Here is an 84,470-nt window from a genome sequence, read left to right on the forward strand (position 1 = left end):
TCGTGTGACCGGTACGGCGCCGGGGGACTGCCCGGTTCCATAGGTACTCATGCTTGTGTCCATCCCCTCGACCGGTGCGTCGGCACACCGCCTCCCGAGCATGGTGCCACTTGGGTGGGTCCTATGTGGATGCTCTGTACCCGTTCAGCCCAAGATAGGTTGGTCTGTATGCGTGCAGTGATACAGAGGGTGGACGGCGCGAGCGTCACGGTGGCCGACGGCGCGGACGGGGCGGGCGGGCCCGAGGTCGTCGGCGAAATCGTCGGCGAGGGGCTGTGTGTGCTGGTGGGAGTCACCCACGGGGACACCCCGGAGAAGGCGGCGCAGCTCGCCCGCAAGATCTGGTCGCTGCGCATCCTGGAGGGCGAGAAGTCCTGCTCCGACGTGAATGCACCACTTCTGGTGATTTCGCAGTTCACTCTCTACGGGGACGCCCGGAAGGGCCGCAGGCCCACCTGGAACGCGGCGGCGCCCGGCGAGGTCGCCGAACCGCTGGTCGACGAGGTGGTGAAGCAGCTGCGGGCGCTGGGCGCGCAGGTGGAGACGGGCCGGTTCGGAGCGGACATGCGGGTCTCGCTCACGAACCACGGCCCGTTCACCGTCGTCGTCGAGGTCTGAACCGCGGGCCCTGCGGCTCGACGCCGAGGGCCTTACGGCACCGCGGGCCCTGCGGTTCGACGCCGAGGGCCTTACGGCTCGACGACCGTCTCCTGGGCCGCGGCCGTGTCCCCGGCGAGCAGCTCGGCGTCCACCGCGACGTTCCGCTTGACCAGGGCCAGCGCGATCGGCCCCAGCTCGTGGTGGCGGGCGGACGTGGTGACGAAGCCCAGCTGGCGCCCCTCGGCGCCGTCCGCGGCGAGCCGTATCGGGGTGCCGTGTCCGGGCAGCAGCACCTCGCTGCCGTCGAGGTGCAGGAAGACCAGCCGGCGCGGCGGCTTGCCCAGGTTCTGCACCCGGGCCACAGTCTCCTGGCCCCGGTAGCAGCCCTTCTGGAGGTGTACGGCGGTGCCGATCAAGCCCAGCTCGTGCGGGATGGTGCGGTGGTCGGTCTCGAAGCCGAGGCGCGGGCGGTGCGCCTCGACGCGCAGCGCCTCGTACGCCAGGATGCCGGCGACCGGGCCGTGCGCCGCCGCGTACTCCTCCAGGTCGGCGCGGGGCAGGAACAGGTCCCGGCCGTACGCCGTCTCCCGTACCGTCACGCCGTCCGGGACCTCCGTGATGGAGCCGGCCGGCAGGTACACCACGGCGAAGTCCTCGGTGCGGTCGGCGACTTCGACCCGGTAGAAGAACTTCATGGACTCCAGGTAGGCGACGAGATCGCCCTGGGTACCCGGTTCGGCGTGCATCCACACGGTCTCGCCGTCGTCGACGAGGTAGAGCGCGTGCTCGATGTGCCCGTTGGCGGTGAGGATCAGGGCCTCGGTGGCCTGGCCCGGGGCGAGTTCGCTGACGTGCTGGGTGAGCAGCAGGTGCAGCCAGGCCAGCCGGTCGCTGCCGGTGACCGTGACGACGGCGCGGTGCGAGAGGTCGACGAGGCCGGAGCCGTCGGCGAGGGCGCGCTGTTCACGGAACAGGTCGCCGTAGTGCGCGGCGACGCCTTCGTCGCGGCCTTCGGCGGGGACGGCGCCGGGCAGGGACAGCAAGGGGCTCTTCATGCGACCAGCGTACGACGCGGTGTGGGACGCGGTATGAACGGTACGACCGGTACGGCCGGAGAGGCCGCCGGCCTAGGCGGCGTCCTCGGGTTTCTCGGCGCCCCGGGGGTTCTTTGCCGCCTTCGCCGTGCAGTCGGCGCAGCGGCCGAAGATCGCGAAGTGCTTCATGTCCGTCTCGAACCCGAAGCCGTCGCGGAGTTTCGCGGTGAACTCGGCGACGACGGCGACATCGGCCTCGATGACGTCGGTGCAGTCGCGGCAGACCAGATGGATGTGGTGGTGACGGTCGGCCAGGTGGTACGTGGGTGCCCCGTGCCCCAGATGCGCGTGGCTGACCAGCCCGAGCTCCTCCAGGAGTTCGAGCGTCCGGTAGACGGTGGAGATGTTCACGCCGGACGCGGTCCTGCGCACCTCGGAGAGGATGTCGTCGGGTGTCGCGTGTTCCAGCGTGTCGACGGCTTCCAGGACAAGCTGCCGCTGCGGCGTCAGCCGATAGCCGCGCTGCCGGAGATCGGTCTTCCAGTCGGTGCTCACCACACGCCCAGTGTAGGACCGGGTGAGCACCTGCCCGCGTGCTGTTCGAAGGCGGATCGCGCGAAGGCGGACTACTTGAAGAAGGCAATGCCGTCGTCCGGGAGGTCACCGAGGCTCTTCGCCATCGCCTCGACCTCTTCCGGGGTGACGACCTTCTTCAGGTGCGCCGACATGTACGGGCGCAGCTCCACCTCGGGGGTGGCCTTCTCGCCGACCCACATCAGGTCGCTCTTCACATAGCCGTACAGCCGCTTGCCACCGCTGTACGGGCCGGAGGCCGCGGTGCGGGCCACCGCGTCGGTGACCAGGTCGATCTGCGGCTTCTTGTCGGCCAGCTCGCCGTACCAGATCTCGATGACGCCCTGGTCGCGGGACATGACGACCTCGACCTTGCGGTCCTTGTCGATGCGCCAGTAGCCGGACTCGGTCTCCAGCGGCCGGACCTTCTGGCCCTCGGCGTCGAGCACCCAGCTGTGCGAGACGTACTCCAGGAAGTCCCGGCCGTCGTGACTGAAGGAGACCTCCTGGCCGAAGTTGCACTGCTCGGCGCCGGGGAAGTCGGAAACACCGGCGCCCGCCCAGTTGCCGAGGAGGAAGGCCAGCGGGACGAGGTCCGGGTGGAGGTCGGACGGAATCTCGATCATGAGCGGCTCAGACGATCTGTGAGGTGGGGGTGGCTGCGGACGTGACACATCGGGTGCGAGGTGTCACGTTGTCGTGACGGGTACCCGCGCGGGCGGAGGCTGCGGGCAGGGTCAGCGCTGACCCTGGTACAGCTTCTTCACGGTCAGCCCGGCGAAGGCGAGCACGCCGACGCAGACCAGGACCAGCAGGGCGGAGAAGAATGCCTCAAGCACGGGAACTCCTTGCAACGAGCGTTATGGCAGCAGTACGGGGCCGGGCCCCAGCCTAATGGGTTGGGGCCCGGCCCGCCGGTTCGGGGTTTGCCCGGGGGCCGCCGGGGGCGGGTCAGCCCAGCAGCTGGTTCTGCAGGATCACCGTCTGGTGGAACGGGACGCTCCGGGTGCTCTCCTTGCCCTTGCGGGACTGGACGACGAGGGCGAGCGTGTCCCCGGCGGCCACGTAGCCGTGGCGGACCCGCGCCTCGCCGTACGGTTTCGCCTCGTCGTACACGTAGGACGAGGTGCCCGCCACCTTGCCGGCGCCGCTCCAGCCCTCGTCGAGAACCGTCTCGGGCGCCCCGGCGAGCTGCACCCCGGATCCGCTGCTGACGATCGAGTCCATGAAGGACTGGGCGAAGGCCGTCGAGTTGAACCGGACGAGATAGATCCGGGTCGACGTGCCGTCCGGCATGCTCCAGCCGCGGGCGGCGACGTGGCGCGGAGCCGAGTCCTTCAGCGTCTGCGCGAGATCGGAGCGATCGTCCTTCGCGTACTCGGCGAGGTACCGCTGCGTGCTCACCCAGCCGCCGTCGAGCTTCTTGTCGACGATCGCCCCGGCCGGGGCGGGCAGCAGCAGGCGCCGCAGGTCGGCGTGGTGGATCTCGGCGACGTTGCCGTCGCTGTACGGGCGGGGCGAACCGGCCGGGAGCGCGGGCAGGCCCAGCTCGGGATAGTCCCAGCGGCCGTCGCTCTCGGTGGCCAGACCGGGTACGTCGGTGCGCTCCATCGAAGTGATGCCGAAGGCCGTACCGGCACCGAACCCCCCGAGGACCAGGGCGGCGGCGGTCCACCGGGCGACCGCCCGCAGCACCCGCCGCGGCGGCTTCGGCGCCGACGACGCGGCCTGGGCCGGGAAGGACTCGGGGGCCTGCGGTACGGAGGTGTCCTCGGCGGGCACGGCGGGCACCGCGGGCACGGTTCCGTCGGGTGTCGCCGTCGTCTGCTCGGTCATATGTACTCCCCCGGGGACGCGATGTGGTCGAGCTGGTCCTTCAGGAGTTCGGCGACGGCCGCCCGGTCGAACGGCTTGGTGCCGGACGCCGAGAGGCTGATGCTCAGCTCTCCGTCGTACGCCAGGCAGTTCACCGACTTGATGGAGTCCTCGCCCTCGCGCAGGACGTAGCACCTGGCGTTCCGCGTGTGCTCCTTGATCTTCGGCTCCGTGCGGAAGATGCCGATGGACTCGAAGAGGCCCGTCTTGAAGGCGTAGAGGTTCCGGACGGCCTTCTTGTCCTTCATCCGCATGATCTCGGTGCTGATCGCCAGGGTGTTGTCGCCCCCGGTGTAGGAACGGGTGGCGATGCCCTCGATGCGGAGCTTGTCGATCCGCTTCTCGTAGGCCCGGCGCTCCTTGCCCGCGAGACCGCGGGCGTTCAGCTTCATGGCGGCGGTCGCCTTCTTGCCGCTCAGCTCGCCGTCGTTGCCCAGCTCCCCGTTGTCGGGGCCGAGCCGGTACCCGGCCGGGACCGGCAGCAGCAGCTTGCTGAGCGCGGTGGAGGCCCGGCCCCGGGCCACGTCACCGGCCGGGTCCTTGCCCGGCTTGTGCGCGGGCTCCGCCCAGAGGCGCGTTCCGGCGCTGCGGTCGGCGGCGTCCACAGCGTTCTTGGCGTACCCGGCCGCGCCCGCGACCGCTGCGGCCACCAGCACGACGGGAAGCGCCATGAGGACCACCCGGCGCGGGCGGCTGCCGGATGCGACGGTCCCGGAGGCTCCGGCGCTCCCGTCGGTGTTCCCGCCGACGGGAACGTCGGGCGTGGTCGCCTGTGCGGTCACGTCGTTCACAGGCGCTCCAGCTGTCTCTCGGCCAACGTCCGGATGTCCTTCTTGCTGATCGGTACGGTGTCGTAGAGGTGGATGTCGGCCGCGATGTCGCCCCGGTACACGGTGGCCCTGGCGTGGTAGGACGGCAGATAGCCCGGCTTCCGGTCGACCTCGTAGACGTAGTAGCGGCCGTTGCCGCTGCCCTTGACCGGATCCCCGCTGTTGCCCGCGCCGTTCTCGGATCCGGGCATGTACGCGAGCTGGCCCTCGACGAAGTCCTGGGCCCCCTGGACGGTTCCCGAACCGAACTGCACGAGATGGATCTCGGCGGTGCGGTACTGCCCGCGCTTCCAGGCGGCGGCCGCGATCCGGCGTACGTCGTACTCCAGGAAGTACTCGTACATGGAGCCCTCCTCCTTGTACGAGGAGCGGGCGTAGACGTCCGGGTCCAGGTAGCCGTCGCCGAGGCCCGGCACCGAGTTGTCGTCGTCGCTCCAGCCCGCGGGCCGGTCGGCGATCAGTTCGCGCAGGTCGCCGTCCGTCCTGACCCGGCGGTCCTGGGACGCCGGCAGCGGGTCGGGGGCCTTGCCCGGGGGCAGCGCCTTCGCCGGGTACGCCAGATCGGGCTGCGACAGGGCGGGCAGCGGGGTCGGGGCGCGTCCGGCCTGCACGTCGTAGCCCACGGCGGTGCCGCCCGCGATGCCGAGCACCGCGGCGGCGGCGAGAAGCAGCGCCGTACGCCCGCGCGGGCGCTTCGCGACGGGCGCGGCGACCGGTGGCGCCGACCCGTCAGAAACAGTTTCGTTCAATTCCAATTGGGGTCCCCCCACGAGACCAGAGGCGCTGATTCCGATATCCGCGCACCCACCTGACCGCCGCCAGGGAGGAGAGGTTGCCCGCCCGGCGATTACAGTTCGGCATATGCAGAAGAAGCTCGTGATCAAGGTGACCGCAGGTGCCGACTCCGCCGAGCGCTGCTCGCAGGCGTTCACGGTGGCCGCGGTCGCCGTCGCCAGTGGCGTGGAGGTCTCGCTCTGGCTGACCGGGGAGTCCTCGTGGTTCGCGCTGCCGGGGCGCGCCGCCGAGTTCGAACTGCCGCATGCCGCGCCGCTGCCCGATCTGATCGAGTCGATCCAGGCGGGTGGCCGGATCACCCTGTGCACGCAGTGCGCGGCCCGTCGTGACATCACCGAGCAGGACGTCCTGGAGGGCGTACGGATCGCCGGGGCCCAGGTCTTCGTCAGCGAGATCATGGCCGACGGCGTGCAGGCCCTCGTCTACTGACGCAGGAGCGGCCGAGGAGGGCTACCGCCGCTTCTTGCCGTCGAGTTCGTCCCACCACTCGTCGGACTTCGGGTCGCCGGACGGGTCGTCCCACCAGCGGTCGTCCGGCCCCCGCCGGTTGGCGATCATGGCCGCGATGGGCGGGATCACCATCGCGACGAGGCACATCACTATCGCGGCGGGCATCGACCACAGCCGGACAAAGGACCAGGCCGATACGAAGAGGACGATGCAACCGCCCATCATCAGGAAATAGCCGCGACGGCGTCGGGCGTACATATCTCCAGCGTAGGCCCGCCCCCGCCGATGGGGCAGACCCCGGCCGCCGAGGGCGGGCCCCGGTTCCTGCCCGTGCGGAATGGCTCGAAGGGCCGTACCCCGTTCCAGGAAGGCGTCCAACCCCCTGGGGTACGGCCCTTCGGCCGATCTGTGTCGCGGCGCGGGGCGCCCTAGACGGCGATCGCGACCTCGGAGAGGCCACCGGTCTGCGCGACGACCGTGCGGTCGGCGCTGCCGCCGGGGACGAGGGCGCGCAGCGTCCAGGTCCCCTCGGCCGCGTAGAAGCGGAACTGTCCGGTCGCCGAGGTCGGGACCTCGGCGGTGAACTCGCCGGTCGAGTCCAGCAGGCGGACGTAGCCGGTGACGGGCTCGCCGTCGCGGGTCACGCTGCCCTGGATGGTGGTCTCACCGGGCTTGATGGTCGAAGCGTCGGGGCCGCCGGCCTTTGCTCCACACATGTGTTTCGTCCTTCTGGGTCGGGGGTCGTGCTGGTCCGGGTCGTGCGGATTACTTGTTGGCGCCGAGCTCGATCGGCACGCCCACGAGGGAGCCGTACTCGGTCCACGAACCGTCGTAGTTCTTGACGTTCTCCTGGCCGAGCAGCTCGTGCAGCACGAACCAGGTGAGCGCGGAGCGCTCACCGATGCGGCAGTACGCGATGGTGTCCTTCGCCAGGTCGACCTGCTCGGCCTCGTACAGGGCCTTGAGCTCGTCGTCCGACTTGAAGGTGCCGTCGTCGTTGGCGTTCTTCGACCACGGGATGTTGCGGGCGCTCGGCACGTGGCCGGGGCGCTGGGACTGCTCCTGCGGGAGGTGCGCCGGGGCGAGCAGCTTGCCGCTGAACTCGTCGGGCGAACGCACGTCGACCAGGTTCTGGTTGCCGATGGCCTTCACGACGTCGTCGCGGTAGGCGCGGATCGACTCGTCCTGCGGCTGGGCCTTGTACTCGGTGGCCGGGCGGGAGGGGATGTCGTCGCCGTCGACCAGGTCGCGGGAGTCGAGCTCCCACTTCTTGCGGCCGCCGTCGAGCAGGCGGACGTCCTGGTGGCCGTAGAGCTTGAAGTACCAGAACGCGTAGGACGCGAACCAGTTGTTGTTGCCGCCGTACAGGACGACCGTGGTGTCGTTGCCGATGCCCTTCTCCGACAGCAGCTTCTCGAACCCGGCCTGGTCGATGAAGTCACGGCGGACCGGGTCCTGGAGGTCCTTGGTCCAGTCGATCCGGATCGCGTTCTTGATGTGGTTCTTCTCGTACGCCGAGGTGTCCTCGTCGACCTCGACGAGAGCGACCTTCGGGTCGTCGATGTGGGCCTCGACCCAGTCGGCGTCTACCAGGACGTCACTGCGGCTCATTCTGTTCTCCTCCGGGGCAGTCTGCGGCGAGATGATGCGAGACGGTGCGTGATGCGGGTGTACGGCGGCGCGGCGTGCGGCACACGTACAACGGCGATCGGGAAAGGCCCTGACTTCGGTCGGAGGGCCGGGGGGAATGCGGGGTGCCGAAGGCTCCCGCTCAGACAGTGCGACAGAGCATGGCGGCGACGCGGCACAGGTCCACTGCCCGCCGCTTCGTGAGATCCGCCCGTCCCCGCTGCGGGAGACCGCCAATAGAGCACTGCATGGGACCGATCGTAGGGACGTATCGGCGGCCATGTCACCGCTGTTTCGTATTTTGATACGCGATCGTCCACGATGCGGGACAGGAGTGAGGGCGAGGCGCCCCTCGCGTCGCCCCCGCATCACCGGCGGGGATCGGCCATCTACGGATCGGACAGGGGCGTCTCAGTATGTGGCGCACTGTTGCGCATCCGGGCATGCGGGGGCGCCGGGCCGGACGGGGCGGGAGCACGGATCCCAGGCGGCCCGGATCCCAGGCGGCCCGGGGCCCGGGAGGGGCTAGCCGGCGAGCTGTACGTCCGTGCCGGTGACCGAGATCTCCAGGCCGTCGGCGGTCGGCTGGATCTTCTGGAGCTTCAGGCCGCTCGGCAGGCCGCCGACCTCGCGGTCGAAGTCGGTCTTCTTGCGCACCAGCCCCTCCAGCCCGGGGATGTCCTCACCCGGTACCTGGTCCGCACGCACCCGGACGGTGTGGCCGTCGATCAGGGTGACGGTGGAGAGCACGCTGCGCGAGACCGGGCGGCCCAGGACGTCGACCGTGCCGGTCACCTTCACCTTGTTGTTGCCGCCGTACTCGACGGCGACGCCGTCGCTGGCGGCCTTGGTGAGGTCCTCGTACGAGATGACGGCGGTGCCCGTGGCGCGGGCGGCGGTGGCGCTGGAGTAGCCCTCGGACAGCTTCACCTCGTGCAGCGCGGCGTTCATCGTGCTGATCCGGAGCCTGTGGCCGTTGGCGTCGGTCTCGATGCCGGTGATCTCCACGTCGACCTCGTCGAGCTGGTCCCCGGCGACCTGCGTCAGGAACGGGAATCCCTTGATGGAGACGTCCGTCGAACCGATCGTGGCGCCGGTGACCTTGATCCGTCCCTCGGCCTCCGACTCGACGAAGTACACCGCCGCCCGGTCCACGGCGACGAAGATCCCGCCCAGAACCACCACGATGACCAGCAGTATTCGCAGTGCACGCATGCCCGCTCTTTCCCCCACCCTGCAATCCGGCCGGACCCCTGGCGCCCCGCACGTCCGTCGGACCTGCACGGCGCCCCGGGTGATCGACGAGCGGGCACCCCTGTTCGGTTCCCGGGGCGGCCCGGTCCGGCGCTACGAGAGCGCGCGGCCGAGCAGGTACACGGCGGGCGCGGCGGCGGTGAGCGGCAGCGCCACACCGGCGGTCATGTGGACGAAGCGCGACGGATAGTCGTAGCTCGCCACCCGCAGCCCGATCAGTGCGCAGACTCCCGCCGCGAGGCCGAGCAGCGCCCCCTTCGCGCCCAGGTCGGTCAGCGTCCCGGCCACGGCGCCACCGCCCGCGGCGGCCAGCAGCGCCACCACGACCGAGGCCGGTCCGGGCAGCGGCAGCGCGCGGACGAGCGCGGCGACCGCGACGGCCACCGCGCCCACCGTCACCGCGTCCGGGACCGCCGCGAGGTGTCCGGCGGCCAGGACCGAGAGCGCGGCCGAGGCGACGGTGGCCATCAGGCCCTGCATCCGCTCGTCGGCGCTGGCGTGGCTGCGCAGCTGGAGGACCACGGTGAGCAGTACCCAGACGCCGAGGGTGCCGAGAATGGCGGCCGGTCCGTTCTCCCGGCCCGCGGCGAGCAGCGCGATGTCGGCGACCAGGCCGCCCGCGAACGCGAGCGCGATGCCCTGCCGGGCCGGCCACATGCCGTTGAGCCGGAACCAGCCGGCCGCGGTCACGGCCTGGAGCAGCACCAGCGGTACGACGAGGGCGTACTGCCCGATCGCGGCGCCCAGGGCGAGCAGCAGTCCGAGCCCGGCGGTGAGCGCGGCGGGCTGCATGCCCGGCGCGATGATGGGCGAGCGGCCCTCGGCACGGGCCCGCTGGGCATCGGTGACGCGGCTGTTGCCCAGGGTGGTGGGGGTGCTGTAGCCGGCCGCGTCGTGCCCGGCGGCGGGAGCAGGGGCGGGGGCGGGGGCGGCTTCGGCCGGTACCTCGGGCGGGAGCGGGTGCCCGCCCGTGGCGCCCAGCGGCCGCAGGTAGGCGGTCTCGGCGGCGGCCGGAACGGGCTGCTGCACGGGCTCCTGCACGGGCTGCGCCGGCTGGGCGGAGTGGATCACCGGCTGGTACTGGGTGTCCCAGGTCTGGCCCTCCCACGTCTGCGCGACGCCGGGGTCCTGCGGACCGGGCGCGGCGGGCTCCTGCGGGTGCCCGGTGCCCCACGCCGGCCCGGGGCCCGCCTGGGGTGCCTGGTTCGGCGCCTGGTTCGGGTCGTACTGGCCCTGCGCCTGCGGCTGCCCGCCGTACGGCTGCTGCGCACCGTAGGACTGGTGGCCGTAGCCCTGGTCACCGTACGACTGACCGCTGTACGCCTGGTCCCCGTACGACTGGCCGCCGTATGCCTGGCCACCGTGCGACTGATCACCGTACGACTGGCCACCGTATGCCTGGCCACCGTGCGACTGATCACCGTACGGCTGCGGCTGCCACTGCGACTGCGGGTGCTGACCGTGCGACGGGTCGTGGCCGGGGACGTGCCCGTAACCCTGGTCCTGTCCGTACGGATGCTGCTGATCGTTGCTGCTCATGTTCTGCGGTTCACCCTCCTGCGAACGGCGGGAGCACCTCGACCGTGCCGCCCTCGGCAAGGCGTACGGTCTCATGGCCGCGGGTGCCCACGGGGTCACCGTCGATGAGGAACGAGCACCTTTGCAGCACTCGGGTGAGCTCTCCGGGGTGCCGTTCACGCACCGCGTCGAGCACCTCCGCGAGGGTCGCAGCCGTGTACGGCTCCTCCGCGGTCCCGGCCGCGGCCTTGGCGGCGGCCCAGTAGCGGATGGTTACCGCAGGCATGGCGCCACTCCTCTCGTCTCTCGTCAGCTGTCCATCATCGGTCACCGCGCCACCGCCCAGTCGGCGATGCGGGTGAGCAAGGTCTCGTCCGCGGCGTTCTCCGCGTGCCCCATCCCGCGCTCCAGCCACAGCTCGGCGCCGTCGCCCGCCGCGGCGGCCAGCGAGCGCGGGTGGTCCAGCGGGAAGTACGGGTCCCGGTCACCGTGCACGATCAGCAGCGGCGCCGGGGCGATCAGGGCGGCGGCCCCGACCGGCGGGAGCGGCACGGGGTCCCATTCCTCGCGGTCGATCCGGGTGTGCAGGCCGTAGCGGCCGACCAGCCGGCCCAGGGGGCGGGTGACCACCCAGTGCAGCCGGCGCATCGGTGCCGTGCCCCGGTAGTACCAGCGGGCGGGGGCGCTCACGGCCACCACCGCATCCGCGTGTGCCTCCGCACGCGCTCCGGTGCGCCCCTCGCGCTCCAGGACGTCACCGGCTCCCGCATCGCCGTCCGGCCGGCCCGCGTACAGCGCACCGTGCCGCAGCACCACCGAACCGCCCATCGAGAACCCGACGGTCACCACCCGGCGGTGTCCGAGCGACCGCGCCCACTGCACCGCCGCCGCCAGGTCCAGCACCTCGCGGTCGCCCACCGTCGAGCGCCCGCCGGAGCCGCCGTGCCCCCGGAACGAGAAGGTGACCACGGCCGCGCGCCCGGCGAACACCCCGGCGGCACGCCGCACCGCGGGCCGGTCCACCGAACCGGTGAAACCGTGCGCGAGCACGATCGCAGTACCGTCGAAGGATGATTCCGCAACGGCCCCGGCACCTGCCGTGCACGGCTCGTACACCGCCTCGATACGCACCCCGTCATCGGCACGCAATGTGGTGCGCAGGGGACCGGGCGTGATCGAGGGAACAGTGGAACTCCGAATTCGCCCCTCGGACACAGAACTCATGTGGGCTATTGTGCTGGGAAGAGGATCCGGGCAGAGCAGCCCCCGGGTCCTTTTGTGCTTTCCAGGCGTTGTTACGGCGACGTTTCCACAAGCTCAGCGGCCCCGGGGCGCGGGACCGCAGCCGTGGGACCAGCACGAAAACGTACGAAGAAGTGCCGCATACTCCCCCGGGCCCGGCCCGGGAGTGCCCCTCTCGCAGGGAACGAGGAGGACCGACGTAATGGGCGAGCGAACCGTGCACGATCATCGACCGACGACCCAGGCAGGTGGGCGGCGATGAGTTCACTGCTGCTCCTGACGAATGCCCTTCAACCGTCGACGGAGGTGCTCCCCGCCCTCGGACTCCTGCTCCACAGCGTGCGGGTGGCACCGGCCGAAGGCCCCGCTCTCGTCGACACCCCCGGTGCCGACGTCATCCTGATCGACGGCCGCCGCGACCTCCCCCAGGTGCGGTCGCTGTGCCAGCTGCTGCGGTCCACCGGACCGGGCTGTCCGCTGATCCTCGTCGTGACGGAGGGCGGCCTCGCGGCCGTCACCGCCGACTGGGGCATCGACGACGTGCTGCTGGACACGGCGGGACCGGCCGAGGTGGAGGCCCGGCTGCGGCTGGCCACCGGACGGCAGCAGATCAGCTCCGACGACTCCCCGATGGAGATCCGCAACGGCGACCTCTCGGTCGACGAGGCCACGTACAGCGCGAAGCTGAAGGGCCGGGTCCTGGACCTGACCTTCAAGGAATTCGAACTGCTCAAGTACCTGGCGCAGCACCCGGGACGGGTCTTCACCCGCGCCCAGCTGCTCCAGGAGGTCTGGGGCTACGACTACTTCGGCGGTACGCGGACGGTCGACGTCCATGTGCGGCGGCTGCGCGCCAAGCTCGGCCCCGAGCACGAGTCGCTGATCGGCACGGTCCGCAATGTCGGCTACCGCTTCGTGGTGCCCGAGAAGGTGGAGCGCGCGGCCGAGGAGGCCAAGGACCGGGCCGCGACGAGGGCGGCCGCCGAACCCGTAACCCGTTCGGAGCAGTCGCGGGCCGGCGCCATGCGGGAAGAAGCCCCGGTCCGGCCTGCCGGGAGGTAGGTATATCCGCGTAGACTGCCGCGCGTGGCCAAGGTGACGCGGGACGATGTGGCGAGACTGGCGGGGACGTCGACCGCGGTCGTCAGCTACGTCATCAACAACGGACCGAGGCCGGTCGCCCCGGCCACGCGCGAGCGGGTACTCGCCGCGATCAAGGAGCTGGGCTACCGGCCGGACCGGGTTGCCCAGGCGATGGCGTCGCGGCGGACCGATCTCATAGGGATGATCGTGCCGGACGCCCGGCAGCCGTTCTTCGCCGAGATGGCGCACGCGGTCGAACAGGCCGCCGCCGAGCGCGGGAAAATGGTGCTCGTCGGCAACTCCGACTACCGCGACGAGCGCGAGGTCCACTATCTGCGGGCCTTCCTCGGCATGCGGGTCTCCGGCCTGATCCTGGTCAGCCAGGGCCCCAGCGAGCGGGCGGCGGCCGAGATAGAGGCGTGGGACGCGCGGGTCGTGCTGCTGCACGAGCGGCCGGAGGCGATCGACGACGTCGCGGTCGTCACCGACGACGTCGGCGGCGCCCAGCTCGCCACCCGGCACCTGCTGGAGCACGGCAACGAGTACGTGGCGTGTCTGGGCGGCGTGGAGTCCACCCCGGCGGTCGGTGACCCGGTCGCCGACCACGTCGAGGGCTGGCGCCGGGCGATGCACGAGTCGGGGCGCTCGACGGAGGGCCGGCTCTTCCAGGCCCCGTACAACCGTTACGACGCCTATCAGGTGGCGCTGAAGCTGCTCGCCGGGCCGGACCGGCCGCCGGCGATCTTCTGCTCGACGGACGACCAGGCGATCGGGGTACTGCGGGCCGCGCGCGAGCTGCGCATCGATGTGCCCGGGGAGCTCGCGGTGGCGGGCTTCGACGACGTGAAGGAAGCCGGGCTGACCGATCCGCCGCTGACGACGGTCTCCTCGGACCGCCCGGCGATGGCGCGGGCCGCGGTGGACCTGGTGCTCGACGACTCGTTGCGGGTGTCGGGGTCGCGGCGGGAGCGGCTGAAGCAGTTCCCGTCGGCGCTGGTGGTGCGGCGCTCGTGCGGCTGCGGGGAGCCGACGGTCCGGTAGCGGACCGGCTCCCGCCCCGCGGGGGCCGCCTCCTCCATCAGGCCGGGACCGCCGCCGCCTCCTCCTTATATCGGGCATACGAGCTTCTGCCGGGCTTCTCAGCGCGTGCTCAGGCTTCTCTCATCTTCGCCGGACACGCTCATATGCATGACAGAGAGCCAGCGCCCGAGCGGCGAGTACCCGATGTACCCCTCGTACGGCAACGGCGACGCGTCCTACCCGCCGCCGCCGTCATACCAGCCCGCGCAGCCGATCGCGACGGGCCCCGGAATCACCGTGTGGCCCAGCAGGAACGGCGAGAACGGCGAGAACGGCGGGAACGGCGGCAGCAACGGCGGGAACGGCGGCAACGGGGCCGGCGGACCGGACTTCCCGCCGCCCGCACCCCAGGAACCGGCCGCGCACCGGAACCGGGCCAGGCGGCCGGTCGCCCTCCTCACGGCCGTGGCGATCGCGGCGGCGATCGTCGGCGGCGGCACCGCCACCGTCATCGAGCAGCTCACCGGCGACAGCTCGAACAGTGCGAGCAGCGTCATCCCCGGCACCACCGTCTCGCAGAGCAGCAAGGGCACCGTCTCCGGTGTCGCCAAGGCCGTCTCACCGATGATCGTCGAGATCAACGCGACCTCGACGGCGGGCGAGTCCACCGGCTCCGGCGTGGTCATCACGTCCGACGGCGAGGTCGTCACCAACAACCACGTCATCTCCGGCGCCTCGTCGATCAAGGTGACGCTCAGCACCGGCAAGACGTACACCGCCGATGTCGTCGGCACCGACCCCGACAAGGACCTCGCGCTGATCAAGCTCCGGGGCGCGAGCGGGCTGAAAACGGCCACGCTGGGCGACTCCTCGCAGGTCTCGGTCGGCGACCAGGTCGTGGCGATCGGCTCGCCCGAGGGCCTCACCGGCACCGTCACCAGCGGCATCGTCTCCGCCCTCGACCGCGATGTCACCGTCGCCAAGGAGGACGGCAACAACCAGGGTCAGTACGGGCAGGGCGGCGCCGAGCAGTGGCCGTTCGAGTTCGGCGGCCGGCAGTTCAACGGCGACACCGGTGAATCCACCACCACGTACAAGGCCATCCAGACCGACGCCTCGCTCAACCCCGGCAACTCCGGCGGCGCGCTCATCAACATGAACGGCGAGATCATCGGCATCAACTCCGCGATGTACTCGGCGAGTTCGTCCGGCGGATCCAGCAGTTCGAGCGCCGGCAGCGTGGGCCTCGGCTTCGCCATCCCGGTCAACACGCTCAAGGCCGACCTCGACACCCTGCGGGCCGGCAACAGCTCCTGAGACTCCTGCAAGCCCTCCGAGGAGACCGACACATGCACCATCCCGCCCACCCCGACGGCACCCCCACCGGCCCGGCCGATCTGGCTCTGCCCCTCGCACTGCTCGCGACACTCGCGACGCCCGACGAACCGGCCGGGCTCGGCACCTTTGGGGCGGACCGCTCCCCGGAGGTCCGTACCACCGCCGCCCGCAAGCGCCGGGCCGCACGACGACGCACCGCGGCCGTGCGAGGCTGAGAGCACAGCGCCCCGGAACGCCCGGGGACGCACGGCACGAGAAGAGGACGAGAGCGATGAGCCCCGCCGAAGACGATCCGCAGCGCATTCTGATCGTCGACGACGAGCCCGCCGTGCGCGAGGCCCTGCAGCGCAGCCTCGCCTTCGAGGGCTACGGCACCGAGGTGGCCGTCGACGGCCTCGACGCCCTCGCCAAGGCGGACTCGTACACCCCCGACCTCATCGTCCTCGACATCCAGATGCCCCGGATGGACGGCCTGACCGCCGCCCGGCGGCTCCGTTCCGCGGGCACCACCACCCCGATCCTGATGCTCACCGCCCGCGACACCGTCGGCGACCGGGTCACCGGTCTCGACGCGGGCGCCGACGACTACCTGGTCAAGCCCTTCGAGCTGGACGAGCTGTTCGCCCGCATCCGGGCCCTGCTGCGCCGCAGCTCGTACGCGGCCTCGGCGGGCGGCGCGGTCCCGGCCGACGACGAGCTGGCCTTCGCGGACCTGCGGATGAACCTCGCCACCCGCGAGGTCACCCGGGGCACCCGCCGGGTCGAGCTGACCCGTACCGAGTTCACCCTGCTGGAGATGTTCCTGGCCCACCCGCGCCAGGTGCTGACCCGCGAGCAGATCCTCAAGGCGGTGTGGGGCTTCGACTTCGAGCCGAGCTCCAACTCCCTGGACGTGTACGTGATGTACCTGCGCCGCAAGACGGAGGCGGGCGGCGAGCCGCGCCTCGTGCACACGGTGCGGGGTGTCGGCTACGCGCTCCGCTCCGGCGGCGGTGACGGATGACCGGCCCCCTGCGCCGGCTCCGCGCCCTGCCGCTGCGCTCCCGGCTCGCGCTGCTGGTGGCGACGGCGGTGGCGGTCGCGGTCGCGGCGGTCGCGGCGGGCTGCTGGTTCGCGACGAAGGCGCAGCTGGAGAGCCAGCTGGATTCCTCACTGCGCAATGTTCAGGTCAGCGACGACTACATGCAGCAGCTGTTCATCGCCTGCACCCGTCCCGACCGGGCGACCCCCCCGCCGATCGGGGGGTACACCGTGCAGCTCGTCACCGTGTCCGGGAGCACCTGCACCTCCGCCGGGGCCTCGCCGATCGACGTGACGGCCGCCGACATCGCCGTGGCCGCCGGTGTGCGGGACGACGTCCTGCACACGGCCAGCACGAAGAGCGGCACGAGGATGCGCGTACACACCTACGCGTACGAGACACACAACCCGGCGCCCGGCCTGGTCCCGGGAAGCTTCGCGGTCTCCGTCGCCCGCCCGATGAGCGAGATCACCGACCCGCTCTCCACCCTCGCCTGGATGCTCCTGTCCTTCTCCGGCATCGGCGTCATCGGCGCGGGCGCGGCCGGTCTCTGGGTCGCCCGCACCGGGCTGCGCCCCGTGGACGAGCTCACCGAGGCCGTCGAGCACGTCGCCCGCACCGAGGACCTCACCGTCCGCATCCCGGTCGACGGCGAGGACGAGATCGCCCGGCTCTCCCGCTCCTTCAACTCGATGACCGCGTCCCTGGCCAGCTCCCGCGACCGCCAGGCCCAGCTGATCGCGGACGCCGGCCACGAGCTGCGGACCCCGCTGACGTCGCTGCGCACCAACGTCGAACTCCTCGCCCGCAGCGACGACACCGGCCGCGCCATCCCGCCCGACGACCGCAAGGCCCTGATGAAGTCGGTCAAGGCCCAGATGACCGAGCTGGCCTCGCTCATCGGCGACCTCCAGGAACTGGCCCGCCCCGACGCCCCCGCCCCCGGCCCGCTCCAGGTCGTCGCGCTGCACGACATCGCGGACACCGCCCTGGAACGCGCCCGGCTGCGCGGCCCCGAGCTGACCCTCCGGGCCGACCTGACCCCCTGGTACGTACGGGCCGAGCCCGCCGCGCTGGAACGTGCGGTGGTCAACGTCCTGGACAACGCGGTCAAGTTCAGCCCGTCCCGCGGCACGATCGAGATCGCCCTGCGCGACGGCGAACTGACCGTGCGGGACCAGGGCCCCGGCATCCCCGCCGACGAACTCCCCCACGTCTTCGAACGCTTCTGGCGCTCCCCGTCCGCCCGCCAGCTCCCCGGCTCGGGCCTGGGCCTGTCGATCGTCGCCCGCACGGTCCAACAGTCCGGCGGCGAGATCACCCTGCGCCCGGCGGCGGAGGGTCCGGGCACGATCGCCTCGATCCGGCTCCCAGGGGCACCGACGCCACCGCCGGGGCTGTGAGCGCGGGGCGTGTCGAGGGGCCGCGCGGAGTCAGAGGCGGCGCCTGAACTCGGCGGCGAACTGCGGGGCGCCTCCCGCGTCCAGCCGGTCCAGCAGCCCGTGCAGGTCGCGAGGCTCCCGCCGGTAGGAGCCGGCCTGTGCGCGCAGCACGGAGTTCATCTCCACCGGGGCGAGATCGAGCATGTCCAACAGAAAGTCGTCGGGGCGCATCACCTCGATCTCGTACGGATCCGAAGCCTCGGCCGGGAAGTCCTTCACGTTCAGCGTGACGACGGCATGCGCCTGACCCCGGACCGCTGCCGCCAGCACATGACGGTCCTTGGGGTCGTTCGCCATGGCAGGTATGAGCGCCTCGTACCCCGACACAAGGCTGTCGGGAAATGTGCCCGCCATCGCTTCGACGATTCCCTTGGCCTTCAAGGCCCCGATACGCTCGCCGACATTCCTGGTCAGTTCGTCCAGGATGTCGGTGGACCAGAGCGGTTCATAGAGCTCGGCCTCGGCGAGTCTCAGCAATGTGTCCCTGAGGTAGTTCGGGAAGAGGACACAGGTGTCCAGGACGACGCGCTGCACATCGCTCCAGTCGGCTCGGGCGGATTCAGCTGATCAATTGTCGTAGAGACCGGCGTCCTCGGTCAGTCCGACCAGTTCGTCCAGTCCTCGGCGACGCTGCGAGCGCCTCTTCTCCTTGTAGTCGAGAACGTCGGCCAAGAGCACTCTGCGGTGCCTTCCCGGCCGCGAGAAGGGGATCCCGCCCTCATCGAGGATCTTGACGAACGTCGGCCGGCTGACTCCCAGGAGGTCGGCGGCCTCTTGCGTGGTCAGTGTGGTGTTCACCGGTGCGACCGTCACGGCCTTGCCCTCCGACAGGGCCCGCACCACCACCATCAGCGCCTCGTAGACCTCCGGGGGCAGCGTGCGCGTAGCGCCGTCGGGGCCGCGCAGCAGGGCCGGCTCCGCAGCTTGCGGGGTCCGGTCCAGGAAGGCGCAGAGCTCAGCGATCTCCGCGCGGTGCTCGGGCAGCAGAGTGCGGTCTTCAGTGGTGCCGTGCATGGCTCTGTCTCCTTTGAGAGTAGACCCAGCATCGCACAATTCGAAAGAAACGCAAGTGCCGCGCCGGTCAGGACTCGGGCCCCCGGGCCCGGACCCCCGGGTTGCGCCGGACCAGGGATTCGACCAGGCCCGACGGCGGCCCGGGGCCGCTCACCGGCCGACGGAGCGCCAGATGTGGTCCGGGACCGTCCGTGCGGCTTCTTCCATGTCGATGTCCCCGACGGAGAGCCAGCGGCGCACGATGCCCGTCACCGGGCCCAGGATCAGCGATTCCAGTACGGGCAGGGGGAGGTCGACGAGCTGCCCCGACGCCTGACGGTCGTGGAGCCAGGCCGCGATCGGGGCCAGCCGGGCTTCCTGGGCGCCCCGGACCCGATGGGCGTGCGCCGTGATCTCGCGGTCCGCGGTGACGGAGTGCATGAGCCGCGCCGCGTCCGGGTGGAGCTGGGCGAAGCGCAGGTAGGCCCGCACCACGGCGTGGACGCCGCAGCGGGCGTCGTCCGTCTGCTCCAGCGCCTTGCCCAGGTCGTCCAGCAGGCGGCTCAGCCAGGACTGCGCGAGCGCGAGCGCCACCCCTTGGAGGCTGCCGAAGTGGTGGTAGATGCTTCCCGCGCTGACCCCGCTGGCCGAGGTGATCGCGCCGAGCGTGAGCCCGGCTTCGCCCTCTGCCGCATAGATGTCGAGTGCACAGTCGAGCACCTGGGCGGCAGTGGCCTCACCACGTTGTTGCTTCGGGCTCATCGATGCCGTCCTCGTTCCCGGAACCGCAGGTCCCTCGTGGAGTGTCTCCGGGAACAGCGTAGTGAAGCTTCTGGAATTCTTTCCGGAAGTAGTTCCAATAGCTGCGTTTCGTACCTCAGACTGAACACCGAACACTGCTTCAAGTCGCAGCAGGACAACCGGATTTCGGATGACTGAGACGGTCCCACGGGCTGCGGCGCGGGACACGCGGGGGAGCGCTCGAACATGACCAGCGAGCACAACGACGATCACGAGAGCAGCGAGGACAACGTCGACGGTGGCATCAAGCCGCTGACCGCGAGCGACCCGGTCCGCATCGGGCCCTATCTGCTGCTCGGCAGGCTCGGCGCGGGCGGTATGGGCCGGGTCTACCTCGCCCGCGCCGAGAACGGCCGCACGGTCGCGGTCAAGGTGGTGCACGCGGAGCACGTCGCGGATCCCCAGTTCAGGGCCCGCTTCCGCCGCGAGGTCGACGCGGCGAGGCGGGTGGGCGAGCACTACACCGCGCCGGTGCTGGACGCGGCCCCCGACGAGGAGTACCCCTGGGTGGCCACCGGCTACGTACCCGGGCTCTCCCTCGAACAGGTCGTGCGGGGCCACGGCGCGCTCCCCACCGAGTCCGTGCTCGCTCTCGCCGACGGGCTGCTGCGGGCGCTCAAGGACATCCACGCGGCCGGCATCGTCCACCGCGACCTCAAGCCCTCGAACGTGATGCTCACGGTCGAGGGCCCCAAGGTCATCGACTTCGGCATCGCCCGTGCCGTCGAGACCTCGGTCGAATCCCTGCTCACCAGCACGGGGATGGTGATCGGGTCACCGGGCTTCATGTCCCCGGAGCAGATCCTCGGCGAGAGCGCGAGCCCGAAGAGCGATGTGTTCACGCTCGGGACCGTACTGACCTACGCGGCGACCGGCACGCTCCCGTTCGGCCACGGGGTGAGCAACCAGCACGCGGTGATGTACCACATAGTCGAGGCCGTCCCCGACCTCAAGAGGGTGCGCGACGAGGGCCTGCGCACCCTGATCAGCCGCCTCCTGACCAAGTCGGTCGACGAACGCCCGTCCGTGGACGAGCTGTTGGCGGACTCCGACCGTCACCGCCTGGCCCCACCGACGGCGTCGTGGCTGCCGGCGGGCGTGGTGGGTCACCTCGCACGGCAGTCGGCACAGCTCCTGGACGCGGAGGCGGCGCCGGTACGGCAGGAGCGGGTGGACCGCAGCACGGTCGGCCTCCGGCCGCCTGCGGGGCCCGCTCCCGAGGTCGTCCCCGAGGCGGTCCTCGTCGGCGGGACGACCGAGCCGAAGCGCAAGCGGGAGGAGCGGCGCCGGAAGTGGGCCGTGTCCGTCCCCGTGGTCGTCATCCTGGCCGGGGGCGGCGGCACGGTGGCCGTGCTCCAGCCGTTCAGCAGCGACAGCGGAAACCACGCGTCCGCGCCGTCCGCCGGCGCGACCGGCCCGGCCTCCCCCGCATCGCCGTCGTCATCGTCGCCGTCATCACCGGAGGGCACCCCCTCCAAGGGGAAGAAGAGCCCCGATGCCTCCGACGGTAGGGACAAAGAGGGCGATGACGGACAGGACGGCCAGGACGGCCAGGACGGAAGGGACGGCCAGAACGCCGAGGCCCCGGGCGGAGACTCGGGATCCTCCGGCGCGGGCGACACGACGTCCGCGGGCGGGACCTCGTCCGGCGGCTCGTCCGGTGGCGGCGGATCGTCGTCGGGAGGCGGCACCAGCACGTCGGGCGGCGGTTCGAGCGGCACCTCGGGATCCACCGGCGGCTCGGGCGACGGGACCTCGGTCCCCTCGAAGTTCGTGGGCAGCTGGAAGTACGGCGACATGTACAACTCCGGGCAGCCGAACACCATCACCATCTCCCGGACCGGTGTGGTGCATCTGTCCGACTACCTCTACAACCAGTGCCCGTACGAGGGAAAGGTGACCTCCACGACGAGCGGCGGCAGCCGGATCAACGTCGGCACGGCCAAGCTCGTCGGCCCCAGCGTCCCCTACTGCAACCCGAGCCTCAAACCGTCGTACTTCGTCGTCAACGGCAGCGGCATCAGGTTCTACGTGAATTCCGCAGGCGCCGGCTACTACTACAAGCGGGCCTGAGACCGGCGGCCGGGGAGGCCACGACCAGACCCATGGCGGGGCCCACGGCTGGGCCCCGCGACGGGGCCCAGCCTGCGCCGCTCAGACCCCCGGATTGTGCCGGATCAGCGACTCCACCAGGCCGGACCGGGTGGCGGGGAAGTCCAGCGGGACGATCCCGAGCCCGGTCCAGCCCGCCGCCTCCGAGCCGTCCAGGAACGACTGGACCTGCGGGTTGAGCCGGTCGGCGTTCCAGCACGGCGGCATCAGGGCGGCGGTGCTGACGTAGTTCATGTACAGCTTCCCGGGCTGCTGGGCGGCCTTGCGGAACTGGGCCTCGATCTTGGAGTACTTGGCGAACGGCTCCGCCATGTAGTCGTCCTGGATGTCGAAGAGTGCCGAGTCGGCGTACCGGACACCGGGCAGCCCGCCGTTGTCGGCCAGCAGCACGACCTTGCCGCGCGCCTGCCCCAGCGAGGGCAGCGCCGGGTCGATACGGAACAGCGGCCGCCAGCCCCGGTTGTCGAGGTAGTCGTCGAAGACCGCCCGGAACGTCGCGTCGCTCTCCTCCGAGTACTCCTGCTTGACCCGCATCAGCACGGTCTCGGTGGGGTGGGCCGCCAGGAAGTCCCAGCAGGCGCCCAGCACATCACCGAACATCAGGTTCTGGTACGAGGCGCCGTGATGGATCGCGAACGAGCCACCGGTGACCCGGCACCGCACGTCCAGGAAACGGATGCCGCTGCTCAACTGCTCGGCGATCGTGGTGTTCTGGCACTCGGTCCAGGGCCCGCCGTAGCGGGCGCCGGAGTCGTGCGAGCCGGGGATCGTGAGGCGCTGCAGTCCGGTGGCGTCGGGGACGGCGCCCATCCAGTCCTGGGTGCCGAGGACTTGGCGGTCGGCGGCACCTGCGGGTCCCGCGCCGATCAGGACGGTGGCGGTGGCGGCGAGTGCGCCGGCCAGGAAGTTCCGGCGAGTGGCGGTGTACGGGCTCATGCGGGACGTTCCTCCGTCTGCCGTGGGGGCCTGGGGCCTGGGGCCTGGGGCCCAGGGGGTCAGCCGTCAGATTATGACGGGTGCACGTCACTACAGGAACAGGGTGCACATCACTCCGGGAGCAGGGTGAACGCCACTGCAGGAGCAGGGTGAACGGCACACGTCACAGGGCCGCGGCCGAGCCGGTCAGCAGGTCCAGCCCCAGCGGGGTGCAGGAATGCCGGACCGCCTTGCCCTCGCGCTGCGTGACGATCAGGCGCGCGTCCCGGAGGGCCTTCGTGTGTTCGGAGGCCGACGACTTGCTGATGTCCAGCTCCCGGGCGATGTCCGTGGTGGTGAGCTGCTGGGTGAGCAGGCCGAGGGCGGCCGCCCGGGTACGGCCCAGCAGGGCGCTCAGGGGATCGCCGTCGTCGCGCGGGCCGAGCAGCGGCAGCGGGGTCAGGGCCGGGTAGATGAGGATGCTCGCGGCGTCCTCGTGCACGGCCACCAGGGGCGGACCGTCCCACACCAGGGACGGCAGCAGTACGAGGCCGTGTCCGGTCAGCTTGACCTCGCCGTGCTTCAGGCAGTCGAAGACCAGGGTCGTGCCCTGCCAGTGCCCACCGGGGACGAGGCCGGCCAGCGTGGCACGGATTCCGTGCTCCGCGAGAAAACGGGTGCGCCAGGCACGTTCGGCGTCGAATCCCGACCGGACCCGGCTCCAGGACGGGGCCACGAAGCTCGCGTACGCCGTCCGCACGGCCTGCTCCAGGTCCTGCCACGCCTCCTTGTCCCGGTCCGCCAGTCCGCGGATCCACGGGGTGACCCGACGGCTCGCCCGGCAGACCCGGCCCAGTTCCGCGCGGACCGTGTCGGTGGGAGCCGACAGAACCATGTCGAGCCCGTCCTCCAGCCCATGGCTCAGCGGGTCGAGGAACATCGGGCCCGTCGCCCCCGGCGACACCAGTTCCAGCAGTCGGCGCGCGTCCTGCGGAAACCCGGCACGCATCGATTGCTGCCACCGTCTGAACACCGGCGAGACGTCCCGCTGAACCATCCCCGTGACCAGTACCAGCTCCATCAGCGGCGCCGGACCGGTCGCGAACGTCACCCCCAGCAGATCCTCGGGCGTGAAACTCACACTCAGCATGCGTCCCCCTCGTGCCGGTCCCGGATTCCCGCGCGCCACTGTTCGGCCAGAACCGAAACCATCGCGGGCCCCCCGGCCCCGTCCCGACCATGGACACGCAACGCCTTCGAGGGTGGCCCCGGCAACCCCCGGGCGAAAGCCACTATCCGGCCCTGTGCGATCCGATCGCCCAGGGCCACCCGGACCTACGGGGGGATTTCCCGCAGCCGAGGCATGGCTACGGGAGCTGAGTGTCCGGCAGTACACCCGAACTCACGAGTCACAGGAGTCGCAGATGAACGTGTTACGAGCCATATCCCTGAAGCGGGCGTCCATGGTGGGCATCGCCGTTGCCGCGACCAGCGCCGCCACTCTCGCGCTCGCGCCGACAGCCGGTGCGTCGACGAACATCGACACCTGGTCGTCGTTCTGGCAGCCCTGCGGCACCTACATGTGCCTCTACTACAGCCCCAATCTCACCAACGCGAGCTGGACGCCCTCCGGGACGTCGGACTCGGACCTGTCGGGCAACAAGTTCGCCAACCACGGGACGGGCTCGGCGGGTGCCGGGCAGGTGGTGCGCAACAACGCCGCCTCCATGGGCAACAACACCACCAACTGTCGCGTCCGTGTCTTCTACTACACCGGCTTCACGGGTGACTCGAACTGGCTCAACGCCGGGCACGCGGGAAACCTGAACGGCAACCTGCGCAACAACGACGCCTCGATCCGGGTGGAGAACTGCACCTGAGCAGAACCCGCACGACCGCCCCGCCCGCACCCCAGGTGCGGGCGGGGCTTCCAGCCTCACCAGGACCCGAGAGAGCGGAGAGTCCAGACATGGCAGAACCACCCGTGCACGCGGAACGGAACGCCTTCCGGCGCCGTACGGCCTGGCTCACCGCCCTGTCCGCCGGTGCGCTGACCGCCACGCTTCTCGTCTCCGGGTGCGGCGGCGCACCGTCGCGGCCGCCCGCTGCCCCCGGGCCCGTGGCAACGCCGACCCCGGCCACCACCGCGAACCTCCGGCTGCCGCTGAACGCCTACCTCCCCACTCCCGAGGACCAAGCCACCGGCGAGTACCTCGTCTACCGCGTACAACAGCACTGCATGCGCGGCTTCGGATTCCGGTATCTGCCCCACCTGTCCAGCGACTACATCGCAACCACGGTCGCAACGTGGCGCGAGTACGAGTCGCGCCGGTACGGGATCAGCGACCGGGCCATCGCCGCCGAACGCGGGTACCACCTCGCCGAGGCCCCCGGTGGGACCCGTGCTCCGCAGATCGCGAACGCCCTGCCCCTGCCGGAGCGCGAGGCGTTGTCGGGCCGCACGGCGGACGGCCGGGCAACGTCAACACCCGTACGTGGCAAGCTGGTTCCGCGCGACGGATGCGCGGGACAGGCCGAACGAACCGTGCACGCGGACGGCGGGGAGGCGGCCCGACGCGGCAACGACCTCGTCGCCCGGCTGCGCCACGAGGCGTTCGAGCGCTCACGCCCGGACCCCCGGATCGCGGCGGTGAACCGGTCGTGGTCCTCCTGCATGCGGGGCAAGGGATTCACCTACCGCGATCCCGCCGCCGCTCTCGAAGACTCCCGCTGGGACCTGCGCGGCGCCCGGCCGAGCCGCGAGGAGATCGCCGTCGCCACGGCCGACATCTCCTGCAAGCTGCGGGTCAACCTGCTGGGCGTGAACTTCGCCGTCGAGGCGGAATACGAGAACGCGGCGATCCGCGACCACGCCCCCGAACTGGAGAAGGTCCGTACGCACAACGCCTCCGACACCGCACGGCTCCCCCGCCTGATGCAGAGGTACGACCGGGTCCCGCGCCCCTCGTGAAACGCTCGGGACCGACCCGATTCCGGCCATGTGCCGGAACACCTCGGCGATTTCGTCGGCCTCCATCGTGCGGTAGGTGACCCGCTCGCACCAGAACACGCGTGTCGCGGGCGTTACGGGTGGTTGCTCACTCACGGCCGCCTCCTGACGCCCCATCGGAGCCGCCCCGCGCCTGCGGTCGGCGTGACGAGCGGCAGGCGGCGGGACGATCCTTCGAAACTCTGGCCAACTGGCGCAGCACTGAACGGAGTTGCGTGCCACGAGCACGACCTCTGAGGGCCGGATCGACCGGGGCGCGCCTCGAAGCCAGCGCTTCGCGCGAGCTCGTATCAAGTGTTTGATATCTAACGAGTGAGATGAATATCCGCCACAGATGAGATGCAACAGCAGCGGGCGGCCCCACCTGCGCCGGTGGGAGCCGCCCGAAGCGAGAGCGTGTCAGCTCAGGCCAGATCGTCGAACTCGCCTTCCTTGGCGCCACCGAGGAAGGCGCGAAGCTTGGCACGGCTCGTACGGATGATCACGTCCGGATTGTCACTCTCGCGCATGAGGATCTCGCCGCCGAACTCGGCGAGCTCCAGGCAGTTGTCGCCGTCGGCGTCGGCCGACTTGGACGACTTTCGCCACTGAATTTCCATGATTCTCACGCCTTCACACTTGCTCTGCGACTTCCTTGATGAAGTCTCTCGAACTCTGCGGATCGAGCGATCGCCCTTCCGTCCGGTCGAGTACCGCCCGAAAGACCTGGAGCCGCGCCTCGGCGTCGACGAAACCGGAGCCCAACAGGGCATCGTCTGTACGGTGTCGAGCTGCGGAACCGGACCGTAGACATAGTGGGTCGAGCCGCCCGTGGGCGCTTCCCGAACCGCCGGTCTTCCGCACGCCGAATGAACGCGAGGGCGGGCGTGGGCTGTTGCTCGTGGAGCGGGTGGCGCACGCCTGGGGGATGACCGTGCTGGGCGGCGGCTTCCCGTACCGTAAGGCGGTCTGGTTCACCCTCGCCCGAGCCGGATCGGCGGACGACGGCGCGGTACCCACCGGCACCGGAGAGGACTGACCGATGGGCCTGTTCGACAAGCTGACCGGCACGAGGCGCCCCTCCGGCGGCGTGGCCCCGCTGCCCGCCCACGAGGTCCGGGCGGCGCTGCTCGCACTCGGCGGGCCGGAGGTGCCCTGGCTGGTGCGGGACGGTGCGGCGGAGGACGCCGACCTGGTGGCGGAGTGGCGGATCCGGGAACCCGCGTGGCAGACCTTCTTCCTGCGCACACAGGTGAGCGAACTCCGCCAGATCCGCCTGCGGTTGGTTCCCGACAAGCACGAGGTCCGCGCCGTGGACCGGATGTGGCAGGTCACCTGGGCGGGAGACACCCCTCGCCTGGCGCTCTCCGCCGAGGCGGCGCGCGGCCAGGTGAGCGTGAGCACGAAGAGCTGGACGCTCGGGCGCGGGGAGGACGGGGCGGACGGCCCGACGCAGACCTTCGGCGTCGACACCTCGGACCTGAAGGACCCCGTGCGCGACGCGGTGCTCGTGGCGGGGTGGATGTGGCGCGGGGTGACGTTCGGGAAGCTCTGACGGCCGCGTACGCAGAAGGGCGGTGGGCCCGCCGGCCCACCGCCCCGCTCACCCGCGTACGGGAGTTACTTCTGGATGACCTTGATCCGGTCCGCCGCCGGCGTGGCCAGCGGGGCCTCGGCCGTGGAGTGGGCCGCCAGGTAGGCGTTGAACAGGTCCAGGTCGGAGGCGCCGACCAGCTTGTTCGTGCCCTCGCCGAGGGCCGCGAAGCCGTCGCCGCCGCCCGCCAGGAACTCGTTCATCGCGACGCGGTAGGTCTTGGCCGGGTCGATCGCCTCACCGTTGAGCTCGATGGTGTCGGTGACCACGCGGGCCGCGCCCGTCTTCGTCATGTCCAGGGTGTAGGTGAGGCCCTTGGAGATCTGGAGGATCTTCGGGCTGGCCTCGTTGGAGCCGCTGACCTGCTGCTGGAGCGCGGCGACCAGCTGGGCGCCGGTGAGGTCGACGACGTTCATCATGTTGGTGAAGGGCTGCACGGTGAAGGACTCCCGGTACGTCACCACCCCGTCGCCCTCGGCGCCGCTCGCCTTGTGCACCAGGTCCCCGCGGATGCCGCCCGGGTTCATGAGGGCGACGACCGCCCCGCCCTTGTCCGCCGGGGCCAGGCCCTCCAGCTGGGCGTCCGCGATCACGTCGCCGAGCGGCTTCTCAAGGGCCACGGAGCCGCGGCCCTTGATGTCGGCGGCGATGTAGCCCTGCGGCTGGTCGGCGATGGGCGCCGCCAGGACGTTCCAGCGGGCGATCAGGGCCGTCATGTCATTGGCCTTGGGCTGGTCCCGGCTGACGATGTGGTTCGCCGAGGTCGGGTTCGAGGAGCTCGACGACTTCACCGACGTACGGACGATGTCCTTGGTGCGGCGGTCGTACGTGAGCGTCGTGTCGGTGTAGAGCTTGCCGAAGGAGGACGCCGAGGTGACCAGGCGCGGGTTGCCCGCCGGGTCCGGGATGGTGCACACGTACGCCTGGTGGGTGTGACCGGTGACCAGGGCGTCGACCTTGGGCGTGATGCCCTTGGCGATGTCGGTGATCGGCCCGGAGATGCCGTCACCGGCGCCAGAGCTGTCGCAGTCGTAGTTGTACGAGGTGGAGGCCGGGGCCCCGCCCTCGTGGATCAGCGCGACGATGGACTTGACGCCCTGGCGGTCCAGCTCCTTGGCGTACTTGTTGATCGTCTCGATCTCGTCGTGGAACTTCAGGCCCTTGACGCCGTTGGCCGTGACGATGTTCGGCGTGCCCTCCAGGGTCACCCCGATGAAGCCGATCTTGACGCCCTTCTTCTTCCAGACCGTGTACGGCTTGAGGATCGGCTTGCCGGACTTCTCGTCCGTCACGTTGGCGGCGAGGTAGGGGAAGTCGGCGCCCTCGAACTCCTTGTCCTTCTCGTAGCACCCCTCGACCGGGTGGCAGCCGCCGTTCTGGAGGCGGGCCAGCTCGGTGGCGCCCTCGTCGAACTCGTGGTTGCCGACGGTCGTCACATCGAGGTCGATCTTGTTGAGCGCCTCGATGGTCGGCTCGTCGTGGAAGAGACCGGACAGCAGCGGGCTCGCGCCCACCATGTCGCCGCCCGCCGCGGTGATCGAGTACGGGTGCCCCTCGCGCGCGGTGCGCAGCGAGGAGGCGAGGTACTCGATGCCTCCGGCCGGGATCTCCTTGGTCGTGCCGTCCGCCTGCGTCTCGATGACCGAGCCCGCGGAGCCGGCCGGCGGCTCCAGGTTGCCGTGCAGGTCGTTGAAGGACAGCAGCTGCACGTCGACGGTGCGGCCCGGCTTGTGGTGGCCGCCCCCGTGTCCGTGCCCGTGGCGGTCCTGGGCGCCGGCCGGCATCGCGGCGACGAGCGCGCCGACGGTGGCGAGCCCGGCCGCGGCGGCGAGCACCCGCCGGGATGCGCGGTTCTTCTGCGGTGTCGCTGACATCGGTCCCCTTGTGAGTTCAGCGGGAGGTCGAAAGTGGTGACGAGTCTGGAGACTTCGTGCGCAGCCTAGGGTCAACGCGCGTAGCGCGACAGGTGTCCGGGGTTACGAACTGGTTGCCATGCGGTGAGGCGCCATGGTCGTCGCCGCATTGTCGCCGGGCTGAAAGCGGAGTTCCCGACCCGCGGGGGTTCCGCACGCGGAGCGTTCAGCACATGCGACTGATGGTTCGAACATGGCCCGATCGATTTGCGCAACAGACCGTTGCGCAATTGCCGCGGGCCACGTCGTCACCCTCATGGCCACCTGCGAAACCCGCCCTGATCCGGGCTTCCTCGCTCAGCATGCCGTCCGCGACGGCCGGTGCCGACTCTGGCCGGAGCCGATTGTCCAGCAGGGTGCTGGACAATTGCCCCGGGCCCACCCATCGGCCTTCTCATCGCTGAGAGCCGCGACCGGTCGATGGTCGAGTACGCGTTGCGCGGCCACAAACCAGCCGCTGGCCGTCGGCACCTACGCCGGGCTGCCCGACCGGGTGCGCGAGCTGCTGCCCAGCGCCGAAGATCTCTCCCGCATCGCCGACGGTGTGCTGAACACACCGCAGACCGCCGACCGAGTCCCGAAGCACCCGCGCACCGCCCCGCTACGCACCCCGCCCCCTCAAGGGCCAGGGGGACCCCCCTCCGCGTTGTCGTCGCTCGCACCGGACCCCGCTCCCTGATCCGGCCTGATCCAAACGAAAGGCCCTAGGCTCGTAGACATGACGACTGACGCACCCCTCCCCGCTCCCGGACGTGAGATCCGGACGCTCGACGAGCTCTCCCCCGAGCAGGCGGACGCCGTGTCCGATCTGCTCGCCGAGGCGGCCCGGTCCGACGGCAGGCAGGCCGTCTCCGAGCAGGGGCGGTTGCAGCTTCGGGGCGGACAGCGGGCGGGAGTCCGGCACCTGCTGCTGACCAGCGGGGCGGTCCTGGTCGGGTACGCGCAGCTGGAGGACACCGACCCCGTCGAGGCTCCGGCCGCCGAGCTGGTCGTGCACCCGGCGTACCGGGGGCAGGGTCACGGGCGGGCGCTGGGCGCTGCGCTGCTCGCCGCGACCGGGAAGCGGCTGCGGGTGTGGGCGCACGGCGGGAAGTCCGCGGCGCGGCATCTCGCGCAGGTCCTCGGCCTCTCGCTCTTCCGCGAACTGCGCCAGCTGCGCCGCCCGTTGGCCCCGCTGGACATCGCGGAGCCGGTGCTGCCGCCCGGCGTCACCATCCGTACCTTCGTGCCCGGCGAGGACGACGCCGCCTGGCTCGTGGTGAACCGCGCCGCCTTCGCCCACCACCCGGAGCAGGGCTCGCTGACCCAGCGCGACCTGGACGACCGCAAGGCGGAGCCGTGGTTCGACCCGAAGGGGTTCTTCCTGGCCGAGCGCGACGGCGAGCTGATCGGCTTCCACTGGACGAAGGTGCACGCCGAGGAGCAGCTCGGTGAGGTGTACGTCGTCGGCATCCGGCCCGACGCGCAGGGCGGCGGGCTCGGCAAGGCGCTCACCGCGATCGGGCTGCGCCATCTGGCCGCCGAGGCGCTGCCGACCGCGATGCTCTACGTGGACGCGGACAACAAGGCGGCGCTGGCCGTCTACGAGCGGATGGGCTTCGCGACGCACGAGGTGGACCTGATGTACCGCACGGAGTCCTGAGGCAAGGGCCCACAGGCCCAACTCACCCGGGGGCGGCGTCGCTTGACGCCGCCCCTTTCTTGCGCCACCCTTTCACTACTCAATTAGTGAAAGGGGTGAACATGGCAGAGTCCGCAGCGGTCGAGTTCCGCATCGACCGGCGCAGCGGCGTCGCCACGTACCTCCAGATCGTCCAGCAGACCAAGCAGGCACTCCGCCTCGGCCTGCTGGAGCCCGGCGACCGGCTGCCCACCGCGCGCGAGGTCGTCGAAGCCACCGCGATCAACCCGAACACCGTGCTCAAGGCCTACCGGGAGCTGGAGCGCGAGGGCCTGGTCGAGGCCCGGCGCGGGCTCGGCACCTTCGTCACCCGGACCCTCGGCGGCGCGGCGGCCGCCGACGACGCACCGCTGCGCGCCGAACTCGCCGACTGGACCCGCCGGGCCCGCGCGGCCGGGCTGGAGAAGGACGACGTGAGCGCGCTCTTCACCGCCGTACTGGACAGGACTTTCGAGGGGGATCAGGCCGGATGACAGGCGCTGCGATCGAGGCCACCGGCCTCGGGATGAAGTACCGGGGCAGAGGCCGGGGGTGGGCGCTGCGCGACTGCTCCTTCCGGCTGCCCGCCGGGCGGGTGTGCGCCCTCGTCGGGCCCAACGGCGCGGGCAAGTCCACCCTGCTGGCCCTCGCGGCCGGCTTCCTGCGGCCCTCGGAGGGGACAGTGCGGGTACTGGGCACGGCCCCCGGCCAGGCCCGTGCCCGGATGGCCTTCGTGGCCCAGGACAAGCCGCTGTACCCGCAGTTGACGGTCGCCGCGACGCTCTGGGCGGGCGCCGAGCTGAACCCCGCGACCTGGGACCAGGAGACCGCCGAACGCATCGCCGGGGAGCTCCCGCGCGACGCCCGGGTCCGGGACCTCTCCGGCGGCCAGCGCACCCGGCTCGCGCTGGCCCTCGCGCTGGGCAAGCGGCCCGAACTGCTGCTGCTGGACGAGCCGATGGCCGACCTCGATCCGCTCGCCCGCCACCAGCTGATGGGCGCGCTGATGGCGGAGTCCGCCGAGCACTCCACCACCATCGTGATGTCCTCGCACATCCTCACCGAGCTGGAGGGCTCCTGCGACTACCTCCTGCTCGTCGACGGCGGCCGGGTCCGCCTCGGCGGCGAGACGGAGGACCTCCTCGCCGCGCACACCCTGCTCACCGGCCCGGTACGGGACACCGCGCCGCACACCGTCGTCGAGTCCCGCACCGCGGGACGGCTGCAGACCGCACTCGTACGGAGGCAGGGCCCCGTGGACACCGACGCCTGGGAGGCCACCGAGCCCTCGCTGGAGGAACTGCTGCTGGCGCATCTGCGGTCGCCGGAGGCCCCGGCGCTGCTGACGCCGAGCGCGGCGGCCGGCGAGGCCACCAAGGCCGTCGAGACCGACCAGGAGGTGGCCGCCGTATGAGTACGATCGCCCTGCGGGGCCCGGTACGGGTCGTCGTGGCCCAGCACCGATGGGCCCTGTGGCTCATGGGAGTGCTTCCCGTCCTGGTCATCGCCGTTCTCGTCGGCACCTGGCTGTGGACCGAGCATGTCGTGGACGCCTTCGCCGCCTCGGGCTGCTCGGCCATGCACACGACGCCCGACTGCGGTGACACGGTCGACGCGTATCTCGACCGTCAGCTTTGGATGCAGAAGGTCCTCGCCTGGTCGGGCCTGCTGATGATGGTCCTGCCCGCGTTCGTGGGGATCTTCGTGGCCGGGCCGGTCATCGCCCGCGAGCTGGAGAGCGGCACGTACAAGCTGGCGTGGACACAGTCCGTGACCCCCGCCCGCTGGCTCGCCGCCAAGCTCGCCGTGCCCACCGTGGTGACGCTGGCCTCCGTCTCCGTGCTGTCGGCCGTCTGCGCCTGGGCCCGTACGCGGGAGAACGCGATCCACGAGGCGTCGCCATGGTACTTCCGCGAGACGTACGGCTCGATCGGCACCGTCCCCCTCGGCTACGCCCTGTGCATGCTGGCCCTCGGCGCGCTCGCCGGGCTGCTGCTGCGTCGCACCGTCGCCGCGATGGTCGTGACCGTGCTCGCGTACGTCCCGCTGGTGATGGTCCTGAACCGCCTGCGCGACGGTCTCTGGCCGACCGTCCGGCTGCTCGGGAACGACCAGGCCGGGGGCGCCGGGGGCGGTGCCTGGTTCACCGACTGGGGCATGCTCACCGCCTCGGGCGAAGCCGTGCGCTGGACGGACTGCAGAGGGTCCGGGGCGGCCGCCGATCCCACCGCCTGCATGCGCGAGCTCGGCGGCGTCACCGGATTCAGGAACTACCACCCCGCCTCGCACTTCTGGCCCCTCCAGCTCGTCGAGACCGGCATCCTGCTCGCCCTCGCCGCGCTCGCCGTCGCCGTCGCCTTCCGGGTGCTGCGCCGCCGGCACGGCTGACGTCCGAGCCGGTTCCGGGCCCCTCCCCGGGCCCGGAACCGGCTCGTACGACCGACCCGCGCACGGCAACACCGCTTCCTGCACGTCATGTCGCCGTTACCGGCCATTCAGAAGCGCTTGCCACCCTTTCAGGATGCAGCCAGCCGTGCCGACCCCCCGCAACGGGAGAAATCCCGGCGGAGACCGCACGAACGACGTCAACCGTGCGTTCCCCGCGATCTCCGCACCCTCCGGCGCGCCTCCTGGGCCATCCGCGCGGAAGAATAGGGCCATGAGCCAGCAGCCCAGCTCCGAGGTACCGGTCCAGTCCACCGTGCAGCCGTCGGTCGGCTCACTCGCCGCGCACCGGCCGCACGCCGTCGCCACCGCCGCATCCAACGGCGCCGCGTTGTCCACCGCCGCCGACCTGGATCCCGACATCGACGCCGACGTCGACGCGTACGAACCCGATGTCGACGGCGACGAGCTGCCGCAAGGCCGCTTCCTGGACCGCGAGCGCAGTTGGCTCGCGTTCAACGAGCGCGTGCTCGAACTCGCCGAGGACCCCGCGACCCCCCTCCTCGAACGGGCTAATTTCCTCGCCATCTTCGCCTCGAACCTGGACGAGTTCTTCATGGTCCGGGTGGCCGGGCTGAAGCGCCGTATCGCCACCGGCGTCGCCACCCGTTCCGCCTCCGGACTCCAGCCCCGCGAGGTCCTGGACCTGATCTGGACCCGCTCGCGCGAGCTCATGGCCCGGCACGCCGCCTGCTACCAGCAGGACGTCGCCCCCGCCCTGTCCGACGAGGGCATCCAGCTGATCCGCTGGCCCGAGCTGACCGAGAAGGAGCAGGCCCGCCTGTTCACCTTCTTCCGGCAGCGCGTCTTCCCCGTGCTGACCCCGCTCGCCGTCGACCCGGCGCACCCCTTCCCTTACATCTCGGGGCTCTCGCTCAACCTCGCCGTCGTCGTACGCAACCCGGTCAGTGGCCACCGCCACTTCGCCCGGGTCAAGGTGCCGCCGCTGCTGACCCGCTTCCTGGAGGCGTCGCCGCAGCGGTACGTGCCCATAGAGGACGTCATCGCGGCCCACCTCGAAGAGCTCTTCCCGGGCATGGAGGTCCTCGCCCACCACATGTTCCGGGTCACCAGGAACGAGGACCTGGAGGTCGAGGAGGACGACGCCGAGAACCTCCTCAAGGCCCTGGAGAAGGAGCTCATGCGGCGCCGCTTCGGCCCGCCGGTCCGGCTGGAGGTCGAGGAGTCCATCGACCCGTACGTGCTGGACCTGCTGGTACGAGAGCTGAAGGTGTCCGACGCCGAGGTCTACCCGCTGCCCGGACCGCTCGATCTGACCGGGCTCTTCGGCATAGCCTCCCTGGACCGGCCCGAGCTGAAGTTCCCCAAGTTCATCGCCGGCACCCACCGCGACCTCGCCGAGGTCGAATCCTCCTCCGCGCCCGACGTCTTCGCCGCGCTGCGCGAACGCGACGTGCTCCTGCACCACCCGTACGACTCCTTCTCCACGTCCGTACAGGCGTTCCTGGAGCAGGCCGCGAGCGACCCCGACGTCCTCGCCATCAAGCAGACCCTGTACCGGACCTCGGGCGACTCGCCGATCGTGGACGCCCTCATCGACGCCGCCGAGTCCGGCAAGCAGGTCCTGGTGCTCGTGGAGATCAAGGCCCGCTTCGACGAGCAGGCCAACATCAAGTGGGCGCGGAAGCTGGAGGAGTCCGGCTGCCACGTCGTGTACGGCCTCGTCGGGCTGAAGACCCACTGCAAGCTGTCGCTCGTGGTCCGCCAGGAGGGCGACACCCTGCGCCGCTACTCGCACGTCGGGACCGGCAACTACCACCCCAAGACGGCACGGCTGTACGAGGACCTCGGCCTGCTGACGGCGGACCCGCAGGTCGGCGCGGACCTCTCCGACCTCTTCAACCGGCTCTCCGGCTACTCCCGCCGCGAGACCTACCGCCGTCTCCTGGTCGCCCCGAGATCCCTGCGGGACGGGCTGATCACCCGGATCAACAAGGAGATCACCCACCAGCGGGCCGGGCGGAGCGCCTACGTCCGCTTCAAGGTCAACTCGATGGTCGACGAGGCGATCATCGACGCCTGCTACCGGGCCGCGGCGGCCGGCGTACCGGTCGACATCTGGGTACGCGGCATCTGCGCGATCCGCCCCGGCGTCACCGGCCTCTCCGAGAACATCCGGGTCCGCTCGATACTGGGCCGCTTCCTCGAACACTCCCGGGTCTTCGCCTTCGGCAACGGCGGCGAACCCGAAGTGTGGTTCGGCAGCGCCGACATGATGCACCGCAACCTCGACCGCCGGATCGAAGCACTGGTCCGGGTCACCGACCCCGCCCACCGCGCCGCGCTCAGCCGTCTCCTGGAGACCGGCATGGCCGACACCACCTCCTCCTGGCACCTGGGTCCCGACGGGAACTGGACCCGGCACTCCACGGACACGGACGGCCAGCCGCTGCGGCACGTACAGGAAATGCTCATTGACGCCCGGAGGCGCCGGCGTGCGACGCCATGACCACCAGACGACGCAGGCGGACCTCGCGGACCTTACGGCGGGCGCGGTACTCGCGCCCTACCTTCAGGAGCAGGCCGCCGAATTCCTCCGCAGCCTGCGCCTGCACCGCGAGAACAGCGCCCCCACGGACGCCGGGACCCACGGAGCCGAGGAGGCCGCCGGCGCGCTGCGCCGCTCCTCGCGCCGGATCGGCGGCACGCTGCACACCTTCCGGGCGGTGCTGGACGCCACCTGGGCCGAGCAGCTCCGTACCGAACTGGCCTGGCTGTCGGGCACCCTGGCCAGGGAACACGCCTACGCGACCCGGCTGCACCGGCTCCTCGAAGCCCTGCACGCCCTGTCCGGCACCTCCCTGCCCACCGCCCGCAACGGGTCCGGCTCCGACAGCGCCGCCGACAAGGAGCGCGCCGCCCTCGGCGTCGGCGCGGCCCGCGCCGGAGCGCTCCTCGACCGGCAGCTGACCCTCGCCAGGACCCGCGCCCACTCCGCCGCCCTCCAGGCACTCGGCTCCTCCCGCTTCCACGCGGTGGCCGACTCCGTCGCGCTGCTCGCCTCGGAGGTGCCGCTCGCACCGGCGGCCGCGGCCCCGGCCGAGGAGATGCTGCACGGGCCCGCCGACCGGGCCGAACAGCAGCTGCTCGGCGCGGTGGCGGCGCTCCCCTCCGGCCAGGCGGTCGAGCCGTACAACGAGGCGCAGGACGCGCCCTGGCACCGGGCCCGGCTGCTGCTGCGGCTGCACCGGTACGCCCGCGAGGTGGTACGGGGTGCCCCCGATCCGGTCCTGGCGGCGCCGGGGCACGCCCTCGATCTGCACCGGGACGCCTCGGAGGCGGCCGCGGCGGCGGCGTCGGCGGCCCGTACGCCCCGCATCGCGCCCGCGACCGCGTACGCCCTGGGGGTGCTCCACGCCGACCAGCGCCATGAGGTGGGGGCCGCCCGCGGCGTGTTCCGGGCGAGCTGGCCGTACGCCGCGGCCGTGATCGCGCCATGAACGGGGCGGTGGGCGCCCGCGGTACCGGGCCCGCCGCGAAGCGCGGTGCCAAGCGCGGCGGGAACGGGCCGGTGCTCGCCGCGGGGTGCGTGCTGTGGCGGCGGCCGGAGAGCTCCGGCACGCTGGAGATCTGCCTGGTCCACCGGCCCCGTTACGACAACCTGCGTGATCACAAACAACGATCAACAAAACCACAGGTCAGAGGCGGTTCCAGCCCGGAGTGTCATCATGCCTGACTCAACGATCCGTGCGGCAGGCTGCCTGCTGTGGCGGCACTCGCCCTCCGGCGACGGCATCGAGCTTGCCCTGGTCTATCGGCCGAAGTGGGCAGATTGGTCCCACCCGAAAGGCAAGCTGAAGCGCGGCGAAGACGCCCGAGACGGCGCCGTCCGGGAAGTGCTGGAAGAGACCGGCATGACATGCGAGCTGGGCCCCGAGTTGCCCACCGTCCGGTACCGGGTGGAGGGGCGCCCCAAGGAGGTCCGCTATTGGGCGGCCGAGGCCACTCGCGGCACCTTCGTCCCGAACCGGGAGGTGTCCCGGCTCCTCTGGTTCTCCCCCTCCTTCGCTCGGGACCAGCTGACCCAAAAGCGCGACAAGGAGCTGGTCGACGCTCTGCTGGGCGCCCTTCACGCGGCCGGAGAGGTGCTGTGATGACAGCACAAGCCGAGCGCCATTGGGACGGCCCGCCAAGGTCGGCGTGGACGGCTGGATCGCTTCCGAACCGGAATCGGCGCCGCAGCCGAGTTCGGAGCAGCGGGGGATTCTCTCTGCCCTCTTCGACGGTGTACAGCCCGCTGAGGCCGCGCAGGGCCTGTCCGGCGGATCAGGCCGGCTTGAGCGGGGCTTGACCGTGTGGTGCTGGTGAGCGGTGGCCTGGCACGCGCCTCGTCTACTGCTCGTTCTGGCTTGGTGCCAGGGCTCGGGGTCGAGCGACCTGGGCGGCCTTCTTCTCCTTGCGCCACGAGACCTTCAGCAAAGTGGGGTCGAATGGAGCCTTGTCGCTGACGCCCTTGGGAACCGGCATGACGACGACGGAAACGAAGACCTGCGCGATCACTTCGCGCTTCTCCTCCAACTCCATTTGACCCCACTTCTCTCGGCTCCACCCCCGAAGCAGGTTCCTCTTCCGCTCAGCAGCGAGGTGGTCCTTCTCCTCCTGCTCCAGAGCTTGGATGTTGCGGCTGAGACGCGTGATCAGGTCGTCCACGTCGCTCCAGTCAGCCGTTCCCGAGGCAACCGAGTTCTTGATGTCCCGGCGCTGCTTCCGCAAAGTGGCAATCTTGTCCTTGCCACGCCACGGGATCATCTCCACCTTGGTGCCCGTGAAGTGCCTGTCCAAGTACGCCAACAGGAGCTCTTCGAGGTGCTGGTCAACCGGGACCACCCGGCGACCGACACCCTTGCAATTGGCGTCTCCACAACGGTAGTAGTCCCCGTACTTCGCGTTCTTCCCCGAAGCCTTGTTCCCCGACAGCTTCGAGTAGCAGACCTCTTCGAAGTCATTGATACGACCGCATCGAAGCGTCCCGGAGAACATGTAACCCCGCGTGCGCAACTGGTCTTCAGGATGCGGCACTTCCACACCGCGTCTCATCCCCCGGTGCAGCCGGTTCGCCCTGACGCCGGTCATGATGCTCTTCCACGTCTCGTACCCAACGCCGTCGGTCTCCTCGGTGGCGTGATCCCAGTCGCCGATCACCGGATCGCCGGCCTTGCGGTCTGTCACGACTTCACCGTTGAGGACACGGCCACCCCACCACGCGGGGTTGGCGACAAGCGCCTTGACTCCCTGCTCCGTCCACCGGCCGCCGCGTGCCGTCAGCACCTTCCTCCTATTGATCTCTCCCGCGATGGCACGCCATGACCTACCGGCGTAGCGGGCTTTGATCATGTCGATCAAGTGGGGCCATTCATCTGCATTCTTGTGCTTGTTCCCAAGCCGGTAGGGGTCCTGGCACGCCCCGAGCCAGCCGAAGCGGCGGGGCCCGCCGTAGGTCTTGCCTTCCTCTGCCCTGTCGGCGGCGTTCCGCACAGTGCGCTTACGGATCTTCCTCACCTCAGCCTCTTCGGTCCCAGAGGTGATCAGGCCCGCGGTGATCGTGCCATCGTCGTTGACGAGATCCAGAAGGCTCTTGTCCTCGATGAAGACCCCGTCACCGTCGCCATCGCCGGCCATGACAAGCGCGTCCTGGAAGGCGATGAAGTCGCGAGGCAAGCGGTAGACCCGTTCCCGTTCGACAGTTACGCAGCCCCTGACCGGCACACCGGTCTCCTCCTCCTTGCCATGCGTGATGTCACGGCACATCTGCAGGAACGCGGGGCGCTTCACCTCACGCTTAGCAGCGGTGAGGTTGTTGTCCTCGTAGTGGAGGACGACCACGCAACCATGCTGCTCGGCGTTCCTGGCGTTGTTCTTGTGCTGACGCCCAACACCGATTCCGTCACCCTTCAGGCGGTCGGCGGAGATGCGGGCATATGAGATCAGAGGGGTTCGCCCGTTGAGCCAGTCCTCGACGATGCCGCCCTCCTCCAGATACGCCTGGAGGGCGGGGGCAACGTAGATGCGAGAGAACGTCTTGGACGGGCGCGTCGGGTTCCGCGTATCGATCACACATCGACCCTACATGCCATGTGATGAGCAATCATACGGTAATTGGTATCACCCCAAGGGGAAGCTGAAGCGCGGCGAGCCCGCGCCGGACGCCGCCCGGCGCGAGATCCTGGAGGAGACCGGCCACCACTGCGTCCCCGGCGCCGGGCTCCCTCCCGGCCAAGGGACTCCGCCGCGCCCCCGCCCAAGGGCCAGAACCGCACCGTCCGACACGGTTCACCTTCCGTTCACTCTCCCCCGTAGGCCGCTTCACCTGTTCTGCCTAACTTCGGCAGTGCACGGGGCACGGCGCACTGCCGGAGCACCCACCACATCGCACGCCGCCGTAGAACGAAAAGCATCGGCGGCTCCTGGAAGGAACACCCGAAAGTGAAGCTTCAGCGCAAGAACCTGCTTCGTGCCACCGCGCTCGGTGCCCTCGCCGTCTCCGGCGCCCTGGTCCTGACGGCGTGCGGTTCGGACGACAACAGCGGCACGACCGGCGGCAACGGCGGGAAGACGAACGCCGCGTCGAACATCAAGTGCGACGACGCCAAGGGCCAGCTGCCCGCCTCCGGCTCCAGCGCGCAGAAGAACGCCATGGACCTCTGGGCCAAGAACTACATGGCCGGCTGCTCCGGCGTCGAGATCAACTACAAGTCCTCCTCCTCCGGCGAGGGCATCGTCGCCTTCAACCAGGGCACCGTCGGCTTCGCCGGTTCCGACTCGGCGCTGAAGCCCGAAGAGGTCGCCGACTCGAAGAAGATCTGCAAGGGCGGCCAGGGCATCAACCTCCCGATGGTCGGCGGCCCGATCGCCATCGGCTTCCACCTGGAGGGTGTCGACAGCCTCACGCTGGACGCCCCCACCCTCGCCAAGATCTTCGACAGCAAGATCAAGAAGTGGAACGACCCGGCGATCGCCAAGCTCAACAGCGGCGCCAAGCTCCCGGACAAGGACATCCAGGCCTTCCACCGCTCCGAGGACTCCGGCACCACGCAGAACCTCGGCAAGTACCTCGGTGCCGCCGCCCCGAGCGACTGGAAGTACGAGGCCGAGAAGAAGTGGCCGGCCCCCAACGGCCAGGCCGCGTCCGGCTCCTCCGGTGTCGCCGCCCAGGTGAAGCAGGTCGACGGCTCGATCGGCTACTTCGAGCTCAGCTACGCCACCTCGCAGTCGATCTCCACCGTGGACATCGACACCGGTGGCTCCGCCCCGGTCAAGGCCACCTCGGAGAACGCCTCCAAGGCCATCGCCGCCGCCAAGATCAAGGGCACCGGCAAGGACCTGGCGCTGGACCTCGACTACACCACCAAGGCCGAGGGTGCCTACCCGATCGTCCTGGTGACGTACGAGATCGTCTGCGACAAGGGCAACAAGCCCGAGACCCTCTCCACGGTCAAGTCCTTCCTCAACTACACCGCCGGTGACGAGGGCCAGAAGCTCCTCACCGAGGCCGGTTACGCGCCGATCCCGGCCGAGATCAACAGCAAGGTCCGCGAGACCATCGCCTCCCTCTCGTAACCGGGACGGGCGGACAACGCCCGTAACACCCTCAGCAGAACCAGCACACCAGCAACGCCAGTAACACCAGAAACATCCGGCGGACCGGTCCGGTGCACCCCTCCGGACCGGTCCGCCACCACCCATCCGGTGCACCGCCGCCAGGGGAGCTGGACCGCTCCCCCACACAGACCGGAAAGACCATGGCTTCCACCACACCGATAGAAACGCCGCCGGCACCGCCGGTGGCGCGCAAGCGCGCCGGCACCGGCTCCGGCCGCGTGGGCGACAAGATCTTCCTGGGCCTCTCCAGGGGCTCGGGCATCCTGCTGCTCCTGATCATGGCGTCGATCGCCGTGTTCCTGACCTACCGCGCCTCGATCGCCGTCTCCAAGAACGAAGGCAACTTCTTCACCACCTTCGACTGGAACCCGGCCGGCGACCCGCCGGTGTTCGGCATCGCGGTCCTCCTCTTCGGCACGGTCGTCAGCTCGATCATCGCGATGGCCATCGCCGTCCCGGTCGCTGTCGGCATCGCCCTGTTCATCTCGCACTACGCGCCGCGCAAGCTGGCCGCGCCCCTCGCGTACGTCGTCGACCTGCTCGCCGCCGTGCCGAGCATCGTGTACGGCATCTGGGGCGCCCTCGTCCTGGTCCCGTACCTGGAGGGCCTGAACCTCTGGCTCGACCAGTTCTTCGGCTGGACGTACATCTTCGAGAAGACCGAGGTCGGCGTCGCCCGCTCGCTCTTCACCGTCGGCATCCTGCTCGCGATCATGATCCTGCCGATCGTGACCAGCGTCAGCCGCGAGGTCTTCCTCCAGGTCCCGAAGATGAACGAGGAGGCCGCCCTCGCGCTCGGCGCCACCCGCTGGGAGGTCATCCGCCTCTCGGTGCTCCCCTTCGGCCGCTCCGGCGTGATCTCCGCCTCGATGCTGGGCCTGGGCCGCGCGCTCGGCGAGACGATGGCCGTCGCCACGGTCCTGTCGCCGAGCTTCATCATCTCCGGGCACCTGCTCAACCCCGGCGGCGGCACCTTCGCCCAGAACATCGCCGCGAAGTTCGACGAGGCCGACGAGTTCGGGCGCGACGCCCTGATCGCCTCGGGCCTCGTGCTCTTCGTCCTCACCCTGCTGGTCAACGGCGCGGCCCGGCTGATCATCGCCCGCCGCAAGGAATACTCGGGGGCCAACGCATGAGCCAGGCAGCCAACACCGGCATACAGGACCGCCCCGCCGTGACGACGCCCAAGCGCCCGACGAGCCTGAGCAGCCGGGCACTGCCCCGCTGGGCCCCGTTCGCCTTCGCCGCCGTGGCGCTCGCGCTGGGCGTGGGCACCGGCGCGGCGGCCGGCTGGCAGAGCCGCACCCAGTGGGGGCTGTTCTCCGCCCTCCTCTTCGTCGTCATCTCGTACATCGTGACCTCGGTCGTGGAGAACCGGCGCCAGGCCAAGGACCGGCTCGCCACCAGCATCGTCTGGGTGTGCTTCCTGCTGGCCGTCGTGCCGCTCGCCTCGCTGCTGTGGACGACGATCAGCCGGGGCGCGGAGCGCCTGGACGGGTACTTCCTGACCCACTCGATGGCCGGCGTGCTCGGCTCCGAGCCGACCGGCGGTGTCTACCACGCGCTGATCGGGACGCTGGAGCAGGTCGGCATCGCCACCGTGATCTCCGCCCCGATCGGCATGCTGACCGCCGTCTACCTGGTGGAGTACGGCAAGGGCGCCCTGGCCAGGGCCGTGACCTTCTTCGTCGACGTCATGACGGGCATCCCGTCCATCGTCGCCGGTCTCTTCATCCTCTCGATCATGCTGATGACGAAGACCCAGCCGTCCGGTCTGATGGGCGCGCTGGCGCTCACGATCCTGATGATCCCGGTCGTGGTCCGCTCCACCGAGGAGATGCTCAAGCTCGTCCCGAACGAGCTCCGCGAAGCATCGCTCGCCCTCGGCGTCCCGAAGTGGCGCACGATCCTGAAGGTGGTCCTGCCGACCGCGATCGGCGGCATCACCACCGGTGTGATGCTCGCGATCGCCCGTATCGCCGGTGAGACCGCGCCGATCATGCTGCTGGTGTTCGGCAGCCAGCTGATCAACCCCAACCCGTTCCAGGGTGCACAGTCCTCACTCCCCTTCTACATCTGGGAGCAGTACCGGGTCGGTACCGACCAGTCGTACGACCGTGCCTGGGCCGCCGCGCTGGTCCTGATCGCCTTCGTCATGATCCTCAACCTGGTGGCCCGCGGCATCGCCCGCTGGAAGGCCCCGAAGACCGGCCGCTGACGCGGCACGAAAGAAGCAGTGATTCAGATGGCCAAGCGCATCGACGTCAGCGGTCTGTCCGCCTACTACGGCTCCCACCTCGCCATCGAGGACATCTCGATGACCGTGGAGCCCCGCTCCGTGACCGCCTTCATCGGCCCGTCCGGCTGCGGCAAGTCCACCTTCCTGCGCACCCTGAACCGCATGCACGAGGTCACCCCCGGTGGCCGCGTCGAGGGCAAGGTGCTGCTGGACGACGAGAACCTCTACGGGTCGAACGTCGACCCGGTCACCGTGCGCCGCACGGTCGGCATGGTCTTCCAGCGCCCGAACCCGTTCCCGACGATGTCGATCTTCGACAACGTCGCGGCCGGTCTCAAGCTGAACGGCTCGTACAAGAAGAGCCAGCTGCCCGAGATCGTCGAGAAGTCGCTGCGCGGCGCCAACCTCTGGAACGAGGTCAAGGACCGGCTGAACAAGCCCGGCTCCGGTCTCTCCGGCGGTCAGCAGCAGCGTCTGTGCATCGCCCGCGCGATCGCGGTCGAGCCGGACGTGCTGCTGATGGACGAGCCGTGCTCCGCCCTGGACCCGATCTCCACCCTCGCCATCGAGGACCTGATCGGCGAGCTGAAGGAGCGCTTCACGATCGTCATCGTGACGCACAACATGCAGCAGGCGGCCCGGGTCTCGGACCGCACGGCGTTCTTCAACCTCGCGGCGGTCGGCAAGCCCGGCAAGCTCATCGAGATCGACGAGACGGAACGCATCTTCTCCAACCCGTCCGTCCAGGCCACCGAGGACTACATCTCGGGCCGCTTCGGATAGACCCCCAGACGGCCTTGGGGTGCTGCATGGCGGTGCCACCACAAGGCGAAGGGGCCGCCCCCACTCCCGCGAAGGGAGTGGGGGCGGCCCCATTTCCGTACGTGCGCACGCACGCACCGCCGAGTCCCGGTGGCCGACGCCCGTCAGCCACCGGCCGACGGCTGTCAGCCGTCAGCCGTCAGCCGTCAGCCGAAGAGCAGGACCACGACCCCGTAGCTCGCCGCGGCGACCAGTGCCGCAGCCGGCATCGTGATGAACCAGCCCAGGATGATGTTCTTGGCGACACCCCAGCGGACGGCGTTCACCCGCTTCGTGGCGCCCACACCCATGATCGCGGAGGTGATCACATGCGTCGTGGAGATCGGCGCGTGGAACAGGAACGCCGAGCCGAACATGATCGAGGCGCCCGTGGTCTCCGCCGCGAACCCCTGCGGCGGGTCCAGCTCGATGATCTTCCGGCCGAGCGTCCGCATGATGCGCCAGCCACCCGCGTACGTACCCAGCGAGAGCATCAGCGCGCAGACCAGCTTCACCCAGACCGGGATCGGGTCGCTCGGGCTCTCGACGTCGGCGATGACCAGGGCCATCACCACGATGCCCATGGTCTTCTGCGCGTCCTGGAGACCGTGGCCGAGCGCCATGCCGGCGGCCGAGACCGTCTGCGCGATCCGGAAGCCGCGCTTGGCCTTGTGCGGGTTGGCCTTCCGGAACATCCACATGATCGCGACCATCACCAGATAGCCGACGACCAGGCCGATGACCGGCGAGACGAACATCGGGATGACGACCTTGTCGAGCACCCCGTCCCAGTGCACCAGCGTCCCGCCGGCCAGCGCCGCGCCGACCATGCCGCCGAACAGGGCGTGCGAGGACGAGGACGGCAGGCCGAAGTACCAGGTGACGAGGTTCCAGATGATCGCGCCGACGAGCGCGGCGAAGAGGATTCCCATCCCCTTGGCGCCCTCGGGCGTCGCGATCAGGCCCTCGCTGACGGTCTTGGCGACACCGCTGCCGAGGAACGCACCGGCCAGGTTCATCACCGCGGCCATCGCGAGCGCCGCGCGCGGGGTGAGGGCACGCGTGGAGACGGACGTGGCGATGGCGTTCGCCGAGTCGTGGAAACCGTTCGTATACGTGAAGCCGAGCGCGACACCGATGGTCACGATCAGCGCAAAGGTGTCCACGTGGTTCAGGACTCCTTGACCGCGATGGTCTCCACCGTGTTGGCGACGTGCTCGAACGCGTCGGCCGCCTCTTCCAGCACGTCCACGATCTGCTTGAGCTTCAGCACCTCGATGGCGTCGTACTTGCCGTTGAAGAGATGAGCGAGCAGCTTGCGGTGGATCTGGTCGGCCTGGTTCTCCAGACGGTTGACCTCGATCCAGTACTCGGTGAGATTGTCCATCGTGCGCAGCCCCGGCATCGCCTCGGCGGTCAGCTCGGCCGCGCGGGCCAGCACCTCGATCTGCTGGGCAATGCCGTTGGGGAGTTCTTCGACCTGATAGAGCACGACCAGGTCGACGGCCTCCTCCATGAAGTCCATGATGTCGTCGAGCGACGACGCGAGGTTGTAAATGTCCTCACGGTCGAACGGCGTAATGAAAGAGGAGTTCAGCTGGTGGAAGATCGCGTGGGTGGCATCGTCCCCCGCGTGCTCCGCTGCCCGCATGCGCTCCGCGATCTCGACTCGGGAGGCAGAGTCCGCCCCGAGCAGTTCCATCAGGAGTTTCGAGCCCGTGACGATGTTGTCCGCGGATGCGGAGAACATGTCGTAGAAGCTCGTCTCCCTGGGGGTCAGACGAAAGCGCACGTGGGGTCCTCGGGGTGCTTTGGATTCGGTCAGGCTGATGCTAGGCGCATCATCCGGCCACGGCTAACCGGCGTTCTTCAGTGTCGCGCATCAGGCACAGTGATCAGCACGGGCCCCCGGTCACGTTTCAGATGAATTCGTTAGGATATACCCGCCAGGGGTATATAAACGGCAGGGTAAAGGGAAAACGGGAGGCAGCAATGACCACCACCGAGGCCGCCGGGACCGCCGCGGAGACGGAATCCCCCATCACCGATCACGACCGGGGCATACACGGTTATCACCACCAGAAGGCCGAGCACCTCAAGCGGCTGCGCCGGATCGAGGGCCAGATCCGCGGCCTCCAGCGCATGGTCGACGAGGACGTCTACTGCATCGACATACTGACCCAGGTATCGGCGTCCACGAAGGCGCTCCAGTCGTTCGCGCTCCAGCTGCTGGAGGAGCACCTGCGGCACTGCGTCGCGGACGCGGCGGTCAAGGGCGGCGAGGAGATCGACGCCAAGGTCGAGGAGGCCACGAAGGCGATCGCCCGGCTGCTGCGCACCTGATGGCGAAGGCCGGGGCCGCAGGCGCCGCGCTCACCCCCGGTGTCATCCCTGCCGGGGGACGGTGGCCCGATCGGTCATCGCGTGGACGTTGAGCACCTCGTCGATACGGTCCGCGCTGAGCCGTTCCCCGATCGCGGCCGACGCGGCGATCATCAGCTCACCGCAGAGCTCGATCTCGGCGAGGGCCACATGGTCGGATACGGTCCGCGCGCTGAGCGTCACCACGTCACTCGCCTCTCACTGCCGTCACCGGCTTCCTAGCGTAGGGAGCGGACCGCACACCGCGCATGGCACGGACGGACCATTTCACCGGTGCCGGCATGCCTACGTCGGCTATTCCTGCCGGATCCGCCCGGTGTAGATGTCCTGGCCGTCCGGCAGCCGGACGGAGACCGGCACCCCGAACCCGTACAGCAGTGTGGTCGACACCACCTCCACCGCCGGCCCTTCGTTGGCGAAGCTGAACCGGTGGCGCACCTTGCGCAGCCGCCCCTGCTCGTCGAGGTACGCGTCGAACGGCACCGTGTCCCTGCTGAACCCTTTCGCTGCCGCGGCCAGCGCCCCGCGCGATCCGGGCGCGGCCTCGCGCGCGGCCAGCCCGATGTCCGCCGTCCCCCGGTAGTGCCGCACGGGGACCCCGGCGAGCACGGTCTTCTCCACGTACGTCACCTGCCGCGCCCCGCGCAGCAGTTCGGCGGCGGCCATCGGATCGGTCACCCCGCCGGTGACGAGGTTGCCGTCCTCCAGGGTCGTCGTGTCCACCCTGACCCATTTGTCGGCGGGCACTCCGGCCCCGCGGTTCATCATGTAGAGCGCGCCGGGGGCCAGCAGTTCGGTGATGGGGCGGTGCTCGTCCTCACCGGCGGCGTCCTCGGGCAGCACGACGGTGAGCCGGCCGGTCCGGTTGCGGAAGTCGTACGCCCCCCGGCCCCGGATGGTCACCCGGGTCCCGCCCGCCGCGGTCTCCATCGACGTCAGCACCTCGGCGGTCCCGGCGACGGCGGAGGAGTCGGAGGCGGCCCCGGAGTCGGAGGCGGCCCCGGAGTCGGAGGCGGCCTTGGAGGCGGCGCCGGCCGAGGGGCCGGGAGCTGCCGAGGAACCAGGAGAGGCCGGGGAACCAGCAGGGCCCACCGCCACCGTTCCCGACCCGCTCACCGTCCCCGCGAGCACCGCCGCCGCGCGGCGGACCGCGTCGAGGGAGTCGGCCCCGCCCCGTTCGTCGGCCACGGCCGGGTCACCGCCCCCGCCCGCCGAGCATCCGGCGGTCGCCGCCATCACGCCCACCACGGCAAGGGCGCAGACAGCGCGCGCCCCGCCTCTGGACCTGTGCTGCCACACCACCATCGCCTGCCAACCCCCAACGCCGTGACGCCTGCCCGAGAGGCCCATCCGTTCCGCATAACGACAACCCGTGTCCCCCGTCACGCCGCCCCCACCGGGCACACCGCCGGGTGGCCGTGGCCAGTACCGTGGACGGGTGTATGACCGACGCACCGACGAGGTCCCGCCGACCGCCCCCACCGCCACGTCCGCCGGGCACGAACCCACCACGGTGGAGCGCGGTTCCTTCTGCACCGCACGCTGCGCCTGCGGCTGGTCCGGCCCGGCCCGCCGCTCCAGGGACCGGGCACGCACGGATGCCGCGGAGCACCGCACGGCGGCACCCTGATCCCGCTCCCCCACGCCCGGCCTCCACCTCTGCAGCCGATCCCCCCACGCCCGGCCTCCCCCAGCCACCGCCGGCCGGCCCATGAGCGCCAAGACTCGGAGATCCGATGAACCTGCCGCCCCTGCCCGCCCGGCGCACCCTCCTCACCGCGGGCGCCGCCGCGCTCGCCGGCGCCACCGTCACCGCCTGCAGCGGCACTTCCGGCGGCTCCACGGGCCCGTCCGACGCCGCCGGCACCTCCGACGGCTCCGGTACCTCGGGCAGCACAGGTGCCTCCCCCGCCCCACCGGCCCCGTCGAAGTCCGCCCCCACCGGACCGGCGGACTTCTCCGCCCTGGCCAGGAGCCTCGACGGCAGCCTCGTACGCCCCCAGGACGCCGCCTATGCGACCGCCCGTCAGCTCTACAACACCCGCTTCGACGGCCTGAAGCCCGCCGCCGTCGCCTATGTCCGGCACGAGGCGGACATCCGCGAGTGCCTGGCCTTCGCCCGCCGCACGGGCACCCCCGTCTCCATCCGCAGCGGCGGCCACTCGTACGCGGGCTGGTCGAGCGGGAACGGACGCCTCGTCGTCGACGTCTCGTCACTTTCCCGGGTCGGGACGGACGGCACGATAGGCGCGGGTGCCAAGCTCATCGACGTCTACCAGGGCCTCGCCCGCAGCGGCCTGACGATCCCCGGCGGCTCCTGCCCCACCGTCGGCATCTCCGGCCTCACCCTCGGCGGCGGCCACGGCGTCGCCTCCCGCGCGTACGGCCTGACCTGCGACAGCCTGACCGCGGCGACGCTCGTCACGGCCGACGGCAAGACCCTCACCGTGGACGCCGGGCACCACCCGGACCTCTTCTGGGCACTGCGCGGCGCGGGCAACGGCAACTTCGGCGTGGTCACCGGGCTGACGTTCCGCACCCGCCAGGTCCCGCAGACCGTCACCGCGTACATGTCGTGGCCGTGGTCGCGCGCCCGGTCCGTCATCTCGGCCTGGCAGGAGTGGGGCCCGGACCAGCCCGACGAGATCTGGTCCTCCGCGCACCTCGCCGCCGGCCCCGGGGGCGGCAACCCGACCGTCTCGGTCGCCGCGTTCAGCCTCAGTACGTACGGCGACCTGCAGAACGCCGTCGACCGCCTGGCCGACCGGATCGGCGCCTCGGCCTCCTCCGTGTCGCTGCGCCGCCGCAGCTACCAGGAGTCGATGCTCGTGTACGCGAACTGCTCGGGCATCACCGACGCCCAGTGCCATCTGCCGGGGACGACACCCGGCCGCACCACGCAGGGCACGCTCCAGCGCGAGACGTACGCCGCCGCGTCCGACTTCTACGACCGCTCGCTGTCCCCGGCGGGCGTGCAGGCCCTGCTCGACCGGACCGAGGCGTTCACCCGGATTCCGGTGACGCAGTCCGGGGGCGGCGGCTCCATCGCGCTCACCGCGCTCGGCGGCGCGATCAACCGGGTCTCCGCGCAGTCGACGGCCTTCGTCCACCGGGGCTCGCGGGTGCTCGCGCAGTACATCGGTTCCTGGAGCCCCGGCACGACGGGCACCGCCCAGCAGGACTGGCTGAAAAACACTCATGCGGCGATGCGCCGGCACGCGTCGGGAGCGGCGTACCAGAACTACACCGACCCGGCGCTCACCGACTGGCGCCGGGCCTACTACGGCTCGGCGGCCGACCGCCTCGCCGGTCTGAAGAAGCAGTACGACCCCGACCGCCTCTTCGCCTTCCCGCAGGCACTCTGAGAAGCACTCCGAGCGCTGTCGGCGCTCAGGCCGCGAGGTCCTTCTCGCCGTCGCCGCCGCCCGTGCCCGGCCTCGGCTCGGGGATTCCGAACGCTTCGGCGGAGCCTCCGGCCGTCGCCACCGGAACCGGCCGGCGCGACCGTACGAGCCACCCGAACCGGTCCGACCGCGAGACTGCCGCCACCAGCGGGGTCAGCAGCATCATCGCCAGCGGGGCGAGCAGCAGGGCGACCGCGGTGCCGAGCGCGAATCCGCCGACGACGTCGGTCGGGTAGTGGACGCCCATGTAGATCCGGCAGAAGCCCTCCAGGAGGGCGAGCGCGATCGCGGCGATGCCGAACTTCCGGTTGGCCACGAAGATCCCGACGGCCAGGGCCATCGCCATCGTGGCGTGATCGCTCACGAAGGAGAAGTCGTTCTTCCCCGTCACCAGGACGTCCAGCCCCTGATGGTCCTTGAACGGGCGGGGCCGGTGCACGAATCCGCGGATCGGAATGTTGATCAGGAGCGCGATCCCGGCGGCGAGCGGCGCCCAGACGAGGCCGGAGACCGCGGCCGTCGAGTCGTCGGCCGTGCCGCGCCGGCGCACGCTCCACCAGCACCACAGGCCCACGAGGACCATGCCGAGCATGATTCCGTACTCACCGACGAACTCCATGACCCGGTCGAACCAGGTGGGAGCGGACTTCGCGAGTCCGTTGATGTCGTAGAGCAGGCTGACATCGGGGTTCGACCCATCCATTGCGAGTCCAGCCATCTGCTGCGGCCCCTTGCCTTGTCTGCTGCCGCGGGCACACCCGTGTGCACCGCTTTGACGAACCCCCGTGTCGGTCCGGTCACTACGTAATTCAGTGCTTCATTCAGTGCTTCACGAACCGGTACGCGGTCGCTCCGGTCCCCCCAGGGAACGACGCCCCCTGTGCCCGCGTTCCGCTCTCCACCGAATGATCACCATGACGTTATCGAAGAGTGATGAGTCGTCGCAGCTCAGGGCCCAGGCTTCACGGAGAGTTCCGGCCACAGCCGTCCCCGCGTCACGCCGCCGGCCGGGCCGTCGGAAGGGCGGCGGCCCCGTCCTTGGTCACGCGCGTCGCGCCGAAGTAGTCGGGCGCGTCGATCTTGTCGAACCGGATCACGGCCCCGGTGTACGGAGCGTTGATCATGTACCCGCCGCCGACGTAGATCCCCACGTGGTGGATGGCCCGCGAGTTGCCCAGGTCGTTCGAGAAGAAGACCAGGTCGCCGGGGAGCAGCTCGTCCCGGGAGGGGTGCGGCCCGGCGTTGTACTGGTCGTTCGCCACCCGGGGCAGCTCGATGTCCACGGTCCGGTACGCGGCCTGGGTCAGCCCCGAGCAGTCGAACCGCCCGTTCTGCTCGGGCGTGCCGTTCCCGCCCCAGAGGTACGGCGTACCGAGCTTCTTCTGCGCGAAGTAGATCGCCCCGGCCGCCTGCTCCGAGGGCTGTACGCGCCCGACGGGCCTGGCGAAGCTCTTCTCCAGGGAACGGATGATGGTGACGTAGTTCTGGGTCTCCGAGATGTCCGGGATACCGCCGGCCCGGATCACCCGGTACGCGCCGGCGTTGTACGCGGCCAGCATGTTGTCCGTCTGATCGCCCGGCACCTTCTTCACGTACCCGGCCAGTTCACAGTCGTACGAGGCGGCGGACGGGATCGCGTCGGCCGGATCCCATACGTCCCGGTCGCCGTCCTTGTCCCCGTCGATCCCGTGGCCGGCCCAGGTGCCGGGGATGAACTGGGCGATGCCCTGCGCGGCGGCGGGACTCTCGGCCCGGGGGTTCCACCCGCTCTCCTGGTAGAGCTGGGCGGCGAGCAGGGCCGGGTTGATGGCGGAGCAGAGGTTGCCCCACTTCTGCACGAGCGACTGGTACTTCGCGGGCACGGCCCCCTTGGCCAGCGCAACGGCTCCGCCGCCACCGGAACCTGCGAGTCCGGCGGCGGCGGAGTACGTACCGACGACGAGCAGCGCCACGAAGCACATGGCCATGCCGACACCGATGCCACCGACCACCCAGAATTTCCGCACGCCTCAACCATCCCCCATCCGGGACGTGTTCATGGCCGTTTTCGAGGGTGTGTACGAGTCTTCCGGGTCATCGGGGCTCATCGGTCGGCCAATCCGGCGCACGGAGCCTTCTGCCCGGCGCACTCGGTGCACGGAGCCTTCTGCCCGGCGCACTCGGTGCACCGGGCGGATCGACCGGCGCACCGAGTGACCGGGCCACTGAAGGGCCGAGGGACCTTCAGGAGGCTCCGGCGGACCAGAAGTCGGAGCGCACGTTGGGACTCGGCAGCGGGTAGACACCCTTGTACGCGGGCCCGTTCGGCTTCGACGTGGAGTCGGCGACCTTCGACTCCTTCACACAGGGACTGTCCGCCTCGAAGAATGCCTGCCCCTTGGCCCGGATGCTCACGCTGATGCCGAAGCCGTCCTTCGACACCGCGTAGACGGCCGGGAACTGCTCGTCCTTGTTCTTCGCCTTGATGCGGTAGTCGCCGGCGCGCCAGAACTTCTCGATCTGGTCCAGGAAGCCCTGCCGCCGGTCCGCGGAGACGATGGTCATCACGGTGCGCCTGCGCGTCACGTCGCAGCTGCCCTTCGTCGTCGGGCCGTGGGCCCACTGCACCTCGGGGTCGATCGCCTTCAGTACGTCGTCGAGCATGCCGTCGGCCCGGTCGGCGGCCTCCTGCATGTTCATGTCGTTCCCCTTGGTGCTCTTGTCGCTCTTGGTGCTCTTGGTGGCCGTCGTGCCCGTGTCCGCACCCGTCTGCGCCTTCTCGCTGCCGCAGGCGGACAACGTGAAGCCGACGGCCAGAGCCACCGCGGCGATCTGGAACCTGCGCCTCATCGCTGTTCCTCCATCTTGAGCCGGTCGGAGTGTCCCGACACGATAAGGGCGATGCTGTCGGCGGACATGGCGTCCCGTACCGGGTTGAAGTAGTTGGAGTGCGAGTCGAAGCTCATGGGCTTGCCCGGGTCCACCGGGAACCGCTTGGCCCCGAACGCCTTGCTCGCCGGGTCCTTGCCGAACCAGAGGTCGTCGTCGCCCGGGTCCGCGAGGTCCCCTGCGGCGTACGCCCCGGCCGGACCGCCCAGGATCATCCCGATGCCGCCCACGACGACCTGGGTCTTGGACGGGAGCTTGGTCACCGGGTCGTTCTCCGCGGCTCCGACGAAGACGTGCTCGGCCCCGACCCCGAGGTCCACGGCACGGTCCACGCCCACTCCGGGGCTGCCGACCAGGATGATGTCGTCCACCCCCGGGATCCCCCCGAGCTTCTGGGTCGCGGCACCGACGGTGCGCGAACCGTAGGAGTGCCCGATGGCCGTGATGTGCGGGTCCTTGTTCTGGTTGGTGGCCGCGATGCCGCCCATGAAGTCGTAGTACGCGGCGCCGCCCTTCTTGGCCCGGCCGGTGCCCGCGACCGCCAGGCTGCTCAGCCCGTCCGGCGTCTGCGGTGCGTCGTACCCGAGCCAGACGATCGCCGCGCTGGACGGGTCGTAGCCCTGGGCGCCGATCGCGGTGTCACGGGCGCGCTTGAGGTCGTTCTTCGCGAACTCCTCGTCGAGGGAGGTGTTCAGCCCCGGCACGTAGGCCGACACGTTCTTCGAGGTGTCGGGGTTCCCGTAGGCGACGATCGCCCGGCCGTTGCCCTCGTCGCTGATGCCGATGAGGTACATCGGGGGCTGGCTGCCCTCCTTCAGCTGCCGGTCGATCTCCCGCAACCCGGCCAGCTGCTCCTTCGACGTCTTGTCGGTCTTGCCCTCCAGCTTCGAGATCAGGTTCGGCAGGTTGCGGCGGTTGGCCGTGTCCCGGTCCGCGACGGGAATCCCGTCCAGGCTGCCGATCTGGTCCGGGAGGAGCTCCAGGTAGCGGTCGCGCTGCTCCTGCGTCAGCCCGTTCCACCAGTACTTGCGGCCGGCCGCGCTGCCACCGCGCGGGATGCGTTCGTCGAGGTACTGCCGCTCCCCGTCCCGTACCGCCGACTCGACGCGGGTTCCGGACCCGGGCAGCCCGGTGAGCGCGCTGCCGCCTCCGCCGGAACCCTTGGTCACGTCCCAGGCGGCCTGGATGTACTTGCCCTTGTCCCACTTGTCGCCGGCCTTGTTCGCGGCCTGCGCGTACTGGTCGACGACGCCCTTGGCGGTGTCGACGGGGTGCGCGATGGTGTCGATGGCCCCGGTGACGTCGCCCAGCAGACCGTCGTCGCCCACGACTCCGGTGAGGAAGCCGCCCTTCGATTCGTCGGTGGAACCGGGAGCCGGGTTTTGTCTACCCGCGTTGACTTCTGTAGAAGAACCACCGGTTCCATCCGAACCACCAGCGCCACCGGCACCACCGGAACCGCCCGAGGCATCGCCCCCACCGGAGCCGCTGCCCCCGGAGCCGCTGCCACCGGTCGCGTCCGCCCCGCCGGAGCCCGTTCCGCCGGTCACGGTCGCGCCCTCGGTCCCGGCACTCCCGCCGCTGCCGCTGCCGTTCCCGCCCCCGCTGCCGTTCTCGTTCCCGCTGCCGCCGCCGGCGATGGCACCGGGGGGCGGGCAGGCGCTTCCGGTCAGCTGGCAGATGGCGTTGCGGAGTTGACCGGACACCTGCCCGCCGATTCCCGTGGCCACCAGCCCGCCGATGAGGGCCACGACCACGAGGATCATGCCCAGGTACTCCATCGCGGTCTGGCCGTTGTCCCGACGCGCCTTGAGCAGTCGTCGTACGACGCCGAACGGCCGGTGCTCGACGCGCTGTTCGGGGGCGAGCCTGAACCATGCGCGGGAGCTGGACCGGAACAGCAGGACGAGGATGACGACGGGCAGCACCAGCTGCGTCACGCCCCGGCCGTTCTCCGCGTCGTTCAGCGTCGCCAGCGCACCGAGCAGGAGCCAGGCGCTCACGGCCAGGAGCCCGCGCCGGATCCAGACACCCCCGGTCCGCAGGTACAGCGACAACACGAACCCGACGACGCCGGGCAGCGACGCGTACAGCACCATGCCCAGCAACCGGCCGTCCACCGCGTCGACGGACGAGGCCACGACCAATGCGTCGAACGCGCCCACGACCGTGAGAACGAAGAGCAATCGGACGAGAATCAGTACCGCCTGCAAGGGGCGCGACAGTGGCTGCCTGCCCGGAGGGACCTTGGCGGTGCTCACGTCAGCACCACCCGGTACCGCTAGTTCTCGTATGCCAGACACGGCGAGTCTCCCCAGCTTTGTGAGTGGGCGCAGCGACAGTTCCCCCCGGTATCCGTATGCGACCACAGCAGCGCAGACCCGGCATGGGCCCCAGGACCCAATGCCGGGCTCAACGTCGCACCCGCGACCCATCACGTACTGTCACCGACCGGTCCGTTACGGGTCATTGAGGGCACTGACGATGCGTCAGGGCGCTCCGGCGGACCAGAAGGGGGAGCGGACGCTGGGGCGGGGAAGCGGGTAGACGCCGTCGTAGCCGGGACCGTTGGGCGGCGTGGTGGACTCGGCGACCTCCGACTCCTTCACGCAGGGGCTGTCCACCTCGAAGAACGCCTGCCCCGCGCCACCGATGCTGAGGCTGACTCCGAAGCCGTCCTTCGTCTGCGCATAGATCGCCGGAACATCCGCATTCTTGTTGACGGCCCTGATCCGGTACCCGCTCCGGCGCCAGAAGCGGTCCACCACACCGAGGAAGCTGCCCCTGCGCCCTTCGGACACAACGGTCATGACCACGCGCATACGAGACACATCGCAGCTACCCGTACTGGTCGGCCCGTGCGCCCACTGAACTTCCGGTTTGATCTCCCCCAGTACGGCATCAAGCAGTTGATCGGCTCGATCTGCCGCAGCCTGCATGTCCATCTTCTCCAGCCCTCCCGGACCTGGTGAGGCAATTTCCCTTGCGCAACCGGAAAGCGTCAGGCACAACGCCAACGCCGCGCCAGAAGCCCGAAACCGGGACTTCACCGGGGTTCCTCCATCTGGATATCGCGAGATCTCCCCGCAGCGATCAGCGCGATGCTGTCTGCGGACACGGAGTCCTTCTTCGGGCTGAAGTATTGGGAGTGCGCATCGAGCGAGGGGCCGTGCAGGCCGACCAGGGGAGGTCCCTCATTCACGGGGAAACGCCGGGCGCCGAATGCCTCGCTCGCCGGATCCTTGCCGAACCAGATGTCGTCGTCCCCCTGGTCGGCGATGTCCCCCGCCAGATACCCGACCACCGGACCGGCAGCGATCGTTCCCAGTGCGCCGACCAGGCTCTCCTGCCCGGACGGGACCTTGGTCACCACGTCGTGTTCGGCCGCTCCGACGAATACATGGTCCTTGCCGACTCCGAGGTCCTCCGCGCGGTCGACACCCACCCCCGGGCTGCCGACCAGGACGATGTCATCGACCCCCGGGATGCCACCGTCATGCTGCGTCGCGGCTCCCACGGTGCGCGATCCGTAGGAGTGCCCGATCGCCGTGAGATGCGGGTCCCCGGTCTCGTTGGTGGCCGACAGCCCGGCCATGAACCCGTTGAAGGCGACCCCGCCCTCCTCGGCTCTCTTCGTTCCCGCCACCGACAGGCTGGACATGCCGTCCGGCGACTGCGGCGCGTCATATCCGAGCCAGGTGATGGCCGCACTGGAATGGTCGTACTTGTGAGCGCCCTTGGCGGTGTCCCAAGCGCGCTTGATGTCACCTGTCGCAAATTCCTTGTCCAAGGAAGTGTTCAGCCCGGGGACATAGGCCGCCACGTTCTTCGCCGTATCCGGATTCCCGAAGGAGACGATCGCCCGCCCGTTCCCCTCGTCCCCGATGCCGAGCAGGTACATCGGAGGACGGCTGCCCGCCCGCAGCTGCCGGTCGATCTCCCGCAGCGCCTCCAACTGCGTCTGCGACTTCGCATCGTCCCGCCCCTCCAGCTTCCCCATCAGCAGCTGGAGGTTGTCCCGGTTCGCCGCGTCCCGTACCAGTGCCGGAATGCCGTCCAGGTTGCCGATCCGGTCCGGGTACACCGCGAGGTACTCCTCGCGCTGTTCGTCCGTCAGGGCAGACCACCAGGACTTCCGCTCGGCCGGGGACGCGTTGTACGGGATCGCGTCCCTCAGGTAACCGCGTGCCGCGTCGCGTACCGCTGCCGCGTCGCCCGCCGCGTCCTGCCACGTCGAGTCCGGGACCTTCAGACCCTCTTCGGCCTTCAGCCTCCGCAGGATCCGGGCATACCGCCAGTCGATCTCGGCCGCCGTCCGTACGGCCTTCGCGACCCGGTCCGCGATGTCCCGCGCCTTCGCCGCGTTCGGGTTGGGGGCGACCAGGCCCGAAGGCGCGTGCAGGCCGGGCGCCACGGCCCCCGCCGTCGCCGTGCCGCCCGGCAGCGGCCTGCCGTCGACCAGGCCCTCGCCCGCCGCCGGATACGTCACCGAACCGTCCCCGCGCACGGTGAACTTCAGGGCCTCCGCGTCTTCCAGCGCCTCCCGCAACGCCCGTTGCTGGGTGCGCAGCTCGTGGGCCAGGCTGTTCAGCGTCGTACGGAGCAGGCCGCACTCCGTGTAGAGGTAACCCAGGTTCCGGCCCATCTGCCGCAGCCGTCCGACCGCCGCCTTCGCCGCCTCGCCGCGCTGCGTTTCGCGCAACCCGTTCAGCAGCTGCTTCTCGATCCGGTCCCGGCCCGCGTCGGCGCGGTTGCTCGCCCTGCCCCACCCGTCGGCCGCGCCCTCCAGTTCGCCGCACTTCAGGTCCCGTAACTGTGCCCAGGTCAGCGTCATCGCGCCTCGCCCCGGCCCGACGGCGACGGTGACGGCGACGGCGACGGCGACGGCGACGGCGACACCGAAGCCAGGGCGGACTTCACGCTCTCGTCCGTCTCGCCCTGGATCCGGGCGACGGCCCGTAGTTTCCCGGCCAGCGCCCGGCACTCCCCGCGCGCCGCCTCGAACCTCCGCGTCCACGACTCCCGTACGGCGCCCAGTTCCGCTATGGCGGTCAGTCCGCCGGTCCCGGCGAGGAGACCCTCGTGCGCGGTCTCCAGCTCCGACTTCACCGGGCCGAGGTGCGTACACATCCCTTCCGCGCCACCGGCCGCCCGCAACCAGGCACCACCGCTGTGCTTCAGTACGTCCCCGCTGCCGCCACCGCCGCCGCCCGCCGGTTGTCCCACCACTGCCACTGCGCCCACCCGCCCGTTCCTTGATCGCGGAGCGGCACTGTGCCAAATCCGGCGGGGGCGACACGCCACGTGCCCGGACACAGGTCGGCGGAGCGGCCCATGGTTACCGGCCCTCCCGACGTGCCGCCCCCGGAGCGGATCACCCGAACGGTGGACGGTCACCCGCCCTACCGGCGACCGCCGCCCCCGTCGTACGTCCTCGGGTCCACCGTGGCGAGGCGCCGGAGCGCGGCGGCGGCCAGGGCCTCGGGGGCGGTCCCGTCCGGCGGGATCTGCCACATGACGTACTGCCAGGGGGTCTCCTCTCCGGCCTGCCCGGATGCCGGCCCGTTGCGGCATCTGAGGGAGACGGCGATGAGGTCACGGTTCCTGAAGTCGGTACCGACCCACCACGGCTCCGCGTCCCAGCGGGTGAGCAGCTCCGGTCGGTCGCGCAGGCCCGCCGCGATGAGCCGGGCGGCCCTGCGGGCCGGCCATGTCCACGAGTGGTCGTTCTCGGCACGCTCGATCTCCGCGTCGTACGCGGCGGCCTCGAAGCGGTACTCGGGAAGCTCTCGCGCGGGCAGCAGGGAGGGCGGCGGGGCCGGGCGGCGCCAGTCCGACCAGACGACGTGGTCCCCGTCCCGGCGGATGGTGACGTGCAGCGCACCGCAGCAGCCCTCGGTGCAGTACGCCTCCGCGAGCTGCACTTCCCGTGGTTCGCCGGTGGCCCGCAGGCGGCCGCTGTCCAGCAGGTACTCCGGGGCGTGCGCGGGGCCCCGGCCGAAGGCCGCCGGTACCAGGGGGAGCCCGTCGATCAGAATGCGCGTCTCGACGACGTCCGGATCCACGGGATCGAGCACGGTGGCCTCGATCCTCAACCGCCCTGTCGGCGGACGGCCCGCCGAAGCCGCGTGTTCGACATCGCGGCGGAACGGCTGACGGGCCGTGCGGCGGGCCCACTCCACCCGCCTCCGTCCATCGGAGCCGGAGCCGGAATCGGAGTCGGGATCGGAGTCGGAATAGGAGCCGGAGTCGGAGCCGGGATCGGAGTCCTGCGCGGGCTCGCTGGCCAGAAGCGCCCGCCAGACCGGTCGGCTCAGCAAGGAGTCCAGTCCGTCCAGCAGCGCCTCGCGCCGGCCCGTCCCCCACTCCAGCAGACGGCTCGGGCCGCTGTGCAGTTCGAGCGCGACGGACAGCAGGATCGCGTAATGATCGAGGGTGGGCGGCAGTTCGGCAGCACGTACGGCGAATGCTTCGAAGAGGCGGACCGCCACCGGGCAGGCGAGGATCTCGGCCCGGTCGTCGTTCACGCTCGACATCCGGCGCAGCAGCCGTCCCGCCCCGGCCACCAGCCTCCGATCCCCGGCGCCGGCCTCCCGCAGGAGATCGGCCAGCCCGACGGCCTCGGCGACTCTGCGAGCGGTCTCGGGCCCCACTGAGCCCGCTTCCCGCAGCACAGCGTCCAGCCGTCCCCGGGCGGAGGGCGCGTCACCGGCGGCGAGGGCATCGACCAGGGCGCGCAGCTCCGGGCCACTGGCGTAATGGCCCAGCCACACCAGGGCCGCGGTCGGCCTGTCGATGGCGTCGAGCGCCCGCACGGCGTGGCTTGCGAGGTCCCGGAGCTGCCCGAGGGTCCTGAGGCAGGGGACGTCCTCCGGTTCACCGAGGCGGGCCAGGAGAGCGAGGCCGACGCAGACCGCCATGGGACCGGATCCCGTACGGGTCAGGCACCGGCCGAGCGCACGAGCCCAGGCCTCGTCCTCCAACGGCAACTTGGCGACGACGAACTGGACGTGCCCGCCCCGAACGCCCAGTTCGGCGAGGCGCAGATGGATCTCCTGGGCGGCCCGAGCCGCGTCCGCCTCGGTCCTGGCCGTGTCCGAGGCGGCCGTCAGAGGGGCCAGCACCTCGGTCAGGGCCGCGCAGACGGCCTTCCAGGGCGTTCTGGCCCGGAGGCGACGGCGCTCCGGCGGGTCCGGCAGCGCGTATCCCCGCTCGGGGAGCCTGCCGCCGGGCTCCGCGCGACGAAGGCGCAGGGCGAGGGCGTACAGCGAGAGAGCGGGAGTGGGAGCGGGCGCGGGAGCTGGAGCGGGCGCGGACGCGGGCGCGGGCGCGGGAGTGAGCGCGTCGCGCTCTTCCGGGGCGCTCAACGGGCGGGGTGGTTCTCGATTCCATGAGTCATGCGCGGAGTCTGGCAGGCGCCCCGGCCACACACCACCAGGTTTCCTTGTCAGTCGTTTCGGGACGTCGGCTTCGTGGGCGTCCACTCCGTGGGCACCCATTCGAGGACGTCAGCAGGACGTCAGTGGGGCGTCAGCAGAACGTGAGCGACCCACAGGATGCTTATGTTGTCAAGAGGTCAGAGAGAGCGGTTCGCCGCAGGATCCGGGCCTTGCCTCACCCTCATCCTGGGAGATTTCCATGCGTACGTTCCGCAGCCGCAAGCACACCGCCACCCTCGGCGCCGTCACCGCGGTCCTGGCCCTGGCCCTCACCGCCTGCAACGGCGACGAGACCGGTACGAAGTCCGCCGGGCAGGCCGACAACACCGCGTCGGTCTCCTCCTCCCAGCCGTCCGCCGAGGCGACGACCACGGACGACAAGAAGGCCGGCGACGCCGCGCAGAACACCGGATCCACGAAGACGGGCACCTCGAAGACCGGCAGCTCCGGCACCTCCGGCGGCGGCAGCACGTCGGGCGGCAACACCAGCGACAGCTACGCCTACAAGCACCCGTGCCAGAGCGGGGACCTGTCGGTGCGCGTGTACCCCGTGGAGGGTTCGACCACCCAGCACGTGATCGAGGTCAACAACACCGGCGCCAACTCCTGCGGCCTGAGCTACTTCCCGCGGGTCAGCCTGGGCGCCTCGAAGGCCTCGGACCACAGCGGCGACATCACGCCGGCAGTTCCCGGCGGCCTGGGCGGCGCGCCCGCGTACCCGGTCAAGCCCAAGACGGCCGCCATCGCGGTGATCGACCTCAACCCGGGCGGCAAGGGCGGCGTGACCTGGATCAACGAGATGAACGTGCTGGCCGACGGCGACCACATGGCCAACGCGGACACGCAGAACTTCGACCTCGGCCCGGACGTCAAGGTGGGCGACCCGAAGCTGGGCCTGTACCAGGGCACGGTCGCCGACGCGGTGAACTCCATGAAGCAGGCGGGCAACTGACCTTGACCGAGGGGTTACGACGAGCTCCGCGGGACGCGGTTCCTCCCCTCCCCTCGTCGTACGCACCGCTGACACCACATACACCGCAGAGGGCCTGGATCATCCTGGATCCGGGCCCTCTGCTGCGCTCGCGTCCCGTCCCCGCACCGGGGACGACCGGGGACGACCGGGGACGACCGGCGACTCCGCCGGACTAGCCGATCCACCCAACGGATGAGCCAAATCCAGCCAGTTCGTCGGAGCGGACAAAGTCGTGTTCCACGGTGAGTGGCCCTTCCCTCACGCCGAGTTGAACGTGGAGTCCGTCGGGCCCGGGTGCTCACCCCTTCGCGAGAACCTGAAGCTGGGCGCCCGGCACGAGTCCCGACGACGCCCGTTCCCGGGCCGGCGCGGCCTCGCTGCGGACGGTCCGGGGGCAGCTCGGCGGCCGTCCGGAAGCAGTCCGAAAACGACCAGAATCCGGGCCGGGACGGCTGAGCCGGATGGGTAACGTTCGGCCGGAGTGGGAGTCACCGACACGGGGGCGAGGTGGGTGCACTGAGCGGGATCGTGGTCTATCTGCCGCGAAGGAGCGACGACGTCGGAGGGGTGCCTTCCGGTGGCCCGGCCGACCCGGTGACGTTGCGGCTGGGACCGGGGGAAGTGGCGCGTTTCGGGCGGGGCTCCGCGACGACCCCGGTCGAACTGCGCCTCGACGACGAAGCCATCTCACGGCTGGCCGGCGAGATCCGGGTGACGGACGACCACTGGCAGCTGAGCAACCACAGCACGACCCAGAGCTACCTGGTGGAGAACCCGGAGGGCGCGGGAGAGTATCTGCGGGTCCCGCCCCGGCGGGCCGGCGCCCCCATCCCCTTCGAGTTCTCCCGGGTCGTGCTGCCCACCCGCCGCAACACCACGGTCTCCTTCCAGGTGTTCGCGCCCGACCACATCTATCTGGACCCCTGGCCGGACCCCGACGGCGCGGCGGGCCAGTGGGGCAGCCGCACCGTCATGGCGTACTCGCTGGACGAGACGGCCCTCTACTTCCTGATCCTGGTCGCCCTCTGCGAACCCCGGCTGCGCGACGAGTCGCCGGTCGCGGTGCCGACCACTCCGCAGATCGTCGAACGGCTCAAGGGGCACGCCTCGTGCGGCCAGTTGAAGGCGCGGGCGGTCAGCTCGCACATCGACTACCTCGCCGAGGAGAAGATGCGGATCAGCGCGCCGGCCGAGCAGGGTTCCGGAGGGGCGCGCCGCAACGGAAAGCGGGAGGCCCTCGTCGGGGTCGCGCTGCGGTTCGGGCTCGTACGGGAAGAACATCTGGCGCTGCTGCCGCCGCGCACCACCACGCGCGTCCGGGGGCGGGAGACGGGCAGTTGAGCGGCAGGCCCACCGAGGGCCACGGCCCCCGGGCGGGAAGTGAACGTACGGAGCTGCTTCCGCGCGGCTACCGGGTCGGCGGCTGGGAGGTCACCGAGCCGATCGCGTCCGGCGGCTGGGCAACGGTGTACGCGGGCCGCCCGGTCGCCCGCTCACCACAGCAGCCGGAGACGAGACCGGGGCCGGCACCGCGGCCGGAGGCTGGACTGGGTCCGGCACCGCGGCCGGAGGCTGGACCGGGGCCGGCACCGCAGCCGGAGACGGAGACGGGACCGGGTCCGGCACCGCGGCCGGCGGAGGTCGCGCTCAAGTTCCTGCCGACCGCGGGGCTCGCGCCGCGCCAGGCCCGCAAGGTCGCGGAGACCGCCCGGCGGGAGGTCGAACTCGGCCACCGGGCCGGCCATCCCAGGCTGATCCGGCTGCTGGACTCGCTCGTGATCAGCGACCCGGACCGGCCGTTCCTGGACGGTGCGATCGTGCTGGTGATGGAGCGGGCCGAGCGCAGTCTGCGTGACCTGTTCGATGCCGGCGTCGCGGAAGCGGACGTCCCCCGGCTGTTCGCCGGGATCTGCGAGGGCCTGGCCCATCTGCACCGCAGCGGCTGGGTGCACGGCGACCTCAAGCCGGAGAACATCCTGCTGATGGCCGACGGCGCGCTCAAGCTGTCGGACTTCGGGCTCGCCACCGAGCTGACCGGCACCCACGGCACCCACGGGTACGCGCCGCCGATGGGCACCCTGGACTACCTCCCGCCCGAACGCTGGCAGGCCCCGCTCGGCGAGCACGGCGTGGAGGTCCGGCCCAGTGCCGACGTCTGGGCCCTGGGCATCATGGTCCACGAGGTGTTCGCGTCCGGTGCCTCGCCGTTCCCCGGCGCGACGCCGGTGGCGCGCGGTGCGGCGGTACAGGAGTACGCCGACGGGCGCGCACCGCTGCGGCTCGCCGGTGCGCTGCCGCCGTTCTGGCGCGCCCTGGCCGCCGACTGCCTGGCCCCGACCCACGCCGACCGTGCCGAGCACAGCGCCGAGAGCCTCCTCGCGCGCATCACCGCCCGGTCGCCGGCGCCCCGTCCCGCCCGCCGCCGGTGGAGGTCCCGCGCCGCCCTGGTGGCCGTCGCCGTGTGCTCGGTGGCCGCGACGGTCTGGTCGCACGCCGTCGGGACCGTCGGGGACGGCGCCTCGGGCGCGGGAAGTGAACCACCGGCCCGGCTCAGGGTGTTCAACGCCGACGACGGATGCAGGGTACGTACGGACCGGAACCCGCAGTGCAGCCTCGGCCTGGCGATCGACCCGCTTCAGCCGTACACCGTCGACAACGTTGTACCGGTACGGGTGTGGCACGGCGACATCCTTGCCGTCGACTGCCGCCTCGCCCGGGGGATCCCCATCATCGACGAGTCGGACGCGAGCTCCACCGAGTGGTACCACGTCCGCCTGCCTGCCGGGTCCACCGCTTCGTCCACTTCGTCCGCCTCCTCCGCCTCCGCTGCCTCCTCCTCCGCCGCCTCCGCCGTCACCAGTGCCTGGCTGCCGGCCGTGCGTACGGCGGACCACCCCCAGGTCCCCGACTGCCCGCGCCCCACGGGCACACCCGTGCCCACGCCCGTACCCGCGCAGGCACCCACCTCCGTACCAGCGTCCGTGCCTGCTCGTTGAGTTTCGGCGTTCGCGTCGCGGGCTGTCACTCCGGATCGTTCCGGATGTGCGGCCCGGCACCCCGCCACTACGTTGCGGTCCGTCGTCAACTCGCCCGAACCACCGGACGGAAGAGGAAAACGCCCATGCGCGCTATGCGCTCACTCCTGCTCGGCGGGACCTTCGCCCTCGCTTCCCTGGCCGCACCCTCCGGCGCTCTGGCCGCCGAGAACGGCTCACCGTCCCCCGTGCGGGCCGCCGACGCCACCCAGAGCTTCCGCAATCAGGCCACGGGCCGTTGCATGGACGACACCGACAACGGATTCCGCACCTGGAGCTGCAACGGAAGCACCCCGCAGCTGTGGGACGTGAAGGTTTGGGGCGACGGAACCCGCCAGCTGCGCAACGTGAACACGGGCCGCTGCGTCGAGGACACCGACAACGGGTTCCGCACCGTCGGCACGTGCAGCTCCAGCCCGGAGCAGAGCTGGTGGGTCACGGTCTGGGGTGACGGCACCGTCCGCTTCCAGAACCAGGCCACCCTGCGGTGCATCGACGACAGCTCCCTGGGCTTCCGCACCTGGCCGTGCAACGACACCCCGTTCCAGAGCTGGATCTGACACCCGGGACTCCGTCCCTCCTCGCCCCCACCCCCACACGAAGGAGCAGACACGTGCGTGGCTCTACCGAACGACGCGCGATACGGAGATCAGCGGCCCTGCTGGTCGCACTGGCCGCCGTGACCGGCCTCGGCAACCCGGCATTCGCGCAGAGCGCGAGCGATGTGCCGGGCCCCCTCGGGCACGCCGCACCGGCCGCGCTGTACTGCGACATCCCGGCCGACCGGGACATCGCCGTGACCCGCAAGGTGTACGAGGTCGGGCAGCGCCGCGGCGTGTCCGACAAGGTGATGCTCGCCGGCTTCGAGACGGGCTGGGTCGAGTCCCGGATGAACAACCTGGCGTGCGGGGACCGGGATTCGCTCGGGGTCTTCCAGCAGCGTCCCTCGATGGGCTGGTGCGAACCCGCCCAGTGCCTCGACGTCGACTACGCGGCGAACAAGTTCTTCGAGGTCGCCCAGCAGATGGAGCCCGACTGGGACACCGCGGGCGAGCTGGCCCAGGCCGTCCAGCGCTCCGCGTACCCCGAGCGCTACCCGCAGGCGGAGGGCTACGCCCGGGAGTTGATGGCCGAGGCGTTCCAGCCGTACGGCACGATCGGCGCGAAGTACGCGGGTATGGGCGGCCACGACGGGCCGCTCGGCTGGCCGGTCCGCGCCGAGGAGAATTCCTCGCTCGGGGGACGGTTCCAGCTCTTCCAGAACGGGATCATCATCTGGCACCCGGACGAGGCCCACGCGATCTACGGGGACATCCTCACCAAGTTCTGGGACACCGACGCCGAACGCCGCTGGGGCTTCCCCACCACCGACGAAGCCGACGCCGCACAAGCACCCGACGGCACCAAGGGCCGCTACCAGTTCTTCGAACGAGGACTCTTCCTCTGGTCCCCCCAGACCGGCGCCCACACCGTCCACGGCGCCATCTACGACGCCTTCCACGCCGCCGGACACGAAACCGCACTCGGCTACCCCCTCACCGACGAAACCGACGAACCAGGCGGCGGCAAAGCCCAGAAATTCCAGAAGGCCACCATCCACTGGACCGCCGAAAAAGGCACCTGGATCACCGACAACTGACGCACCGCTCACCTGAGGGGGAGACAGCTATGAGATCGCTGAATCTTCGACCGGCCCTCCGGCGTGCGCTCGGGGCGGTGACACTGGTGATGGCGGCCCTGGCGCTCATGTTCACCACCGCACCGGCCGCGACCGCGTCGGAACCGGGCGGGCCGATCGGGCGCGGCGAGGCGATGGACCGCGCGTGGTCGTGGATCGCCGAGCAGGTGCCGTACAGCCAGAGCGGCTGCCACCAGAACCAGTTCGGCTGCTACCGGCCGGACTGCTCGGGCTATGTGTCGATGGCCTGGAACCTCGGTACGTCCCTGACCACGTGGGGCCTGTGGGACGTCACCTTCGACATCCCCGCGAGCGACCTGCAACCCGGTGACGCCCTGCTGCGCGACTCGGGCGGCACGGACCACGTGGCGCTGTTCGTCCGCTGGGCGGACCCCGCCCACACCCAGCCGGTGGTGCGCGAGGAGTACGACTTCGGGCACGTCGCCGAGGAGCGGGTGTGGGGCGACGGGCTCAGGGGCTTCACGCCCCGCCGTTACAACAACCTGGACGACCTGATCCCGTACGGCACCATCGCGACGAAGTACGACAGCACTGGCGGCCCCAACGGTCCGCTGGGCCGGCCGATCACGGGTGAGCGCGACTCCTCGCTCGGCGGCCGCTTCCAGCAGTTCCAGAACGGGATCATCATCTGGCACCCGGACGAGGCCCACGCGATCTACGGGGACATCCTCACCAAGTTCTGGGACACCGACGCCGAACGCCGCTGGGGCTTCCCCACCACCGACGAAGCCGACGCCGCACAAGCACCCGACGGCACCAAGGGCCGCTACCAGTTCTTCGAACGAGGACTCTTCCTCTGGTCCCCCCAGACCGGCGCCCACACCGTCCACGGCGCCATCTACGACGCCTTCCACGCCGCCGGACACGAAACCGCACTCGGCTACCCCCTCACCGACGAAACCGACGAACCAGGCGGCGGCAAAGCCCAGAAATTCCAGAAGGCCACCATCCACTGGACCGCCGAAAAAGGCACCTGGATCACCGACAACTAGCTGACAACCGGCTGACAACCGGCTGACAACCGACCGAGAAACGGGAGATGGCGTTGAACGAGCAGCACCCCACCCGCCGGAACGTCCTGAGGACCGCGGGCGGGCTCTCCGCGGCACTGGCGCTCGGCGCCGGGAGCGTCCTGGCCACGGCCACGACGGCGAGCGCGGCCAGTGACGGCTTCGGGCTCCACATCGTGGACCACGACGAGCGCGACCGGCGCCTGAAGTACTACCGGTTCCAGACCTCCGCGATCGGCTGGAACCCCGGCGTCAACGTCCTGCTCCCCGACGACTACGACACCGGCGGCCGCACCTACCCGGTGCTCTACCTCTTCCACGGCGGCGGTCTCACCTCGGACTTCATCGAGTTCGACCGGGCGGGCGTCCGCGACTGGACCGCCGGGAAGCCGGTCATCGTCGTGATGCCCGACGGCGGCCACGCCGGCTGGTACTCCAACCCGGTCAGCTCCAACACCGGCCCCCGGAACTGGGAGACCTTCCACATCGCCCAGCTGCTCCCGTGGATCGACGCGAATTTCCGTACGTACGCCGAGTACGACGGCCGCGCCGTCGCCGGGTTCTCGATGGGCGGCTTCGGCGCGCTGAAGTACGCCGCGAAGTACTACGGCCACTTCGCCTCGGTCAGCGCCCACTCCGGCCCGGCCAGCCTGCGCCGCAACCTCGGCGCGGTCACGCACTGGGCCAATGTGTCCTCCGCCGCCGCGGACCTGGCGGGCGGCACGGTCTACGGCGCTCCGCTGTGGGACGAGGCCCGGGTCAGCGCAGACAACCCGGTCGAGCGCATCGAGAGCTACCGCAACAAGCGGATCTTCCTGGTCGCCGGGACCGGTGGCCAGGCCGTGCCCTGGTTCAGCCAGATCACCGAGGACAACGTGCTCCAGGGCCAGCGGGAGTTCCGCGGCCTCCTCGACGGGGCCGGCATCCCGTACGAGGCGCACGAGGAGCCCGGCAGCCACGAGTTCCGCGTGCCGCTGTTCCTCCGCGACCTCGACGGCATCATCGGGCGCCTCCGCAAGGCCTGATCTCCACCGACACCCCGGAAATGCCTGACTCCCACCCCCACCCCGGAAACACGGAGGACACGACCATGCCCACCCTTTCCCAGCCACCGGAGCCCTCGCCGTCGCCGGCCCACCGAGCCGCCGCCACCCGCCGGTCGGCGCTCAAGGCAGGCATGGGCTTCGCCCTGGGCGCCGGCCTGCTGGGGGCCGCCCCCGGCATGGCGGCCGCCGACGACCGGTCCGCCCGGACGGCCGCCGGGCGCCCGGCCGCGCGACTGCTCCAGACCGGCACCCCGCTGTGCGAGCAGCCCGGTGACTCGGCGAGCGCGCAGGGGCTCGGCTCGGGGGACCTGGCGATCCCGTACTACCGGGAGCACGACAACAGCTGGGGCTACGTGTTCGGCGACGCGTTCGGCGGGATCGCCCAGGCCGACCCCTACCTGGGCTCCCCGGTGATCCTGAACCAGGCGAACTTCGACGCCTCCGGGGCGTCCCCGATCTCGTTCTCCTGGGCGATGCCGACCGGAGGCGCCGCCAATCAGTGCTTCGACTACGCGCACTGGGCGGACAACGGGCACGGCTTCGAGATCTCCCGCATCCCCAACGACTGCATCGAGTTCGGGGGCCGCACCTACATCCAGTACACGTCCGTGGCCCTGTGGGAGAACATCCCGGCCGGGTACGACGGCTCGCTGATGTCGGGCGTCGCGTACTCGGACGACTACGGCGTGACCTGGCAGGACTACCCGTACCACTGGGCCGGCGACACCCAGGGGACCAACCAGTCCATGTACGGGATGTGGTCGTTCGCGGGCATCGATCCCGACGGCTGGCTGTACATCTTCTCCAAGCGCTGGAACGGCACCCACGCGAACACCGTCGACGGCGGAGCGATCCAGCTGTTCCGCATCTGGCCCGACGAGTTCCGCGCGGGCAACTTCGGGGCCCAGGAGAACTGGGCCTATCTGGACGACCGTTGGCAGTGGACGAGGGCGGTGGGCCCGTCGGTCATGCTGTCCGGGAACAGGATCGGCGAGTTCTCCGTCAAGCGGATCGGCAACACGTACTGCATGAGCTATTTCGACGTGGACGACTACTCGATCTGCACCCGGACCGCGTCCCGCCCGGACGCCGTGTGGACCGCCCCCAAGCCCCAGATCGTCGGCGACGGCCTCCCGCCCCACCACTGGGGCAAGCCCCAACTCCCGTTCCTCTACGGCGGATACATCCACCCCGGCAGCGCCAGCGCCACGTCCCTGACCCTGATCGCCTCGCAGTGGCAGTCCGTGAACCACGGCAAGACGCCGTACCGCGTCCTCCAGTACGACGGCATCCGCCCCTGACACCCCCTCGCCCCTCGTCCCCCACCCCTCGCCCCTCCACGCCGTGCGCCCGGAATGAGACATTTCAGAAAGGCCCTCTGACCGTCGACTGTGGCCTCATACGCCTCGTCCCGTCCCGATCACCGGGCCGACCCGCCACTTCCGCTCGAACGTGACACGACACGGCAGGCAGGAACCGAAGGGCTGACCAAGGCACCCACACGACCCGCGGCACAGACCGCTGAGCCAATCATCGTTCAGTCACCGAATGTCAACTGCGTTCGATTTCGGATGATTGGCCAGCACTGGCGCATTTGCGTAAGTGTTCGCGTATGCCGCCTGGTCGCCGCGCCGAACCCCTGGTCTGCTGTACGCAGTCAAGTCTTCGCCCGCACCGGGCGGGCGGGACTCGGGGGAGGGAACGGACCGGTATGAACGCAATGAAACGCATCGCCACGACCATGGCCGCCGGCGTACTGATGGCGGGCACGCTGCTGGGCATGACGGGCCCGTCGGCCGCAGCGCAGGACAACGGGCTGGCCGAGGTACGCAGCACGGTCGCTTCGGTGATGGGCGCCGACGTTGCGGCCAAGGGCCGCCAGATCAACGCGACGACCATCGACTTCAACGGCTTCACCGCGTCCAAGGCCGCACCCGGGCTCAGGCTGAGCTGTCGGTACGGGTACCTGTGCATGGACGTGCGGGGCACGGTCTTCAACTACTACACCTGCGGCTTGTGGACCGTTTCCAACTGGTACGGCACCGGGCCGTGGATCAACAACCAGACCACGGGGACGGTCGCCCGGTTCTACGGGAAGTCGGGCAACGAGCTGTGGCGCTCGACCGCGTACAGCTCCGGCACGGCGGACTGGGCTCCGGTGTATTCGCTGCGCCCCTGCTGACCAGGACCGGGAGAACGACACAGGCACCGTCCACATAACGGCCGCACGACGGACAACGCACGACGGACAACGCACAACGCGCCGCGCACAACGCGCCGCGCACAACGCACACGCACAGCGCACGCGCACGACAGGCACGTCGGGGCGTCACCGATCACCACGGTGGCGCCCCGAACCGCGTGCTGCTCAGATGACAGAGTGCTGTGATGACAACGGTGACGGTTGAGCCCTTCCTGCCGCGGCACGCGTCCGCAGCCGACCTCTCTGCCTGGTGTGCGGTGTTCAGCGACGGCTACCGGGATTCGTCCGGAAGCACGATCTCGCGATCCGCTCTGGCCGAAAAACTCCTGGCCGAGGAGCCACCGGCGATGCGCTGGGCCGCTCGTATCGGTTCCGGCGGCGCTGGTGGCGCCGACGGCACTGTCAGCGGGGTCGCCCAGCTGCGGCCGCAGCCGCATCAGCCGGGTACTGGTTTCCTCCGCCTGTTCGTCGAGCCGCCGGCCCGCCGCAACGGCATCGGCACCGCGCTGCTCCGCGAAGCCGTGCGAGCCGCCTCCGAGGCCGGGATGGACCGGCTGCAAAGCACGGTGCTGGCCGGTACCGGTTCCACCGGGGAGTCCTTCGCCCGCGCCGTTCCCGGGCTACGCGTTGTGCTGAGCCTTGAGCTCCAGGAACAGCGGCTCGACCAGGAGCGGGTGCTGGCACGCTGCCGGGAACTGGTGGCGTGCCGGCCTCCCGCCTACCGGCTGGAGCACTGGACCGGACCGGCTCCCGAGCAGTTGGCCACCTCCTTCGGCCGGGTCATGGGCCATGTGCTGGATGCCCCGGGCGCCGCGCTGCAGATGCCGTCCCGGACGTGGGACAGCGCTGCGGTACGCGAGTGGGAGGCGACGATGACCGCAGGTGGTCAGCGACTGCTGGTGAGCGCTGCCGTGCACTCGCCCTCCGGCGAGGTCGTCGCCGCCACGGTGGCCACCGTCCCCGCGAGCGGCGGCCCCGCGGCCGACCAGCACGACACCGCCGTCCTCCCCGAACACCGACGCCAAGGACTGGCCCGATGGATCAAGGCCGAACAGGCCACCCGGCTCCACGAGCACTTCCCCGGGGTCCGCGCCGTCACTTCGACCGTCAACCAGGCGAACCTGCCCGTGAAAGCGCTGAACCGATCACTGGGATACCGGCCGATCGCCGCGAGACTGCTGGTGGAAGCACCGGTGGTGGCCGGAGATCCACCCGCGGCTGACGCCCCCTCCCACATCCCGGCCGACCTGACCTGGGTCCGCGCCGCCCCCGAAGACTCAAAGGGCCCCGGCCCCTGGATCGAGATCGCCTTCGGGCCGGACGAGCTCGTCCACCTCCGCGAGACCGGCGACCCCACCAACATCGTCACGACCACCCGGACGAAATGGGTGGCCTTCACCAAGGGCGTGGTGGCGGGCGAGTTCGACCACTTCGCCGAACCCGCCGATTAGAACCGGGCCTCACGGCCGAATCGGAGATCCGGCATCCGCCCAGGCACGGGCGAACCGTTCGTGCGCGGGCGGTGGGACGGCGGCGGACGGGGTCGTCGGGGCGAGCGGGGTCGTCGGGGCGGAGAGGGATACCGGGCGCGGGGCCTTCGCGGTGGTGAGTTCCTTTCGGACGGTGCGGTGGTGGTCCAGGGTCCAGGTGTTCCAGCGGCGTACGGTGCGGTCGGCCGGGCGGTCGAAGGCGTGCAGCTGGAGGTGGAGGGCTGCCGCGTCGCGGCTGACGCCGAGGGACGCGGCCACCTCGTCCACCAGCTCCGGGACGCCGAAGAGCGGGTTGGCCTCGTACTGGCCGGGCGGGACCGGGGTGTCCGCCGAGCGGTCCGCCAGGGCGCGCAGGGCGGTGAGCTGGTCGGTCCCGGTCTCCGTGAACGCGCCGGCCCCCGTGTCCGTGAGGTGGTCGAGCAGGGCACGGGCGCCCTGCGCAGCCGGGTCGCCGACCGGTCGCTCGGTGAACGCCCAGGTCAGAGCGGTGACGGCGGCCCGCATCCCATCGGCGTCCAACGGCGCTTCCCCCAGGTGCTCCAGGCGGCCGGTGAGCAGGGCGGTGGCCCAGGGCGCGGGCAGGTCGTGGTCCTTGGCGAGCGCGGCGGCATGGCTGCCGTCGTCGGCGTACGGAGTGATCGCGACCCGCTCGGACCACTCGGTGGCCATCCGCTCCGCGGCGGCGGTCATCCCGCCGGGCGCCCAGAGGTCCGCCGGGTCGGCGGGGACGGCGGCGGCGAGCACGGCGCGCCGGCCCTCCGGGCCGAGGTTCATCCTCGCGACGTCGTACGCATGCACCAGGGTCCGGTCGGCCTTGTACGGCTTGGCGCGGCACAGCTTGAGGTGGACCGCGTAGTCGTCGCTGCCGGCGAAGCCGTCGAGGACCAGGGCGGCGATCGCGCGCGGCACCCCCGTACGCCACCGGAACAGGTCCACGGCTTCCTCGGGCACCGGCAGCGGGCCGCGTTCGGCGAGCAGGGCCAGCAGGCGGGGCAGCCTCGTGGCGTCGTCGCCCTCGATCGTGCGGGTCTCGCACTCCTCGGCACCGGCGGGCACCGGGTCGGCGGACCGCTGGAGGAAGGGGACGAGGTCGCTGCGGACCGGGCCGGAGGCCACCAGGGCACCGGACGAGCGGAGTTCGGCGATCCCGGGCTCCGGGGCGCGGCCGGTGCGCCAGGTGGTGCCCGGCTCCGCGAACGGCTGACGGCTCCACACGCCGAGCAGCGCGGTGAGTGCCCGCCGGTGCTCGTCGGGGGTGGCGGCGACGGCGGCCCGCCAGGCCACGGCGTCGATCCGGCCAGTCAGTACCGCCCATTCGGCCGGAGGGGCGGGCAGGGCCAGCACCCGTACCTCGTCGTCGATCTCGCCGCGCAGATACCGGCCGTCGGCGGCGACCGCGGTGAGGACGGCGGGCTGCGACTGCGGCGGCCGCGCCTCGTACCCCCGGAACTGGGCCAGCAGGCCGTGCAGGGCCGGGACGAGCCGGGTGTCGGGTTCGGGATCGGGCAGCTCGACGACCGGTCCGGAGCGCATGACGGCCACCCGGTGCGACAGCTCGCGGCGGCGGCGCAGCACATCGGCGGCGAGCCGCACGGCGCGGACCACGCCCTGCCGGACCCGGGGGTCGGTCACCCCGGCCGGTGCGTCCCCGGAGCCGGACGACGACAGCAGTTCACGGACGGCCTCCTCGGTGACCGCGCGCAGCGCACGGGAGGAGGGCTCGTCGCGCGGGGCGAGGAAATGCCAGAAGGCGGGCGGCGGTACGGGCCCGGCCTGCTCGCCGAGGGTGGCCCTGATCCGCCCGGTGCGGTGGCTGCCGGGGAAGCCCTGGACCTGCCAGAGCAGCGAATTGTCCTCGGCGGCGTGGCAGCGGACGGTGGTGCTGCCGACCACGACGGCGTCCTCACCGCCCACCGGGAGGCCGAGGATGCCCCACGGACGGCGGCCCCAGGTGGTGGTGCGGTAGGACGCGGTGCGGCCGTCGATGGACTCCAGCTCGAACTCGCGGGGCGAGGGACCGGCGTACGGAGTGCGGTAGTCGACCCGGCAGCCGGTGAGGCGGCCGTCCTGGCCGAGCGGGGACGGCGGGGCGCCGGGCGGCAGTTCGGCGAGGATGCGGTGGTCGGGGAAGGGCCTGGTGCCGTCCGGGAGCGAGTCGGGGGTGTGGAAGCCGGGCAGGGTGCGGTCGGCGGTGGGCTCGCCGGTGACGGGGTCCGTCCGGAGCCATCCCCCGCCGCGGTCCTCGCTGAACACCTCGGTGCTCCAGAAGTACCGTCCGTCGTACATCTGGTAGTCGCGGTGGCCGACACCGGTGGTGTCGCCGGGCCGCAGGACCCTCTCGCCGTCGAACCGGCCGCCGCCGTCCGGGGTCTGGAACTGATAGCCGAGGCCGCCCCGGATGCTGCCGCCGTACGGGCGCAGCCCGTAGGACTGGTCCGGTACGAACGTGTCGGCGGGGCTGCCCGACCAGTACGCCGTGCAGATCCCCTGTTCGTCGCCCGAGCCGGTCCAGGCGACGAGGAACTGACCACCGGCCCAGTGCACCGTGGGGTGGAGGGCGCCTTCCGGCAGCTCAAGGGTGTGCTCGCCGCGCCGGCCCGCGTGGTCGACGGCGAACGCGCGGGTCTCCCCGTACAGCGTGAGCACCGGCCAGGTGGAGGTGACGTGCACCGTCTCGTCCGGCCGGAATTCGGCGAGGGCCTCTTCCAGGGCGGTCCAGCCCAACTCCTCGGGCAGCCCGGCGCGCAGGGCTCGGGCCAGCGGGCCGGTGAGGTCCAGCGCGTCGAGGGCCTCCTCGATGCCGTCCAGGGCGATGGCGGTGGGCCGGTCGAGGAGGTCGTGCAGCTCGTCCACGGCTTCGTCGGCCGCGGCGAGCCCGCCGCCGCGCAGACTGTCGAGCAGCTTCTCGACCCGGCCGTGCACCTCGGCCGCGATGCCCGGATTGTGCGGGAGCCGGCTGATGGCGGTGCCTCCCTGCGACCGGAGCCCGGCGTGCACCGTGCCTTCGAGCCGGGAGCCGAACACGGGGTCGGCGGCGAGGGCCCTGAGATCGCGCCGCGCGTCCTCGTCCCAGAACTCCAGGGAAATCGTGGGGCCGGGATCGTGGACGGGGATGCCCTCGGCGAGGCAGACGTCGAGCAGGTCGGCATCCAGGTGCGGCCACTGGTAGCGGTCCTCGTGGAGCCGGACCGGGGTCCCGTCCTCCTTCAGCAGCGGCGCGAACCGGGCCACCAGCTCGAAGAGTTCGGCGGGCATGGCCTGACGGGTCACCCCGCCACCGGCGACGGTCCGGTGGGAGTAGCGGGTGGCGTACCGCCGCAGCCACTCGGCGAGGCCGCCCTCCGGGGTGATCCGGCCGGTCGCAGCGGCGTCGGCGGCCCCGCAGCCGATGAGCAGCCGCAGCCAGGCGGCCGCGTCGTTCTTCGACTCGGGGAACAGGTCGAGCAGGGCGGCGGCCCGGTCGTCGGCCGGCGGGTGGGCGGAGAGCGGGCCGAGCGCCGCGTCGAGCAGCCGGTCCGGCACGGCCTTGCCGGAAGCGGAGGCGAGCACCTCGCCCAGCACCCGCCCCTCCTCGTCGGCTCCGAGCCCCGCCGCGCGCACGGAATCCCGGACCCGGCGGGCCAGATCGGCGGGCAGCTCGCCCGGTGACGCCGCCCAGGTGGTCAGCAGCCGCATGAACTCGCGGTGTGCGTCGCCCGGCTCGAACACCTCGGCCAGCCAGGCCGGGGCGCCGCTGAGTTCGGTGGCGGGAAGCGCGCCGAAGCGGGCGAACAACTGAAGGTTCGCCAGCCGCCAGTCCGGGTCGACGGGCAGCCCGTGGGTGCGCTCCGCGGTGCGCGCGTTCCCGTACGCACGCGCGGCGGACCGGCGATGCGTCTCCAGCATCCAGTGCCCGATGGTGTCCCAGAACCAGGGCAGATGGGCGGCCGGCAGGCCCCGGGCCAGGCGCTCGGTCTCGTCCATGAACCGTCCGGGCTTCTCCCAGGCCCGGTGCCGGCCACGCCCCGCCCGCTCCAGCACGTCACGGGCACCGGCCTCGGCACCGGGCACCCGGGCGCGCGCCCAGTCGGCGTACGTCTCGGAGATGCGGTGATTGGCCGGGAGCGGGACGGGAGTTCCGATGCTGCTGGTCATGTGTACGAGTCTGGCAGGCGGCACTGACAACGGCCCCGGAGCCCGGAGCCCGGAGCCGTGACCGGACAGCAGACCCCGGAGCCGGGCGACCGGGACCTCGCGCCTGCGCAGGGAAGGAGGAGATCCTCACCGCCGGGGCATCGCCGCCTCCGACTGACGCACCGTCTCCGGGCAGCGTGTGCCCCTTCGATGGCGCAGCGCGTCAGGTACTTCATGGCGTGTCAGACGCTTCGATGGCGTGGCATCAGGTAATCGGACCACGTGTTCGGCCCCCGTGGCGCGGGCATGATCAACGGCATGAACGACGGCATGAACGACGAGCCGGGCCAGATCCTCCGCTGGAACTTCTTCATCGGCGGCCACCTGAGTGCGTCGGTCCCCGTACGCCTGGTCGAGCGCACCGACCGGGGCCAACTGGTGTGGATGGAGACCGGCACCCCTATGTGGCGTACGGAACTTCCGAACGGGGCGCACCTGCGGGACATCGCACCGGACGACCGCCCGCCCGGCGGCTACCCGGTGGTCGCCGACCGCTGGCCGATGGGCAGCGCGCTCTTCTACCAGCCGGCCGGCGCAGCGCACTCGGTGCTCTGGCTGTTCGGCCGCAGACGGAAGTTCCGTGGCTGGTACGTGAACCTGGAGCGCCGGATCCATCGCGGTGACGACATCGACATCACCGACCACGAACTCGACATCAATGTCGCGCCGGACCGGAGCTGGCGGTGGAAGGACGAGGAGTCCTTCGCCGAGAAGACCGGTCACCCCGTCTACTGGTCGGCGGACGAGGCCTCGGCGATCCGGGACGAGGGCGCCTCGGTGGCCCGGCTCGCCGAGGCCGGAACGTTTCCCTTCGACGGCACCTGGTGCGATTTCCGGCCGCCGTCCTCCTGGACCACGCCGCCCCGGCCGCCCGTCCCACGCCATCCACTTCTCTGACCGGCCCCTGCTCCGACCGGATCCGGGGCGCTGACCAGGGCATGTACAAAATTCTCGGCCAGGGTGGCGGGATGGCAGTCATTGCCCGGGGTCACACCCCGTGATACACAGAGTAACCATACGTATTCGGTCATACATCGGTTCGATCCGCAGGTCAGGGCGGTCGGACCGGTCAAATGTGCGGGATCCGGGTAAAGAGAGCCGTCAAGCCGTCGTGCGAGAGCAGTTTCATCAGCGAAGATAGAGAGCGACCCGTGCCATGTGGCAGGGGCAATGAACTACCCAACAGGGGCGGTGACTTACATGATCCTGGCAGCTGAAAAGGGCGACATCACCACCATCATCGGCGGAATCGCCCCGAACTGGGGGCCGTTCGGGACCTTGGGCAACGAGGCCCGCGTAATGATCGAGGTCGTGATGGCCATCGCCATCCTGCTCTGCCTCGGCATCGCGGTCTGGGGTGCGGCGAAACAGCGCATCGGTGCGACGGCACTGCGCGACACGTTCAGCGCCGAGCAGGGCAAGGGGCTGATCGTTGCCGGTCTGACCGGTGTGTTCATCATCGGATCGCTCGGAACCTTGTTCACCATCGTCTACGGAATGGCCGTCTGACCGGCTGTCATTCCACGCCAGGGGCAGTCCCGCCCACCCCCACACCACCCGTCCGTCGTGCCCACCGGCAGAGGTTGCGTCCCCTGATGTCGAGTCACCACACCGCGCCCGCGCGGCATCCCGCACGGCTACCGTCGTACTACCCGGTTCAGGCAACGGTTGAGGGGGCGTACGCGGCATGAGCCACGGCGATGAGAACGGCTACGACTCGGGCCATACCGATGATGCATACAGCACCATCGGCGGGACACGCCAGACCCGTACCCGCCTCCCCGACGGCGAGGGCGGCGACGGCTACAGCGCCCCCCGCCGCCCCGCCCGCGCTTCCCGCTCGCTCATCACGATGGCCGGCGTGGTCGTCCTCCTGATCGCGGCCATCGCGTTCGCCAACATGGGCGGGGGCCGCGGGGACGGCAACGACCGCGACTCGGGAAGCGCGGGGAGCAAGCCGGAGGCGGCGTCCACAGCTGCCACGGGGACCAAGCCCGTCACGGGGAAGAACGGCACGATCCCGTCGGGGTTCGCGCATGACGAGCAGGGGGCGCAGAGCGCGGCGTCCAACTACGCGGTGGCGCTGGGTTCCGTCGGGATGTTCAAGAAGGACAGCCGCCACGAGATCGTGAACACCATCTACACGGCTGAGGCAGCAACGAAGCTCAGAGGGCCGCAGGACGCCGCGTACTCCGCAGACTTCCTCGGAAAGCTGGGACTGGATCCCTCCGGGAACGCCCCGCAAGGCAGCACGTTCGTCTCACGGACAATCCCCGTCGGAACGAAGATCGAAGCCTTCGAGGGCGATACGGCCAAGGTGTCGGTCTGGTACACGGGGCTGATCGGTATGTCCGGAGCAGGATCCACCGATCCTGTCAGGACCTCGTGGAAGACCTGGACCGTGCAACTCAGCTGGACGGGCGACGGTTGGAAGGCCGTCAGCGATACCCAGAAGGACGGACCGGCTCCGGTCCCCGGAGATGTCGCGGCCTCCACCTCGGATGAAATCAGTAAGGCTGTTGAGGAGTACGGAGGCTTCACATATGCCCGGTAGCCCGCGCCTTCGAGCCCGCTCCATCGTCACCGCACTGGCAGCGGTTCAAACCGCCGTCATCCTCTTCTCGGCTCGCGCCTTCGCCGAGCCCTCGCCCACCCCGACAGCGCCGAGCCCCAGCCCGAGTACGGGCAACAATGCCTGCGACCTGCTGATCGGGCCCGCGAAGCAATACTGCGAGGACGGCGACGCAGCCCCCAGGACCAACGTCCCCTCCACCGTCGACGACTCCCTCGACCCCCTCTCCTCCCTCGCCCGCGGCTGCGCCGACGCCGCCGCATGGATCGTCGGCAAGCTCAGCGAGGCCGTGAAGAGCACCGCCAACGTCGACTTCACGAACACCAAGTTCCTCCAGCAGTACGCGATCGTCTTCGCCGCCTCCACCGTCCTGACGCTCGTCCTGTGGCTGCTCGCCGTCGCCAAGCGGGCGATCCGTGGCGTGCCGCTGACCACCGCGATCTCCGAGGCCATCGGGTTCCTGTGGCTGACGGTGCTCGCCTCCGCGTTCACCCCGCTGATCCTCTACACGGTCGTCTCCGCGACCGACGGCGTCACCGATGTCATCGCCTCGTCCTCCGGCGGGCAGACCGACGTCTTCTTCGGGTCGTTCGCCGAGGCGCTCAAGAAGGGCTCCGACATCGGCGGCGGGCCGATCATGCTGATCGTCGTCTCGCTCGTCTCGATCCTCGCCGCGGGCGTCCTCTGGCTGGAACTGGTGATCCGGGCCGCCCTGCTCTACGTGGGCGCCCTGCTCGGCACCGTCGTCTATGCCGGGCTCGTCGACAAGAACATGTGGGGCCACGTCCGGCGCTGGGCGGGCATCATGGTCGCGGTGATCATGGTGAAGCCGGTCATCGTCGTCGTACTCGGGCTCGCCGGCGCGCTCTCCCAGAACGACGGGCCGAACGCGTTCTCCGCCGTCGTGTCCGGTCTCGCCATCATCCTGCTGGCGATCTTCGCCTCCGCGATGATCTACCGCTTCGTCCCCGGCTTCGGCGACGAGATCCAGGGCGCCCGCACCAACCGCAAGCAGGCCACCGACGGCTCCCAGGCCGCCGCGCTGATCAGCTCCCCCGCCGCCCTCGTCTCCCAGGGCATCAAGACCCACAGCAGCCGCAGCGGCCAGAACGGCGGCGACAGCGGAAGCGGCGGCGGCCGGCCCGCCAACGCGGTCAGCGGCGGAGTCGCCGCGCACAGCTCCCGCAGCTCCGGCGGAAGCGGATCCGTCCCCTCCGCCGCACCTCCGCCGCGCAGCGGATCCGGACCGACCTCCGGCACCCCGCACGGCAGCCGCTCCCACCGAGGTGGCGGATCAGGCAGTTCAGGTAACAACAGCACGGGAGGTGGAGGGCGTTGACGACTCCGTCCCATACGATCGCGCCCCGCCGTACGTATCTCATCGGCCGGGCCCGGCCGAACGCGATCGTCGGCAAGAACCGCGAGACCGGCGAGATCGCCCTGATCATCGCCGGCGCGTTCCTCGGCATGATGAGCGGGCTGATCGTCCCGATCCTGTCCCTGCGGATCGTGCTGCTCACGGGCTTCCCCCTCCTCGCCCTGGCGATCGTGTACCTCCCGTACAAACACCGCACCTTCTACAAATGGTTCGAGATCAACCGCAGCTACAAGCGCTCCCTGCGCCGCGGTACGGCCTACCGCTCCGCCGCCATGGAGGCCGGCGTCGGCGCCGACGGGCGCGAGGTCGAGATCGGGCCGCCGCCCGGCATCGGCCGGATCAACTGGCTCGCCGCCCCCTTCGGCCCGGACGAGATCGCCGTGCTCCTGCACGCCGATCGCCGCACCGTCACCGCCGCGATCGAGATCGAGGGCCCCGGCGTCGGGCTCCGCGACAGCGAGGACCAGGAAGCGCTCGTCGACCGGTTCGGCACCCTGCTGAAGCACGTCGCCAACGGGGACGGCTTCGTGACCCGCATCCAGATGCTGGCCCGTACGCTCCCCGCCGACCCCGACGCGCACGCCAAGGACGTCGCCCAGCGCGGCGACAAGGCGTCCCCGGGCTGGCTCCAGGATTCCTACGACCAGCTCCAGTCCATGGTCTCCACCTCCAGCGAGCAGCACCGCGCCTATCTCGTGGCCTGCATGCACTACACCCGCGAACTGGCCGCCGAGGCCAACGCCATGGCCCGCGCCGCCCGCCCCCAGGCCGGCCGCAGGCTCGACAAGGACGCGGGCCTCGCCGTGGTCATGGCGCGCGAGCTCACCGACATCTGCGCCCGCCTCGCCGAGGCCGACATCCGGGTCCGCCAGCCGCTCGGCCAGAGCCGGCTCGCCTCCCTGGTGCACTCGATGTACGACCCCGACCACCCCATCGACCACATCCAGGCCATGACCAAGCGCAACGCCTGGCCGGCCGAACTGGACGCGGTCGAGCCGACGTTCCTCCAGGCCAAGACCCGCGAGTCGGTCACCCGCGCCCCCTGGTGCCACTCCACGGCCTGGGTGAAGGAGTGGCCGATGACCCCCGTCGGCGTCAACTTCCTGGCCCCGCTCCTCGTCCACACCCCCGATGTGATCCGTACCGTCGCGGTCTGCATGGACCTGGAACCCACCGAGGTCGCCATCGAGCGGATGCTCACCGAGAAGACGAACGACGAGGCGGAAGCCAGCCGCCAGGCCAAGATGAACCGCACCGTCGACCCCCGCGACATCGCCGCGCACGGCCGCCTCGACCAGCGGGGTGAAGATCTCGCGAGCGGCGCCGCCGGGGTGAACCTGGTGGGGTACATCACCGTGTCGTCACGCTCGCCCGAGGCCCTGGCCCGCGACAAGCGCACGATCCGGGCCTCGGCCGGCAAGTCGTATCTCAAGCTGGAGTGGTGCGACCGCGAGCATCACCGCGCCTTCGTGAACACCCTGCCGTTCGCCACCGGCATCCGCCGCTAGCCATACAGCGCCCCACACAGCACACCCCGTACAGCACACACCCCGTACAACAACCTCGCAGCAACCGAGAGAAACGAAAGGGAGGTCGGTCACGCCATGCGAGATCCGCTGTCCGCGCTGTCGGACGCCTTCACCGCCTTCCTCTTCGGGAAGGTGGAGACGACCAGGCTGCCCGTGCGCACATCGACCGGACAGGCCCAGGCCGTCTACCTGCCCACCGCGGCCCCCGGCCTCGGTGACTCCGGTGTGATCATCGGCCGCGAGGTCTACTCCGGCAAGGGCTACATCTACGACCCCTTCCAGCTGTACGGACAGCAGCTGCCGGCCCCGCACTGGCTGGTACTCGGCGAGTCCGGCAACGGCAAGTCCGCGCTGGAGAAGACATACGTGCTCCGCCAGCTCCGGTTCCGCGACCGCCAGGTCGTCGTCCTGGACGCCCAGGGCGAGGACGGCGTCGGCGAGTGGAACCTCATCGCCCAGGAGCTCGGCCTCACCCCGATCCGCCTCGACCCGACCGCCGCCCTCAACGGCGGCATCCGGCTCAACCCGCTCGACCCCTCGATCACCACCACCGGCCAGCTCGCCCTGCTCCGCACGATCATCGAGGTCGCGATGGGGCACGGCCTGGACGAACGGTCCGGCTTCGCACTGAAGGTCGCCCACGCCTACGTCAACGAGACGATCACCAACCGGCAGCCGGTGCTGACCGACATCGTCGACCAGCTCCGCCACCCGGAGCCCGAGTCCGCCGAGACGATGAATGTCGACATAGACGATGTACGGGCCTGGGGCCTGGACGTCGCCCTCGTCCTGGACCGGCTGGTCGACGGCGACCTGCGCGGCATGTTCGACGGGCCGACGAGCGTCGGCATCGACCTCGACGCCCCGCTGATCGTCTTCGACCTCTCGCACATCGACCGGAACTCGATCGCGATGCCGATCCTGATGGCGATCGTCGGCGTCTGGCTGGAGCACACCTGGATCAGGCCCGACCGGAAGAAGCGCATCTTCCTGGTGGAAGAGGCCTGGCACATCATCAACTCGCCCTTCGTGGCCCAGCTCTTCCAGCGCCTGCTGAAGTTCGGGCGGCGCCTCGGCCTGTCGTTCGTGGCCGTCGTGCACCACCTCAGCGACGTCGTCGACGGAGCGGCGGCCCGCGAGGCCGCGGCGATCCTCAAAATGGCGTCGACCCGCACGATCTACGCCCAGAAGGCCGACGAGGCCAGAGCGACCGGACGCGTGCTCGGCCTGCCCCGGTGGGCGGTCGAGATCATCCCGACCCTCACCCCCGGCATCGCCGTCTGGGACGTCAACGGCAACGTCCAGGTGGTCAAACACCTGATCACCGAGGCGGAACGCCCCCTGGTCTTCACCGACCGCGCGATGACCGAGTCCTCCGCCGCCGAACTCCTCCCCGAGGACGTACGCGCCGCGGACCTGGAGGCGGAGCAGCGCGCGGCACGGATAGAGCACCAGCAACGGCTGAACGATTCCTCCGAGTCAACGGTGGCATGACATGGCGGGGCGCCCTGAGCAACGTACCGGCGGAAGCGGCAGCGCCGGCGGCATCCCGGACGGCCTGCTGATCGGTCTGCTGGCCTTCCTGCTCGGGCTGACGCTGCTGGCCTGGACGGCCACCGGACTGGCCGGACTGTTCGCGCACGGCGCCTGGCCGGAGGGCGTCACGCTCACCGAGACCCCCCTGTCGATGCGCCGGCTCGTCACCGCACCGCACGACCTCCCGGCCGCCTGGCCGAACACCCCGGCGGGCGAGCTCTCCGGGTACGGGCTCTTCTGGGGTTTGTTCATCGGCGAACTGATGGTGCTGCTGGTACTGACGGTGTTCGTGCTGGGCGTGGTGGCCCGCTGGCGGGCGGTACGTGCGCGGCAGCGGAGCGAGCGGTACGGGAACGTGAACGACACCGGCACCGGCACCGGCACCGGCACCGGCACCGAGTACGTACGGGCACGCCGTCGGCAGGAAACCCTGCCGGAGCCGCAGACAGAGCCGCAGCCGCAGCCAGCGGCACAAACCTCCGCACAGGCTTCCGTGCCCGCGCCTATCCCCGTACCTGCACCCGCAACTCCCGCAACTCCCGTGGCTCCCGCGGTCGCCGTGGAGCACCCACCGGCAGAGACCGCTCCTCTCACCGAGGCCGGAGCCGAAGTCCCCTCCCCCCGCGCCCCCGTCGTCTACGGACCGGCCGCGACGCGTCGTCCCACCGCCGTCCAGGCCATCAACGACGCCGACGGCCCCGCGCTCGTCGTCACCTCCGACCCCACGGTCTGGGCCGAGACGAAGGACGCCCGCGCGAAGCTCGGCCCGGTCCTCGTCTACGACCCGGGCCACCTCTGCGACACCCCGGCCCGCCTGCACTGGTCCCCCACCGCAGGCTGCGAACAGCCCGAGACAGCCGCAGCCCGCTCCGCCGCGCTCCTGGCCCCGGTCCGGCCACAGGCCCGTATCGACGCGGCGACCGCCGACACCGCGGAAACGCTCCTGCAGTGCTGGCTGCACGCCGCCGCCATAGACGGCCGGCCCTTCCGCCAGGTCCACCGCTGGGCCCTGGGCGGCAGCGCCCACGAACCGGTGCGCCTGCTCCGTACCCACCCCAAAGCGGCATCCGGACTCGCCGGCCTGCTGGAGTCGGCGCTGACCGCCCACCCCGAACGACGCGAGATGGCACAAGCGTTGACGGTGCGGGCGTTCGGCGCGCTCTCGTCGGTGCACATCCGCGAGGCCTGCACACCCAACCGGTCCGATTCGCTCGCGCTGGAATCATTCGTGGGCGAGGGGGGCACCCTCTATGTGGTGGGCGAGCCGATCGAGGACCCCCGCTCGGGGCCGGGAGCAATGCCGCTGCTCACGGCACTCGCCTCGCACGTGGTCGAGCACGGCCGCCGCATGGCCGCACGGTCATCCGCCGGTCGGCTCGACCCACCAATGACGCTCGTGCTCGACGACATCGCCGCGGTGGCGCCCCTCCCCCGACTCCCGGAACTGCTGGCGAACGGCCGGGACATGGGACTGCCGGCCCTGGCCCTCCTCCGCTCCCGGGAACAGGCCCGCGCGCGCTGGCCCCAGGGGGTATGACTCCACGCGAGGCCCGTCAGGGGCTCCTCAGGCAGATCAGGGACTGTTCAGGTAAGTAGGAACGGAACCACCAAGACACGACAGTTACTGTCCGAAGGGCCTTAGGGCCCTCGAGCGCGTGAGCGCCGTAGCCGTGATCAGGCCGATCACAATCATCGGCGTCGATCTCGATCTGACCCCGGGGTCTGCCCGCCGCGGTACGCCGTGACACAGGCCATCTGCATGCTGCCGGTCAGCCGGATCGCATTCATCAGCCGGGGCTCCACACTGCGCGCTGCTTTCCCCGAGCCGCACTGACAAAGGAAAAGGCCGTAGAACGCAGAAAAGCCCCGTGTCCACAAGGACACGGGGCTTTCCCGTAAAAGGAGTTCGGCGGCGTCCTACTCTCCCACAGGGTCCCCCCTGCAGTA

Annotated in this window: 80 protein-coding genes and 2 pseudogenes (1 of these 82 cut by a window edge); 45 read left to right on the forward strand and 37 right to left on the reverse strand. The window is 70.6% G+C overall.

Translation table 11 applies throughout. The annotated features are described in order from the left end of the window. Positions 1-51: the 5' portion of an ABC transporter substrate-binding protein gene (locus tag ACFYY1_RS20570; protein WP_388587383.1), read on the reverse strand. The gene continues 564 nt to the left of window position 1, outside the view; only the first 51 of its 615 coding nucleotides appear in the window; the start codon lies at positions 49-51; its stop codon lies off the left edge, out of view. Between the two features lie 117 nt (positions 52-168). Here ACFYY1_RS20570 and dtd point away from each other — a divergent pair, with 117 nt between their 5' ends. Continuing rightward, positions 169-618 carry a D-aminoacyl-tRNA deacylase gene (gene dtd, locus ACFYY1_RS20575; protein ID WP_388587386.1) on the forward strand — a complete coding sequence of 150 codons (450 nt, stop codon included), beginning with the start codon at positions 169-171 and terminating at the stop codon, positions 616-618. A gap of 71 nt (positions 619-689) precedes the next feature. Here dtd and ACFYY1_RS20580 read toward each other — a convergent pair whose 3' ends face one another. The 6 genes from ACFYY1_RS20580 to ACFYY1_RS20605 all read right to left on the reverse strand — a co-directional run bounded on the left by ACFYY1_RS20580 (position 690) and on the right by ACFYY1_RS20605 (position 5,667). Then, positions 690-1,655 carry a YgfZ/GcvT domain-containing protein gene (locus ACFYY1_RS20580; RefSeq protein ID WP_388587388.1) on the reverse strand — a complete coding sequence of 322 codons (966 nt, stop codon included), beginning with the start codon at positions 1,653-1,655 and terminating at the stop codon, positions 690-692. 72 nt (positions 1,656-1,727) lie between these two features. Beyond that, on the reverse strand, positions 1,728-2,192 hold the full coding sequence (locus ACFYY1_RS20585; protein WP_388587391.1) for a Fur family transcriptional regulator: 465 nt from the start codon (positions 2,190-2,192) through the stop codon (positions 1,728-1,730). Between the two features lie 68 nt (positions 2,193-2,260). Next, positions 2,261-2,833 carry an FABP family protein gene (locus ACFYY1_RS20590; RefSeq protein ID WP_388587394.1) on the reverse strand — a complete coding sequence of 191 codons (573 nt, stop codon included), beginning with the start codon at positions 2,831-2,833 and terminating at the stop codon, positions 2,261-2,263. Positions 2,834-3,158: 325 nt separating this feature from the next. After that, complete coding sequence (locus ACFYY1_RS20595) at positions 3,159-4,043, reverse strand: hypothetical protein (RefSeq protein WP_388587397.1); 885 nt, start codon at positions 4,041-4,043, stop codon at positions 3,159-3,161. Further along, positions 4,040-4,873: a hypothetical protein gene (locus ACFYY1_RS20600; protein ID WP_388587400.1), complete on the reverse strand. Its 834-nt coding sequence runs from the start codon at positions 4,871-4,873 to the stop codon at positions 4,040-4,042. Before ACFYY1_RS20600 ends, ACFYY1_RS20595 begins: the two co-directional genes overlap by 4 nt. Beyond that, positions 4,870-5,667, reverse strand: a complete 798-nt coding sequence (locus tag ACFYY1_RS20605) for a hypothetical protein (RefSeq protein WP_388587402.1) — start codon at positions 5,665-5,667, stop codon at positions 4,870-4,872. The genes ACFYY1_RS20600 and ACFYY1_RS20605 overlap by 4 nt, the downstream gene beginning before the upstream one ends. Positions 5,668-5,773: 106 nt before the next feature. Here ACFYY1_RS20605 and ACFYY1_RS20610 point away from each other — a divergent pair, with 106 nt between their 5' ends. After that, positions 5,774-6,136, forward strand: coding sequence for a DsrE family protein (locus ACFYY1_RS20610; RefSeq protein WP_351258367.1), 363 nt, complete (start codon positions 5,774-5,776; stop codon positions 6,134-6,136). 21 nt (positions 6,137-6,157) lie between these two features. Here the strand turns inward: ACFYY1_RS20610 and ACFYY1_RS20615 are convergent, their stop codons facing one another. The 8 genes from ACFYY1_RS20615 to ACFYY1_RS20650 form a co-directional block, all read right to left on the reverse strand. Further along, positions 6,158-6,415: a DUF3099 domain-containing protein gene (locus ACFYY1_RS20615; protein WP_388587405.1), complete on the reverse strand. Its 258-nt coding sequence runs from the start codon at positions 6,413-6,415 to the stop codon at positions 6,158-6,160. Between the two features lie 170 nt (positions 6,416-6,585). Beyond that, on the reverse strand, positions 6,586-6,873 hold the full coding sequence (locus ACFYY1_RS20620; protein ID WP_018490348.1) for a DUF1416 domain-containing protein: 288 nt from the start codon (positions 6,871-6,873) through the stop codon (positions 6,586-6,588). A gap of 49 nt (positions 6,874-6,922) precedes the next feature. Next, the gene (locus tag ACFYY1_RS20625) at positions 6,923-7,768 is read right to left on the reverse strand and encodes a sulfurtransferase (RefSeq protein ID WP_388587408.1); all 846 of its coding nucleotides are present in this window, start codon (positions 7,766-7,768) and stop codon (positions 6,923-6,925) included. A 160-nt stretch (positions 7,769-7,928) separates the two neighbouring features. Further along, positions 7,929-8,036, reverse strand: coding sequence for a putative leader peptide (locus tag ACFYY1_RS20630; RefSeq protein WP_350983699.1), 108 nt, complete (start codon positions 8,034-8,036; stop codon positions 7,929-7,931). Between the two features lie 275 nt (positions 8,037-8,311). Further along, positions 8,312-9,001, reverse strand: coding sequence for a DUF2993 domain-containing protein (locus ACFYY1_RS20635; protein ID WP_388587410.1), 690 nt, complete (start codon positions 8,999-9,001; stop codon positions 8,312-8,314). Positions 9,002-9,133: 132 nt separating this feature from the next. Next, on the reverse strand, positions 9,134-10,579 hold the full coding sequence (locus ACFYY1_RS20640; protein WP_388587411.1) for a hypothetical protein: 1,446 nt from the start codon (positions 10,577-10,579) through the stop codon (positions 9,134-9,136). Between the two features lie 10 nt (positions 10,580-10,589). After that, a complete protein-coding gene (locus ACFYY1_RS20645; RefSeq protein WP_388587413.1) occupies positions 10,590-10,844 on the reverse strand; it encodes a MoaD/ThiS family protein in 255 nt (84 codons plus the stop codon). Between the two features lie 41 nt (positions 10,845-10,885). Then, positions 10,886-11,782: an alpha/beta hydrolase family protein gene (locus ACFYY1_RS20650; protein ID WP_388587415.1), complete on the reverse strand. Its 897-nt coding sequence runs from the start codon at positions 11,780-11,782 to the stop codon at positions 10,886-10,888. Positions 11,783-12,058: 276 nt separating this feature from the next. Between ACFYY1_RS20650 and ACFYY1_RS20655 the strand changes: the two genes are divergently transcribed. The 6 genes from ACFYY1_RS20655 to ACFYY1_RS20680 all read left to right on the forward strand — a co-directional run bounded on the left by ACFYY1_RS20655 (position 12,059) and on the right by ACFYY1_RS20680 (position 17,665). Further along, a complete protein-coding gene (locus tag ACFYY1_RS20655) occupies positions 12,059-12,862 on the forward strand; it encodes a winged-helix domain-containing protein (RefSeq protein ID WP_388587417.1) in 804 nt (267 codons plus the stop codon). Between the two features lie 24 nt (positions 12,863-12,886). Beyond that, positions 12,887-13,924: a LacI family DNA-binding transcriptional regulator gene (locus ACFYY1_RS20660; RefSeq protein WP_266730953.1), complete on the forward strand. Its 1,038-nt coding sequence runs from the start codon at positions 12,887-12,889 to the stop codon at positions 13,922-13,924. A gap of 147 nt (positions 13,925-14,071) precedes the next feature. Continuing rightward, the gene (locus ACFYY1_RS20665; protein WP_388587419.1) at positions 14,072-15,220 is read left to right on the forward strand and encodes a S1C family serine protease; all 1,149 of its coding nucleotides are present in this window, start codon (positions 14,072-14,074) and stop codon (positions 15,218-15,220) included. Between the two features lie 32 nt (positions 15,221-15,252). After that, positions 15,253-15,456, forward strand: coding sequence for a hypothetical protein (locus tag ACFYY1_RS20670; protein ID WP_388587422.1), 204 nt, complete (start codon positions 15,253-15,255; stop codon positions 15,454-15,456). Positions 15,457-15,512: 56 nt separating this feature from the next. Continuing rightward, positions 15,513-16,244: a response regulator transcription factor gene (locus ACFYY1_RS20675; RefSeq protein WP_388587424.1), complete on the forward strand. Its 732-nt coding sequence runs from the start codon at positions 15,513-15,515 to the stop codon at positions 16,242-16,244. Further along, positions 16,241-17,665, forward strand: a complete 1,425-nt coding sequence (locus tag ACFYY1_RS20680; RefSeq protein ID WP_388587426.1) for a sensor histidine kinase — start codon at positions 16,241-16,243, stop codon at positions 17,663-17,665. Before ACFYY1_RS20675 ends, ACFYY1_RS20680 begins: the two co-directional genes overlap by 4 nt. Before the next feature lie 30 nt (positions 17,666-17,695). Here ACFYY1_RS20680 and ACFYY1_RS20685 read toward each other — a convergent pair whose 3' ends face one another. From ACFYY1_RS20685 to ACFYY1_RS20695, 3 genes are all read right to left on the reverse strand, one after another. Continuing rightward, on the reverse strand, positions 17,696-18,238 hold the full coding sequence (locus tag ACFYY1_RS20685; protein ID WP_358941214.1) for a PIN domain-containing protein: 543 nt from the start codon (positions 18,236-18,238) through the stop codon (positions 17,696-17,698). A gap of 33 nt (positions 18,239-18,271) precedes the next feature. Then, complete coding sequence (locus ACFYY1_RS20690; RefSeq protein ID WP_388587428.1) at positions 18,272-18,718, reverse strand: helix-turn-helix domain-containing protein; 447 nt, start codon at positions 18,716-18,718, stop codon at positions 18,272-18,274. Between the two features lie 150 nt (positions 18,719-18,868). After that, positions 18,869-19,459, reverse strand: coding sequence for a TetR/AcrR family transcriptional regulator (locus tag ACFYY1_RS20695; protein WP_388587430.1), 591 nt, complete (start codon positions 19,457-19,459; stop codon positions 18,869-18,871). A 225-nt stretch (positions 19,460-19,684) separates the two neighbouring features. Between ACFYY1_RS20695 and ACFYY1_RS20700 the strand changes: the two genes are divergently transcribed. Continuing rightward, on the forward strand, positions 19,685-21,571 hold the full coding sequence (locus ACFYY1_RS20700) for a serine/threonine protein kinase (RefSeq protein WP_388587432.1): 1,887 nt from the start codon (positions 19,685-19,687) through the stop codon (positions 21,569-21,571). Positions 21,572-21,652: 81 nt separating this feature from the next. On the opposite strand, the gene ACFYY1_RS20705 is transcribed toward ACFYY1_RS20700, so the two are convergent. Together ACFYY1_RS20705 and ACFYY1_RS20710 are read right to left on the reverse strand one after the other, a co-directional pair. Then, positions 21,653-22,546 (reverse strand): phosphatidylinositol-specific phospholipase C, encoded by an 894-nt coding sequence (locus ACFYY1_RS20705; protein WP_388587435.1) that lies wholly within the window; start codon positions 22,544-22,546, stop codon positions 21,653-21,655. A gap of 163 nt (positions 22,547-22,709) precedes the next feature. Then, complete coding sequence (locus ACFYY1_RS20710; RefSeq protein WP_388587437.1) at positions 22,710-23,675, reverse strand: DUF5937 family protein; 966 nt, start codon at positions 23,673-23,675, stop codon at positions 22,710-22,712. A gap of 274 nt (positions 23,676-23,949) precedes the next feature. Between ACFYY1_RS20710 and ACFYY1_RS20715 the strand changes: the two genes are divergently transcribed. Together ACFYY1_RS20715 and ACFYY1_RS20720 are read left to right on the forward strand one after the other, a co-directional pair. After that, entirely contained in the window at positions 23,950-24,405 is a 456-nt protein-coding gene (locus tag ACFYY1_RS20715; RefSeq protein ID WP_388587439.1) for a hypothetical protein, read from the forward strand. An 89-nt stretch (positions 24,406-24,494) separates the two neighbouring features. Continuing rightward, a complete protein-coding gene (locus ACFYY1_RS20720) occupies positions 24,495-25,496 on the forward strand; it encodes a hypothetical protein (RefSeq protein ID WP_388587442.1) in 1,002 nt (333 codons plus the stop codon). A gap of 443 nt (positions 25,497-25,939) precedes the next feature. Here ACFYY1_RS20720 and ACFYY1_RS20725 read toward each other — a convergent pair whose 3' ends face one another. Beyond that, complete coding sequence (locus ACFYY1_RS20725) at positions 25,940-26,134, reverse strand: DUF397 domain-containing protein (protein WP_376626787.1); 195 nt, start codon at positions 26,132-26,134, stop codon at positions 25,940-25,942. Positions 26,135-26,147: 13 nt separating this feature from the next. Further along, positions 26,148-26,347 (reverse strand): annotated as a pseudogene (locus ACFYY1_RS20730) (Scr1 family TA system antitoxin-like transcriptional regulator); the annotation flags it as partial. Between the two features lie 68 nt (positions 26,348-26,415). Here ACFYY1_RS20730 and ACFYY1_RS20735 point away from each other — a divergent pair. Both ACFYY1_RS20735 and ACFYY1_RS20740 read left to right on the forward strand, forming a co-directional pair. Next, positions 26,416-26,553, forward strand: a complete 138-nt coding sequence (locus ACFYY1_RS20735; protein ID WP_388587445.1) for a hypothetical protein — start codon at positions 26,416-26,418, stop codon at positions 26,551-26,553. Positions 26,554-26,556: 3 nt separating this feature from the next. Further along, positions 26,557-27,069 (forward strand): hypothetical protein, encoded by a 513-nt coding sequence (locus ACFYY1_RS20740; protein ID WP_388587447.1) that lies wholly within the window; start codon positions 26,557-26,559, stop codon positions 27,067-27,069. A gap of 65 nt (positions 27,070-27,134) precedes the next feature. Here ACFYY1_RS20740 and ACFYY1_RS20745 read toward each other — a convergent pair whose 3' ends face one another. Continuing rightward, positions 27,135-28,982 (reverse strand): bifunctional metallophosphatase/5'-nucleotidase, encoded by a 1,848-nt coding sequence (locus ACFYY1_RS20745; protein WP_388587449.1) that lies wholly within the window; start codon positions 28,980-28,982, stop codon positions 27,135-27,137. Positions 28,983-29,739: 757 nt separating this feature from the next. Between ACFYY1_RS20745 and mshD the strand changes: the two genes are divergently transcribed. The 7 genes from mshD (at position 29,740) to ACFYY1_RS20780 (ending at position 37,241) form a co-directional block, all read left to right on the forward strand. Then, positions 29,740-30,663 (forward strand): mycothiol synthase, encoded by a 924-nt coding sequence (mshD, locus tag ACFYY1_RS20750; protein WP_388587451.1) that lies wholly within the window; start codon positions 29,740-29,742, stop codon positions 30,661-30,663. A 101-nt stretch (positions 30,664-30,764) separates the two neighbouring features. Next, a complete protein-coding gene (locus ACFYY1_RS20755; RefSeq protein ID WP_351258317.1) occupies positions 30,765-31,175 on the forward strand; it encodes a GntR family transcriptional regulator in 411 nt (136 codons plus the stop codon). Then, positions 31,172-32,095: an ABC transporter ATP-binding protein gene (locus tag ACFYY1_RS20760; protein WP_388587454.1), complete on the forward strand. Its 924-nt coding sequence runs from the start codon at positions 31,172-31,174 to the stop codon at positions 32,093-32,095. Before ACFYY1_RS20755 ends, ACFYY1_RS20760 begins: the two co-directional genes overlap by 4 nt. Continuing rightward, positions 32,092-33,069: an ABC transporter permease gene (locus tag ACFYY1_RS20765; RefSeq protein WP_388587456.1), complete on the forward strand. Its 978-nt coding sequence runs from the start codon at positions 32,092-32,094 to the stop codon at positions 33,067-33,069. The genes ACFYY1_RS20760 and ACFYY1_RS20765 overlap by 4 nt, the downstream gene beginning before the upstream one ends. A gap of 271 nt (positions 33,070-33,340) precedes the next feature. Continuing rightward, positions 33,341-35,596, forward strand: coding sequence for an RNA degradosome polyphosphate kinase (locus ACFYY1_RS20770; RefSeq protein WP_388587459.1), 2,256 nt, complete (start codon positions 33,341-33,343; stop codon positions 35,594-35,596). Further along, positions 35,583-36,587 carry a CHAD domain-containing protein gene (locus tag ACFYY1_RS20775; RefSeq protein WP_388587462.1) on the forward strand — a complete coding sequence of 335 codons (1,005 nt, stop codon included), beginning with the start codon at positions 35,583-35,585 and terminating at the stop codon, positions 36,585-36,587. Before ACFYY1_RS20770 ends, ACFYY1_RS20775 begins: the two co-directional genes overlap by 14 nt. A 228-nt stretch (positions 36,588-36,815) precedes the next feature. Next, the gene (locus tag ACFYY1_RS20780) at positions 36,816-37,241 is read left to right on the forward strand and encodes an NUDIX hydrolase (protein ID WP_388587465.1); all 426 of its coding nucleotides are present in this window, start codon (positions 36,816-36,818) and stop codon (positions 37,239-37,241) included. A gap of 238 nt (positions 37,242-37,479) precedes the next feature. On the opposite strand, the gene ACFYY1_RS20785 is transcribed toward ACFYY1_RS20780, so the two are convergent. Continuing rightward, entirely contained in the window at positions 37,480-39,201 is a 1,722-nt protein-coding gene (locus ACFYY1_RS20785; protein WP_388587468.1) for a recombinase family protein, read from the reverse strand. Between ACFYY1_RS20785 and ACFYY1_RS20790 the strand changes: the two are divergent. The 5 genes and pseudogenes from ACFYY1_RS20790 to pstB all read left to right on the forward strand — a co-directional run. Beyond that, positions 39,152-39,355 (forward strand): annotated as a pseudogene (locus ACFYY1_RS20790) (NUDIX domain-containing protein); the annotation flags it as partial. The gene ACFYY1_RS20785 and the pseudogene ACFYY1_RS20790 sit on opposite strands and share 50 nt — an antisense overlap. A 215-nt stretch (positions 39,356-39,570) precedes the next feature. Further along, on the forward strand, positions 39,571-40,704 hold the full coding sequence (gene pstS / locus ACFYY1_RS20795) for a phosphate ABC transporter substrate-binding protein PstS (protein WP_388587470.1): 1,134 nt from the start codon (positions 39,571-39,573) through the stop codon (positions 40,702-40,704). A gap of 182 nt (positions 40,705-40,886) precedes the next feature. Further along, positions 40,887-41,882, forward strand: a complete 996-nt coding sequence (gene pstC / locus ACFYY1_RS20800) for a phosphate ABC transporter permease subunit PstC (protein WP_388587472.1) — start codon at positions 40,887-40,889, stop codon at positions 41,880-41,882. After that, positions 41,879-42,964 (forward strand): phosphate ABC transporter permease PstA, encoded by a 1,086-nt coding sequence (pstA, locus tag ACFYY1_RS20805; protein ID WP_388587475.1) that lies wholly within the window; start codon positions 41,879-41,881, stop codon positions 42,962-42,964. Before pstC ends, pstA begins: the two co-directional genes overlap by 4 nt. A 27-nt stretch (positions 42,965-42,991) precedes the next feature. Next, positions 42,992-43,768, forward strand: coding sequence for a phosphate ABC transporter ATP-binding protein PstB (gene pstB, locus ACFYY1_RS20810; protein ID WP_388587478.1), 777 nt, complete (start codon positions 42,992-42,994; stop codon positions 43,766-43,768). Between the two features lie 185 nt (positions 43,769-43,953). Here the strand turns inward: pstB and ACFYY1_RS20815 are convergent, their stop codons facing one another. Continuing rightward, positions 43,954-44,952 carry an anion permease gene (locus ACFYY1_RS20815; RefSeq protein ID WP_376631797.1) on the reverse strand — a complete coding sequence of 333 codons (999 nt, stop codon included), beginning with the start codon at positions 44,950-44,952 and terminating at the stop codon, positions 43,954-43,956. A gap of 5 nt (positions 44,953-44,957) precedes the next feature. Then, complete coding sequence (locus tag ACFYY1_RS20820) at positions 44,958-45,578, reverse strand: DUF47 domain-containing protein (protein ID WP_072488031.1); 621 nt, start codon at positions 45,576-45,578, stop codon at positions 44,958-44,960. A 200-nt stretch (positions 45,579-45,778) separates the two neighbouring features. Between ACFYY1_RS20820 and ACFYY1_RS20825 the strand changes: the two genes are divergently transcribed. Further along, entirely contained in the window at positions 45,779-46,129 is a 351-nt protein-coding gene (locus ACFYY1_RS20825; protein ID WP_388587480.1) for a metal-sensitive transcriptional regulator, read from the forward strand. A 42-nt stretch (positions 46,130-46,171) separates the two neighbouring features. Here ACFYY1_RS20825 and ACFYY1_RS20830 read toward each other — a convergent pair whose 3' ends face one another. Both ACFYY1_RS20830 and ACFYY1_RS20835 read right to left on the reverse strand, forming a co-directional pair. Next, complete coding sequence (locus ACFYY1_RS20830) at positions 46,172-46,354, reverse strand: hypothetical protein (protein ID WP_388587483.1); 183 nt, start codon at positions 46,352-46,354, stop codon at positions 46,172-46,174. A gap of 108 nt (positions 46,355-46,462) precedes the next feature. Continuing rightward, on the reverse strand, positions 46,463-47,473 hold the full coding sequence (locus tag ACFYY1_RS20835) for a hypothetical protein (protein ID WP_388587486.1): 1,011 nt from the start codon (positions 47,471-47,473) through the stop codon (positions 46,463-46,465). Between the two features lie 133 nt (positions 47,474-47,606). On the opposite strand from ACFYY1_RS20835, the gene ACFYY1_RS20840 reads away from it, so the two are divergent. Continuing rightward, on the forward strand, positions 47,607-47,798 hold the full coding sequence (locus ACFYY1_RS20840) for a hypothetical protein (protein ID WP_388587488.1): 192 nt from the start codon (positions 47,607-47,609) through the stop codon (positions 47,796-47,798). 106 nt (positions 47,799-47,904) lie between these two features. Then, positions 47,905-49,533: an FAD-binding oxidoreductase gene (locus tag ACFYY1_RS20845; RefSeq protein WP_388587491.1), complete on the forward strand. Its 1,629-nt coding sequence runs from the start codon at positions 47,905-47,907 to the stop codon at positions 49,531-49,533. Between the two features lie 25 nt (positions 49,534-49,558). On the opposite strand, the gene ACFYY1_RS20850 is transcribed toward ACFYY1_RS20845, so the two are convergent. The 8 genes from ACFYY1_RS20850 to ACFYY1_RS20885 all read right to left on the reverse strand — a co-directional run bounded on the left by ACFYY1_RS20850 (position 49,559) and on the right by ACFYY1_RS20885 (position 59,807). Then, positions 49,559-50,290: a phosphatase PAP2 family protein gene (locus ACFYY1_RS20850; RefSeq protein WP_388587493.1), complete on the reverse strand. Its 732-nt coding sequence runs from the start codon at positions 50,288-50,290 to the stop codon at positions 49,559-49,561. Between the two features lie 277 nt (positions 50,291-50,567). After that, positions 50,568-51,563 (reverse strand): bifunctional lytic transglycosylase/C40 family peptidase, encoded by a 996-nt coding sequence (locus tag ACFYY1_RS20855; protein ID WP_323185810.1) that lies wholly within the window; start codon positions 51,561-51,563, stop codon positions 50,568-50,570. A gap of 232 nt (positions 51,564-51,795) precedes the next feature. Continuing rightward, the gene (locus ACFYY1_RS20860; protein WP_388587496.1) at positions 51,796-52,401 is read right to left on the reverse strand and encodes a hypothetical protein; all 606 of its coding nucleotides are present in this window, start codon (positions 52,399-52,401) and stop codon (positions 51,796-51,798) included. Next, complete coding sequence (locus ACFYY1_RS20865; RefSeq protein WP_388587573.1) at positions 52,398-54,665, reverse strand: alpha/beta hydrolase; 2,268 nt, start codon at positions 54,663-54,665, stop codon at positions 52,398-52,400. The genes ACFYY1_RS20860 and ACFYY1_RS20865 overlap by 4 nt, the downstream gene beginning before the upstream one ends. Positions 54,666-54,929: 264 nt before the next feature. Next, the gene (locus tag ACFYY1_RS20870; RefSeq protein WP_388587499.1) at positions 54,930-55,385 is read right to left on the reverse strand and encodes a hypothetical protein; all 456 of its coding nucleotides are present in this window, start codon (positions 55,383-55,385) and stop codon (positions 54,930-54,932) included. A gap of 101 nt (positions 55,386-55,486) precedes the next feature. After that, positions 55,487-57,274, reverse strand: a complete 1,788-nt coding sequence (locus ACFYY1_RS20875) for an alpha/beta hydrolase (protein WP_388587502.1) — start codon at positions 57,272-57,274, stop codon at positions 55,487-55,489. After that, positions 57,271-57,684 (reverse strand): hypothetical protein, encoded by a 414-nt coding sequence (locus ACFYY1_RS20880; RefSeq protein ID WP_388587504.1) that lies wholly within the window; start codon positions 57,682-57,684, stop codon positions 57,271-57,273. Before ACFYY1_RS20880 ends, ACFYY1_RS20875 begins: the two co-directional genes overlap by 4 nt. Positions 57,685-57,842: 158 nt before the next feature. Further along, entirely contained in the window at positions 57,843-59,807 is a 1,965-nt protein-coding gene (locus tag ACFYY1_RS20885; protein WP_388587506.1) for a hypothetical protein, read from the reverse strand. A 271-nt stretch (positions 59,808-60,078) separates the two neighbouring features. Here ACFYY1_RS20885 and ACFYY1_RS20890 point away from each other — a divergent pair, with 271 nt between their 5' ends. The 10 genes from ACFYY1_RS20890 (at position 60,079) to ACFYY1_RS20935 (ending at position 71,296) form a co-directional block, all read left to right on the forward strand. Further along, complete coding sequence (locus ACFYY1_RS20890; RefSeq protein WP_388587508.1) at positions 60,079-60,831, forward strand: DUF4232 domain-containing protein; 753 nt, start codon at positions 60,079-60,081, stop codon at positions 60,829-60,831. A 537-nt stretch (positions 60,832-61,368) separates the two neighbouring features. Next, entirely contained in the window at positions 61,369-62,193 is an 825-nt protein-coding gene (locus ACFYY1_RS20895; RefSeq protein WP_388587576.1) for a serine/threonine protein kinase, read from the forward strand. Further along, positions 62,190-63,848 (forward strand): protein kinase, encoded by a 1,659-nt coding sequence (locus tag ACFYY1_RS20900; RefSeq protein ID WP_388587511.1) that lies wholly within the window; start codon positions 62,190-62,192, stop codon positions 63,846-63,848. The genes ACFYY1_RS20895 and ACFYY1_RS20900 overlap by 4 nt, the downstream gene beginning before the upstream one ends. Positions 63,849-63,973: 125 nt before the next feature. After that, complete coding sequence (locus ACFYY1_RS20905) at positions 63,974-64,447, forward strand: RICIN domain-containing protein (protein ID WP_388587514.1); 474 nt, start codon at positions 63,974-63,976, stop codon at positions 64,445-64,447. A gap of 53 nt (positions 64,448-64,500) precedes the next feature. Further along, a complete protein-coding gene (locus ACFYY1_RS20910) occupies positions 64,501-65,526 on the forward strand; it encodes an LGFP repeat-containing protein (protein ID WP_388587516.1) in 1,026 nt (341 codons plus the stop codon). A gap of 89 nt (positions 65,527-65,615) precedes the next feature. Next, on the forward strand, positions 65,616-66,578 hold the full coding sequence (locus tag ACFYY1_RS20915; RefSeq protein WP_388587579.1) for a hypothetical protein: 963 nt from the start codon (positions 65,616-65,618) through the stop codon (positions 66,576-66,578). A 47-nt stretch (positions 66,579-66,625) separates the two neighbouring features. Further along, positions 66,626-67,621, forward strand: a complete 996-nt coding sequence (locus ACFYY1_RS20920) for an alpha/beta hydrolase (protein WP_388587518.1) — start codon at positions 66,626-66,628, stop codon at positions 67,619-67,621. Between the two features lie 65 nt (positions 67,622-67,686). Further along, positions 67,687-68,943, forward strand: coding sequence for a DUF4185 domain-containing protein (locus ACFYY1_RS20925; protein ID WP_388587520.1), 1,257 nt, complete (start codon positions 67,687-67,689; stop codon positions 68,941-68,943). A 410-nt stretch (positions 68,944-69,353) separates the two neighbouring features. Beyond that, complete coding sequence (locus ACFYY1_RS20930) at positions 69,354-69,824, forward strand: hypothetical protein (protein ID WP_388587522.1); 471 nt, start codon at positions 69,354-69,356, stop codon at positions 69,822-69,824. Positions 69,825-70,039: 215 nt separating this feature from the next. Continuing rightward, on the forward strand, positions 70,040-71,296 hold the full coding sequence (locus ACFYY1_RS20935) for a GNAT family N-acetyltransferase (RefSeq protein WP_388587525.1): 1,257 nt from the start codon (positions 70,040-70,042) through the stop codon (positions 71,294-71,296). Between the two features lie 9 nt (positions 71,297-71,305). On the opposite strand, the gene ACFYY1_RS20940 is transcribed toward ACFYY1_RS20935, so the two are convergent. Continuing rightward, entirely contained in the window at positions 71,306-75,469 is a 4,164-nt protein-coding gene (locus ACFYY1_RS20940; protein WP_388587527.1) for a hypothetical protein, read from the reverse strand. A gap of 297 nt (positions 75,470-75,766) precedes the next feature. On the opposite strand from ACFYY1_RS20940, the gene ACFYY1_RS20945 reads away from it, so the two are divergent. The 7 genes from ACFYY1_RS20945 (at position 75,767) to ACFYY1_RS20975 (ending at position 84,060) form a co-directional block, all read left to right on the forward strand. After that, a complete protein-coding gene (locus ACFYY1_RS20945; protein WP_388587529.1) occupies positions 75,767-76,405 on the forward strand; it encodes a DUF402 domain-containing protein in 639 nt (212 codons plus the stop codon). Between the two features lie 303 nt (positions 76,406-76,708). Further along, positions 76,709-77,017, forward strand: coding sequence for a hypothetical protein (locus tag ACFYY1_RS20950; RefSeq protein WP_018101695.1), 309 nt, complete (start codon positions 76,709-76,711; stop codon positions 77,015-77,017). A 178-nt stretch (positions 77,018-77,195) separates the two neighbouring features. Further along, positions 77,196-78,062, forward strand: coding sequence for a hypothetical protein (locus ACFYY1_RS20955; RefSeq protein ID WP_388587531.1), 867 nt, complete (start codon positions 77,196-77,198; stop codon positions 78,060-78,062). Beyond that, on the forward strand, positions 78,052-79,419 hold the full coding sequence (locus ACFYY1_RS20960; RefSeq protein WP_388587534.1) for a hypothetical protein: 1,368 nt from the start codon (positions 78,052-78,054) through the stop codon (positions 79,417-79,419). The genes ACFYY1_RS20955 and ACFYY1_RS20960 overlap by 11 nt, the downstream gene beginning before the upstream one ends. Continuing rightward, positions 79,416-80,966 carry an SCO6880 family protein gene (locus tag ACFYY1_RS20965; RefSeq protein WP_388587535.1) on the forward strand — a complete coding sequence of 517 codons (1,551 nt, stop codon included), beginning with the start codon at positions 79,416-79,418 and terminating at the stop codon, positions 80,964-80,966. The genes ACFYY1_RS20960 and ACFYY1_RS20965 overlap by 4 nt, the downstream gene beginning before the upstream one ends. 96 nt (positions 80,967-81,062) lie before the next feature. After that, positions 81,063-82,481: an ATP-binding protein gene (locus tag ACFYY1_RS20970; RefSeq protein ID WP_388587537.1), complete on the forward strand. Its 1,419-nt coding sequence runs from the start codon at positions 81,063-81,065 to the stop codon at positions 82,479-82,481. A 1-nt stretch (position 82,482) separates the two neighbouring features. After that, a complete protein-coding gene (locus ACFYY1_RS20975; RefSeq protein ID WP_388587539.1) occupies positions 82,483-84,060 on the forward strand; it encodes a type IV secretory system conjugative DNA transfer family protein in 1,578 nt (525 codons plus the stop codon). Positions 84,061-84,470: the final 410 nt, after the last annotated feature.

Source organism: Streptomyces sp. NPDC001890 (genome assembly GCF_042891445.1).
In the GTDB taxonomy this organism is placed as follows: domain Bacteria; phylum Actinomycetota; class Actinomycetes; order Streptomycetales; family Streptomycetaceae; genus Streptomyces.

Excerpts from the sequence above, each read along its gene's own strand:
- ACFYY1_RS20710 (WP_388587437.1), bottom strand. The coding sequence starts at position 23,675 with ATGCTGAGTGTGAGTTTCACGCCCGAGGATCTGCTGGGGGTGACGTTC.
- ACFYY1_RS20705 (WP_388587435.1), bottom strand. The coding sequence starts at position 22,546 with ATGAGCCCGTACACCGCCACTCGCCGGAACTTCCTGGCCGGCGCACTC.
- ACFYY1_RS20615 (WP_388587405.1), bottom strand. The coding sequence starts at position 6,415 with ATGTACGCCCGACGCCGTCGCGGCTATTTCCTGATGATGGGCGGTTGC.
- ACFYY1_RS20650 (WP_388587415.1), bottom strand. The coding sequence starts at position 11,782 with ATGAGTTCTGTGTCCGAGGGGCGAATTCGGAGTTCCACTGTTCCCTCG.
- ACFYY1_RS20920 (WP_388587518.1), top strand. The coding sequence starts at position 66,626 with ATGGCGTTGAACGAGCAGCACCCCACCCGCCGGAACGTCCTGAGGACC.
- ACFYY1_RS20955 (WP_388587531.1), top strand. The coding sequence starts at position 77,196 with ATGAGCCACGGCGATGAGAACGGCTACGACTCGGGCCATACCGATGAT.
- pstC (WP_388587472.1), top strand. The coding sequence starts at position 40,887 with ATGGCTTCCACCACACCGATAGAAACGCCGCCGGCACCGCCGGTGGCG.
- ACFYY1_RS20765 (WP_388587456.1), top strand. The coding sequence starts at position 32,092 with ATGAGTACGATCGCCCTGCGGGGCCCGGTACGGGTCGTCGTGGCCCAG.
- ACFYY1_RS20720 (WP_388587442.1), top strand. The coding sequence starts at position 24,495 with ATGGCAGAACCACCCGTGCACGCGGAACGGAACGCCTTCCGGCGCCGT.
- ACFYY1_RS20835 (WP_388587486.1), bottom strand. The coding sequence starts at position 47,473 with ATGGTGGTGTGGCAGCACAGGTCCAGAGGCGGGGCGCGCGCTGTCTGC.
- ACFYY1_RS20590 (WP_388587394.1), bottom strand. The coding sequence starts at position 2,833 with ATGATCGAGATTCCGTCCGACCTCCACCCGGACCTCGTCCCGCTGGCC.
- ACFYY1_RS20825 (WP_388587480.1), top strand. The coding sequence starts at position 45,779 with ATGACCACCACCGAGGCCGCCGGGACCGCCGCGGAGACGGAATCCCCC.
- ACFYY1_RS20975 (WP_388587539.1), top strand. The coding sequence starts at position 82,483 with ATGGCGGGGCGCCCTGAGCAACGTACCGGCGGAAGCGGCAGCGCCGGC.
- ACFYY1_RS20715 (WP_388587439.1), top strand. The coding sequence starts at position 23,950 with ATGAACGTGTTACGAGCCATATCCCTGAAGCGGGCGTCCATGGTGGGC.
- ACFYY1_RS20635 (WP_388587410.1), bottom strand. The coding sequence starts at position 9,001 with ATGCGTGCACTGCGAATACTGCTGGTCATCGTGGTGGTTCTGGGCGGG.
- ACFYY1_RS20875 (WP_388587502.1), bottom strand. The coding sequence starts at position 57,274 with ATGACGCTGACCTGGGCACAGTTACGGGACCTGAAGTGCGGCGAACTG.
- ACFYY1_RS20905 (WP_388587514.1), top strand. The coding sequence starts at position 63,974 with ATGCGCGCTATGCGCTCACTCCTGCTCGGCGGGACCTTCGCCCTCGCT.
- ACFYY1_RS20845 (WP_388587491.1), top strand. The coding sequence starts at position 47,905 with ATGAACCTGCCGCCCCTGCCCGCCCGGCGCACCCTCCTCACCGCGGGC.
- ACFYY1_RS20890 (WP_388587508.1), top strand. The coding sequence starts at position 60,079 with ATGCGTACGTTCCGCAGCCGCAAGCACACCGCCACCCTCGGCGCCGTC.
- ACFYY1_RS20925 (WP_388587520.1), top strand. The coding sequence starts at position 67,687 with ATGCCCACCCTTTCCCAGCCACCGGAGCCCTCGCCGTCGCCGGCCCAC.
- ACFYY1_RS20630 (WP_350983699.1), bottom strand. The coding sequence starts at position 8,036 with ATGCAGTGCTCTATTGGCGGTCTCCCGCAGCGGGGACGGGCGGATCTC.
- ACFYY1_RS20745 (WP_388587449.1), bottom strand. The coding sequence starts at position 28,982 with ATGTCAGCGACACCGCAGAAGAACCGCGCATCCCGGCGGGTGCTCGCC.
- ACFYY1_RS20740 (WP_388587447.1), top strand. The coding sequence starts at position 26,557 with ATGGGCCTGTTCGACAAGCTGACCGGCACGAGGCGCCCCTCCGGCGGC.
- ACFYY1_RS20870 (WP_388587499.1), bottom strand. The coding sequence starts at position 55,385 with ATGGACATGCAGGCTGCGGCAGATCGAGCCGATCAACTGCTTGATGCC.
- mshD (WP_388587451.1), top strand. The coding sequence starts at position 29,740 with ATGACGACTGACGCACCCCTCCCCGCTCCCGGACGTGAGATCCGGACG.
- ACFYY1_RS20950 (WP_018101695.1), top strand. The coding sequence starts at position 76,709 with ATGATCCTGGCAGCTGAAAAGGGCGACATCACCACCATCATCGGCGGA.
- ACFYY1_RS20665 (WP_388587419.1), top strand. The coding sequence starts at position 14,072 with ATGACAGAGAGCCAGCGCCCGAGCGGCGAGTACCCGATGTACCCCTCG.
- ACFYY1_RS20850 (WP_388587493.1), bottom strand. The coding sequence starts at position 50,290 with ATGGCTGGACTCGCAATGGATGGGTCGAACCCCGATGTCAGCCTGCTC.
- ACFYY1_RS20700 (WP_388587432.1), top strand. The coding sequence starts at position 19,685 with ATGACCAGCGAGCACAACGACGATCACGAGAGCAGCGAGGACAACGTC.
- ACFYY1_RS20755 (WP_351258317.1), top strand. The coding sequence starts at position 30,765 with ATGGCAGAGTCCGCAGCGGTCGAGTTCCGCATCGACCGGCGCAGCGGC.
- ACFYY1_RS20960 (WP_388587534.1), top strand. The coding sequence starts at position 78,052 with ATGCCCGGTAGCCCGCGCCTTCGAGCCCGCTCCATCGTCACCGCACTG.
- ACFYY1_RS20675 (WP_388587424.1), top strand. The coding sequence starts at position 15,513 with ATGAGCCCCGCCGAAGACGATCCGCAGCGCATTCTGATCGTCGACGAC.
- ACFYY1_RS20625 (WP_388587408.1), bottom strand. The coding sequence starts at position 7,768 with ATGAGCCGCAGTGACGTCCTGGTAGACGCCGACTGGGTCGAGGCCCAC.
- ACFYY1_RS20620 (WP_018490348.1), bottom strand. The coding sequence starts at position 6,873 with ATGTGTGGAGCAAAGGCCGGCGGCCCCGACGCTTCGACCATCAAGCCC.
- dtd (WP_388587386.1), top strand. The coding sequence starts at position 169 with ATGCGTGCAGTGATACAGAGGGTGGACGGCGCGAGCGTCACGGTGGCC.
- ACFYY1_RS20610 (WP_351258367.1), top strand. The coding sequence starts at position 5,774 with ATGCAGAAGAAGCTCGTGATCAAGGTGACCGCAGGTGCCGACTCCGCC.
- ACFYY1_RS20725 (WP_376626787.1), bottom strand. The coding sequence starts at position 26,134 with ATGGAAATTCAGTGGCGAAAGTCGTCCAAGTCGGCCGACGCCGACGGC.
- ACFYY1_RS20940 (WP_388587527.1), bottom strand. The coding sequence starts at position 75,469 with ATGACCAGCAGCATCGGAACTCCCGTCCCGCTCCCGGCCAATCACCGC.
- ACFYY1_RS20640 (WP_388587411.1), bottom strand. The coding sequence starts at position 10,579 with ATGAGCAGCAACGATCAGCAGCATCCGTACGGACAGGACCAGGGTTAC.
- ACFYY1_RS20930 (WP_388587522.1), top strand. The coding sequence starts at position 69,354 with ATGAACGCAATGAAACGCATCGCCACGACCATGGCCGCCGGCGTACTG.
- ACFYY1_RS20945 (WP_388587529.1), top strand. The coding sequence starts at position 75,767 with ATGAACGACGGCATGAACGACGAGCCGGGCCAGATCCTCCGCTGGAAC.
- ACFYY1_RS20970 (WP_388587537.1), top strand. The coding sequence starts at position 81,063 with ATGCGAGATCCGCTGTCCGCGCTGTCGGACGCCTTCACCGCCTTCCTC.
- ACFYY1_RS20690 (WP_388587428.1), bottom strand. The coding sequence starts at position 18,718 with ATGCACGGCACCACTGAAGACCGCACTCTGCTGCCCGAGCACCGCGCG.
- ACFYY1_RS20670 (WP_388587422.1), top strand. The coding sequence starts at position 15,253 with ATGCACCATCCCGCCCACCCCGACGGCACCCCCACCGGCCCGGCCGAT.
- ACFYY1_RS20645 (WP_388587413.1), bottom strand. The coding sequence starts at position 10,844 with ATGCCTGCGGTAACCATCCGCTACTGGGCCGCCGCCAAGGCCGCGGCC.
- ACFYY1_RS20915 (WP_388587579.1), top strand. The coding sequence starts at position 65,616 with ATGGCGGCCCTGGCGCTCATGTTCACCACCGCACCGGCCGCGACCGCG.
- ACFYY1_RS20760 (WP_388587454.1), top strand. The coding sequence starts at position 31,172 with ATGACAGGCGCTGCGATCGAGGCCACCGGCCTCGGGATGAAGTACCGG.
- ACFYY1_RS20655 (WP_388587417.1), top strand. The coding sequence starts at position 12,059 with ATGAGTTCACTGCTGCTCCTGACGAATGCCCTTCAACCGTCGACGGAG.
- ACFYY1_RS20595 (WP_388587397.1), bottom strand. The coding sequence starts at position 4,043 with ATGACCGAGCAGACGACGGCGACACCCGACGGAACCGTGCCCGCGGTG.
- pstA (WP_388587475.1), top strand. The coding sequence starts at position 41,879 with ATGAGCCAGGCAGCCAACACCGGCATACAGGACCGCCCCGCCGTGACG.
- ACFYY1_RS20780 (WP_388587465.1), top strand. The coding sequence starts at position 36,816 with ATGCCTGACTCAACGATCCGTGCGGCAGGCTGCCTGCTGTGGCGGCAC.
- pstB (WP_388587478.1), top strand. The coding sequence starts at position 42,992 with ATGGCCAAGCGCATCGACGTCAGCGGTCTGTCCGCCTACTACGGCTCC.
- ACFYY1_RS20860 (WP_388587496.1), bottom strand. The coding sequence starts at position 52,401 with ATGAGGCGCAGGTTCCAGATCGCCGCGGTGGCTCTGGCCGTCGGCTTC.
- ACFYY1_RS20770 (WP_388587459.1), top strand. The coding sequence starts at position 33,341 with ATGAGCCAGCAGCCCAGCTCCGAGGTACCGGTCCAGTCCACCGTGCAG.
- ACFYY1_RS20680 (WP_388587426.1), top strand. The coding sequence starts at position 16,241 with ATGACCGGCCCCCTGCGCCGGCTCCGCGCCCTGCCGCTGCGCTCCCGG.
- ACFYY1_RS20695 (WP_388587430.1), bottom strand. The coding sequence starts at position 19,459 with ATGAGCCCGAAGCAACAACGTGGTGAGGCCACTGCCGCCCAGGTGCTC.
- ACFYY1_RS20580 (WP_388587388.1), bottom strand. The coding sequence starts at position 1,655 with ATGAAGAGCCCCTTGCTGTCCCTGCCCGGCGCCGTCCCCGCCGAAGGC.